At 71.4% G+C, this 111,169-nt stretch carries 111 protein-coding genes (1 of these 111 only partly in view); 62 read left to right on the top strand and 49 right to left on the bottom strand.

The genetic code is table 11. The features are described from left to right. Positions 1 to 347, top strand: the 3' portion of a protein-coding gene (gene coaE / locus RIC31_RS09375; RefSeq protein ID WP_350105529.1) for a dephospho-CoA kinase. The gene continues 340 nt to the left of window position 1, outside the view; only the last 347 of its 687 coding nucleotides appear in the window; its start codon lies off the left edge, out of view; the stop codon is at positions 345 to 347. After that, positions 260 to 961 (top strand): DNA polymerase III subunit epsilon, encoded by a 702-nt coding sequence (gene dnaQ, locus RIC31_RS09370; RefSeq protein WP_350105526.1) that lies wholly within the window; start codon positions 260 to 262, stop codon positions 959 to 961. Before coaE ends, dnaQ begins: the two co-directional genes overlap by 88 nt. A gap of 35 nt (positions 962 to 996) precedes the next feature. Here the strand turns inward: dnaQ and secB are convergent, their stop codons facing one another. The 3 genes from secB to RIC31_RS09355 are packed head-to-tail and all read right to left on the bottom strand — an operon-like array spanning position 997 to position 2,660. Next, on the bottom strand, positions 997 to 1,518 hold the full coding sequence (gene secB / locus RIC31_RS09365; RefSeq protein WP_350105523.1) for a protein-export chaperone SecB: 522 nt from the start codon (positions 1,516 to 1,518) through the stop codon (positions 997 to 999). 37 nt (positions 1,519 to 1,555) lie between these two features. Further along, complete coding sequence (locus RIC31_RS09360; RefSeq protein WP_350105520.1) at positions 1,556 to 2,110, bottom strand: histidine phosphatase family protein; 555 nt, start codon at positions 2,108 to 2,110, stop codon at positions 1,556 to 1,558. A gap of 4 nt (positions 2,111 to 2,114) precedes the next feature. Further along, positions 2,115 to 2,660 (bottom strand): FxsA family protein, encoded by a 546-nt coding sequence (locus RIC31_RS09355; RefSeq protein ID WP_350105517.1) that lies wholly within the window; start codon positions 2,658 to 2,660, stop codon positions 2,115 to 2,117. A 149-nt stretch (positions 2,661 to 2,809) separates the two neighbouring features. Here RIC31_RS09355 and RIC31_RS09350 point away from each other — a divergent pair, with 149 nt between their 5' ends. The 7 genes from RIC31_RS09350 (at position 2,810) to RIC31_RS09320 (ending at position 8,817) form a co-directional block, all read left to right on the top strand. Next, positions 2,810 to 3,487, top strand: a complete 678-nt coding sequence (locus RIC31_RS09350) for a Tim44/TimA family putative adaptor protein (RefSeq protein ID WP_350105515.1) — start codon at positions 2,810 to 2,812, stop codon at positions 3,485 to 3,487. Further along, on the top strand, positions 3,471 to 4,676 hold the full coding sequence (gene mltA, locus RIC31_RS09345; protein WP_350105510.1) for a murein transglycosylase A: 1,206 nt from the start codon (positions 3,471 to 3,473) through the stop codon (positions 4,674 to 4,676). The genes RIC31_RS09350 and mltA overlap by 17 nt, the downstream gene beginning before the upstream one ends. Positions 4,677 to 4,800: 124 nt before the next feature. Continuing rightward, positions 4,801 to 5,583 (top strand): (Fe-S)-binding protein, encoded by a 783-nt coding sequence (locus tag RIC31_RS09340; protein ID WP_350105506.1) that lies wholly within the window; start codon positions 4,801 to 4,803, stop codon positions 5,581 to 5,583. A gap of 5 nt (positions 5,584 to 5,588) precedes the next feature. Further along, positions 5,589 to 7,022 carry a LutB/LldF family L-lactate oxidation iron-sulfur protein gene (locus tag RIC31_RS09335; protein WP_350105504.1) on the top strand — a complete coding sequence of 478 codons (1,434 nt, stop codon included), beginning with the start codon at positions 5,589 to 5,591 and terminating at the stop codon, positions 7,020 to 7,022. Next, entirely contained in the window at positions 7,019 to 7,726 is a 708-nt protein-coding gene (locus RIC31_RS09330) for a LutC/YkgG family protein (protein ID WP_350105501.1), read from the top strand. Before RIC31_RS09335 ends, RIC31_RS09330 begins: the two co-directional genes overlap by 4 nt. 36 nt (positions 7,727 to 7,762) lie before the next feature. After that, entirely contained in the window at positions 7,763 to 8,467 is a 705-nt protein-coding gene (locus RIC31_RS09325) for a Smr/MutS family protein (protein WP_350105499.1), read from the top strand. Beyond that, complete coding sequence (locus RIC31_RS09320) at positions 8,464 to 8,817, top strand: helix-turn-helix domain-containing protein (protein WP_350105496.1); 354 nt, start codon at positions 8,464 to 8,466, stop codon at positions 8,815 to 8,817. Before RIC31_RS09325 ends, RIC31_RS09320 begins: the two co-directional genes overlap by 4 nt. A 26-nt stretch (positions 8,818 to 8,843) precedes the next feature. On the opposite strand, the gene dapB is transcribed toward RIC31_RS09320, so the two are convergent. Then, on the bottom strand, positions 8,844 to 9,644 hold the full coding sequence (gene dapB / locus RIC31_RS09315) for a 4-hydroxy-tetrahydrodipicolinate reductase (protein WP_350105493.1): 801 nt from the start codon (positions 9,642 to 9,644) through the stop codon (positions 8,844 to 8,846). A 145-nt stretch (positions 9,645 to 9,789) separates the two neighbouring features. On the opposite strand from dapB, the gene RIC31_RS09310 reads away from it, so the two are divergent. After that, positions 9,790 to 10,326: a PadR family transcriptional regulator gene (locus RIC31_RS09310; RefSeq protein ID WP_350105489.1), complete on the top strand. Its 537-nt coding sequence runs from the start codon at positions 9,790 to 9,792 to the stop codon at positions 10,324 to 10,326. Between the two features lie 59 nt (positions 10,327 to 10,385). On the opposite strand, the gene dnaJ is transcribed toward RIC31_RS09310, so the two are convergent. From dnaJ to hrcA, 4 genes are all read right to left on the bottom strand, one after another. After that, positions 10,386 to 11,513 carry a molecular chaperone DnaJ gene (dnaJ, locus tag RIC31_RS09305; protein ID WP_350105486.1) on the bottom strand — a complete coding sequence of 376 codons (1,128 nt, stop codon included), beginning with the start codon at positions 11,511 to 11,513 and terminating at the stop codon, positions 10,386 to 10,388. A gap of 102 nt (positions 11,514 to 11,615) precedes the next feature. After that, positions 11,616 to 13,550 carry a molecular chaperone DnaK gene (gene dnaK, locus RIC31_RS09300; protein ID WP_350105481.1) on the bottom strand — a complete coding sequence of 645 codons (1,935 nt, stop codon included), beginning with the start codon at positions 13,548 to 13,550 and terminating at the stop codon, positions 11,616 to 11,618. Positions 13,551 to 13,700: 150 nt separating this feature from the next. Continuing rightward, a complete protein-coding gene (grpE, locus tag RIC31_RS09295) occupies positions 13,701 to 14,330 on the bottom strand; it encodes a nucleotide exchange factor GrpE (RefSeq protein WP_350105478.1) in 630 nt (209 codons plus the stop codon). Positions 14,331 to 14,418: 88 nt separating this feature from the next. Beyond that, a complete protein-coding gene (gene hrcA / locus RIC31_RS09290) occupies positions 14,419 to 15,489 on the bottom strand; it encodes a heat-inducible transcriptional repressor HrcA (protein WP_350105474.1) in 1,071 nt (356 codons plus the stop codon). Positions 15,490 to 15,687: 198 nt separating this feature from the next. Here hrcA and rph point away from each other — a divergent pair, with 198 nt between their 5' ends. From rph to RIC31_RS09270, 4 genes are all read left to right on the top strand, one after another. Then, positions 15,688 to 16,431, top strand: coding sequence for a ribonuclease PH (rph, locus tag RIC31_RS09285; protein WP_350105471.1), 744 nt, complete (start codon positions 15,688 to 15,690; stop codon positions 16,429 to 16,431). Positions 16,432 to 16,433: 2 nt separating this feature from the next. Next, a complete protein-coding gene (rdgB, locus tag RIC31_RS09280; protein WP_350105721.1) occupies positions 16,434 to 17,057 on the top strand; it encodes an RdgB/HAM1 family non-canonical purine NTP pyrophosphatase in 624 nt (207 codons plus the stop codon). Next, entirely contained in the window at positions 17,038 to 18,249 is a 1,212-nt protein-coding gene (hemW, locus tag RIC31_RS09275; protein ID WP_350105466.1) for a radical SAM family heme chaperone HemW, read from the top strand. Before rdgB ends, hemW begins: the two co-directional genes overlap by 20 nt. Positions 18,250 to 18,325: 76 nt before the next feature. After that, on the top strand, positions 18,326 to 20,002 hold the full coding sequence (locus tag RIC31_RS09270) for a glycosyltransferase family 4 protein (protein ID WP_350105463.1): 1,677 nt from the start codon (positions 18,326 to 18,328) through the stop codon (positions 20,000 to 20,002). 13 nt (positions 20,003 to 20,015) lie between these two features. Here the strand turns inward: RIC31_RS09270 and RIC31_RS09265 are convergent, their stop codons facing one another. Further along, positions 20,016 to 21,272 (bottom strand): penicillin-binding protein activator, encoded by a 1,257-nt coding sequence (locus RIC31_RS09265; RefSeq protein WP_350105460.1) that lies wholly within the window; start codon positions 21,270 to 21,272, stop codon positions 20,016 to 20,018. A gap of 72 nt (positions 21,273 to 21,344) precedes the next feature. Between RIC31_RS09265 and RIC31_RS09260 the strand changes: the two genes are divergently transcribed. The 4 genes from RIC31_RS09260 to gshB all read left to right on the top strand — a co-directional run bounded on the left by RIC31_RS09260 (position 21,345) and on the right by gshB (position 24,375). Further along, the gene (locus tag RIC31_RS09260; RefSeq protein WP_350105457.1) at positions 21,345 to 21,791 is read left to right on the top strand and encodes a YraN family protein; all 447 of its coding nucleotides are present in this window, start codon (positions 21,345 to 21,347) and stop codon (positions 21,789 to 21,791) included. 74 nt (positions 21,792 to 21,865) lie between these two features. After that, positions 21,866 to 22,471, top strand: a complete 606-nt coding sequence (locus RIC31_RS09255) for a BON domain-containing protein (RefSeq protein WP_350105454.1) — start codon at positions 21,866 to 21,868, stop codon at positions 22,469 to 22,471. A 24-nt stretch (positions 22,472 to 22,495) separates the two neighbouring features. Then, positions 22,496 to 23,329 (top strand): transglutaminase family protein, encoded by an 834-nt coding sequence (locus RIC31_RS09250; RefSeq protein ID WP_350105451.1) that lies wholly within the window; start codon positions 22,496 to 22,498, stop codon positions 23,327 to 23,329. 107 nt (positions 23,330 to 23,436) lie between these two features. Beyond that, entirely contained in the window at positions 23,437 to 24,375 is a 939-nt protein-coding gene (gene gshB / locus RIC31_RS09245; RefSeq protein ID WP_350105448.1) for a glutathione synthase, read from the top strand. Positions 24,376 to 24,382: 7 nt separating this feature from the next. On the opposite strand, the gene RIC31_RS09240 is transcribed toward gshB, so the two are convergent. The 14 genes from RIC31_RS09240 to RIC31_RS09175 all read right to left on the bottom strand — a co-directional run bounded on the left by RIC31_RS09240 (position 24,383) and on the right by RIC31_RS09175 (position 35,658). Next, positions 24,383 to 26,014: a Na/Pi symporter gene (locus tag RIC31_RS09240; RefSeq protein WP_350105446.1), complete on the bottom strand. Its 1,632-nt coding sequence runs from the start codon at positions 26,012 to 26,014 to the stop codon at positions 24,383 to 24,385. 13 nt (positions 26,015 to 26,027) lie between these two features. Next, positions 26,028 to 26,717: a hypothetical protein gene (locus tag RIC31_RS09235; RefSeq protein WP_350105444.1), complete on the bottom strand. Its 690-nt coding sequence runs from the start codon at positions 26,715 to 26,717 to the stop codon at positions 26,028 to 26,030. A 64-nt stretch (positions 26,718 to 26,781) separates the two neighbouring features. Next, the gene (locus RIC31_RS09230) at positions 26,782 to 27,363 is read right to left on the bottom strand and encodes a HutD/Ves family protein (RefSeq protein WP_350105441.1); all 582 of its coding nucleotides are present in this window, start codon (positions 27,361 to 27,363) and stop codon (positions 26,782 to 26,784) included. A gap of 15 nt (positions 27,364 to 27,378) precedes the next feature. Further along, positions 27,379 to 28,902 (bottom strand): YifB family Mg chelatase-like AAA ATPase, encoded by a 1,524-nt coding sequence (locus tag RIC31_RS09225; protein ID WP_350105439.1) that lies wholly within the window; start codon positions 28,900 to 28,902, stop codon positions 27,379 to 27,381. Positions 28,903 to 29,213: 311 nt separating this feature from the next. Then, positions 29,214 to 30,494: a pentapeptide repeat-containing protein gene (locus tag RIC31_RS09220; protein ID WP_350105438.1), complete on the bottom strand. Its 1,281-nt coding sequence runs from the start codon at positions 30,492 to 30,494 to the stop codon at positions 29,214 to 29,216. 220 nt (positions 30,495 to 30,714) lie between these two features. Next, a complete protein-coding gene (locus RIC31_RS09215; protein WP_350105437.1) occupies positions 30,715 to 31,083 on the bottom strand; it encodes a histidine triad nucleotide-binding protein in 369 nt (122 codons plus the stop codon). Positions 31,084 to 31,086: 3 nt separating this feature from the next. Next, the gene (locus tag RIC31_RS09210; RefSeq protein WP_350105435.1) at positions 31,087 to 31,437 is read right to left on the bottom strand and encodes a phosphoribosyl-ATP diphosphatase; all 351 of its coding nucleotides are present in this window, start codon (positions 31,435 to 31,437) and stop codon (positions 31,087 to 31,089) included. Next, positions 31,437 to 32,201 carry an imidazole glycerol phosphate synthase subunit HisF gene (gene hisF / locus RIC31_RS09205; protein WP_350105433.1) on the bottom strand — a complete coding sequence of 255 codons (765 nt, stop codon included), beginning with the start codon at positions 32,199 to 32,201 and terminating at the stop codon, positions 31,437 to 31,439. The genes RIC31_RS09210 and hisF overlap by 1 nt, the downstream gene beginning before the upstream one ends. After that, positions 32,201 to 32,932 (bottom strand): 1-(5-phosphoribosyl)-5-[(5-phosphoribosylamino)methylideneamino]imidazole-4-carboxamide isomerase, encoded by a 732-nt coding sequence (gene hisA / locus RIC31_RS09200; protein WP_350105431.1) that lies wholly within the window; start codon positions 32,930 to 32,932, stop codon positions 32,201 to 32,203. The genes hisF and hisA overlap by 1 nt, the downstream gene beginning before the upstream one ends. Beyond that, positions 32,929 to 33,618: a GNAT family N-acetyltransferase gene (locus RIC31_RS09195; protein WP_350105429.1), complete on the bottom strand. Its 690-nt coding sequence runs from the start codon at positions 33,616 to 33,618 to the stop codon at positions 32,929 to 32,931. The genes hisA and RIC31_RS09195 overlap by 4 nt, the downstream gene beginning before the upstream one ends. Next, positions 33,615 to 34,280, bottom strand: coding sequence for an imidazole glycerol phosphate synthase subunit HisH (gene hisH, locus RIC31_RS09190; protein ID WP_350105427.1), 666 nt, complete (start codon positions 34,278 to 34,280; stop codon positions 33,615 to 33,617). Before hisH ends, RIC31_RS09195 begins: the two co-directional genes overlap by 4 nt. 60 nt (positions 34,281 to 34,340) lie before the next feature. Then, positions 34,341 to 34,955, bottom strand: a complete 615-nt coding sequence (gene hisB / locus RIC31_RS09185; protein WP_350105425.1) for an imidazoleglycerol-phosphate dehydratase HisB — start codon at positions 34,953 to 34,955, stop codon at positions 34,341 to 34,343. 101 nt (positions 34,956 to 35,056) lie between these two features. Beyond that, positions 35,057 to 35,374 carry a type II toxin-antitoxin system RelE/ParE family toxin gene (locus RIC31_RS09180; RefSeq protein WP_350105423.1) on the bottom strand — a complete coding sequence of 106 codons (318 nt, stop codon included), beginning with the start codon at positions 35,372 to 35,374 and terminating at the stop codon, positions 35,057 to 35,059. A gap of 5 nt (positions 35,375 to 35,379) precedes the next feature. Beyond that, positions 35,380 to 35,658, bottom strand: a complete 279-nt coding sequence (locus RIC31_RS09175; RefSeq protein ID WP_350105421.1) for a ribbon-helix-helix domain-containing protein — start codon at positions 35,656 to 35,658, stop codon at positions 35,380 to 35,382. 131 nt (positions 35,659 to 35,789) lie between these two features. Between RIC31_RS09175 and hslV the strand changes: the two genes are divergently transcribed. Beyond that, the gene (gene hslV, locus RIC31_RS09170; RefSeq protein ID WP_350105419.1) at positions 35,790 to 36,350 is read left to right on the top strand and encodes an ATP-dependent protease subunit HslV; all 561 of its coding nucleotides are present in this window, start codon (positions 35,790 to 35,792) and stop codon (positions 36,348 to 36,350) included. 15 nt (positions 36,351 to 36,365) lie between these two features. Next, positions 36,366 to 37,676, top strand: coding sequence for an ATP-dependent protease ATPase subunit HslU (gene hslU, locus RIC31_RS09165; protein ID WP_350105417.1), 1,311 nt, complete (start codon positions 36,366 to 36,368; stop codon positions 37,674 to 37,676). A gap of 209 nt (positions 37,677 to 37,885) precedes the next feature. Here hslU and RIC31_RS09160 read toward each other — a convergent pair whose 3' ends face one another. Genes RIC31_RS09160 through RIC31_RS09150 form a run of 3 tightly spaced genes read right to left on the bottom strand, consistent with a single transcriptional unit; the run spans position 37,886 to position 42,718 of the window. Continuing rightward, entirely contained in the window at positions 37,886 to 39,034 is a 1,149-nt protein-coding gene (locus RIC31_RS09160; RefSeq protein ID WP_350105415.1) for an ABC transporter permease, read from the bottom strand. A gap of 1 nt (position 39,035) precedes the next feature. Next, positions 39,036 to 41,762, bottom strand: coding sequence for a ribosome-associated ATPase/putative transporter RbbA (gene rbbA / locus RIC31_RS09155; protein ID WP_350105412.1), 2,727 nt, complete (start codon positions 41,760 to 41,762; stop codon positions 39,036 to 39,038). Further along, positions 41,759 to 42,718, bottom strand: a complete 960-nt coding sequence (locus RIC31_RS09150; protein WP_350105410.1) for an HlyD family secretion protein — start codon at positions 42,716 to 42,718, stop codon at positions 41,759 to 41,761. Before RIC31_RS09150 ends, rbbA begins: the two co-directional genes overlap by 4 nt. On the opposite strand from RIC31_RS09150, the gene RIC31_RS09145 reads away from it, so the two are divergent. After that, positions 42,717 to 42,839, top strand: a complete 123-nt coding sequence (locus tag RIC31_RS09145) for a hypothetical protein (protein ID WP_350105407.1) — start codon at positions 42,717 to 42,719, stop codon at positions 42,837 to 42,839. The genes RIC31_RS09150 and RIC31_RS09145 overlap by 2 nt on opposite strands. A 32-nt stretch (positions 42,840 to 42,871) precedes the next feature. On the opposite strand, the gene RIC31_RS09140 is transcribed toward RIC31_RS09145, so the two are convergent. Then, positions 42,872 to 43,399, bottom strand: coding sequence for a DUF2244 domain-containing protein (locus RIC31_RS09140; protein ID WP_350105406.1), 528 nt, complete (start codon positions 43,397 to 43,399; stop codon positions 42,872 to 42,874). Positions 43,400 to 43,526: 127 nt separating this feature from the next. Here RIC31_RS09140 and nth point away from each other — a divergent pair, with 127 nt between their 5' ends. After that, entirely contained in the window at positions 43,527 to 44,168 is a 642-nt protein-coding gene (gene nth / locus RIC31_RS09135; protein ID WP_350105718.1) for an endonuclease III, read from the top strand. Positions 44,169 to 44,193: 25 nt separating this feature from the next. Here nth and RIC31_RS09130 read toward each other — a convergent pair whose 3' ends face one another. From RIC31_RS09130 to RIC31_RS09120, 3 genes are all read right to left on the bottom strand, one after another. Then, entirely contained in the window at positions 44,194 to 44,634 is a 441-nt protein-coding gene (locus RIC31_RS09130) for a hypothetical protein (RefSeq protein WP_350105404.1), read from the bottom strand. Further along, the gene (locus tag RIC31_RS09125) at positions 44,631 to 45,251 is read right to left on the bottom strand and encodes a bactofilin family protein (protein ID WP_350105402.1); all 621 of its coding nucleotides are present in this window, start codon (positions 45,249 to 45,251) and stop codon (positions 44,631 to 44,633) included. Before RIC31_RS09125 ends, RIC31_RS09130 begins: the two co-directional genes overlap by 4 nt. 134 nt (positions 45,252 to 45,385) lie before the next feature. Further along, positions 45,386 to 46,084, bottom strand: coding sequence for an EI24 domain-containing protein (locus tag RIC31_RS09120; protein ID WP_350105400.1), 699 nt, complete (start codon positions 46,082 to 46,084; stop codon positions 45,386 to 45,388). Between the two features lie 272 nt (positions 46,085 to 46,356). Between RIC31_RS09120 and RIC31_RS09115 the strand changes: the two genes are divergently transcribed. From RIC31_RS09115 to RIC31_RS09105, 3 genes are read left to right on the top strand one after another with little or no spacing between them, the layout of a single operon-like run. Beyond that, positions 46,357 to 47,346: an adenosine kinase gene (locus RIC31_RS09115; RefSeq protein WP_350105398.1), complete on the top strand. Its 990-nt coding sequence runs from the start codon at positions 46,357 to 46,359 to the stop codon at positions 47,344 to 47,346. Between the two features lie 19 nt (positions 47,347 to 47,365). Continuing rightward, positions 47,366 to 48,694 carry an AmpG family muropeptide MFS transporter gene (locus RIC31_RS09110; RefSeq protein WP_350105396.1) on the top strand — a complete coding sequence of 443 codons (1,329 nt, stop codon included), beginning with the start codon at positions 47,366 to 47,368 and terminating at the stop codon, positions 48,692 to 48,694. Then, complete coding sequence (locus RIC31_RS09105) at positions 48,691 to 49,203, top strand: O-acetyl-ADP-ribose deacetylase (protein WP_350105394.1); 513 nt, start codon at positions 48,691 to 48,693, stop codon at positions 49,201 to 49,203. Before RIC31_RS09110 ends, RIC31_RS09105 begins: the two co-directional genes overlap by 4 nt. A 3-nt stretch (positions 49,204 to 49,206) precedes the next feature. Here the strand turns inward: RIC31_RS09105 and phoB are convergent, their stop codons facing one another. The 8 genes from phoB to RIC31_RS09065 all read right to left on the bottom strand — a co-directional run bounded on the left by phoB (position 49,207) and on the right by RIC31_RS09065 (position 59,442). Next, positions 49,207 to 49,905, bottom strand: a complete 699-nt coding sequence (gene phoB / locus RIC31_RS09100) for a phosphate regulon transcriptional regulator PhoB (protein ID WP_350105392.1) — start codon at positions 49,903 to 49,905, stop codon at positions 49,207 to 49,209. Positions 49,906 to 49,927: 22 nt separating this feature from the next. Further along, a complete protein-coding gene (phoU, locus tag RIC31_RS09095) occupies positions 49,928 to 50,656 on the bottom strand; it encodes a phosphate signaling complex protein PhoU (protein WP_350105390.1) in 729 nt (242 codons plus the stop codon). Between the two features lie 29 nt (positions 50,657 to 50,685). Next, positions 50,686 to 51,540 carry a phosphate ABC transporter ATP-binding protein PstB gene (gene pstB / locus RIC31_RS09090; RefSeq protein WP_350105387.1) on the bottom strand — a complete coding sequence of 285 codons (855 nt, stop codon included), beginning with the start codon at positions 51,538 to 51,540 and terminating at the stop codon, positions 50,686 to 50,688. A gap of 11 nt (positions 51,541 to 51,551) precedes the next feature. Beyond that, positions 51,552 to 52,847 (bottom strand): phosphate ABC transporter permease PstA, encoded by a 1,296-nt coding sequence (gene pstA, locus RIC31_RS09085; RefSeq protein WP_350105385.1) that lies wholly within the window; start codon positions 52,845 to 52,847, stop codon positions 51,552 to 51,554. Beyond that, positions 52,840 to 54,210 (bottom strand): phosphate ABC transporter permease subunit PstC, encoded by a 1,371-nt coding sequence (pstC, locus tag RIC31_RS09080; RefSeq protein WP_350105383.1) that lies wholly within the window; start codon positions 54,208 to 54,210, stop codon positions 52,840 to 52,842. The genes pstA and pstC overlap by 8 nt, the downstream gene beginning before the upstream one ends. A 146-nt stretch (positions 54,211 to 54,356) precedes the next feature. Then, on the bottom strand, positions 54,357 to 55,397 hold the full coding sequence (locus RIC31_RS09075; RefSeq protein ID WP_350105382.1) for a substrate-binding domain-containing protein: 1,041 nt from the start codon (positions 55,395 to 55,397) through the stop codon (positions 54,357 to 54,359). A 177-nt stretch (positions 55,398 to 55,574) separates the two neighbouring features. After that, positions 55,575 to 57,122: an ATP-binding protein gene (locus tag RIC31_RS09070; protein ID WP_350105381.1), complete on the bottom strand. Its 1,548-nt coding sequence runs from the start codon at positions 57,120 to 57,122 to the stop codon at positions 55,575 to 55,577. 55 nt (positions 57,123 to 57,177) lie between these two features. Further along, positions 57,178 to 59,442 carry an NADP-dependent malic enzyme gene (locus RIC31_RS09065; protein WP_350105379.1) on the bottom strand — a complete coding sequence of 755 codons (2,265 nt, stop codon included), beginning with the start codon at positions 59,440 to 59,442 and terminating at the stop codon, positions 57,178 to 57,180. Between the two features lie 311 nt (positions 59,443 to 59,753). Here RIC31_RS09065 and mutS point away from each other — a divergent pair, with 311 nt between their 5' ends. Both mutS and RIC31_RS09055 read left to right on the top strand, forming a co-directional pair. Beyond that, positions 59,754 to 62,375: a DNA mismatch repair protein MutS gene (mutS, locus tag RIC31_RS09060; RefSeq protein WP_350105716.1), complete on the top strand. Its 2,622-nt coding sequence runs from the start codon at positions 59,754 to 59,756 to the stop codon at positions 62,373 to 62,375. A gap of 55 nt (positions 62,376 to 62,430) precedes the next feature. Then, complete coding sequence (locus tag RIC31_RS09055; RefSeq protein ID WP_350105377.1) at positions 62,431 to 62,634, top strand: hypothetical protein; 204 nt, start codon at positions 62,431 to 62,433, stop codon at positions 62,632 to 62,634. A 14-nt stretch (positions 62,635 to 62,648) separates the two neighbouring features. Here the strand turns inward: RIC31_RS09055 and RIC31_RS09050 are convergent, their stop codons facing one another. After that, complete coding sequence (locus RIC31_RS09050) at positions 62,649 to 63,830, bottom strand: NAD(P)/FAD-dependent oxidoreductase (protein WP_350105376.1); 1,182 nt, start codon at positions 63,828 to 63,830, stop codon at positions 62,649 to 62,651. Between the two features lie 152 nt (positions 63,831 to 63,982). On the opposite strand from RIC31_RS09050, the gene RIC31_RS09045 reads away from it, so the two are divergent. After that, positions 63,983 to 66,829, top strand: coding sequence for a [protein-PII] uridylyltransferase (locus RIC31_RS09045; RefSeq protein ID WP_350105374.1), 2,847 nt, complete (start codon positions 63,983 to 63,985; stop codon positions 66,827 to 66,829). 68 nt (positions 66,830 to 66,897) lie between these two features. Further along, positions 66,898 to 68,445, top strand: coding sequence for a murein biosynthesis integral membrane protein MurJ (gene murJ, locus RIC31_RS09040; RefSeq protein WP_350105371.1), 1,548 nt, complete (start codon positions 66,898 to 66,900; stop codon positions 68,443 to 68,445). Positions 68,446 to 68,448: 3 nt separating this feature from the next. Here the strand turns inward: murJ (RIC31_RS09040) and RIC31_RS09035 are convergent, their stop codons facing one another. Beyond that, positions 68,449 to 69,276, bottom strand: coding sequence for a hypothetical protein (locus RIC31_RS09035; RefSeq protein WP_350105369.1), 828 nt, complete (start codon positions 69,274 to 69,276; stop codon positions 68,449 to 68,451). Between the two features lie 159 nt (positions 69,277 to 69,435). Here RIC31_RS09035 and trpS point away from each other — a divergent pair, with 159 nt between their 5' ends. Then, entirely contained in the window at positions 69,436 to 70,440 is a 1,005-nt protein-coding gene (gene trpS, locus RIC31_RS09030; RefSeq protein ID WP_350105367.1) for a tryptophan--tRNA ligase, read from the top strand. A 37-nt stretch (positions 70,441 to 70,477) separates the two neighbouring features. Then, the gene (locus tag RIC31_RS09025) at positions 70,478 to 71,662 is read left to right on the top strand and encodes a glycosyltransferase family 4 protein (protein ID WP_350105365.1); all 1,185 of its coding nucleotides are present in this window, start codon (positions 70,478 to 70,480) and stop codon (positions 71,660 to 71,662) included. Here RIC31_RS09025 and murJ (RIC31_RS09020) read toward each other — a convergent pair. Together murJ (RIC31_RS09020) and RIC31_RS09015 are read right to left on the bottom strand one after the other, a co-directional pair. Further along, positions 71,623 to 72,945, bottom strand: coding sequence for a murein biosynthesis integral membrane protein MurJ (gene murJ / locus RIC31_RS09020; RefSeq protein ID WP_350105363.1), 1,323 nt, complete (start codon positions 72,943 to 72,945; stop codon positions 71,623 to 71,625). The genes RIC31_RS09025 and murJ (RIC31_RS09020) overlap by 40 nt on opposite strands. A gap of 10 nt (positions 72,946 to 72,955) precedes the next feature. Next, entirely contained in the window at positions 72,956 to 74,275 is a 1,320-nt protein-coding gene (locus RIC31_RS09015; protein WP_350105360.1) for an adenylate/guanylate cyclase domain-containing protein, read from the bottom strand. 87 nt (positions 74,276 to 74,362) lie between these two features. On the opposite strand from RIC31_RS09015, the gene RIC31_RS09010 reads away from it, so the two are divergent. Both RIC31_RS09010 and RIC31_RS09005 read left to right on the top strand, forming a co-directional pair. Next, entirely contained in the window at positions 74,363 to 74,926 is a 564-nt protein-coding gene (locus RIC31_RS09010; RefSeq protein WP_350105358.1) for a NifU family protein, read from the top strand. A gap of 129 nt (positions 74,927 to 75,055) precedes the next feature. Beyond that, the gene (locus RIC31_RS09005) at positions 75,056 to 76,114 is read left to right on the top strand and encodes a glucosaminidase domain-containing protein (RefSeq protein ID WP_350105356.1); all 1,059 of its coding nucleotides are present in this window, start codon (positions 75,056 to 75,058) and stop codon (positions 76,112 to 76,114) included. A 10-nt stretch (positions 76,115 to 76,124) separates the two neighbouring features. On the opposite strand, the gene RIC31_RS09000 is transcribed toward RIC31_RS09005, so the two are convergent. After that, positions 76,125 to 77,153, bottom strand: a complete 1,029-nt coding sequence (locus tag RIC31_RS09000; RefSeq protein WP_350105354.1) for a polysaccharide deacetylase family protein — start codon at positions 77,151 to 77,153, stop codon at positions 76,125 to 76,127. Positions 77,154 to 77,206: 53 nt separating this feature from the next. On the opposite strand from RIC31_RS09000, the gene tsaB reads away from it, so the two are divergent. The 22 genes from tsaB (at position 77,207) to RIC31_RS08890 (ending at position 100,246) form a co-directional block, all read left to right on the top strand. Continuing rightward, positions 77,207 to 77,902 carry a tRNA (adenosine(37)-N6)-threonylcarbamoyltransferase complex dimerization subunit type 1 TsaB gene (gene tsaB, locus RIC31_RS08995; protein WP_350105352.1) on the top strand — a complete coding sequence of 232 codons (696 nt, stop codon included), beginning with the start codon at positions 77,207 to 77,209 and terminating at the stop codon, positions 77,900 to 77,902. Next, complete coding sequence (locus RIC31_RS08990) at positions 77,899 to 78,399, top strand: GNAT family N-acetyltransferase (RefSeq protein ID WP_350105350.1); 501 nt, start codon at positions 77,899 to 77,901, stop codon at positions 78,397 to 78,399. The genes tsaB and RIC31_RS08990 overlap by 4 nt, the downstream gene beginning before the upstream one ends. A 119-nt stretch (positions 78,400 to 78,518) precedes the next feature. Then, positions 78,519 to 79,379 carry a GNAT family N-acetyltransferase gene (locus RIC31_RS08985; RefSeq protein WP_350105348.1) on the top strand — a complete coding sequence of 287 codons (861 nt, stop codon included), beginning with the start codon at positions 78,519 to 78,521 and terminating at the stop codon, positions 79,377 to 79,379. Next, positions 79,376 to 80,281, top strand: a complete 906-nt coding sequence (locus tag RIC31_RS08980) for a lysophospholipid acyltransferase family protein (protein ID WP_350105347.1) — start codon at positions 79,376 to 79,378, stop codon at positions 80,279 to 80,281. The genes RIC31_RS08985 and RIC31_RS08980 overlap by 4 nt, the downstream gene beginning before the upstream one ends. A 247-nt stretch (positions 80,282 to 80,528) precedes the next feature. After that, on the top strand, positions 80,529 to 81,956 hold the full coding sequence (miaB, locus tag RIC31_RS08975) for a tRNA (N6-isopentenyl adenosine(37)-C2)-methylthiotransferase MiaB (RefSeq protein ID WP_350105346.1): 1,428 nt from the start codon (positions 80,529 to 80,531) through the stop codon (positions 81,954 to 81,956). Then, positions 81,953 to 82,966 carry a PhoH family protein gene (locus tag RIC31_RS08970; protein ID WP_350105345.1) on the top strand — a complete coding sequence of 338 codons (1,014 nt, stop codon included), beginning with the start codon at positions 81,953 to 81,955 and terminating at the stop codon, positions 82,964 to 82,966. Before miaB ends, RIC31_RS08970 begins: the two co-directional genes overlap by 4 nt. Then, positions 82,963 to 83,538 carry an rRNA maturation RNase YbeY gene (gene ybeY, locus RIC31_RS08965; protein WP_350105344.1) on the top strand — a complete coding sequence of 192 codons (576 nt, stop codon included), beginning with the start codon at positions 82,963 to 82,965 and terminating at the stop codon, positions 83,536 to 83,538. Before RIC31_RS08970 ends, ybeY begins: the two co-directional genes overlap by 4 nt. Then, entirely contained in the window at positions 83,535 to 84,437 is a 903-nt protein-coding gene (locus RIC31_RS08960) for a hemolysin family protein (RefSeq protein ID WP_350105343.1), read from the top strand. Before ybeY ends, RIC31_RS08960 begins: the two co-directional genes overlap by 4 nt. Next, positions 84,424 to 86,025 carry an apolipoprotein N-acyltransferase gene (gene lnt / locus RIC31_RS08955; RefSeq protein WP_350105341.1) on the top strand — a complete coding sequence of 534 codons (1,602 nt, stop codon included), beginning with the start codon at positions 84,424 to 84,426 and terminating at the stop codon, positions 86,023 to 86,025. The genes RIC31_RS08960 and lnt overlap by 14 nt, the downstream gene beginning before the upstream one ends. A gap of 114 nt (positions 86,026 to 86,139) precedes the next feature. Further along, positions 86,140 to 86,589 carry a helix-turn-helix domain-containing protein gene (locus tag RIC31_RS08950; RefSeq protein ID WP_350105339.1) on the top strand — a complete coding sequence of 150 codons (450 nt, stop codon included), beginning with the start codon at positions 86,140 to 86,142 and terminating at the stop codon, positions 86,587 to 86,589. Positions 86,590 to 86,755: 166 nt separating this feature from the next. After that, positions 86,756 to 87,925, top strand: a complete 1,170-nt coding sequence (gene metK, locus RIC31_RS08945) for a methionine adenosyltransferase (protein ID WP_350105337.1) — start codon at positions 86,756 to 86,758, stop codon at positions 87,923 to 87,925. Between the two features lie 80 nt (positions 87,926 to 88,005). After that, positions 88,006 to 88,707: a tRNA (guanine(46)-N(7))-methyltransferase TrmB gene (trmB, locus tag RIC31_RS08940; protein WP_350105335.1), complete on the top strand. Its 702-nt coding sequence runs from the start codon at positions 88,006 to 88,008 to the stop codon at positions 88,705 to 88,707. 51 nt (positions 88,708 to 88,758) lie between these two features. Further along, positions 88,759 to 89,685: a glycosyltransferase gene (locus RIC31_RS08935; RefSeq protein WP_350105333.1), complete on the top strand. Its 927-nt coding sequence runs from the start codon at positions 88,759 to 88,761 to the stop codon at positions 89,683 to 89,685. 156 nt (positions 89,686 to 89,841) lie between these two features. Further along, positions 89,842 to 90,384 (top strand): ribosome maturation factor RimP, encoded by a 543-nt coding sequence (rimP, locus tag RIC31_RS08930; protein WP_350105331.1) that lies wholly within the window; start codon positions 89,842 to 89,844, stop codon positions 90,382 to 90,384. Positions 90,385 to 90,414: 30 nt separating this feature from the next. After that, a complete protein-coding gene (gene nusA, locus RIC31_RS08925) occupies positions 90,415 to 91,968 on the top strand; it encodes a transcription termination factor NusA (protein WP_350105329.1) in 1,554 nt (517 codons plus the stop codon). A 43-nt stretch (positions 91,969 to 92,011) separates the two neighbouring features. Beyond that, complete coding sequence (locus RIC31_RS08920; RefSeq protein ID WP_350105327.1) at positions 92,012 to 92,632, top strand: RNA-binding protein; 621 nt, start codon at positions 92,012 to 92,014, stop codon at positions 92,630 to 92,632. A 16-nt stretch (positions 92,633 to 92,648) separates the two neighbouring features. Next, positions 92,649 to 95,246, top strand: a complete 2,598-nt coding sequence (infB, locus tag RIC31_RS08915; protein WP_350105325.1) for a translation initiation factor IF-2 — start codon at positions 92,649 to 92,651, stop codon at positions 95,244 to 95,246. 61 nt (positions 95,247 to 95,307) lie between these two features. Next, positions 95,308 to 95,751 (top strand): 30S ribosome-binding factor RbfA, encoded by a 444-nt coding sequence (gene rbfA / locus RIC31_RS08910; protein ID WP_350105323.1) that lies wholly within the window; start codon positions 95,308 to 95,310, stop codon positions 95,749 to 95,751. After that, positions 95,738 to 96,664, top strand: a complete 927-nt coding sequence (gene truB / locus RIC31_RS08905; RefSeq protein WP_350105321.1) for a tRNA pseudouridine(55) synthase TruB — start codon at positions 95,738 to 95,740, stop codon at positions 96,662 to 96,664. Before rbfA ends, truB begins: the two co-directional genes overlap by 14 nt. Before the next feature lie 15 nt (positions 96,665 to 96,679). Continuing rightward, on the top strand, positions 96,680 to 96,949 hold the full coding sequence (rpsO, locus tag RIC31_RS08900; RefSeq protein WP_350105318.1) for a 30S ribosomal protein S15: 270 nt from the start codon (positions 96,680 to 96,682) through the stop codon (positions 96,947 to 96,949). A gap of 372 nt (positions 96,950 to 97,321) precedes the next feature. Then, a complete protein-coding gene (gene pnp, locus RIC31_RS08895; protein ID WP_350105317.1) occupies positions 97,322 to 99,439 on the top strand; it encodes a polyribonucleotide nucleotidyltransferase in 2,118 nt (705 codons plus the stop codon). Positions 99,440 to 99,490: 51 nt separating this feature from the next. Beyond that, positions 99,491 to 100,246 carry a glycerophosphoryl diester phosphodiesterase gene (locus RIC31_RS08890; RefSeq protein ID WP_350105315.1) on the top strand — a complete coding sequence of 252 codons (756 nt, stop codon included), beginning with the start codon at positions 99,491 to 99,493 and terminating at the stop codon, positions 100,244 to 100,246. A gap of 7 nt (positions 100,247 to 100,253) precedes the next feature. On the opposite strand, the gene RIC31_RS08885 is transcribed toward RIC31_RS08890, so the two are convergent. Beyond that, entirely contained in the window at positions 100,254 to 100,865 is a 612-nt protein-coding gene (locus RIC31_RS08885; protein WP_350105313.1) for a pyridoxamine 5'-phosphate oxidase family protein, read from the bottom strand. Between the two features lie 120 nt (positions 100,866 to 100,985). On the opposite strand from RIC31_RS08885, the gene RIC31_RS08880 reads away from it, so the two are divergent. Further along, the gene (locus RIC31_RS08880; protein ID WP_350105311.1) at positions 100,986 to 101,573 is read left to right on the top strand and encodes a GNAT family N-acetyltransferase; all 588 of its coding nucleotides are present in this window, start codon (positions 100,986 to 100,988) and stop codon (positions 101,571 to 101,573) included. Here RIC31_RS08880 and RIC31_RS08875 read toward each other — a convergent pair. The 3 genes from RIC31_RS08875 to fabA all read right to left on the bottom strand — a co-directional run bounded on the left by RIC31_RS08875 (position 101,570) and on the right by fabA (position 104,260). Continuing rightward, positions 101,570 to 102,418 carry an enoyl-ACP reductase FabI gene (locus tag RIC31_RS08875; protein WP_502990114.1) on the bottom strand — a complete coding sequence of 283 codons (849 nt, stop codon included), beginning with the start codon at positions 102,416 to 102,418 and terminating at the stop codon, positions 101,570 to 101,572. The genes RIC31_RS08880 and RIC31_RS08875 overlap by 4 nt on opposite strands. Before the next feature lie 79 nt (positions 102,419 to 102,497). Then, the gene (gene fabB / locus RIC31_RS08870; protein WP_350105307.1) at positions 102,498 to 103,721 is read right to left on the bottom strand and encodes a beta-ketoacyl-ACP synthase I; all 1,224 of its coding nucleotides are present in this window, start codon (positions 103,719 to 103,721) and stop codon (positions 102,498 to 102,500) included. Between the two features lie 11 nt (positions 103,722 to 103,732). Continuing rightward, the gene (fabA, locus tag RIC31_RS08865) at positions 103,733 to 104,260 is read right to left on the bottom strand and encodes a bifunctional 3-hydroxydecanoyl-ACP dehydratase/trans-2-decenoyl-ACP isomerase (RefSeq protein WP_350105305.1); all 528 of its coding nucleotides are present in this window, start codon (positions 104,258 to 104,260) and stop codon (positions 103,733 to 103,735) included. Positions 104,261 to 104,572: 312 nt separating this feature from the next. On the opposite strand from fabA, the gene irrA reads away from it, so the two are divergent. The 3 genes from irrA (at position 104,573) to RIC31_RS08850 (ending at position 106,889) form a co-directional block, all read left to right on the top strand. After that, complete coding sequence (irrA, locus tag RIC31_RS08860) at positions 104,573 to 104,986, top strand: iron response transcriptional regulator IrrA (RefSeq protein ID WP_350105303.1); 414 nt, start codon at positions 104,573 to 104,575, stop codon at positions 104,984 to 104,986. A gap of 185 nt (positions 104,987 to 105,171) precedes the next feature. Beyond that, complete coding sequence (locus tag RIC31_RS08855; RefSeq protein ID WP_350105300.1) at positions 105,172 to 106,251, top strand: hypothetical protein; 1,080 nt, start codon at positions 105,172 to 105,174, stop codon at positions 106,249 to 106,251. Positions 106,252 to 106,457: 206 nt separating this feature from the next. Continuing rightward, a complete protein-coding gene (locus RIC31_RS08850) occupies positions 106,458 to 106,889 on the top strand; it encodes a hypothetical protein (RefSeq protein ID WP_350105298.1) in 432 nt (143 codons plus the stop codon). A 5-nt stretch (positions 106,890 to 106,894) separates the two neighbouring features. On the opposite strand, the gene RIC31_RS08845 is transcribed toward RIC31_RS08850, so the two are convergent. After that, entirely contained in the window at positions 106,895 to 107,746 is an 852-nt protein-coding gene (locus tag RIC31_RS08845; protein WP_350105296.1) for a class I SAM-dependent methyltransferase, read from the bottom strand. Positions 107,747 to 108,046: 300 nt separating this feature from the next. Between RIC31_RS08845 and RIC31_RS08840 the strand changes: the two genes are divergently transcribed. The 3 genes from RIC31_RS08840 to RIC31_RS08830 all read left to right on the top strand — a co-directional run bounded on the left by RIC31_RS08840 (position 108,047) and on the right by RIC31_RS08830 (position 110,545). Next, positions 108,047 to 108,469, top strand: a complete 423-nt coding sequence (locus RIC31_RS08840) for a rubrerythrin family protein (RefSeq protein ID WP_350105295.1) — start codon at positions 108,047 to 108,049, stop codon at positions 108,467 to 108,469. A gap of 80 nt (positions 108,470 to 108,549) precedes the next feature. Further along, complete coding sequence (locus RIC31_RS08835; protein WP_350105293.1) at positions 108,550 to 109,887, top strand: (Fe-S)-binding protein; 1,338 nt, start codon at positions 108,550 to 108,552, stop codon at positions 109,885 to 109,887. Positions 109,888 to 109,951: 64 nt separating this feature from the next. After that, positions 109,952 to 110,545 carry a DUF3501 family protein gene (locus RIC31_RS08830; RefSeq protein ID WP_350105291.1) on the top strand — a complete coding sequence of 198 codons (594 nt, stop codon included), beginning with the start codon at positions 109,952 to 109,954 and terminating at the stop codon, positions 110,543 to 110,545. A 39-nt stretch (positions 110,546 to 110,584) separates the two neighbouring features. Here RIC31_RS08830 and RIC31_RS08825 read toward each other — a convergent pair whose 3' ends face one another. Next, positions 110,585 to 111,118, bottom strand: a complete 534-nt coding sequence (locus RIC31_RS08825; protein WP_350105289.1) for an SH3 domain-containing protein — start codon at positions 111,116 to 111,118, stop codon at positions 110,585 to 110,587. Positions 111,119 to 111,169: the final 51 nt, after the last annotated feature.

The raw sequence follows: 111,169 nt of genomic DNA, 5'->3' as shown, positions 1-111,169 counted from the left end.
TGCTGCTGGAGGGCAGCGGTCACGAGCGCTGCGACCTGGTGGCGGTGGTCAGTGCCCCGGAACGGGTCCAGCGGCAGCGTGTCATGGCCCGCCCGGGGATGACGGAATCCCGCCTTGAGGCTATCCTGGCAAAGCAGATGCCGGATGCCGAGAAGCGTCGCCGCGCCGACGCGGTGATCCCTACGGGACTGGGCCGCGCGGTCACCATGCGGCATCTGGTCAGGCTGGTGCGAAAACTGCGACGGAACGGGGAACAGGCATGCGCGAGATCGTGCTCGACACGGAGACGACGGGGCTGGACCCGGCGACCGGCGACCGGATCGTCGAGATCGGTTGCCTCGAGCTGATCAACCACGTGCCGACCGGGCGCAGCCTGCACCACTACATCAATCCCGAGCGCGACATGCCGCTGGGGGCGTTCGAGGTACACGGGCTGTCGACCGAATTCCTGTCGGGATACCCGGTGTTCGCCGCGGTGGCCGACGAGATCGTCGAGTTCCTCGGCGATGCGGTGCTGGTCATCCACAACGCCGCCTTCGACATGAAGTTCATCAATGCCGAGCTGCGGCGGCTGGAACGCCCCGAGATCCCGATGAGCCAGGCGCTCGACACCGTGCAGCTGGCGCGCCGCAAGTACCCCGGCGCCCAGGTCAGCCTGGACGCGCTGTGCCGCCGCTTCGAGATCGACAACGGCCACCGTACGCTGCACGGCGCGCTGCTCGATGCCGATCTGCTGGCGGCGGTCTATCTGGAGCTGATCGGCGGCCGGCAGCCGGACCTGGCGCTGGCCGCCGAGGCGGCGCCCGAGCCGACCGCTACCCAGCGGGCCGAGGAGCGGGCCGCCCGTCCCTTCCGCGAACCCCGGCCGCATGCGCCGAGCGTCGAGGAACTGGCGGCCCATCGGGCGTTCCTGGAGTCGATCAAGAACCCGATCTGGCTGGCCGGCCAGGCGGCAGGCTGACCGGGCTGCCGGCTGACCGGCCAGCCGGCCGAGGCTCAGCTCTCCGGCGGCAGGATCGAGCCGTCGGTCGCCGGAGCGACGGTCGGCGTGGTCGACGCGGCAGCGGCGCCGGCACTGGCGCTCTGGCGGAACATCGCCGCGAAGTCGACCGGCTGGATCAGCAGCGGCGGGAAGCCGCCGTCGCGGGTGACGTCGGCGACGATCGCGCGGGCGAACGGGAACAGGAGACGCGGGCATTCGATCAGCAGCACCGGGTGCAGCGAGTCCTGGGGCACGCCCTGCAGGGTGAACAGCCCGCCATAGCTCAGCTCGGCCAGGAACAGCTGCTCGCCGGCGCTGGTGCCCGAAGCGGTAACCCGCAGCGTCACCTCGTACAGGTCGTTGTCGGCGACCTTGGCGGCCTGCACGTCGACATTCACCTCGATCCGCGGCGGCTCGTTCTGCGGCTGCAGGCTGGCCGGCGCGCGCGGGTTCTCGAACGACAGGTCCTTGACGTATTGCGCATGGATCTGGATCGGCAATGCGACGGCGGCCTGCGGCGCTGAGGTGTCGGACATGGTCGGGTTTCCCTCGATTTTGATCGCCGGTCGCCTATCACGGTTCCGGAGCGTGCACAACCGACGCATCCGGCCCGGGCCGGAGCTCGACCACGGTGCCGTTGCCGACCGCCAGGCCGGTCAGTCCGCGGATGAAGCCCCAGTGGCTGACATAGACGGTCTCGCCCCAGTCGGTCGCCCGGTGCAGCCGACTGGCGAAAACCCCGCAGCGCGCCGCGAGCTGGGCCTCCGACTCGCCCTGGGCGGGCCACCAGCGCTCGCCCAGACGGTCGAAGTCGAGGGTCGGCCACTGGGTCCGCAGCAGCGACGCCGGCGTGCCGACGTCGCACACGAACCAGCAGCGCTCGCGGACCAGCGAGTCGATCTCGACCGGCAGGCCGAGCTGCTCCGCCAGGACCGAGGCGGTCTCCAGGGTGCGGCGGTACGGGCTGGCGACGATCCGGGTCAGACCGCGGGCGCTCAGCGCCTCCGCGGCGGCCCGGGCCTGGTCGCGGCCGATCTCGGTCAGTGCCGGATCCTCGATGCCGGGATCGATCCGGGTTGCCGCGAAATGCACGTTGAACTCGCTCTGGCCGTGGCGCAGCAGGTACATGGCGTCAGCGGCTCCGGTCGTCGGTGGAATCCGGGCCGAGGCGGCGCGGATCGCGATCCGACCCGTCGGCCGGGGTTTCGGTGACGTCGCTGTAGTCGCCGTCGATGACCGGGCCGGCGCCGCCGGGACCCCTCGGCCTGCCGCCTCTCGGCCCGTCACCGGGCGGTCGCACCGTCCAGATCCGGGTGTTGCCGCGCGCGACCGCCCAGGCCAGGGCGGCACCGATCAGCAGCCGCCGGACCGGCGGAATGAACAGGATCAGGCCGATCGCGTCGGTCAGGAAGCCGGGGATCAGCAGCATCAGGCCGGCCACCAGCAGGCCGAGCCCGGACAGCAGTTCGCCGACCGGCGTCTCGCCGCGGTCGAGATGCTCCTGCGCCCGCGCTAGGGTCGCCATGCCCTGGACCCGGAACAGCAGCATGCCGAGGCCGGCGGTGGCCAGGATCAGCGCGACGGTCGGAAGCGCCCCGATGTCGCTGCCGATCTCGATCATCAGCCAGATTTCCAGCACCGGCAGGCCGAGGATGACGAGTAAAACCAGGAAGCCCATGCTTGCCCTTCCGAAGTCCAGGCCCTATCTAGTCCGGACGCGTCCGGAGACCGCTCCGGCGTCGTGATCGTTTACCGGTGGGGTGCGATCGCGGCGGCCACTCTAAACTTGGGGGCGCGGCCCGGTCCAGGCGCCGTGCCGCGATCACGATGGGAATCGGTGTGCCGTTCCTAGACATCATATTGCTCGCGCTGTTCGCCGGCTTCGTCATCTTCAAGCTGCGGAGCGTGCTCGGCCGTCGTACCGGTCACGAACGGCAGCGGCCGGATCCGTTTGCCGAGCCGCCGAAGAGCAACGACAACGGCAACATCGTCCGGCTGCCCGACCGTTCGGCCGAAGCCGACGAGGCCGAGGGGGCCGAGGAGCCCGGCTCGATGGCCGCCGGGATCATGCGCATCAAGCTGGCCGACGAGCGGTTCGACGAGCGCGAGTTCCTGCACGGCGCCAAGATGGCCTTCGCGATGATCGTCGAGGCCTTCGCCAAAGGGGATGTGGATGCCCTGAAGCCGCTGCTGTCGCGCGAGCTGTTCGGCGGCTTCGCCGCGGCGATCGAGGGCCGCGAGAAGGCCGGCGAAACGCAGGAGACCACGATCGTCACCGTCCGCTCGGCCGACATCGTCGAGGCGACGCTTGAGGACCACCAGGCCAAGGTCACGGTCGAGTTCGTGAGCGAGCAGGTGAAGGTGACCCGCAACGCGGACGGCGAGGTGACCGAGGGCGAGCCGGACCGGATCGATATCCTGACCGACATCTGGACCTTCGCCCGCGACATCCGGTCCCGCGATCCCAACTGGGCGCTGGTCGCCACCCGTGTCCCCGAGGACTGAGCGCCGGCCTGCCGCGGCCCTGCTGCTGCTGCTGGCGGCCGCCGGCCTGCTGCTGGCGTCCTGCGGCCGCGAGCCGCCGAAGCAGCCCGAGGGCAAGCTGGTCCTGGAGCGCGCCGCGATTTCCGACCTGCCGGGCTGGAGCAGCGACGACCCGCGCCCGGCGCTGGCGGCGTTCCGCCGAACCTGCGGACCGATCCTGAAGGGCGACCAGGGCCGGGCCATCGGCCCGGAAGACCGGTTCGGCACCCGCGCCGACTGGGCGCCGGCCTGCCGCGCCGCCGCCGCGCTGGACGCCGGCGACCCCGAGGCGGTCCGGCGGTTCTTCGCCGGTGCCTTCACGGTCTGGCGGGCGCGGGACGACACCCCGGACGACGATCTCTTCACCGGCTATTACGAACCCGAAATGGCCGGCTCCCGCGTCAGGTCCGCGGCCTTCCCGGTCACGCTGTACAAGCGTCCGGCGGACCTGATCGACGTCGACCTGGGGGCGTTCCGGGATTCGCTGAAGGGCGAGCGCATCGCCGGTCGGGTCGAGAACGGCCGGCTGGTGCCCTACGCCGACCGCGCGGCGATCGAGGACGGCGCCCTGGCGGCCAAGGGCGAGCCGCTGATCTACCTCGCCGACCCGGTCGACGCGTTCTTCCTGCACATCCAGGGCTCCGGCCTGGTGGTGCTGCCGGACGGCAGCCGCACCCGGGTCGGCTACGACGGCACCAACGGCCATCCGTACTACGCGGTCGGCCGCTGGCTGATCGCCGAGGGCGAGGTGCCGAAGGAGAAGATGTCGCTGCAGGCGATCCGCGCGTGGCTGGCCGCCCATCCCGAGCGCCGCCGCGAGGTCATGGACAAGAACCCGTCCTATGTGTTCTTCCGGCCGCTGACCGGCGACGGCCCGATCGGCTCGGCCGGCGTCGCCCTGACCCCGGGCCGCAGCCTGGCGGTCGACCGCCGGCACCTGCCGATGGGCGCCCCGGCCTGGGTCGACATCGCCTACCCGACGACCGCCGGCCCCGCGCTGCGACGCCTGATGGTGACCCAGGACACCGGTGGGGCGATCCGCGGACCGATCCGCGGCGACGTGTTCTGGGGTGCGGGCAAGCCGGCCGAGGATCTCGCCGGACCGATGGCGGCCAAGGGCCGCTACTGGCTGCTGCTGCCGACCGGCCTGGATCCCAACCGGCCGGGGTGATCCCGGCCCCGCGTATTCCCGGCCCCGCGTATTCCCGGCCCCGTCGCGGGCGGGCGATCTCCTTGCCCGGCCGTGCGCCGCGTGCTAGCCGAGATCTACTGAATTCAATCCGGAGCCACCCCCCATGCCCGGTACCGGCCCGCGCGTCGGCCTGTTCGTCACCTGCCTGGTGGACCTCTACCGGCCGACCGTCGGTTTCGCCGCGGTCAAGCTGCTGGAGGACGCCGGCTGCACCGTCGAGGTGCCGCCGACCCAGACCTGCTGCGGCCAACCGGCCTACAACTCCGGCGACATGGCCGACACCCGGGCGGTGGCGCGCGGCGTGATCGACGCCTTCGAGGGCTACGACTACGTGGTGGCGCCGTCCGGCTCCTGCGCCGGCATGATCCACGAGCACTATCCGGTGCTGTTCGCCGACGATCCGGAGACCGCGCAGCGTGCCCAGCACCTGGCCAAGCGGACCCACGAGCTGGTGTCGTTCCTGGTCGACGTGCTGAAGGTCGAGCGGGTCGAGGCGGTCTATCCCGGCACCGTCACCTACCACGACTCCTGCTCCGGCCTGCGCGAGCTGCAGGTCAAGGCACAGCCGCGCCGGCTGCTCGGCAGTGTCAAGGGCCTGAGCCTGACCGAGCTGCCGGGCGCCGAGATCTGCTGCGGCTTCGGCGGCACCTTCTGCGTCAAGTATCCCGAGATCTCCGACAAGATGGTCACCGACAAGGCGCGGGACGTGGCGGCGACCGGCGCCGGCACCCTGCTGGCCGGCGACCTGGGCTGCCTGCTGAACATGTCCGGCAAGCTCTCCCGTCTCGGAACCGGAACGAAAGTGCGCCATGTCGCCGAGGTGCTGGCCGGCATGGCCGACGGCCCGGCTATCGGCGAGCCGGCCGACGGCCCGGCGAAGGAGTGACGGCGATGCAGTCGACCAGCCGATCCTTCAAACAGAACGCCCACCATGCCCTGCAGGACGCCACGCTGCAGCGGGCGCTGGGCAACATCAAGACCGGCTTCCAGGAGAAGCGCCGCCAGGTGATCGCCGCGCTGCCCGAGTTCGAGGCGCTGCGCGACGCCGGCCGCGACATCAAGAACCACACCCTGGCGCATCTCGACTTCTACCTGGAGCGCTTCGAGGAGAACGTCACCGCCGCCGGCGGCGTGGTGCACTGGTGCCGGACCCCGGCCGAGGCGCGCGAGACCATCCTGGCGATCTGCCAGCGCCGCAACGCCCGCACCGTGACCAAGGGCAAGTCGATGGTGGCCGAGGAGATCGGCCTCAACGAGTTCCTCGAAGCCAACGCCATCGAGCCGGTCGAGACCGACCTCGGCGAGTACATCATCCAGCTCCGCCACGAGCCGCCGAGCCATATCATCGCGCCGGCGATCCACGTGACCCGCGAGCAGATCGCCGAGGACTTCCGGCGCCACCACACCGACCTCGATCCGAACCGCCGGCTCGAGGAGCCCCGCGACTTCACCGACGAGGCCCGCGCCAAGCTGCGCGACCGCTACTTCCAGGCCGATGTCGGGATCACCGGCGCCAACTTCCTGATCGCCGAGACCGGCTCGACGGTGATCGTCACCAACGAGGGCAACGGGGACATGACCCAGCTCCTCGGCAAGGCCCATGTGGTGGTGGCGAGCCTGGAGAAGGTGGTGCCGACCCTGGACGACGCCGCCACCATCCTGCGGCTGCTGGCGCGCTCGGCGACCGGCCAGGAGATGTCGGTCTACACCACCTTCTCGACCGGGCCGCGCCGGTCCGCCGACCTGGACGGCCCCGAGGAGTTCCACGTGGTGCTGCTGGACAACGGCCGCTCGGCGATGCTGGGCACCGAGTTCCAGGACATGCTGCGCTGCATCCGCTGCGCCGCCTGCATGAACCACTGCCCGGTCTACGCCGCGGTCGGCGGCCACGCCTATGGCTGGGTCTATCCCGGGCCGATGGGCGCGGTGCTGACGCCGTCGCTGATCGGGGTCGAGGAGGCCGGCCACCTGCCGAACGCCTCGACCTTCTGCGGGCGCTGCGAAAGCGTGTGCCCGATGCGGATCCCGCTGCCGAAGATGATGCGCCACTACCGGACGCGGGAATACGAGCGCGGCCTGACGTCCGGCACCGTGCGCACCGGGCTGTCGCTGTGGTCGTTCCTGGCGACCCGGCCCTCGCTGTATCGTTTCGTAACCGGAATCATGGCGCGGACCCTCGGCGTGCTGGGCCGCCGGGCCGGGCGGTTCAGGAGCCTGCCGCTGGCCGGCGGCTGGACCGGCGTGCGCGACATGCCGGCGCCGCAGGGCCGGACCTTCCATTCGTTGTGGGCCGAACGCCGGGCGAACGGGAGGACCGGGGCATGAGTGCCGCGCGCGACCAGATCCTGGGCTCGATCCGCAAGTCGCTCGGCCGCGGTCCGGTCGAAGGCGAGGCGGCCGCCGGGTTGCACCAGCGGCTGGCGACACCGGCCCGCAACCTGATTCCCGACCGCACCGCCGGCCAGGACACCGCGGGCCTGGTGGGCCAGCTGGTCGGCAAGCTCGGCGAGGCCGCCTGCTCGGTCGACGAGGTGGCGTCCCTGGCGGAGGTGCCGGCCCGGATCGCCGCCTGGCTGCAGCGCGAGAACCTGCCGGCCCGGCTGGTCCAGGCACCGGCCCTGGGCGCGGACTCCGACGAGCGCCTGGACTGGACCGCGACGCCGACGATCGAGGTCAAGACCGGGACCGCCGACGGCTCCGAGGACACCAGCGTCACGCCGGTGTTCGCGGCGGTCGCCGAGACCGGGACGCTGATGCTGCTGTCGGACGCTACGACCCCGACCGGCCTGAACTTCCTGCCGGAGAACCACATCGCGGTGGTGCGCCGCAGCCAGGTGGTCGGGCCGCTCGAGGACGCCTGGTCGCGACTGCGCGGGGCGCGGACCGCGGCCGGGGGGGCGGTGGGCGCGGGCATGCCGCGGTCCGTCAATCTGATCACCGGGCCGTCGCGCACCGGCGACATCGAGCAGCGCATCCAGATGGGCGCGCACGGGCCGCGCCGGCTGCACGTGATCGTCGTCGACGATTGAGCGCCGGGTCGGCCCGGCCATGACCTCGAGCCGACCATGACCCGGCGACGCCCCACCCCGGACGAGCTGGCGCTGTTCGGCCGTGTCGTTTCGGATGCGGAACCGCTGAAGCCGCGGCGACGCAGCCCACGGGTCGCCGCGGTAGCCCCCGAGCCGGAGGAGCCCGCCGCAGCGCCGGCTCCAGCGCAGCCGCCGATACAGCCGCCGGGCGCCAAACCGTCGTCGCGCAAGCGCGGCCGGATTCCTGCCGACCCGCCGCCTCCGGCCCCGGCGCCCCCGCCGCCGGTCGTCCCCGCCGCCCTCGGCGAGCATGCCCACGGCGCCGCCCCCGGGCTCGACCGTCGCACCCAGCTGCGCCTGAAGCGCGGCCAGATCCCGATCGAGGCCCGCATCGACCTGCACGGCATGAGCCGCGAGCGGGCCCATGCCGGGCTGAACGCCTTCCTGGCCCGCCAGGCCGCGCTCGGGCGGCGCTGCGTGCTGGTGATCACCGGCAAGGGTCGGTCGGACTGGCAGCGGCCGGACTGGGGCTCCGAGGAACGCGAGACCGGCGTCATCCGCCGGGCCCTGCCGGGCTGGCTGCGCGATCACCCGAACCAGGAGCGGGTCCTGGCGTTCGCGGCGGCCCAGCCGCAGGACGGCGGAACCGGCGCCTGGTATGTGCTGCTGCGCCGTCGCCGCGAGGACTCCGGTCCGGGCGGCGGTCCGGGCGGCGGTCTGGGCGCCGGGGGGCGGGCATGACGCCGCTCGGCCAGAAGCTGCGGGCCCTGCGCGCCGAGCGCGGCGCCACCCTCGGCGAGATGGCGGCGGCGCTCGGGGTCTCGGCCGCCTATCTGTCGGCGCTGGAGCACGGCAAGCGCGGGGTGCCGCGGGCGGTGTTCCTGGAGCTGATCAACGGCTATTTCAACCTCGGATGGGACGACGCCGAGGAGCTGCGCCGGCTGGCCACGATCTCCGACCCGCGGGTGGTGCTGGACACCGGCGGCCTCAGCCCGAAGGCGACCGAGCTGGCGAACCGGCTGGCGGCCCGCCTGCCCGAGCTGGACGACTACCGGATCGACACCCTGCTGGCCGAGCTCGAGGACCCGTAGCCGCCGGCCTGCCCCGGGACGCCGGCCTACAGGCCGAGCACGTCGCGCATGCTGTACAGGCCGGGGGCCCGGCCGGCCGCCCAGCGGGCGGCGGCCACGGCGCCGTTGGCGAAGATGTGCCGGCCGCCGGCCCGGTGGCCGATCTCGATGCGCTCGGCCGGGCCGGCGAACACCACCGTGTGCTCGCCGATCACGTCGCCGCCGCGCATGGTCGCGAAGCCGATCTGGCCCGGCACCCGCGGGCCGGTGTGTCCCTCGCGCGACAGCACCGCCACGTCCTCGAAGCGCCGGCCGCGGCCGGCGGCGGCCGCCCGGCCGAGCCCGACCGCGGTGCCGGACGGGGCGTCGACCTTGCGGTTGTGATGCATCTCGACGATCTCGATGTCCCAGGGCTCGCCCAGGGTGCCGGCGACCCGCTCGACCAGGGCGAGCAGCAGGTTGACGCCGACGCTCATGTTCGGGGCGTAGACCAGGGGGATCCGCTCGGCCAGCCGGGCCAGCCCGGCTTCCTGCTCGGCCGACAGCCCGGTGGTGCCGGTCACGAACGGGGTCCCGGCCTCGGCGGCGGCGGCGGCGTGGGCCAGGGTCGGCTCCGGCAGGGTGAAGTCGATGGCGACATCGGCGGCCAGCACCGCCGCCACCCGGTCGGTGGTCGCCAGCCCGGTCGGCGGGAGCCCGGCCAGGGTGCCCGCATCGGCCCCGAGGTCGGCACTACCGGCCCTTACCCCGGCCGCCGAGAGGGCCGCGTCGGGGCTCTCGGCGACCGCCTTGACGATCATCCGACCCATGCGTCCGTTGGCGCCGAAGACGCCGATCCGCGTTACCATTCCGTGGTCTCCCTTCCTGCGGGGCGGCAGGCGCCCGAAAGATCGGAGCACCGGTCGTTGCCTCTCCCAAGCCCGTCATCTAATCTTATATCATATCGACTGTTTTTCGTTCGGCATAACATACAGACAAGGGAAAGATCGGGACATGGACGTCGGCACGCTCTGCCTCGGAGTCCTGAGCTTCGGCGACACCACGGGATACGGAATCCGGCGTGCCGTCGGCGACTGGTTCAAGCACTTCGGACAGGCCAGCCTGGGGGCGATCTACCCGGCCCTGGCGAAATTGACGGCGCGCGGCTCGATCGAGGTGATCGGCGCGCCCGACGCACCGCTCGAGAAGCGGACCTTCCGGATCACCGACCGCGGCCGCGACGAGCTGGCGCAGGCGGCGGCCGCCTGCGACGGCACCGAAACCGTCAGATCTCCCTTTCTTTCCGGGATGTTCTTCGCGCATCTCATCGCCATGGACGACGTCCACCGCCTGGTCGACGAGCGGATCGCCGGGCTGCGCGGCGAGCAGCGCCGGCTGCGCGGCCTGCCGGCCGAGGCCATGACCGAGGGCCAGCGCTTCACGATCCGGTATTCGCAGGCCGTGATCACCGCTGCGATCAATTTTCTGGAGCGTGAGGGTCGTGCCATCGTCACCGCGATCGAGCGCGAGAATCCACCGCTAGATCAGTGAGTTGACCGGAACACTACCGTGACCGCTACCGTGGTTTTCCGGTAGTATCGTGAGGTTCGCTACTCCCGGAGGTCGTCCCACAGCTCCTTGACCTTGTCGAAGAAGCCGTGGCTCTGCGGGCTGGTGGTGTCGTCGCCGGCCTCGGCCTGGAACTCCTCGAGCAGCTCGCGCTGGCGCTTGGTCAGGTTGACCGGGGTCTCGACAGCGACCTCGACATACATGTCGCCGCGGGCCGGGCTGCGCAGCACCGACATGCCCTTGCCCTTGAGCCGGAACTGCTTGCCGGACTGGGTGCCGGTCGGGATCGCCACCCGGGCCCGCGAGCCCTCGATGGTCGGAACCTCGATCTGCCCGCCGAGTGCGGCGGTCACCATCGCCACCGGGACCCGGCATTGGATGTCGGCGCCGTCGCGGTGGAAGATCGGATGCGGCTCGATCGACAGGAACAGGTACAGGTCGCCGGGCGGCGCTCCGCGCATACCGGCCTCGCCCTCGCCGGCCAGGCGGATCCGGGTGCCGTCCTCGACGCCGGCCGGGATGTTCACCGACAGGGTCTTGTCCTTGCGCTGCCGTCCGGAGCCGCCACAGCTGCGGCACGGGTTCTCGATGACCTGGCCGACCCCGCCGCAGGCCGGGCAGGTCCGCTCGATCGTGAAGAAGCCCTGCTGGGCCCGGACCTTGCCGGCGCCATGACAGGTCGGGCAGGGGATCGGCTTCGATCCCTTTTCGGCCCCGGTCCCGGTGCACTCCTCGCAGGACGTCGAAGTCGGGATGCGGATCTCGGTCTGGCGGCCGCGGAACGCATCCTCCAGGCTGATCGACATGTTGTAGCGCAGGTCGGAGCCGCGGCCGGCCCCGCCGCCGCGGCGCGCCCCGCCCATGAACTCGCCGAACATCTCCTCGAAGATGTCGGCGAAACCGCCGGAGAATCCGGCGCCGCCCGGCCGGCCGCCACCGCCGTTCTCGAACGCGGCATGGCCGAAGCGGTCATAGGCCGCCTTCTTCTCGTCGTCCTTGAGGACGTCGTAGGCCTCGTTGAGTTCCTTGAACTGGCGCTCGGCCTCGGCATCGCCCGGGTTGCGGTCCGGGTGGTGCTGCATCGCCAGCTTGCGGAAGGCACGCTTCAGCTCGTCCTTGGACGCGCCGCGCGAAACCCCCAGAACGTCGTAGTAGTCGCGCTTCGCCATCGATCCGTCACCGTGCTGGGAAACAACGCGCGAACCCCGCCGGTCCGGCCGCCTGGCGGCGGGGACGGGCGGGGGCGGCCGTCATCACGGCACTCTGCGGTATCACGCGGACTTGTTGCGGTCCTGGTCGTCGACTTCCTCGAAGTCGGCGTCCACCACGTCGTCGGCGCCCTTGGCATCGCCGCCGGGCTCCTCGGACGACCCGGCGCCGCCCTCGGCCGAGGCCTCTTCCTGCTGCGCCTTGTACATGGCCTCGCCGAGCTTCATCGACGACTGCTGCAGGGCGTCGATCTTGGAGCGGATGGCGGCGACGTCGTCGCCCTCGACCGCGGCCTTCAGGGCGGCCACGTCCTCCTCGATCTTCGAGCGTTCGCCCGCCGCGACCTTGTCGCCGAACTCGGCCAGCGTCTTCTCGGCGGTGTGCAGCAGGGTGTCGGCCTGGTTCTTCACCTCGACCAGCTCACGCCGCTTCTTGTCGTCGGCCGCGTTCTCCTCGGCCTCGCGGACCATCCGCTCGATGTCGGCGTCGGACAGGCCGCCGGACGCCTGGATGCGGACCTGCTGCTCCTTGCCGGTGGCCTTGTCCTTGGCCGAGACGTTGACGATGCCGTTGGCGTCGATGTCGAAGGTGACCTCGACCTGCGGCACGCCGCGCGGTGCCGGCGGGATGCCGACCAGGTCGAACTGGCCCAGCATCTTGTTGTCGGACGCCATCTCGCGCTCGCCCTGGAACACCCGGATGGTGACCGCGGTCTGGTTGTCCTCGGCGGTCGAGAACACCTGGCTTTTCTTGGTCGGGATCGTGGTGTTGCGGTCGATCAGGCGGGTGAACACGCCGCCCAGGGTCTCGATGCCGAGCGACAGCGGGGTCACGTCGAGCAGCAGGACGTCCTTGACCTCGCCCTTCAGCACGCCGGCCGGGATGGCGGCGCCGGCGGCGACCACCTCGTCCGGGTTCACGCCGCGGTGCGGCTCCTTGCTGAAGAACGTCTTCACGGTCTCGATGATCTTCGGCATGCGGGTCATGCCGCCGACCAGGATCACCTCGTCGATCTCGCCGGCGGTCACGCCGGCATCCTTCAGGGCGGCCTTGCACGGGCCTTCGGTGCGCTTCACCAGGTCGTCGACCAGCGCCTCCAGCTTGGAGCGCGTCAGCTTGATGTTCAGGTGCTTCGGGCCGGACTGGTCGGCGGTGATGAACGGCAGGTTGACCTCGGTCTGGATCGAGCTGGACAGCTCGATCTTGGCCTTCTCGGCGGCCTCCTTGAGGCGCTGCAGGGCCAGCTTGTCCTTGCGCAGGTCGATGCCGTTGTCCTTCTTGAACTCGTCGGCCAGGTAGTCGATGACGCGCTGGTCGAAGTCCTCGCCGCCGAGGAAGGTGTCGCCGTTGGTCGACTTCACCTCGAACACGCCGTCGCCGATCTCCAGCACCGACACGTCGAAGGTGCCGCCGCCGAGGTCGTAGACCACGATCGTGCCGGACTGCTTCTTGTCGAGGCCGTAGGCCAGCGCCGCCGCCGTCGGCTCGTTGATGATCCGCAGCACCTCGAGGCCGGCGATCTTGCCGGCGTCCTTGGTGGCCTGGCGCTGGGCGTCGTTGAAGTAGGCCGGGACGGTGATCACCGCCTGGCTGACGCTCTCGCCGAGATAGGCCTCGGCGTCGCTCTTCAGCTTCTGCAGGATCATGGCCGAGATCTGCGCCGGGCTGTACTTCTTGCCGCCGACGTCGACCCAGGCGTCGCCGTTGTCGCCCGCCACCACCTTGTAGGGCACCAGGTCGTTGAACTTCTTGGACACCGTGTCGTCGGACCGGCGCCCGATCAGGCGCTTGATCGCGAACAGCGTCTTCTCGGGGTTGGTGACCGCCTGGCGCTTGGCCGACTGGCCGACCAGCTGCTCGTCGCCCTCGGTGAAGGCGACCATCGACGGCGTCGTGCGGGCGCCCTCGGCATTCTCGATGATCTTGGCGCTGGCGCCGTCCATCACGGCGACGCACGAGTTCGTGGTGCCGAGGTCGATACCGATAACCTTGCTCATGAACCTACCTCTTTCTTCGGCAAGCGGCGGAGGCCCCTAAGGCACCGTCGGCCGCCCCCATCGGGTGATGACTGGAGCTAGCGGGTATATAGGGACCGGCCTCCGGCGTGCAAGCCGCCCGGGCCGGCGATTCGGGCACAGGGCGGCCCGTCAGGCGGTGGTGTCGACCCGCGGCCGGTCGGACGGCGTCGGGCCGCTCTTGGCGACGCCGACCATGGCGGCGCGCAGCAGGCGGTCGTGGATGACATAGCCCGGGGCGAGCAGCTGCACCACGGTGCCGGCCGGCTTGCCGCTGTTCTCGACCTCGAACATCGCCTGGTGGAGGTTCGGGTCGAAGCGCTCGCCGAGCGGCTCGATCCGCTTGATCCCGGCCTTCTCGAAGGCCGACAGCACGTCGCGCTCGGTCATCTCGACGCCGACGATCAGGTTCTTCACGGTGTCGTCGAGCGCCTCGCGGTCCGCCGGCGCCGCGTCCAGGGCGCGCCGCAGGTTGTCGACCGCGTTCAGCAGGTCCTTGGCGAGGTTGCCGGCGGCGTACAGCCGGGTCTGTTCCTTCTCGCGCTCGGTCCGGCGGCGCACGTTCTCGGCCTCGGCCAGGGCCCGCAGCGCCTGGTCGCGCAGCTGCGCCACCTGGCCCTCGAGCTCGGCGATGCGGGCATCGCGCGGATCGCCGTCGCCGGTGTCGATGGTGCCGTCGGTGTCGATGCCGACGTCCAGCCCGGCGTCGTCGGCGCTCGGCGCCTCGCTCCGGTGGTCGGGCTTGTTGGGCTCGTTCGACATTGTGACTGGTCCCCGATGTGCGAAGTCTTGGGAGAGTTTCGTCGTGATCCGGCGCTATGTAGGGCGACCCGGCCGAGATGAAAAGCGTTCAGTCGAGCAGGCGGCCGATCAGCTTGGCCGTGTAGTCGACCATCGGGATGATCCGGGCGTAGTTCATCCGGGTCGGGCCGATGACGCCGATCGCGCCGACGATGGTGCGGCGCTGGTCGTGATAGGGCGCGATGATCATCGAGCAGCCGGTGTGCCGGAACAGGGCGTTCTCGGCACCGATGAAGATCTGAACCCCGTCGGCCTCGCCGGTCGAGTCGAGCAGCCGCAGGGTGCTCTCCTTCTCCTCCAGGATCTCGAACAGGCCGCGGATCCGCTCCAGATCCTCGAGCGCCGAGACGTCGGTCAGCAGCTGGGCCTGGCCGCGCAGGATCAGCGCCGGCCCCTGCGGCCCCTCGCCGCGGGTCGCGAGCCCGGCCTGCACGACCCGGCTGGTCAGCTCGTCGAGCTCGGCCTGGCGATGCGCGATCTCGGTCTCGACCTGCAGCCGCAGTTCGTCGAGCATCTGTCCCTTCAGCCGCGAGTTCAGGTAGTTGCTGGCCTCGGTCAGGGCCGATGCCGGCAGGCCGGCCGGCAGCTCGACGATGCGGTTCTCGACCAGCCCGCCCTCGGTGACCATGACCACCAGGCCGCGCTGGTTGCCGAGCGGCACGAACTCGATGTGCTTGAGCGGCGCCTCGGATTTCGGCGACACTACCAGCCCGGCGCAGCGCGACAGCCCGGCCAGGGTCGACGAGGCCTCCTCCAGCATCTCGCCGACCGTTCGGCCGGCGGCGGCGCATTTGCCGTCGATGTTGGCGCGCTCGTCGGCGCTGATGTCGCCGCCGATCTCCAGCAGGCCGTCGACGAACATCCTGAGGCCGGCATCGGTCGGCAGCCGGCCGGCCGAGGTGTGCGGCGAGTACAGCAGCCCGGCTTCCTCCAGGTCGGCCATCACGTTGCGGATGGTGGCCGGCGACAGCACCAGGCCGAGCCGGCGCGACAGCGTGCGCGACCCGACCGGCTCGCCGGTCTCCACATAGGCGTCGACGATGTGGCGGAAGATCTCCCGCGTCCGGCCGTTCAGGCGGCCGACGATTCCACTCGTCGTCTCTCGGGTGCTGGTGCTCATGGCCGGCTGAATCTAGGAAGCTGCCGGGGGCCGGTCAACGACCGCCCTTGCATGGCCGCCGCGCGCGAGCCCTGCGAAGCGCCGGCAGGGTGGACGGCCCGCCTGCCCGGCGGTAGGTTCCCGGCCCACCGCGCCCCCGCCCGATCGCCGCTGGAACCACCGGGTGCGCGCCCCGGAGCCGACCGCAGGAGCCGACCGATGCCGCAATCCCCCTCCGGCGCCTTTGCCGGCCGCCCGTCCGGCCGTGCCGTCGACGACCTGCGCGCGGTCCGGTTCGAGCCGGGCTTCGCCAAGCATGCCGAGGGATCCTGCCTGATCCGGTTCGGCGACACCCATGTGCTGTGCACCGCCAGCATCGAGGACCGGGTGCCGCCGTGGCTGAAGGGCGGCGGCAAGGGCTGGGTGACCGCGGAATACGGCATGCTGCCGCGCTCCACCCATACCCGCACCGACCGCGAGGCCGCGCGCGGCAAGCAGTCCGGCCGCACCCAGGAGATCCAGCGGTTGATCGGGCGTTCGTTGCGGGCCGTTACCGACCTCGCCCTGCTCGGCGAGCGCCAGATCCGCATCGACTGCGACGTCATCCAGGCCGACGGCGGCACCCGCACCGCCGCGATCACCGGCTCCTGGGTCGCCCTGCACCAGGCGCTGTCGACCCTGCTGCGGTTCGGCGCCGTCAAGACGATGCCGCTGACCGACCATGTGGCGGCGATCTCCTGCGGCCTGTACAAGGGCGCGGCGGTGCTCGACCTGGACTATGCCGAGGACTCGACCTGCGACGCCGACGCCAATTTCGTGCTGACCGGGCGCGGCGGGATCGTCGAGATCCAGGCGACCGCCGAGGCCGACCCGTTCGAGGAGGCGTCGTTCGACAGCCTGCTGCGGCTCGCCCGCAAGGGGGTCTCGGAGCTGGTCGACATGCAGAAGGAAGCCGTCGGTTGACCGTGGAGACGATCCGCAGGCTGTCCGGAACGACACTGCTGGTGGCCTCGCACAACCCCGGCAAGGTGCGCGAGATCCGCGAGCTGCTGGCGCCGTTCGGCATGGAGATCGTCGCCGCCGCGGAGCTCGGCCTGCCGGAGCCTGAGGAGACCGGGACCACCTTCGTGGCCAATGCCGAGCTGAAGGCGCTGGCCGCCGCCCGGGCCGCCGGGATGCCGGCGCTGTCCGACGACTCCGGGTTCTGCGTCGACGCCCTGGGCGGCGACCCCGGCGTGTACTCGGCGCGCTGGGCCGGGCCCGGCAAGGACTTCGGGATCGCCATGGCGAAGGTCTGGGAGGCCGTGCAGGCCTCCGGATCGGCGGACCGCGGCGCCCGCTTCGCCTGCGCGCTCAGCCTGGCCTGGCCGGACGGCCACACCGAGACCGTCGAGGGCGAGGTGCACGGGACCGTGGTGTGGCCGCCGCGCGGCGGCCGCGGCTTCGGCTACGACCCGATGTTCGTCCCGGCGGGCCATGAACAGACCTTCGGCGAAGTCGATTCGGAGTGGAAACATTCCGTCAGCCACCGGGCCGACGCCTTCGCCAAACTGGTCGCGCGGTGCTTCGATGGCGGCCGCGACGGCTAATATCGCCCCTTCGGCGGCGGCGCGCGACGAGGCCATCGGGGTCTACGTCCACTGGCCGTTCTGCCTCTCGAAATGCCCGTATTGCGACTTCAACAGCCATGTCGCCGACGCGGTCGACCACGACCGCTGGCGCCGCGCACTGGTCCGCGAGCTGGCGACCCAGGCTGCCCGGGCCGGCCGGCGCCGGGTCGAGAGCGTGTTCTTCGGCGGCGGCACGCCGTCGCTGATGGCGCCCGACACCGTCGCCGCGGTCCTGGAGACCGTCCGGTCGTCGTTCCGGATCGCAAACGATCTCGAGGTGACCCTCGAGGCCAACCCGACCTCGGTGGAGGCCGGCAAGCTGGAGGCGTTCCGGGACGCCGGGGTCAACCGGGTGTCGCTCGGCGTGCAGGCGCTCGACGACTCGGTGCTGACGTTCCTGGGCCGGACCCATGGCGCCGGCGAGGCGCTGGCGGCGGTGGCGACCGCCCGCGAGCGCTTCGAGCGCGTCAGCTTCGACCTGATCTATGCCCGGCCGGACCAGAGTCCGCAGTCCTGGCGGCGCGAGCTGGCCGGCGCGCTGGCGCACGCCGCCGGTCACCTGTCGCTCTACCAGCTGACCATCGAGCCGACCACGCCGTTCCATTCCCTGCACGCCCGCGGCGCCTTCCGGCTGCCCGACGAGGACACTGCGGCGGCGCTGTGGGACGTCACCCAGGACACCCTGGAGGCCGCCGGCATGCCGGCCTACGAGGTCTCCAACCACGCCCGGCCGGGCCAGGAATGCCGGCACAACATGGTGTACTGGAGCTACCGCGACTATCTCGGCGTCGGCCCCGGCGCGCATGGCCGGCTGAGCGAGGGCGGCGCCAAGGTGGCGACCCGCACCCACCGGGCGCCGGCGATCTGGCTCGACCGGGTCGAGCGCGACGGCCACGCCCTGGTCGACGACCGGCCGATCGACCCGGCCGAGACCCTGATCGAGGCCACCCTGACCGGGCTGCGGCTCGCCGGCGGCCTGCCGCGCGAGCGCTGGACCGCGCTGTTCGGGCGCGGGCCGGAGGACCTGTTCGAAGCCGCGACGATATCGCTGCTGGTCGACGGCGGATTCCTGGCGCTCGATACGGAGGGGCTGCGGGCGACCGCCGCCGGCCGCGCCCGGCTGGACGCGGTCACCGACCGGCTGCTGCGCGGGGCGCGGCCGCCGGGCTGACGGATGGGAACGGCCCTGTGGCCCGGGGTGGTCGTGGTGCCGGCGGGCAGTGGTTGAGGCGGTGGCGGGGGACAGGATGGCATCGCGTCTGGCGACGTACTGGGCCGGCGGCCGTATCGGCGTCGGCTCCAGTCCGGTCGGGCTTCATGTGGCCAACACCGGCCTGCTGCGGGCGCTGGCCCGGCATGGCGGATTCGACCGGCTCGACGTGCTGACGCATGTCACCGTCACGCCGGCGGAACTGGCCGAGGACCTTCTGGACGGCGAGGCAGCGGCCACCGAACTGGTGCCGGGCAGCGTCCTGGACGTCAGCCTGCTGGCCGCGGCCGGCGCGATGCTGCGGGGCAGCCCGGATCTCGTCGATCTCGCCTGGCTGCGCCGCCGGAGCGTCGGCGACCGGGCCTACAGCCTGCTGGGCGTGATCCACACCATCGCGCCGCCGGCGGTGCGCGGCCAGATCGCCAATGCCTCGGTCGGCCCGGTCCATCCCTGGGACGCGCTCATCTGCACCTCGCCGACGGTGCGCAGCGCGGTCGTCGAGATGTTCGACGAATGGGGCGTCTATCTGGCCGAGCGGTTCGGCGGCAACCGCCAGCACCGTCCGCATCTGCCGCTCGTTCCGCTCGGCGTGGACGGGGCGCGGCTCGCGGCGCTGGCCGACCGGCCGGCGGTCCGCGCGGCCCTGCGCGAGGAGCTCGGCATCGGGCCCGACGACGTGCTGGTGCTGTGGGTCGGCCGGCTGTCGTTCTTCGAGAAGGCGTTCCCGCAGCCGATGTTCCGGGCGGTCGAGGAGGCGGCGCGGTCGAGCGGCAAGCGCATCCATTTCGCCCTGGCCGGCTGGTTCCCGGGCGCCGATGCCGATCGCCGCCGCTACGAGCAGGCAGCCCGCGCCTACGCGCCTTCGGTGCCGGTGCATTTCCTCGACGGCGGCGACCGCGACCGGGTCGGCAGCCTGTGGGCCGCCGCCGACGTGTTCCTGTCGCTGATCGACAACGTCCAGGAGACCTTCGGCATCACCCCGATCGAGGCGATGGCCGCCGGGCTGCCGGTGGTGGTCAGCGACTGGGACGGCTACCGCTACACCGTGCGCGACGGCGAGGACGGCTTCCTGATCCCGACCCTGATCGGCCCGGCCGGCCGCTTCGGTGAGAGCATCGCGATCCGGCACGCCCTGCAGATGGAATCCTACCAGTCCTATGTCGGGATGGTCGCCCACTCGACTGCGGTCCATGTCGGCCGGGCCGCCGCGGCCCTGGCGGAGCTGGCGCGCTCGCCCGGGCTGCGCCGCCGGATGGGTGCGGCCGGTCGGGCCCGGGTCCGGGAGACCTTCGACTGGGCGGTGGTCGCCGGGCAGGTCAACGCCCTGGTCGACGAGCTGGCGGCGATCCGGGCGACCGCCGAGACGGCGCCGGCCGGCCGGGCGCCGAACCCGGTCGGCGGCGACCCGTACCGTGCCTTCGCCGGCTTCGCGACCAGGGTTCTGTCGCCGCAGACCGGGCTGACGGTCCGCCCCGGCGTCGGGGCCCACGACCTCGAGCGGGCGAGGCGGGTCGATCTCGACACCGCCTACTCGTTCTGGCGCGCCTCGCCCGACGAATGCACCCAGATCCTCGAGATGATCGCCGACGGTGCGGCGGGAACCGTAAAGGCGGTGCTCGACCGGTTTCCCGAGCCGCAGCGCTTCAGGATCGAGCGGGCGGTCCTGCTGATGGCCAAGCTCGGCATGCTCGACTGGCTGCCGGCCGAGGGCTGAGCGCCCCGGCGGGTCAGTTCAGCAGCGGCTCGAAGCTGGTCGGCGCCGGATCCTGGATCTCGATGCCGGACGGCGTGAGCTGCAGCACCGCGAGGCCGCGCTGGTTGCTGCCGTCCGGCATCAGCCGGAACAGCCCGTCGACCCCGGCGAAGCCGCTCGGCTGGGTCAGCGACTCCCGGTCGAAGGCCGGCCCGCCGGGCTGGCGCGCCATCACCGCCGCCAGCGACACCGCGTCGTAGGCGAGCGAGGCCAGGCCCGCCGGGGCGGCCCCGAACACCGAGCGGTAGCGCTGCTCGAACGGCCGCCGGGTCTGCGGCGAGGGTGCTGCGAACCAGCCGCCGGCCAGCGCCGGCTCGCGGCCGAGCTCGGGATCGTTCCACAGGGTGCTGCCGAGATAGCGGACCTTGGCGTTGTCGATGTCGTAATAGGCCATCAGCGGCGCCAGGTTGCGGATCTCCGACCCGCCGTCCGGCACCAGCACGGCGTCGATGTAGGGCGTGCCGTCGGCGCTGGCCCCGATCCGCTGCGCGAAGCTTCGGACCAGCGGGCCGTTCTCGGTGCCGCGGCCGGTCGGATAGCTGTCGCTGGCGACCACCGCGCCGCCGGTTCGGGCCACGGTCGCGTTCAGCGCCTGCAGCGCGGTCGAGCCGAAGGCGTTGGCCGGCACCAGGGCACCGAACCGCGTCAGTCCGCGCGATGCGGCATACGCGGTCACCCGCTGGACCTGCTGACCGGGAAGCAGGCCGAACACCCAGACCCCGTCGCCGGCGACCGAGCGGTCGTTGGAGAATGCGATCACCGGCACGCCGGCCGGCCGGGCGATCGGCGCGACCGCCGATACGCCGGTGGCGAACAGCGGCCCGACGATCAGGCGGGCGCCGCCGGCGATCGCCTTCTGGGCGGCGGCCGCAGCACCGTCCGGGGTCGAGCCGGTGTCGTGGACCGACAGCGCGAACTCGTCGTCGGCGATCTCGAACAGCGCCAGCTCGGCGGCGTTGCGCATGGCCAGGCCGACGCCGGCGGCGCGGCCGGTCAGCGGCACCAGCAGGGCGATCCGCGGCGGGCCGGCCGGCACCGCCGGCGCGGTTTCCGGCAGCGACCGGCCAAGCTCCAGCGAGCCGGCCGGCGGCAGCGGCTGCTGGACCTGGGGTTGTGGCTGCTGCTGGGCCGGCGGCGGGCTCGACGCGACCGGAACGGTATCGCCCGAGCTGCAGGCGGCAAGCCATAATGCCAGGATCGCGATACCGGCGCCGGCGACGGCGCGGGGCACGAGCCGGTTGCGAGACGGCAGGCGGAGCGGCGGGAGGCCCATGGTGCAGTTCCCTGGTGACGGACGCCGACGGTGACGGACGCTAATCGAGCGCGCCGGCCAAGTAAACGCGCACGCGGTGGCGGGAATGCGGCGCCGGCGGCCGATGGCGGGGCCCGGGCCCGGCGGCGGGCCGCCGAGCGCCTCGGGGTCCGGGCCGAGACCTGGGCGGCGGCCTGGCTGATCCTGAAGGGCTACCGGGTGCTGGCGCGTCGGCTGCGCAGCCCGGCCGGCGAGGTCGACCTGGTGGTGCGGCGCGGCGGTCTGGTGGTTGCGGTCGAGGTCAAGGCGCGGCCCAGCCTGGCGGCCGCCGTCGATGCGGTGTCGCCACGCCAGCGGTGGCGGGTGGCGCGCGGGCTGGAAAGCTTCCTCGCGGGCCGGCCCGATCTCGCCGGCCTCGACCGCCGTTTCGACCTGGTGGCGGTCAGGCCGTGGCGGCTGCCGGTCCATCTGGTCGACATCTGGCGGCCGGGCGGGTGACGGGGGCCGCCGAACGCACTAGATATGGAAGCCGCCGCCGACTCACTCATCGCCCACTGCCGTTGGAGACCCCGATGCCGCGTCGCACCACCCCGGTTGCCGTCCTCGGCGCGATCGCCCTTGCCGCCCTCGTCGCCGGGACCGCGGGCTGTACGCCGGTCGGCATCGCGGTCGGGGCCGGCGCCGCCGGCGCCACCGCCACCCAGAAGGAGAAGGGCTTCGCAGCCGCGGTCGACGACACCCGCATCAAGGCCGAGCTGAACGGCCTGTTCTTCCAGACCAACGCGGCCCTTTACCAGGACGTGTCGTTCACGGTCGAGGAGGGCCGGGTGCTGCTGACCGGGATCGTGCCGAAGCCGGAGGACCGGGTGCAGGCGGCCAAGCTGACCTGGTCGGTGCGCGACGTCAGCGAGGTCATCAACGAGCTCAGGGTGGCGGACGAGAGCACCCTGACCGACAAGGGCCGCGACATCTCGATCGCCGCCAAGCTGCGGACCCGGCTGCTGCTCGACGACCAGGTGTCGCTGATCAACTACTCGGTCGATGTGGTCAACCAGACCGTCTACATCATGGGCGTGGCGCGCACCGAGGCCGAGCTGCAGCGGGTGCTCGGCACCGCCCGCGACATCGCCTATGTCCGCCAGGTGGTCGATTTCGTCCGGGTGGCGACGCCGAAATGAGGGTTGGCCGATGAGGGACGCCGGATGACGCCGGAGACCGCCCTGGGCGCGCTCGACGCCGCCGCCGCGGCCGGCGAGGCGCCGCTGGCGATCGCCGAGACCGCGCTGGCGCTGGCGGTGCTCGACCGGGTCGGGCAGGGCGCCGCCGCACCCGACACCCGGCCCTGCCTGGAGGCCCTCGACGCCCTGGTGGCGGCGGTTGCCGAGGCCGAGGCGCGCAGTGTCGAGCCGGCCGCCACCCTGGCCGCCGGGATCGCCGGGCGGCTCGGCTACCGTGGCGACTCCGAGACCTACGACGACCTGGCCAACGCCGACCTGATCCGGGTGCTGGAGCGCCGGTGCGGCCTGCCGGTGGCGCTCGGCATCCTGTACATCCACGCCGCCCGGGCCCGTGGGCACGGCGCCGCCGGGCTGAACGTGCCGTCGCATTTCATGATCGGTGTCGAGGTGCTGGGCCGGCACTGGGCGCTGGATCCGTTCGGCGGCGGCGAGCCGCTCGGCCCCGACGACCTGCGGGCCCGGCTGCGGCGGGTCAGCCCCGACGCCCAGGCGTCGCCGGCCGCCCTGGCCCCGGTGTCGGACCGGGCGGTTCTGCTGCGCCTGCAGAACAACATCAAGCTGCGGCGCCTGCAGGCCGGCGACGTGCCGGGTGGTCTGGCGGTGCTCGAGCGCATGCGACGGATGGCGCCGGAGCTGCCGGAGCTGGTCCGCGAGCAGGCCGGCGTGCTGGCGGCGACCGGGGCGATGCGGGCGGCGACCGCCGCGATCCGCGGCTGGCTCGACGCCGGCCACGGCGACCCGGACAGCCGGCGCACGCTGGAGGCCCAGCTCGCCGGCATCGGTTCCCGGCTCAACTGACAGAAGTTCCGCGCCGCCACCGCCCATTCCGCTTGCGCGCGGGCCGGCCGCGATGGATGGTCGGCCGGCCGGCGACAGAACGGCGAGAACGATCAGGGAGACCGCCCATGGCCCTCGAGGTCGCGATCCAGATGGATCCCATCGAGACGGTGTCGATCCACGGCGACAGCAGCTTCGCGCTGGCGCTGGAGGCGCAGAAGCGCGGCCACCGGCTGTACCACTACCTGCCGCGGCACCTGACCTTCAAGGACCGCCGGGTGACGGCCCGGGTGGCGCCGCTGGAGGTCCGCCGGGTCGAGGGCGACCACTTCACGCTCGGCGCCCGCGACGTGATGGACCTGTCGACCGCGGACGTGGTGCTGCTGCGCCAGGACCCGCCGTTCGACATGAGCTACATCACCACCACCCACGTGCTCGAGCACATCCACCCGAAGACCCTCGTGGTGAACGACCCGGCGAGTGTGCGCAACGCCCCGGAGAAGCTGTTCGTCACCCATTTCGAGGGGTTGATGCCGCCGACCCTGATCGCCCACGACCCGGTGGAGATCAAGGCGTTCCGCGACGAGCACAAGGACATCATCGTCAAGCCGCTGTTCGGCAACGGCGGCGCCGGGGTGTTCCACGTCAAGCCGGACGACGAGAACCTGAACTCGCTGCTGGAGCTGTTTACCCAGTTCTACCGCGAGCCGGTGATCGTGCAGCGCTACCTGCCGGAGGTCCGGCAGGGCGACAAGCGGGTGATCCTGGTCGACGGCAAGGGCGTCGGCGCGATCAACCGGGTGCCGGCCCAGGGCGAGGCGCGCTCCAACATGCATGTCGGCGGCAAGGCCGTGAAATGCGAGATGACGACGCGCGACCACGCGATCTGCGAGGCAATCGGCCCGGAGCTGAAGCGCCTCGGCCTGGTGTTCGTCGGCATCGACGTGATCGGCGACTACCTGACCGAGATCAACGTCACCTCGCCGACCGGCATCCAGGAGCTGTCGCGCTTCGACGGCATCGACGTGGCGGCCATGCTGTGGGACGCCATCGAGGGCAAGCTTTAGGCGGGGCCTACACCTCGGCCGCCGCCTCGCGGCCGATCAGCAGGGCGTAGCGCCGCACCAGCCAGACCGTGCGCTCGAACAGGGCGGTGGCGGCGTACAGGGCTTCGTGCTCGGCCGCCGTCAGCCGGGTCTCGCCGGCGACCCGGCGGCGCAGTTCGTCCATCGCTTCCGACCGGTCGCCGCTGAGCGCCAGCAGCAGCGCCACCTCGTCCGGTTCGGACGCTCCCGCGCTGTCGGTCTCGTGCGCGAGCGCGTCGAGCGCGGTCAGCAGCAGGGCGTGCTGGCTCTCGACCAGGGCCCGTAGCAGGCCGTCCAGCCGGCCGCCGCCGGTCGCCTGCAACCCGCGATACGGACCCGCGAGCTGCTGGTCGGCGGTCACGAGCAGCTCGCCCAGCAGCTGGTTGCGCTTCTCCAGCTGCAGCACCGCCAGCATCAGGTCGCGCGACGAGGTCGCGTCCAGCAGCTCGGTCAGGAAGTGCTCGCAGCGCGCCGTCAGGTTGCGGCTGGCCTCCAGCAGCGTCGCGGCCTCGACCGCCGGCGCCGCCTCCGGGCGGACCGTGTCGAGCAGGGCGGGCAGGTGGCCGAGGATCCGCGCCTGCTCTCGGCGCACCAGCTCGACCGCGGTCTCCGGGTCCTCGACCGCCTGGTCGTACAGGTAGCGCGGCCGCGACAGCCGCTCCTCCTCGCTCTCCGGGGCTGCGCGCGCGGCCAGCGCCAGCACCGGGCCGCCGAGCACCGACATCGCCAGGGCGGCGACCAGCTGCAGCGCCAGGTAGAGCAGGGCGACCGCCTGGTCGGGCGCCGCCGTGGCCGCCGCCAGGAGCGCCGCGCCGCCCGGCAGTTCGACGACCTGACCGGCGACGTAGACCGGCAGCAGCAGGACGACCCCGGTCACCTTGGCCAGCACCTGCACCAGCGCGAGCTGGCGGCCGCTGCCGGTCAGGTTGGCCGACAGCAGCCAGACGCTGAGTCCGGAACCGAGGCTGGCGCCGAACACCAGCAGCGCGGTCTGGTCGAGGGTCAGCACCCCGGCGGTGGTCAGGGTCACCGCCACCACCGAGACGGTGGCCGAGCTCTGCGCCACCAGGGTCAGGCCGGCGCCGACCACGAAGGCCAGCAGCGGCCAGCCGGCGGCGAAGGCCAGGAAATCGGCGACCGCCGGCACCGCCCGCAGCTCGCCGCCGCTCTCCTTGATGAACACGATGCCGAGGAACAGCAGGGCGACGCCGAGCGCGGAGCCGAGGGCGTGCCGCCAGCGCGGTGCCCGGTCGAGGTTCAGGAAATAGCCGAGGCCGGTGGCGGCGAGCAGGTACAGCACCAGCAGCCGCAGGTCGACGACCGCCAGCAGCACCAGTATCGAGGTCCCGACATTGGCCCAGACCACCAGCGGCACCGCCCGGCGGATGCCGAGCAGGCCGGCCGAGATCAGGCTGACCACGATGAAGGTGATGGCGCTGCTGCTCTGGGTGACGGCGCCCGACAGGGTCCCGACCAGGGCGGCCAGCGCCGGGTTGCCGGTGGCGCGCGCGATCAGCCGGCGGAACCAGCGGCCGCTCATTTCCCGCAGGTTGCCGCCGATCAGGCGAATCCCGACGAAGAACAAGCCGAGGCCGGCCAGCAGGTCTGCCGCGATCTCCATGACCGGCCGGCGGTCAGCCGCGCCGCAGCGCGCGCAGGGCCAGCACCAGCCAGACCAGCACCAGCACGATACCGCCGGCATGCACGCCGATCAGCACCTGCCGGTGCAGCCGGGTCAGGGCGGCGACCTCCGCCTCCACCGCCTTGCGGCGGGCGGCGGCCAGGTCCCGGACCTCGGCGACCTGGGCGTCGAAGCCGTCGTTCAGCGGCCGGTCCATGCCGCGCACCGAGTGATCGACCCGCCATGCCGCCTGCGGATCGGCGGGATCGAAGGATTGCAGGGCGGTCGCGTAGCGGTCCCGCAGCTCCGCGTGCAGGGCGATCAGCCGTTCGACGCTGCCGGTCGCCAGGCCGAGCCGGGCGGCCCGGTCGTGGAGCCGGTCCAGGCGCTCGGCGACCGCGGCCTCCTGGTCGTGGAAGGCGGCGGTGTAGCGCGCGAGATCCTCGGCGACGTGGCCGCGCAGCAGCACGTTCTTCCATTCCTGGACCTGGGTCTTGAACCCGACCTGCGCCTCGCGGGCCAGGTCGGTGGTCTCGATCAGCCGCTCGGTGACCGCGGCGTAGGACTCGGCCTCGCGGCCGATCCGGTCGAGGCCGTAGATCGCGATCACGTTGATGACCACCAGCACCACCACCAGGGTGCCGGCCATCATCACCAGCTGGCGCCGGGCGGCCTGGCGGTCGCCGAATCCGGTTCCGGTCATGCAATCCCCCGTTCGCCGGCCTCTCCCCGCGAGCGCTATAGCACGAACCGCCCGGCCGGGGGGATCAGGCGACGGCCGTGAGCTCGACCAGATAGGCCTCGACCCCGCCGTCGGCCGTCAGCGCCAACCGCCCGATGGGGCCGTCGAGCCGCACCGCGTCGCGGCGGCCGAGCTCGACCGGCGGAAGGCCGTCGACCGCCAGCCGGCATGGCGTCTCGGCCAGCAGCAGGGTCACCGCCGCGTCGGCGGCCACCGCCACAGGGCCGGTCTCGACGATCCGCCGGACCCGGCCGCCGAACCGGCCGCGCCGGGTCATGACGTTCAGGTCGGTGATCGGCCCGTCCGGCAGGGTGGCGGCGACGTCGGCGTCGGCCGGGAAGCCGAAGGGCGGGGTGGCACGCCCGAGCCGCGCCGGCCCGCCGGGCAGCCCGTGCAGCACCAGCCCGGCGCCGTCCAGGACCGCCAGGGTGCGGTCGACGCCGGGGAAGGCCGAGAACGGCCCGTCGGCGGCGACCACCGCCATGCTGATCCGCCAGTCGAAGTCGTCGAGCCCGGCGCCTTCCGGGGCGAGCGCGATCTCGGTGGTCGAGCCGCCGCCGTTCTTCCACGGCATGACGCGATGCTGGCTGGCGCGGAGGATCTGCATGGCTCGGTCCTGGGGCTATCCGGTGCCGGCACGATACCCCAGGGCCTCGGCGACGTGCACCCGGGTCACGCCGTCGGCGCCGTCCAGGTCGGCCAGGGTGCGCGCCACCCGCAGCACCCGGTGGTAGCCGCGGGCCGACAGCTTCAGGCGCTCGGCGGCGAGCCGCAGCAGGTCGAGCCCGGCCGGGTCCGGCTCGGCGACCGCCGCCAGGACCTCGCCGTCGGCCTCGGCGTTGGTCAGGGTCGCGCCGGAGGGGTCGAGGGCGCGGTAGCGCTCGGCCTGGACGGTGCGGGCGCCCGCGACCCGGGCGGCGACCTCGGCGGTGCCCTCGGCCGGCGGCGGCAGGGCGAGGTCGGCGGCCGACACCGCCGGCACCTGGACGGTCAGGTCGAAGCGGTCGAGCAGCGGGCCGGACAGCCTGCTCTGATAGTCCTGGGCGCAGCGCGGCGCCCGGCCGCAGCTGCGCGACGGGTCGGCGAGGTGGCCGCAGCGGCACGGGTTCATCGCCGCCACCAGCTGGAACCGCGCCGGGTAGCTGACATGGTGGTTGGCGCGGGCGATCACCGCCTCGCCGGTCTCGATCGGCTGGCGCAGGGCGTCGAGCACCTGCCGCGGGAACTCGGCGAGTTCGTCCAGGAACAGCACCCCCCGATGGGCCAGCGACACCTCGCCCGGCCGGGCCCGGGTGCCGCCGCCGATCAGCGCCGGCATCGAGGAGGAGTGGTGCGGGCAGCGGAACGGCCGCTCGCGCGAGATCCGCCCGCCCTTCAGCTCGCCGGCCACCGACCGGATCATCGACACCTCCAGGGCCTCGGCCGGGGCGAGGCCGGGCAGCAGGCCGGGCAGGCGGGCCGCCATCATCGACTTGCCGGCACCCGGCGGGCCGACCATCAGCAGGTTGTGGCCGCCGGCCGCCGTCACCTCCAGCGCGCGCTTCGCGGTCTCCTGGCCCTTGATGTCGCGCAGGTCCGGATAGCGCGGCTCGGGGCCGGCCCCGGCGCGCGGCGGCTCGGGCAGGACCTGGATGCCGCGCAGGTGGTTCAGCAGCGACAGCAGGTCGGGGGCCGCCACCACCTCCAGGTCGTCGGCCCAGCGCGCCTCCGGCCCGCAGGCCTCGGGACAGATCAGCCCGCGCCGTCCGGCGCCCGCCGCCGCGATCGCCGCCGGCAGGACCCCGGCCACCGGGGTGATGCGGCCGTCCAGCGCCAGCTCGCCCATCGCCACCCAGCCGGCCAGGTCCTCGGCGGACAGCGCGCCGAGCGCCAGCAGGATGGCGAGCGCGATCGCCAGGTCGAAATGGCTGCCCTCCTTCGGCAGGTCGGCCGGCGCCAGGTTCACCACGATGCGCTTCTGCGGGATCGCCAGGCCGAGCGCCGAGAGGGCCGCATGCACCCGCTCGCGACTCTCGCCGACCGCCTTGTCGGGGAGTCCGACCACGTAGATGCCGGGCCAGCCGCCGCCGCCGGCGACATGGACCTGCACGTCGACCTCCAGGGTCTCGATGCCGCGGAACGCGACGGTGGCGACGCGGGCGGTCATGCGCCGGCTCCCTTCAGGACGATCTTCGGGAGCTATGGACGGGCCTCGGCCGGTTCACCGCCGGGTCACCTGGAAATCGCGTCGAATCAGAATGATATCGGGAATCGTGAGGAGCACCGGCCAGCCCGGCAGCGATTCGCCGGGTTGGCTAAACATAACCAAGCAAAATCAGTCTTCTATAGGCAATTTATAATGTAATGCTAAACTTTAAGTAAATGCGACAATTGCTTATAATAAATTCGCTCGAATTATGAACTGATCCAGACAACTCACGAAAATCCAAGGAGAATCCGGTCACAGCGGGTTGGCGGTCACTCGGCGGCGCTGGCGACCGCGGCTTCGGTGACCGATGCCGCCAGCCCGATCGCATCGGTCCAGGAGCAGCCCTGCAGGTCGGCGCCGTTGAAACCGGCATGGCTGAGGTCGGCGTGGTCGAACACCGTGCCGTGCAGGACCGCGCCGCCGAAGTCGACCTTGTCGGCCTTGGCGCCGACCAGCGAGGCACCGGTCAGGTCGGCCGGCCATTCCCGCTGCACCTCGAGCGTCGACGGCTTGAGGATCTGCATCGGGGTCAGGCGGGCGTGGGTGAGGGTGGCGCCGTCGAGCCGGGCCGCCTTCAGGCGGGCGCCGCGCAGGTCGCTGCGCGACAGGTCGATCCGCTCGAGGCTGGCGTCGGACAGGTCGGCGAAGCGCAGGGAGCACTGGCGCAGGTTGGCGCCGTCGAGCCTGGCACCCGAGAGGTCGGCGGCCGACAGGTCGGCGCCGGACAGATCGATGCCGGACAGGTCGGCACCCTTGAACGAGGCGCGCGCGCCCTTCTTGCCGCCGGAGCTGATCCAGGCGAAATGCTCGATCACCTTCTGCTGGACGTCCGGCGCGGCCTTCTCCAGCCCGGTGGCGATCAGGCAGGCGGTGAGGTCGGCGCCCGACAGGTCGGCGCCGTCGAGATTGCAGGACCGGAGGTCGGAGCCGGTCAGGTCGGTGTCGGTCAGCACCGCGTCGGCGAAGTTGACGCCGCGCAGGTTGGAGCCGCGCAGGTCGCTGCCCTTGAACGAGGTCTTCGACAGGTCGGCCCGGCTGAGGTTGACGTCGCGCAGCACCGCCGACTGGAACCCGGCGCCGACCGCGATGACCGCCGACATGTTGGCGCCGGTCAGGTTGGTGCGCACGAACTGGGCGTTCGAGACATCCGCCTTCGACAGGTTGGCGTTCTGCTCGATCGTGCGGTTCATGTCGACGATCTTGGCCGGCCGGAAATCGGCGTCGGTCAGGTCGGCGGCCATCAGCTTGGCGCCCTTGAGGTTGGCGCCGCGCATGTTGGCATGCATCAGCTTGGCGCCGGCGAAGTCGACGGTCTCCAGCTTGGCGGTCGAGAACTGGGCGCGCTCGAGATTGCCGCCGGCGAAGTTGGATCCGCGCAGGTCGGCGCCGGCGAACAGCGCCTGGCGCAGATCGGCCGCCGCCAGCATGGTGCCGCGGAGCGTCTTGTGGCGGAAATCGGCCTGCTGGCCGCCGGTGTACTGCTTGAGATACAGGCCGTGCTTGCGGACAGCGTCCGCCACGTCCCAATCGAGATCCTGGCTCGGTCTCATGATCGTCCCCACCCGCGCGTTTTGCGCGTCCCGTGTCGCACGCCACATAAGGTGGTATGCGCTTCCGGAGACCACGACCTGTTGAGGTCGCAGGCCATATTCAACATTAGCGTACGTTCAATTGTGGAAATCTGCAAGGAAATCAGGGTCTTACAGCATTTTCCTAAAATTTGCTTTAATTCAGATAAGGTTCGGCGGGCTTTTCAATCGCTTGGGGGGGTTACTTGCCGGCGGGCTTGATCATGCGGCCGAGGTCGGTGCCGGCGAACACATGGACGTGGAGATGCGGCACCTCCTGGCGGGCGTCGGCCCCGTTGTTCGCCAGGATCCGGTAGCCGGGATCCTCGGCCCCGAGGTCGCGGGCGACCTTGCCGACCGCCCGCACGAAGCCGACGATCTCGGCGTCGCTGGCCTCGGCCGAGAAGTCGGCGAACGAGACGTAGGCACCCTTGGGGATCACCAGGACATGGGTCGGGGTCTGCGGGTTGATGTCGTGGAAGGCGAGCGCGTACTCGTCCTCGTACACCGTCTTGTTGGGGATCTCGCCGCGCAGGATCCGGGCGAAGATGTTGTTCGGATCGTAGGCCATGCCTCAGCTCTCCTGTGCTTGCGTCCCGCGCGACGCCTTCTCGGCGATCCCGGAGGTGCCCTCGCGGCGCTCCAGCTCGGCCCAGACCCGGGCCGGGTCGACGCCGGCGGCCGCCCACAGCACCGTCAGATGGTACAGCAGGTCGGCGCTCTCGGCCGCCAGCCCGGCCGGGTCGCCGCGCACCGCCTCGATAACCGTCTCGACCGCTTCCTCGCCGAGCTTCTGGGCGGCCTTGGCCGGGCCGGCCGCCAGCAGCTTCGCGGTGTAGCTGGTCGAGGGATCGGCGCCGCGCCGAGAAGCGACGGTGGCGGCCAGCCGGTCGAGCACGTGGTCCTGACGGTCGGCGGCGGCCATCAGCGGCCCTCCCGCACCGGCACCCCGGCGGCGGCCAGCGCCGCCTTGGCCTGGGAGATCCGGTAGGTCCCGAAGTGGAAGATCGAGGCCGCCAGCACCGCGCTGGCATGGCCCTCGCGCACGCCCTCGACCAGATGGTCCAGGGTGCCGACGCCGCCGGAGGCGATCACCGGCACCGGCACCGCGTCCGAGATCGCCCGGGTCAGGGCCAGGTCGAAGCCCTGCTTGGTGCCGTCCCGGTCCATCGAGGTCAGCAGGATCTCGCCGGCGCCGTATTCCGCCATCCGCCGGGCCCAGGCCACCGCGTCCAGGCCGGTGCCCTGGCGGCCGCCATGGGTGAACACCTCGAACCGGCCGGGGGCGACCTGCTTGGCGTCGACCGCGACGGTGATGCACTGGCTGCCGAACTTCAGGGCCGCCTCGCGCACGAACTCGGGATTCTTCACCGCCGCGGTGTTGATCGACACCTTGTCGGCGCCGGCCAGCAGCAGCTTGCGGATGTCGTCGACCGTGCGCACGCCGCCGCCGACGGTCAGCGGCATGAAGCAGCGCGCGGCGGTCCGGCCGACCACGTCGAAGATGGTGGCACGGTCCTCGTGGCTGGCGGTGATGTCGAGGAAGCACAGCTCGTCGGCACCCTCGGAATCGTACAGCGCCGCCTGCTCGACCGGGTCGCCGGCATCGACCAGGTCGACGAAGTTCACGCCCTTGACCACGCGGCCGTCCTTGACGTCCAGGCAGGGGATGACCCGGATCTTCAGCATCACGCCGCCTCCGCCAGAACCTTGGCGGCCGCGGCCGCGTCGACCCGGCCGTCATACAGCGCCCGGCCGACGATGGCCCCGGCGACGCCGTCGCCGGCGAGTCCGGCGATCGCCTTCAGGTCGTCCAGCGACGACACCCCGCCCGACGCGATCACCGGGGTCGACAGCCGCCGGGCCAGCGCGCCGGTGGCGGCCAGGTTCGGGCCCTGCAGCGCGCCGTCGCGGTCGATGTCGGTGAACACGATCGCCGCCACCCCGGCATCCTCGAACTGCAAAGCCAGTTGCTCGGTGGTGACCTCCGCGGTCTCGGCCCAGCCCTCGACCGCGACCTTGCCGCCGCGGGCGTCGATGCCGACCGCGATCCGGCCCGGATGCGCCCTGCAGGCCGCCAACACCAGCGCCGGGTCGCGCAGCGCCACGGTGCCGAGCACGACCCGGGCCACGCCGGCGTCCAGCCAGGCCTCGATGCCGGCGCGGTCGCGGATGCCGCCGCCGAGCTGCACCGGCACGTCGACCGCGCCGAGGATCGCCCGCACCGCGTCGCCGTTGACCGGCCGCCCGGCGAAGGCGCCGTCCAGGTCGACCACATGCACCCAGGCGCAGCCGGCGTCGCGGAACGCCCGCGCCTGGGCGGCCGGATCGTCGTTGTAGACCGTGGCGGCAGCCATCTCGCCGCGCAGCAGCCGGACGCACTGGCCGCCCTTCAGGTCGATCGCCGGGTACAGGATCACGGGGTCTTCTCCGGGGCGGCCGGGCCGCTCGGCCCGGGCTGGGGCGCGATCGGGTGGAGCGGGCTCAGCTCCTTGTAGTAGAACGCGCCGCGCACGTAGCGGTCGCCGGCGAAGGCGTAGAACGGATGCTCGCCGAACTTCACGTAGCCGAGGGTCTCGTACAGCCGGATGGCGGCCCGCTGGGTCTCGCGCACATCCAGGTTCAGCACCCGGTAACCGGCGGCCCTGGCGTGCTGCTCGGCGATCTCGATCAGCTGGCGGGCCAGCCCGTGGCCGCGCGACCAGGGCGCCAGGAAGTTGGTGGTCAGGTTGCAGGCGAAGCCCTGCGCCTCGTTGTTGCGCGGCGGCTTCTGGATCTGGCAGGAGCCGGCGACCACGCCGTCCAGCCGGGCCACGAACAGCATGCGCTCGGGGATCAGCAGCACGCCCTTCCAGTAGGCCTCCAGGGTCTGGCGCGGCGGCGGCCGCAGCCAGCCGAAGCCGCCGCCGTCGATGATCGCCGCCTCGGCGGCGTCGCACAGGTCGTGCAGGTCGTTGCTGTTAAGGCTCTCGACCAGCTCGACGGTCGGCATCGGCGGCGTCGGCAGCGGCAGGTCGCCGGTCGGCGCCGGGTTCCCGGCGGCGGGCCCGGCCTTGGCCGGCTCCGCCGCGGCCTGGGAAGGCTCGTTCTCGGTCCGGTCCGTCATGGCCTCCATCCGAGGAAGTTGGCGATCAGCCGCAGCCCGGTGGCCTGGCTCTTCTCCGGGTGGAACTGCGTGCCGATCAGGTTGTCGCGCCCGACCACCGCGGTCACCGGCCCGCCGTAGTCGACGGTCGCCAGGCGTTGGGCCGGGTCGCGCAGGGTCATGGCATAGGAATGCACGAAGTAGGCGTGGTCGCCATTGTCGATTCCGGCAAGCACCGGGTGGCCGGCGCCGGCCGCGTCCAGGTTCAGCTGGTTCCAGCCCATATGCGGGATCTTGCGGGCCCGGCCGTCGGCCTCCGGGGCCGGCCGGACGATCTCGACGTCGCCGTCGATCCAGCCCAGGCCCTCGGACGTCACGTGCTCGTAGCCGGCCGCCGCCATCAGCTGCATGCCGACGCAGATGCCGAGGAACGGCACCCCGTCGCCCAGCACCCGGGCGGTCAGCGCGTCGACCATGCCGTCGACCGCGTACAGGCCGCGCCGGCAGTCGGCGAACGCTCCGACCCCGGGCAGCACGACCCGGTCGGCGGTCCGCACCAGGGTCGGATCGTCGGTGACCTCGATCCCGGTAGGCGCGCCGGACTCGCGGGCCGCCCGCTCGAAGGCGTTGGCGGCCGACCTGAGGTTGCCGGAGCCGTAGTCGATGATCGCGGTGATGCCCATGGTGGTCGCCGTTCGGTCGCCCCGGACCGGATCCGGGGCCGGTGTCAGTCGAAGGGCCGCTCAGTCGCTGCGGAGCGCGCCCTTGGTGGAGGGCACGGCGTCGGCCTTGCGGGGGTCGATCTCGACCGCCTCGCGCAGTGCGCGCGCCAGCCCCTTGTAGCAGGTCTCGACGATATGGTGGGTGTTCTCGCCCTTCAGGCTGTCGACGTGCAGGGTGGCGCCGGCGGCCTGGGCGAACGCCCGGAACCACTCCTTGAACAGTTCGGTGTCCATGTCGCCCAGCTTCTGGGCCGGCATCTCCACGTCCCAGGACAGGTAGGGCCGGCCGGACAGGTCGATCGCCACCCGGGTCAGCGCCTCGTCCATCGGCAGCAGGCAGGAGCCGTAGCGCGCGATGCCCTTGCGCTCGCCCAGCGCCTTGGCGACCGCCGCGCCGACCACGTAGCCGCTGTCCTCGGTGGTGTGGTGGAAGTCGATGTGCAGGTCGCCCTCGGCGCGCAGGGTCAGGTCGATCAGCGAGTGCCGCGACAGCTGCTCCAGCATGTGGTCCAGGAAGCCGATGCCGGTCCTGACGTCGTAGACGCCGGTGCCGTCCAGGTCGACGGTGCCGGCGATCCGGGTTTCGGCGGTGTTGCGCTCGACGGTCGCGGTGCGCGTGGCAGTTGGGCGGGCCATGCCGTTGTCTCCTGCGGAGCGGTGGGCGGACCTTTACCAGCGTCGGGCCGCAGGGGGAAGGGTCTGGGGGCACCTGGTCCGACCCGCCGGGCGGCCGGCCCTCACCTGACGACCGCCTCGTAGTCCTGGCCGCCGTAGAACACCCGAAGGACCGTAACGACCCCGCCGTCTTCGTCGATCTCGTAGGCGATGACGGTGCGTTTCCCGAAGGGGATGAGACGCAGGGCCGGGTGCAGGTCGTCGCGAGGGACTCCGCGATGCGGCAATGTACCGAGGCTCTTGATGAATTCGCGTATCGCATCGACGGTGCGGTCCGCCAACGCCAGATCGCCCGTCCAGCGGGTTATGTGCCCGGCGATGGCAACATAGTCGGACAGGACCTCTGTGTTCTCGACGACCTTGTATGCCCGGCCGTTCACGGTCGTCAGGCAAGATCGGCAGGCGCCGCCCGACCACGGTCAAGCCGCCAAGCCGCGAGTCGTTCGTCCATCTCTTCCATCGAGATCGAGGGCTGTGCCGCGCGGCGATCGAGATCGGCACGGATAGCGTCGAGCCTTGCCCGGTGCTCTTCGTTCTCGCGCTCGACTAAACGAAGGCCGTGTTGGATGACAGCGCTCAGCGAGGCAAACTTGCCACTCTCGACCAGCGATCTCGCGAAGGCATGGGCTTCGTCCGTGAGGGAAATCGTGGGCTTGACGGTCATGACGGCTACCTCCCGATGCTGCGACGGTAGGACTTGGTGGTACCGTCGTCAACACGAACCCCACGCTTGATCCCCGGCGCGCGGGCCTTACATTCCGCGGACGCCGCCCGGCCACCCATCGACGGACCGCCATGACCGACCATTCCGACTCCCGCCACGCCCTGACCTGGCACGGCACCACCATCCTGTCGGTGCGCAAGGACGGCCGCGTGGTGGTGGCCGGCGACGGCCAGGTCACCTTCGGCAACACCGTGATGAAGGCCGGCGCCCGCAAGGTGCGGCGGCTGGCCGGCGGCCAGGTGATCGCCGGCTTCGCCGGGGCGACGGCCGACGCCTTCACCCTGTTCGAGCGCCTCGAGGCCAAGCTGGAGCAGCATCCGGGCCAGCTGATGCGGGCCTGCGTTGAGCTCGCCAAGGACTGGCGCACCGACCGCTACCTGCGCCGGCTGGAGGCGATGATGGCGGTGGTCGACCCGGGCGTGTCGCTGATCCTGTCCGGCACCGGCGACGTGCTGGAGCCGGAGGACGGGCTGATCGGGATCGGCTCGGGCGGCGCCTACGCGCTGTCGGCGGCCCGGGCGCTGGCCGACCGCGACGACATGGACGCCGAGGCGATCGCCCGCAAGGCGATGGCGATCGCCGCCGACATCTGCATCTACACCAACGACCGCGTCACCCTGGAATCCCTGTAACTGGGGGAAAACCCTATGACCGCCTTCTCCCCCCGCGAGATCGTCTCCGAGCTCGACCGCTTCATCGTCGGCCAGCGCGACGCCAAGCGCGCCGTGGCGATCGCCTTGCGCAACCGCTGGCGGCGCCGCCAGCTGCCCGAGGAGCTGCGCCAGGAGATCCTGCCGAAGAACATCCTGATGATCGGGCCGACCGGCGTCGGCAAGACCGAGATCGCGCGCCGGCTGGCGCGGCTCGCGGAGGCGCCGTTCCTGAAGGTCGAGGCCACCAAGTTCACCGAGGTCGGCTATGTCGGCCGCGACGTCGAGTCGATCGTGCGCGACCTGGTCGAGGTGGCGATCGGCATGACCCGCGAGCGCATGCGCCGCGAGGTCCACGCCAAGGCCGAGCTGGCCGCCGAGGAGCGGGTGATCGACGCCCTGGTCGGTAACGCCGCCGGCGCCGAGACCCGGCAGAAGTTCCGCAAGATGCTGCGCGAGGGCGCGCTGGCCGACCGCGAGATCGAGGTCGAGCTGAGCGGCGGCGGCCCGCAGGGCATGCCGACCTTCGACATCCCCGGCATGCCGGGTGCCCAGATGGGCATGATCGATCTCGGCGACATGCTGGGCAAGGCGTTCGGCGGCCAGAAGCGCAAGCGCCGGCTGCCGGTGGCGGATTCCTACGAGCTGCTGGTCAAGGAGGAGGCCGACCGCCTGCTCGACCAGGAGACCGTGACCCGCACCGCCATCGAGGCGGTCGAGCAGAACGGCATCGTGTTCCTGGACGAGATCGACAAGATCGCCCGCTCCGAGGAGAAGCGCGGCGGCGACGTCAGCCGCGAGGGCGTGCAGCGCGACCTGCTGCCGCTGATCGAGGGCACGACGGTGGCCACCAAGCACGGCCCGGTGAAGACCGATTTCGTGCTGTTCATCGCCTCCGGCGCCTTCCACACCGCCAAGCCGTCGGACCTGCTGCCCGAACTGCAGGGCCGGTTGCCGATCCGGGTCGAGCTGAGCGCGCTCAGCCGCGACGACTTCCGGCGCATCCTGACCGAGCCGGAGGCCAGCCTGGTCACCCAGTACAAGGCGCTGCTCGGCACCGAGGGCATGACCCTGGAGTTCACCGAGGACGCCATCGACGCGCTCGCCGACATGGCGGTCGAGATCAACCGCAGCGTCGAGAACATCGGGGCGCGGCGCCTGCACACGGTGCTCGAGAAGCTGCTCGAGGAGATCAGCTTCACCGCCTCCGACCGCACCGGCGAGACCGTCACCGTCGACGCCGAGCTGGTCCGCACCCGGGTCGGCGAGCTGGCCAAGAACGCGGATCTCAGCCGGTTCATCCTGTAGAGCCGGGCGCCGCCCGCCCGTCGCTTCGTGGGTTCCGGATCCGTCCCGCCTTCGTCGGGCCGCTCCGGAATGACGACGGGGGAAGAAATCTCCCTCTCTTTTTTTCGTCATTCCGGACGGACGCGACGCCCTCGTCGCGGTCGATCCGGGACCCACTCGCCGCTCCGTAGCTCGCTCGCTCCGAAGGAGAAGCGGCGACCGTCGACGGCCTACCCCAGCGTCGCGATGCTGCGGCGGAAGCGGGCCGCGGCGACCGCGAAGAACAGCACGGCGATTCCGAGGGTCGCGGCGAACTGCGGCCACACCGCGTCGAGGCCGGCGCCGCGGTACAGGATGGCCTGGGCGAACGCCACGAAATGGGTCGACGGCACCGCCTGCATCAGGGTCTGCAGGGCTTCCGGCTGGCTTTCGATCGGGGTGTTGCCGCCGGACAGCATGTTCATCGGCAGCGCCACCAGGATGAACAGCAGGCCGAACTGCGGCATCGAGCGCGCCAGGGTCGCCAGGAAGATCCCCAGGCTGGTCGAGAACAGCAGGTAGAGCACGGTGCCGGCCAGGAACAGCGGCACCGAGCCGGCGACCCGCACCCCCAGCAGCTGCTCGATCACCAGCCACAGGCTGACCGCGACCGCCGCCAGGATCACCAGGGCGCTGGCCCAGACCTTGGCCAGCATGATCTGCATCGGGGTCAGCGGCATCACCAGCAGGTGTTCGATGGTGCCGTGCTCGCGCTCGCGGATGAAGGCCGCCCCGGTCAGCACGATCGACAGCATGGTGACGTTCTGGATCAGGGTCATCACGCTGGTGAACCAGGCGCTTTCCAGGTTGGGGTTGAAGGCGATCCGCACCGTCGGGTCGACCGGTGGTGCCGCGTCCTCGAGCTGCAGGTAGGCCGCGATCTCCCGGGCGGCGATCTGGCTCACATAGGCGCGGCCGATGCCGGCCTGCATCGAGGCGGTGGCGTCGATGTCCAGCAGCAGGCTCGGCCGGTCGCCGGCCAGCACGTCGGCCTCGAAACTCGGCGGGAACACCAGCACGAAGGTGTAGCGCCCGCTGTCCATGCCGGGATCGATCTCGTCGAAGTCGATCAGCTCCGGCGTCTTGAACTGCGGGCCCAGCAGGGCCTGGCGGATCCGGGTCGAGAGCTGCGAGCGGTCGTGGTCGACCACCGCGATCGCGGCGTTGCGCAGGTCGTGGGCGACGCCGTTGGCGGCGGTGTAGATCGCCAGGCTGAACGCCCAGACGATCAGCCCGATCATCACCGGGTCGCGCCGCAGGCTGCGCAGCTCCTTGACGCCGAGGTGGAAGATCGCGTGCAGCCCCTGCATCCGGCGTCCCTGCATCCGGCGCCCCTGCATGTCAGCGCTCCTGGGCCGGCAGCAACAGCGCACTGGCCGCCAGCAGGACCGGGAAGAAGCAGGCCAGGGCCAGGAACTGCGGCGCCAGGTCGGCGAAGCCGAGCGCCTTGGTGAAGGTGCCGACGCTGATCTTCATGAAATAGGTCGCCGGGAACACCGTGCCGATCGCCTGGCCGGCCCCGGCCAGCGACGAGACCGGCTGCATCAGCCCGGAGAACTGCACGGTCGGCACCGCGGTCAGGATGGCGGTGCCGAACAGGGCGGCCACCTGGGTGCGGGTGAAGGTCGACATCAGCAGGCCGATGCCGGTGGTCGCCAGCACGTAGATCAGGGCGCCGGCCACCAGGGCGGCGAAGCTGCCGCGCACCGGCACCCCGAACACCAGGGTGGCGATCGCCACCATCACCAGGAAGTTCACCATGGCGACCCCGACATAGGGGATCTGCTTGCCGAGCAGGAACTCCAGCCGGGTCACCGGGGTGACGTAGAGGTTGGTGATCGAGCCCATCTCCTTCTCGCGCACCACCCCGACCGCGGTCAGGATCGCCGGGATGAACACCAGCAGCAGCGCCAGGTTGGCCGGCGCCATGGCGTTGATGCTGCGGAAGTCCTGGTTGTAGCGGAACCGCGCCTCGACCCCGGCGACCGCCGTCGGCGGCCCGGCCCCGCTGCCGCGGCGCGCCAGCTCGTCGAGATAGGACAGCTGCAGCCCCTGGACGTAGCCGCGGATCGTCTCGGCCCGGAACGGCATGCTGCCGTCGATCCACACCGCCAGTCCGGGCGCCCGGCCGCGCTGCAGGTCGCGCCCGAAGCCGGGCGGGATCTCGACCGCCAGCGCGATGTCGCCGCGCCGCAGCCGGCGGTCCATCTCGGCATGGTCGGCCAGCGCCGCCTGCTCCTCGAAATAGCGCGAGCCGCGGAAGCCCTCGAGCAGGGTCCGGCTCTCGGCGCTGCGGTCGCCGTCCAGCACGGCGTATCGCAACCGCTCGACGTCGAACGAGATGCCGTAGCCGAACACCAGCATCAGGAAGGCGGTGCCGAGCAGCGAGAACGCCAGCCGCACCGGATCGCGCATCACCTCCAGGGTCTCGCGCAGGCTGTAGGCGTACAGCCGTCGCCAGGCGCCGGCGTGGTCCGTGGTCACCGCCGGCGGGCCCGGCCGGAGGACGGTCCGCACGGCTGGGGCCGGCGGGGCGTGCTCGGGCGCCGCCCGGCGCAGCAGGTCGACGAAGGCGTCCTCCAGGGTCTCCGCCCCGCTCGCCCGGCGGATCGCCTCCGGGCCGTCGCAGGCCAGCACCCGGCCCTCGTGCATCAGCGCGATACGGTCGCAGCGCGCCGCCTCGTTCATGAAGTGGGTCGACACGAAGATCGTCACGCCGCGGTCGCGCGACAGCGCCGCCAGCAACCGCCAGAACCGGTCGCGGGCCAGCGGGTCGACCCCCGAGGTCGGCTCGTCGAGGATCAGGATCTCCGGTTCGTGGATCACCGCGACCGCCAGCGAAAGCCGCTGGCGCACCCCGAGCGGCAGCCCGTCGGGCAGGGCGTCCAGGACGTCGGCGAGGTCGAAATCCGACGTGACCGCCGTCACCCTGGCCTGCCGGCGGTCGTCGTCGAGACCGAACAGCCGGGCGTGCAGGTCGAGGTTCTGGGCCACCGTCAGCTCGCCGTACAGCGAGAAGCTCTGCGACATGTAGCCGACCCGGCGCCGGGTCTCCAGGCCGCCGGCCTCCACCGGGCTGCCGAGGATGGTCGCCTCGCCCTCGGTCGCCGGCAGCAGCCCGGTCAGCATCTTCATGGTGGTGGTCTTGCCGCAGCCGTTGGAGCCGAGGAAGCCGAAGATCTCGCCGCGCTCGATCTCGAACCCGACATGGTCGACCGCCGTGAAGTCGCCGAACCGGCGGGTCAGGCCGCGCGCCACGATCACCGGGGTGGCGTGTTCCTGCGGGCGCGGCGCGATCTCCAGGGGCGTCGCCTCGCCGCGCCGGTCGGCCGGCAGCAGGGCGACGAAGGCGGCCTCCAGGTCGCGGGTGCCGGTGCGGGCCAGCAGCGCCGCCGGCGTGCCGGCGGCCAGCACCGCGCCGTCGTGCATCGCCACCAGGCTCTCGAAGCGCGCCGCCTCCTCCATGTAGGCGGTCGAGGCCAGCACGGTCATGCCCGGCCGGGCGGCGCGCATCCGGTCGATCAGCTCCCAGAACTGCCGGCGCGACAGCGGGTCGACGCCGGTTGTCGGCTCGTCGAGGATCAGCAGGTCCGGGTCGTGGATCAGGGCGCAGCACAGCCCCAGCTTCTGGCGCATGCCGCCGGACAGGTGGCCGGCCCGGCGGTCGGGGTAGGGGTCCAGGCCGGTGGCGGCCAGCAGGTCGGCGATGCGGGCCTCGCGCTCGGCCCGGGCGAGCCCGAACAGCCGGCCGAAGAACGCCAGGTTCTCATGCACGCTGAGGTCGGCGTACAGGTTGCGGCCCAGGCCCTGCGGCATGTAGGCGATGCGCGGGCAGGCCGCGCGCCGGTGCCGCGGGTCGGCCATGTCGCCGCCCAGCACCTCGACGCTGCCGTGCTGGATGCGCCGGGCCCCGGCGACCAGGCCGAGCAGGGTCGACTTGCCGACCCCGTCCGGCCCGATGACGCCGACCGTGCCGCCGGCCGGCAGTTCCAGGTCGACGTCGCGCAGGGCGGCGACGCTGCCGTAGCGGTGGCCGACGCCGCGCAGGCGGGCGGCCGGCGCGGTCATCGGGCGACCGGCGGCAGCCGGACCGCCAGGTCTTCGGGCCAAACGCCGTCCGGGGTCAGCAGCACATAGGCCTCGCCCGGCAGGCCCGGCTTGACCCGGTCCTGGTACTGCCTGAGCAGATCCGGGGCGACACGGAGCTTGACCCGGAACATCAGCTTGTCGCGCTCGCTGCGGGTCTCGACCTCGCGCGGCGTGAACTGGGCGGTGTCGGCGACGAACCCGACCCGGGCCGGAAACACGTAGCCGGGGGCGGCGTTCAGCACGATCCGGGCCTCCGAGCCGATCGCCAGCCGGCCGGCCTCGGCGGTCGGCAGGAAGATCGTCATGGTGATGTCGGTCAGGTCGGCGACGGTCAGCACCCGGCCGCCGGCCGCCAGTACCTCACCCGGCTCGGCCAGCCGGTACTGCACCCGGCCGGGACGCGGCGCCTTCAGCACGGTGTCGTCGAGCCGGGCCCGGACACCCTCGACCTCGGCCGCGGCCGCCTCCTCGGCGCGGGCGGCGGCGGCCTGGCGGGCCTCGGCGGCGCGCAGCCCGGCGGCCAGGCTGTCGCGGTCGGCGCGGCGCTCGTCGACCCGCTCCTCGGTGGCGTGGCCGCTCCGCAGCAGGCTGACGGCGCGGTCGAATTCGCGGTCGGCGTAGCGCAGCAGGCTGCGCTTCTCGACGATCTGCGCCGCCGCCTCGGCGCGGTCCTCGGAGGCCTGGGCGACCCGGGCCTCGGCGCGCGCCAGATCGGCCTTCAGCTCGCGGGAGTCCATCAGCGCCACCACCTGGCCGGCCTCGACGCTGTCGCCCTCCTGCACCCGGACCTCGATAACCCGGCCCGGATACTTGGCGGCGACGTGCACGATCTCGGCCTCGATCCGGCCGTTGCCGACCGCCAGGTGCTCGGGCAGGCGGTCGCGGCCGTTCCACCACGCCAGGCCGGCGGCTGCCAGCAGGGCGGCGACTACCATGCCGGCGAGCACCGGCCGACCGGATATCCTCATCGCTGCACTCGCCATCCTGGTGAAGGACCGGGTCGCCGGCATCGCCGGCCGCACCCAACATCCGGCCATTGTGCAACCGCAGCATTGAGCGAGGTCAAGGCCGGACTGGCGGGACGCCGGTCAGCGAGCCTCCGTCGCCGGCGGCCGGCGGGCCTCGTCGAGGCCGCGCCGCAGGGTCCGGGCCAGGTCCAGCTTCTCATCGCCGGTCAGGAATCCGCCGATCTCCAGGCGCCGGCCGTGCGACCGCAGGGTGAGCCGGCTGTGCCGGCGTGGCGGATCGTCCATGTCGACCGCCAGCCAGTAGGGCTGGAAGGCGATGCGGCGGCCGCGGCCGCGGGCGTCGACCTTGGTGACCTCCAGGGCCTCGCGGGTCAGCCGCAGGGTCTCGTAGGCCCGCGCCGCCCGGTAGTTGAGGCGGAACGCCACGTAGACGATCAGCACGTCGAGGCCGAGGAAGCCGACCACCGGCCAGGCCCCGCTCAGGTAGAACACCAGGCCGACCGCGAAAGAGCAGGCGCACAGCACCGCCATCAGCACCAGGAAGCCGGTCGGCCCGAGGCTGCGGTGCGGATACACGACCACGTCGAGCAGCGGTGCCGGCCCCGCCGCCGGCGCCGTCCCGGGATCTGAGGCGGCCTGATCGCTCATAAAGCAGATATGCGCCGTCCCGCGGTCCGGGTCAAAGCGACTGGACATCGCAGTCGCGGTCGGCATGCTCGCTCCGGCAGCGCCCCGGTTCCGGCGGCGCCGAGGGGGGAACGCCATGACCCGACGCATGACAAACGCCCAGGTGGAGGGGTTCTTCGCCGCCCTCGAGGCCGCCAATCCGGAGCCGGAGGGCGAACTGGAATACGTCAACCCGTTCACCCTGCTGGTGGCGGTCGTGCTGTCGGCCCAGGCCACCGACACAGGGGTGAACAAGGCGACCCGCCGGCTGTTCGCCGTCGCCGACACGCCGGAGAAGATGCTGGCGCTCGGCGAGGAGGGGGTGCGCGAGCACATCAAGACGATCGGGCTGTTCAACGCCAAGGCCAAGAACGTGGTCGCCCTGTCGGCCAAGCTGATCGCCGAGCATGGCGGCGAGGTGCCGCGCGACCGGGAGGCCCTGGAAACCCTGCCGGGGGTCGGGCGCAAGACCGCCAACGTGGTGCTGAACATCGCCTTCGGCGAGCCCACCATCGCCGTCGACACGCATCTGTTCCGGGTTGCCAACAGGACCGGAATGGCGGCGGGCAAGACCCCGCTGGCGGTCGAACTGGCGCTGCTGAAACGGGTGCCGGAACGATATCTGCGGCACGCCCATCACTGGCTGATCCTGCACGGCCGCTATATCTGCAAGGCCCGCAAGCCGGCCTGTCCGCGCTGCGTGGCGCGGGCCTTCTGCAATTTCGGGGACAAGACCCCGGACCCCGCCTGAACGGCCGCCGGCGGCCCGGGGCGGTTCAGCTGGTGGTGGCGCCGGCCCGGTGGGCCAGCAGGTTGCCGAAGCAGCTGCTGGCCTCGGCGGTGCCGGCCAGCCGGACGCCCCGCACCTCGTAGTCGAGGAGGCGCGGGCCGCCGGCGGTGGCGTACCAGAACAGGTCCATCACGCAGCCGCCCGCATAGTACTGCCAGACGGTGGCGCCGCCTTCGCGGCGGACGTAGTGCGGCATGCCGATCAGGCCGGACACCGCGTCGGGCGACAGCCCGCGCAACCGGTCCGGGTTTCGGTCCGACTCGCTCAGAACGGCCGCGGCCTTGACGGTCGCGCCGGTCGCCGCCGGCCGCACCGCTCCCGCATCGCCCTGGGACGTCACGGACGCCCCCGGGCCCGACGTGGTCGCGCAGCCGGCGAGCGCCAGTGCCGTCAGGACTGCGGTCAATGTCCCGAGCAGTCGGTTCATTCGGCCATCGTCTCCTTGAGATCCTTGGGCGGCTCGGCCTGCTGGATCGGCTGGTCGAGCGGACCGATGTCGCCCTTGATGACGCCGCCGAGCTCGACCTCGAGCTGGCCGAAGCGCACGGTGCCGATGATCTTGCCGGTGCCCTTGATGGTCAGCTTCTCGCGCGCCGTCAGCGTGCCCTCGAACAGGCCGGCGATCACCGCTTCCTCGATCTGCACCTTGCCGCGGAAGGTGCCGGAATCGGTGACCTCCAGCATCTGGCTCTGCTCGAGGGTCGCCTGCACCGTGCCCTCGACCACCAGGATGTCGCAGGCGGTGATCTCGCCGGCCAGCGAAATGTCGCGGCCGACCAGCAGGCGCTTGTTCTCGACGTTGGCGCGCGGCGTCGGCTTGCGGGCCGGGCCGCCGGCCAGGTTGTCGACCGCGGCGCGGCGCGGGATCTCGGGGACGACTCCGCCGCTCAGCGGCTTGGACGGGATCTGGCTCGACATGTCGGGGCCTTTCGTGGTTTCCGGCGAGGTCTGGTCCGGGCTGGACTGCGGCCCGGCGGCACTGTCCGAGACCAGGGTCGGACCCTTGCCGTCGGCGGCCTTGCCGGCCTTCCAGTCACCAGACACTGATGACTCGGTTCGCGATGCGGACTCAATAGGTTTGCGGCGCCCGAACATGGTTTTAATCTCCTTTGGAAACCCGTCGCCCTAACCACCTGCCAAATAGAGATTATCCTTGAACGGTGCTAATCCGCAACAGGTCAATGCGCCGGCGCACGAATTTCCGGTTCCCCCCCGTTGCGCCGTCGCAGTCGCTCGAATTCGTGCAGGGCGAAGGCGGTCGCCAGCACCGGGGTGGCCAGGTTGACGACCGGGATCGTCGCCAGCACCGCGATCGCCACGCCGGCGGCGAACAGGGCGCCTTGATTTTGCTTCCGGAACGCCTTCACCCCGGCCCGGTCCAGCCGCCGGACAGCGACCATCTCGGCATATTCCCGTCCCAGCAGGTAGCCATTGAGCCCGTAGAATAGGGCGAGGTTGAGGCCGGGCAGCAGCAGGTAGAACGGCAGGGCCAGCAGGTTCAGGCCGACCGACACCGCCGCGAACTGCAGGGCGTCGGTCAGGATCTCGCCGATGGTCTGGTGGCGCGCCGGCCCGAGCGCCGTGTAGTGGCGTGCCTCGACCGCCTCGGCGACCCGGTCGGCGAACAGGCCGCTGATCACCTGCACCATGCCGGGGAAGAACAGGAAGGCGAGGATCACCGTGGCGATCGCCCCCAGCCAGGTGAACAGCTCGTCCAGCCAGCCGATCCCGGTCGCCTGCAGGGCGTCGATCCCGGCGCCGACGACCGCCGCCAGTGCCAGGATCAGGACCAGGGTCGCGAGGATGGCCGCCGCCAGGACGCCGCGCAGCCGCGGGTCCGCGAGCTGACCGAGTGTCCGCGCGATGGACTCGAACATCCTAAAGTCTCCGATTCGGCGTCGTCGATGCGGTGCCGCGATCCGGCCCTGCAGCCCCCTCGGGAGCGGAATAACCATGACGCCCGGTCGGCCGCAAGGGGGCTCGACGCGCCGGTTCGCCGCGCCGCGGCCGGGACCGGGCGGCCGCCCCGGTCGGATTCCCGGTTCCGGCTCCGGGTTCCCCTCGGCGGCCGGCGCCGCTAGATTGGCGGCGCCGCGGCCGGGCAATCGGCGCCCCGCCCGGCGATCCCCCGGGACCCTGGAGGACTTGGATGCCGAAGAGTCTGGACGTCGTCGCGATCGGCAACGCGATCGTCGACGTGATCGCCCGCATAGACGATGCGTTCCTGCAAACCCACGGCGTCGAGCGCGGCGCCATGACGCTGATCGACGACGCCCGCAGCGAGGCGCTGTACGACGCCATGCCGCCGGGCCTGGAAGTGTCCGGCGGGTCGGCCGGCAACACCGCCGCCGGCCTGGCCGCGCTCGGTGCCCGGGCCGGCTACATCGGCAAGGTGCGCGACGACGTGCTGGGCAAGGTGTTCCGTCACGACATCACCGCCCAGGGCGTGCGCTTCGAGACCGCGCCCGCCGCCGACGGCCCGCCGACCGCGCGCTGCCTGGTGCTGGTGACCCCGGACGCCCAGCGCTCGATGAACACGCATCTCGGGGCCTGCGTGAACCTGACGCCGGACGACGTCGACCCGGCCATGATCGCCGACGCCCAGGTGGTCTATCTCGAGGGCTATCTGTGGGACCCGCCGCAGGCCAAGCAGGCCTTCCTGAAGGCCGCGCGGATCGCCCACGAGAACGGCGGCAAGGTCGCGCTCAGCCTGTCCGACCCGTTCTGCGTCGACCGCCACCGCGCCGAGTTCCAGGAACTGGTGCGCCACCATGTCGACATCCTGTTCGCCAACGAGCACGAGATCGTCTCTCTGTTCGAGGCCGGCAGCTTCGACGAAGCCCTGCAGAAGGTGCGTTTCGAAGTCGAAACGGCGGCCCTGACCCGCAGCGAGAAGGGCTCGGTGGTGATGCACCGCGACGAGGTCCATGTGCTCGACGCCGAGGCGGCCGACCGGGTCGTCGACAGCACCGGGGCGGGCGACCTGTACGCCGCCGGCTTCCTGTACGGCTATACCCAGGGCAAGGACGTCGCCACCTGCGGGCGGCTCGGCGGGCTGTGCGCCGCCGAGATCATCTCGCACTACGGCGCCCGCCCGGAGGCCGACCTGAAGAAACTGGTGGCGGCGCGTTTCGGGTGACCGGCGGAAAGCGGCGGAAATGATCTCAGAAGGCCGGGCGGCGGCGATCCGCGACACCCTGACGCTGTATCTGCGGCGCCGGGTGCTGGTGGTGCTGCTGCTCGGCTTCTCGTCCGGCCTGCCGCTGCTGCTGTCGTTCTCGACCCTGAGCACCTGGATGCGCGAGGTCGGGGTCGACCTGACCTCGATCGGCCTGTTCGCGCTGATCGGCGTGCCCTACACGCTGAAATTCGCCTGGGCCCCGGTGATGGACCGGTTGCCGCTGCCGCCGCTGACCCGCTGGCTCGGCCGCCGGCGCGGCTGGATGGTGGCGACCCAGCTGGCGCTGATGGTCACCCTGGCCGGGCTCGGCACCACCGATCCGCTGGCCAGCCCGCTGCTGATGGCGCTGTTCGGGGTGCTGGTGGCGTTCTTCTCGGCCAGCCAGGACATCGTGGTCGACGCATACCGGATCGAGAGCCTGGAGGAGACCGAGCAGGGCGCCGGGGCCGCCGCCTACGTGCTCGGCTACCGGGTCGGCATCCTGGCGGCCGGGGCCGGGGCGCTGCTGCTGGCCGACAATCTCGGCTGGTTCCAGGCCTATCTGGCGATGGCGGCGCTGATGCTGGTCGGGCTGCTGACCATCCTGCTCAGTCCCGAGCCCGAGGGCCCGGCCCCGGTGCCGCCGCCGCGCGGCAGCCGGATGCAGAAGACGGCGCAATGGGTCCGCGAGGCGGTGGTGGCGCCGTTCGCCGAATTCCTGACGCGGCCCTGGGCCCTGCTGATCCTGCTGTTCATCCTGCTGTACAAGCTCGGCGACGCCTTCCTGGGCGCCATGACCAACCCGTTCTACATCGACGTCGGCTTCACCAAGACCGAGATCGCCGAGGTCACCAAGGTGTTCGGCCTGCTCGCCCTGCTGGCCGGGCTGGTGGTCGGCGGGGTGATGGTGCGCCGGCTCGGGCTGATGTGGGCGCTGCTGATCTGCGGCGTGCTGCAGGCCGCCTCCAACCTGGTGTTCGCGCTGCAGGCGACGGTCGGCAGCGAGGTCTGGATGCTGGTGATCACGATCGGCGTCGAGAACGCCACCGGCGGCATGGGCACGGCGGCCTTCATCGCCTATCTGTCGCGGCTGACCAACGTCGCCTTCACCGCCACCCAGTACGCCCTGCTGAGCTCGTTCATGGCGTTCGGGCGAACCGTGCTGTCGTCGCCGTCCGGCTGGGCCGCCGAGCAGCTCGGCTGGGTGCAGTTCTTCTTCGCCTCGACCGCGATCGCGGTGCCGGGCCTGATCCTGCTGCTTGTGCTGATGCGGCTGTTCCCGCCGCTGCCGGCCGCCGACAAGCCGGCGACGGAGACGCCGGCGTGACGGCGCGGATGCAGGCCGTCGCGGCCGACATCACGACCCTGGCGGTCGACGCCATCGTCAACGCCGCCAACGAGCGGCTGCTGGGCGGCGGCGGGGTCGACGGCGCGATCCACCGGGCGGCCGGCCCGGCGCTGCTTGAAGCCTGTCGGGCGATCGGCGGCTGCCCGACCGGCGAGGCCCGGATCACCCCGGGCTTCCGGCTGCCGGCGCGCTTCGTGATCCACACGGTCGGCCCGGTCTGGCAGGGCGGCGGCCGGGGCGAGGCCGGGCTGCTGGAATCCTGCTACCGCAGCAGCCTGGCGCTGGCGGTCGAGCACGGGGCCGCGACCGTGGCGTTCCCGGCGATCTCGACCGGCGTCTACGGCTACCCGCTGGCCGAAGCCACCCGGATCGCGGTGGCGACCGCCGCCGCGTTGCTGGCCGGCGAGCCGCGGATCACCCGGGTCACCTTCTGCTGCTTCGGCGCCGAGGCGCTGGCCGCCTACCGGCGCGAACTGGCGATGCTCTGACCCTCAGGCCAGGGCGCCGGCGGCGTCGAGGGCGTAGCCGGCCGAGCGGACGGTGCGGATCAGGTCGTCGTCCTGGTCGGCGTTCAGGGCCTTGCGCAGCCGCCGGATGTGGACGTCGACGGTGCGCGGCTCGACGTAGACGTCCGGGCCCCAGACCGTGTCCAGCAGCTGCTCGCGCGAGAACACCCGGCCGGGATGCTCCAGGAAGTGCCGGAGCAGCCGGAACTCGGTCGGCCCGAGGTGGATGTCGCGGCTGCTGCGCTTCACCCGGTGCGACGCCAGGTCCATCAGCAGGTCGCCGTAGCGCAGGGTCTCCTCGTCGGTCGACGGCCGGGCGCGGCGCAGCACGGCGCGGACCCGGGCGATCAGCTCGGACGGGCTGAACGGCTTGGTCACGTAGTCGTCGGCCCCGGAGTTCAGGCCGCGGACCCGGTCGCCCTCCTCGCCGCGCGCCGTCAGCATGATGATCGGCACGTTCTTGGAGTCGGCGCCGCGGCGCAGCCGCCGGCACACCTCGATGCCGGACAGCAGCGGCAGCATCCAGTCCAGCAGGACCAGGTCGGGCTTGCGCTCGGCGGCCAGCAGCAGGGCCTCCTCGCCGTCGCCGGCCTCGACCACGCGGAACCCCTCGCGCTCCAGGTTGTAGCGCAGCAGGGTGACGATCGGGGCCTCGTCCTCGACGACCAGGATCAGCGGTTTCATGGTCATACCCGTCATTGCTTCCTCAGGACGCCTCATCTGCCTCCGGCGGTGTCACGACCGCGTAGCTGGTGCGGTCGCCCTTCGGCCGCATGCCCTGGAGGCGGGTGCCCTTCTCCTGGAAGTACACGGTCTCGGCGATGTTGGTGGCGTGGTCGCCGATCCGCTCGATGTTCTTGGCGACGAACAGCAGATGCGTGCAGGCCGTGATGTTGCGCGGGTCCTCCATCATGTAGGTCAGGAGTTCGCGGAACAGGCTGTTGTACATCTGGTCGATTTCCTGGTCGCGGGTCCAGGCGGTCACGGCCTTGTCGACGTTCGGCTCGGCATAGGCGTCCAGGACGTCCTTGATGATGCCGTGGGTCAGCCGGCCCATCCGGACGATGCCGTTGACCGCCCCGACCTCCGGCAGATGCGCCAGGGCCGAGGCGCGCTTGGCGACGTTCTTGGCGTAGTCGCCCATGCGCTCCAGGTTGTGGGCGATCTTGAGCGCCGCCAGGATCGCCCGGAGGTCGAGCGCCACCGGCTGGCGCAGCGCCAGCATGCGCAGGGTCAGCGCCTCGACCTTGTCCTCCATGGCGTCGATCTCGACGTCGGCCTCCTGGCAGCGCCTGGCGAGCAGGTCGTCGCGCCGGGCGATCGCGGCCATGGCGTCGACCACCTGCTGCTCGACCAGGCCGCCCATCTGCGCGATCGTCGCGCGCAACTCGTCCAGTTCCTCGTCGAACTGCCTGACGATGTGCTGGTCCACCATGATGTCTGTCCTCGCGTCCGGTCGCCGGCTCAGCCGAAGCGACCCGTGATGTAGCCCTGGGTGCGGCCGTCCTTGGGATTGGTGAAGATCTGCTCGGTGTCGCCGACCTCGACCAGGTCGCCCAGATGGAAGAAGGCGGTGCGCTGCGACACCCGCGCGGCCTGCTGCATCGAGTGGGTCACGATGACGATCGTGAAGTTCTCGCGCAGCTCGTCGATCAGCTCCTCGATCCTGGCGGTCGCGATCGGATCGAGCGCGGAGCACGGCTCGTCCATCAGGATGACCTCGGGGTTGACGGCGATCGCCCGCGCGATGCACAGCCGCTGCTGCTGGCCGCCCGAGAGGCCGGTACCGGGCGAGTCCAGGCGGTCGTGCACTTCCTTGATCAGTCCGGCCCGCTCCAGGCTCCGGTGGACGATCTCGTCCAGGTCGGCCTTGTTGTGGGCGATACCGTGGATGCGCGGCCCGTAGGCGACGTTGTCGTAGATCGACTTCGGGAACGGGTTCGGCTTCTGGAACACCATGCCGACCCGGGCGCGCAGCTGCACGACGTCCAGCGACGTGTCGTAGATGTCGGCCTTGTCGAGCTTGATCGAGCCGACCACGCGGCAGCCGTCGATCACGTCGTTCATGCGGTTCAGGCACCGCAGGAAGGTCGACTTCCCGCAGCCGGACGGCCCGATCAGCGCGGTGACCTGGTGCTCGTTGATGTCCAGGTCGACATGCTTCAGGGCGTGCTTGTCGCCATAGAAGACGTTGACGTCGCGGGCGAGGATCTTGATCGCGGCGGCTCCGGTCCCGGGGGCGACAGCCGTCGGCTGCGGGCTTTCGGCCGTGGCCACCGGCGCGGGTGCGCTGGCGGCGATCTGAGTGGCGTCGGACATGTCTGTTTCCCTTACCAGCGGCGTTCGAAGCGCTTGCGCATAACGACAGCGACGAGGTTCATCGCGATCAGGAACCCGATCAGAACCAGGATGGCCGCGGAGGTCCTGGCCACGAAGCCGCGTTCCGGGCTGTCGGCCCAGATGAAGATCTGTGTCGGCAGGGCGGTCGCCGACTCCAGGACCCCCCCAGGCGGCGAGGTGATGAAGGCGTTCATGCCGATCAGCAGCAGCGGCGCGGTCTCGCCGAGCGCCTGCGCCATGCCGATGATGGTGCCGGTCAGGATGCCCGGCATCGCTAGCGGCAGCACATGATGCAGGATCACCTGGTGCTTGGACGCGCCGATGCCGAGTGCGGCTTCGCGGATCGACGGCGGCACCGCCTTCAGCGCGGCCCGGGTGGCGATGATGATCGTCGGCAGGGTCATCAGCGACAGCACCATGCCGCCGACCAGCGGCGTCGATCGCGGCATCCCGAAGAAGTTCAGGAACACAGCGAGGCCGAGAAGACCGAAGACGACCGACGGCACCGCCGCCAGATTGTTGATGTTCACCTCCAGGATGTCCGACCAGCGGCCCTTGCGGGCGAACTCCTCGAGGTAGACCGCCGCGGCGATGCCGACCGGAAAGCTGATCAGGAAACAGACCAGGAGCGCGTAGAACGACCCGACGATCGCGCCCGCCAGTCCGGCGAGCTCGGGGAATCGCGAATCCGCGTTCAGGAAGAGGCCGGTGTTGAACGGCGTCGTGATACGGTCCTGCGCGACCAGGGCGTCGAACCAGACGATCTGCTTGTCCGAGACCTTGCGCTGTTCCTCGGGAACGTCGCGCGGGATGACGCCCTTCTCGAACTGATCGAACGGATCCGAGACCGGCATCGTGATCTCGAAGCGGCGGCCGATCAGCGACGGGTCCGCGACCACGCGGTCGCGGATGATATACGGCGCGTCGGCCGTGAGGATATCGGTCAGGGCCCGCTTGTCTCGCGGGCTCGTCGCGTCCGGGAACGCGGCCGTGAAGCTGTCCCGCACGATGTTGCGGTAGTTGCCCTTTTCGGGCGCATCGGCGCTGACCTTCGACGGATCGACGAACACCTCGAAGCTGACGTGGGTCTGGACGAAGGAGTGGTACCCGGACGCGACCAGCGATCCGATCAGGATCGCGATCAGAAGGACCGCCGTCCCGATGGCCGTCAGGCCGTAGATCTGCAGTCGCCTGTCCGCCTTGTGGCGGGCCACGAAGCGGCCTCGCATCCGCGGCGAGTTCCAGTCGAACAGGGCCGACGCGATCGTGGGGGAGCTGTCAGTCATATCTCTCTCGATATTTCTGGACGATGCGGAGGGCCAAAACGTTCAGACTGAGGGTGATGACGAACAGGACGAGCCCCAGACCGAAGGCCGCCAGGGTCTTGGGGCTGTCGAACTCCGTGTCGCCGATCAGCAGGGTGACGATCTGCACCGTCACGGTGGTCACCGATTCGAGCGGGTTGAGGGTCATCTTGGCGATCAGGCCGGCGGCCATGACCACAATCATGGTTTCGCCGATCGCCCGGCTGACCGCCAGCAGCGCGCCGCCCATGATCCCGGGCAGCGCGGCGGGCAGCAGTACCTTGGTTATGGTCTCCGACTTGGTCGCGCCGAGCGCGGCGGAACCGTCGCGAAGCGATTGCGGCACGGCCGCGAGCGCGTCATCGGACAGCGACGAAATGAACGGGATGATCATCAGCCCCATGACCGCGCCGGCCGCGAGCGCGCTGTTCGGTGCGACGTCCAGTCCGACCGACGCGCCGAGCGCCCGCAGCGCCGGGGCGACCGTCAGGACCGCGAAGAACCCGTACACCACCGTCGGAATGCCCGCGAGGATCTCGAGGGACGGCTTGGCGACCGCCCGGAACCGCGGCGAGGCATACTCGGTGAGATAGATCGCAGAGAGCAGTCCGATCGGGGTGGCGACCAGCATCGCGATGACCGCGATCACGACGGTGCCCAGGAAGACCGGTACCGCGCCGAACGCCCCGGCCCCGGCGACCTGGTCGGCCCGGATCGCGATCTGCGGCTCCCAGTTCAAACCGAACAGGAACTCGTACCACGGCACCTTCGCGAAGAAGCGGATCGACTCGAAGATCAGCGACAGCAGGATGCCCAGGGTCGTCAGGACGGCGATGGTGGAGCACACCACCATCAGCCCGCTCAGGACCCGCTCGACACCGTGCCGCGCCCGGAACTCCGGGGAAAGCCGGCTGCGCGTCACCACCAGCCCGGCGACCGCCGAAGCTGCCGCGACGGCGACCATCGCCCAGTTCGACAGCGCGGCCCAGGTATTGAGGCGCTCCGCGGCGGCGCGGACCTCGGGTGCCGGCTCGCCGAACAGCCGTCCGTCGGCCACGCTGTGGATCTCCGCCAGCGTAAGCCCGCGGTTCTCGACCGCGGCCCGGAACGCGTCGGGCAGCGTCGCGAAGATGGCCTGATCGAGGAGCGGCCCTTGGACCGCAACCCAAACCACGACCAGCAGGATCGACGGTATCCCGGTCCAGGCGGCGACGTAGGCACCATGGAAGTCCGGCAGCGAATGAAGCGCCGCCCCGGCGCCGACCATGGCGGATGCCCGGCGACGGGCGAGGATGAAACCGAGCAGCGGAAGCCCGACGACGATGATCAGGAGGTACAGAGACATCCGATGCTCCGGTTCGCGGCGTTGCGGGTCTGTTGCGTCCTGAACAACGAGCGGAATTCGAGAAAGGGGCAAATGAAAGGGTGTTCGTATCCAAAAGACCGGGGATCGGAGGCGGAGCTGAGCCCCGCCTCCATCCCGGATCGACGTCAGCTGCCGGCGTAGCGCGACATGTGCTTGCCGTTGACGATCGCGTCCTGCATCTCTGCGCGACGCTTGTCGGAGAGCGGAACCAGGCCGCGCTCGGTCAGGTAGCCGCCCGGGGCCAGGGCCGCATCGCTGACATACTCCGTAACGAAGTCGGTCAGGCCCGGGATCACGCCGCGATGCGCGTTCTTCACGTAGAAGAACAGCGGCCGCGAGATCTTGTAGGAGCCGTCGGCGATCGCGTCGATGCTCGGCGCCACGCCCTCGACCTTGGCGCCGACCAGCTTGTCCTGGTTCTCGTACAGGAACGAGTAGCCGAAGATGCCGTAGGCGTTCGGATCGGACTCCAGGCGCTGCACGATCAGGTTGTCGTTCTCGCCGGCCTCGATGAAGGGGCCGTCCTGGCGCATCCGCGAGCAGACGGTCTTCTGCACGTCCTTGGCGAGCTTCTTGTAGCCGTCCAGCTCGTGGCAGCCCTCTTCCATGACCAGCTCGACCCAGGCGTCCCGGGTGCCGGAGGTCGGCGGCGGGCCGAACACCTGAATGGCGACATCCGGGAGCGACTTGTCGATCTCCGACCACTTCTTGTACGGGTTCGCGACCACCTTGCCGTCCTGCAGCACCTCGGCGGCCAGAGCCAGGAACAGCTGGCCCTTGGTCACGTTCATGGCCGCGCCCTTGCGCGACACGGCGAAGGACAGGCCGTCATAGCCGATCAGCGCCTCGCTGATGTCGGTGACGCCGTTCTTCGCGCAGAGCTCGTACTCGGACTTCTTCATGGCGCGCGACGCGCCGGTCAGGTCCGGGTGCTCGGTGCCGATGCCCTGGCAGAAGATCTTCATGCCGCCGCCGGTGCCGGTCGACTCCACGACCGGAGCCTTCATGCCGGTCGACCGGGAAAACTCCTCGGAAGCGGCCTGGGTGTACGGGAACACGGTGGACGATCCGACGACGCGGATCTGGTCGCGGGCCTCGGCCTGCGCGGCCATCGCAACCACGCCGAGCGCGGCGATCGTGGCCACCTTACCGAAAGAAAACGTCATGTAGGGTCCTCCAGTCTCTCGCAGGGGAGGTTCTCGGGTACGCCACGGGTCCCCAGCAGGCCCCCCTGGCAGGCGGAGAAGTACCGGCCAGGCGACAAAGGATTTAAGACGGATCGATGAAAGTTTTATGACAGCCCGGACAATGGCCGGATGGGCGCGGCCGCCGGCCGCGGATCGTCACGCGGCGGTCGCCCCGCGCGACCGTGCCGCCGCCTCGGCCGCCGGCACGTAGACCGTGAACACGCTGCCCTCGCCGGGGGTCGACTGCACGGTCATCGTCCCGCGGTGGCGGCTGACGATGTGCTTGACGATGGCGAGGCCCAGGCCGGTGCCGCCGAGCTCCCGGGACCGCGCGGCGTCGACCCGGTAGAAGCGTTCGGTCAGCCGCGGAATGTGCTCGGCGGCGATACCTTCGCCATGGTCGCGCACGGCGATAGCCACGGCCCGGCCGGTCGGGCCGCCGGGGAAGCTGGCCGGGACCCGGTCGGCCCGCCGCGCCACCAGCGTGATCGTGGTTCCCGGACGGCCGTATTTGATGGCGTTGTCGAGCAGGTTCTGCACCACCTGGGCCAGTTCGTCCTCGGCGCCGACCACCGCCGGCAGCACGGCATCGATCTCGAGCTCGACCCGCATGTCCCGGCGTCGCGCCTCCAGGTCGAGGGTGGCCTTGACCGCTTCCAGCACCGGGCCGAGGTCGATCCGCTCGGACGGCGGCTTGTGCTCGTTGGTCTCGATCCGCGACAGCGACAGCAGGTCGTTCACCAGCCGGCTCATGCGGTGGCCCTGCGCCTTCATGATGTCCAGGAAGCGGTCGCGCGCCTCGGCGTCGTCGCGGGCCGGGCCCTGCAGGGTCTCGATGAAGCCGAGCAGGGTGGCCAGCGGCGTGCGCAGCTCGTGGCTGACATTGGCGACGAAGTCGACGCGCATCTGCTCGGCACGCCGGACCGACGACAGGTCGACGAACAGCATCAGGGCGCTGGCGCCGCCGGGTGCGCCGCCCGGCTCCCCGCCCTGGGCGTCGTCATGGCCGCCGCCCTGCAGCGCCTCGATGCGGACGTTGAACACCCGCTCGACCGGCGCCGCCAGCGCGATCTCGACGTCGCCGCCCGGCTCGCCGGCCAGCGCGCGCCGGACGGTCGCCAGGATCTCCGGGTGGCGGATCACCGTCGACAGGTCGCGGTCGACGATCTGCTGGCCGAACTGGCGCCGGGCCGCCCGGTTGGCCTGGGCGACCCGGCCGCGGGCCTCGATCAGCAGCAGCGGGTCGGGAATCGACTCGATGACCAGGGCGCGGGCCTCGGACCGGCCCTGCAAGCGCTCGATCCAGTCGACGGCGCGGCGGTCGGCCCGTTCGAGGGCCAGCGCCACCTCGGCGACCGCCCCGCCATCGCCGATCGCGCCCGGGCGCCCGGCCATGGCGATCCGCGGGTCGTCGGCGGCCGCCCGCTCCTCCAGGTGCCGCCGGAGCAGCGCCAGGCCGAGGAAGTGCCGGCGGACCAGCATGAACGTCACGGCCGCGACCACCGCCAGGCCGACCAGGGCCTGCACGAGGGTCAGGACGGCGGCGGCGGTCAACCCCAGCAGCACCGCCGCGGTCGGCAGCAGCAGGATCGCGGTGGCCCGGCCTGCCGCCAGTCGGGCCGCGGCCGAACCTGCCTCGCCGTCGGTCGTCGGACGGACCGGGTCGCGGTTCGTTCCGGGTCCGGTTGTACCGGCTTCGGTCATGGCTTCCCCATACTGCGCCCGACCGGGTTGCCGGCTACCGGGCCGGCGCGGGCGGTCAGGCGATGATCGCCTCGTGCGCCGCGATCGCCGCGGCGTTGACGAGATCGGACACGGTCGCCCCCATCTGGACGATCTGCGCCGGCTTCTCCAGCCCCATCAGGATCGGCCCGATCACCGAGCCGCCGCCGAACCGCTGCAGCAGCTTGTAGGAGATGTTGGCCGAATGCAGCGCCGGCATCACCAGCACGTTGGCCGGCCCCGACAGGCGGCAGAACGGGTACAGCTTGCGGACCTCGGGGTCGAGCGCCACGTCGGCCGACATCTCGCCGTCGTACTCGAAGTCGACGTCTCGGGAATCCAGCACGTCGACCGCCTGCCGGATCCGCTGGGCCTTCTCGCGCATCGGGTTGCCGAAGTTCGAGAACGACATCATCGCGACCCGCGGCTCGTGGCCGAAGGACCGGGCCTTGGCGGCGGCCTGGCAGGCGATGTCCGCAAGCTGCTCGGGCGACGGCAGCTCGTGGACGTTGGTGTCGGCGATGAACACGGTGCGGCCGCGCACGATCACCACGGTCAGCGCCATCAGCAGTTCGTTCGGGCGCTCGTCGATCACCCGCGTGATGTCGTCCACGGAGACCCCGAAGCTGCGGGTCAGCCCGGTCACCATGGCGTCGGCGTCGCCGGTCGCCACCATGCAGGCGGCGAACACGTTGCGGTCCTGGTTGACCATCCGCTGGCAGTCCCGTTGCATCGCGCCCTTCCTCTGCAGGCGCTTGTACAGGAACTCTATGTACTTTTGATTGAAGCGCGACAGCCGGGCGTTGTGAATCTCGATCTGGTCGGCGCCGGCGATCCCCATCTCTGCGATCTTGTCGCGGATCCGCTCCTCGCGGCCGATCAGCACCGGGATGCCGTAGCCGCCGCCCTGGAAGGCGACCGCGGCGCGGATCGTCTTCTCCTCCTCGCCCTCGGCGAACACCACGCGCTTCGGGGTCTTGCGGATGGTGTCGAGGATGCGCTGCAGGCTGCCGGCCGACGGGTCAAGGCGGGCGCTCAGCGAGGCCCGGTAGGCGTCCATGTCCTCGATCGGCTTGCGCGCGACCCCGGTCTCCATGGCCGCCGTCGCGACCGCCGACGAGACGTGCATGATCAGCCGCGGGTCGAAGGGCGCGGGAATGATGTACTCGCGGCCGTAGTGCAGGCGCCGGCCGGAATAGGCGGCGTCGACCTCGTCCGGCACGTCCTGGCGGGCCAGCTCGGCCAGCGCGTTGGCGGCAGCGATCTTCATGGCCTCGTTGATCTCCGAGGCGCGCACGTCGAGGGCGCCGCGGAAGATGTACGGGAAGCCCAGCACGTTGTTGACCTGGTTCGGATAGTCCGACCGGCCGGTGGCGATGATGGCGTCGTCGCGGACCTCCTTGACCTCCTCGGGGGTGATCTCGGGATCCGGGTTGGCCATCGCGAAGATGATAGGCTGCGGGCCCATGCTGCGGACCATGGCCTGGTCGACCGCGCCCTTGGCCGACAGCCCGAAGAACACGTCGGCGCCGTCGAGGGCCTCGGCCAGGGTGCGCCGGTCGGTGACCGCCGCATGCGCCGACTTCCACTGGTTCATGCCCTGGGTGCGGCCCTGGTAGATCACGCCGCGGGTGTCGCACAGGATGACGTGGTCGTGTGGCATGCCCATGGCCTTGAGCAGCTCGACGCAGGCGATCGCCGCGGCCCCGGCGCCGTTCACCACCAGCCGGGTCTCGCGGATGTCGCGGCCGGTCAGGTGCAGGGCGTTGATCAGCCCGGCGGCGGCGATGATCGCGGTGCCGTGCTGGTCGTCGTGGAACACCGGGATGTCGAGCAGCTCCTTCAGCCGCTGCTCGATGATGAAGCATTCCGGTGCCTTGATGTCCTCGAGGTTGATGCCGCCGAAGGTCGGGCCCAGGAAACGCACGCAGTTCACGAACTCGTCGACGTCGCGGGTGTCGACCTCGAGGTCCATGCCGTCGACGTCGGCGAAGCGCTTGAACAGGACCGCCTTGCCCTCCATCACCGGCTTGCTGGCGAGCGCCCCGATGTCGCCGAGGCCGAGCACCGCCGTGCCGTTGGAGATCACGGCGACCAGGTTGCCGCGGCTGGTGTAGTCGTAGGCCAGCGCCGGATTCTTCTCGATCTCCAGACACGGCACCGCGACGCCGGGCGAGTAGGCCAGCGACAGCTCGCGCTGCGTGGTCAGCGGCTTGGTCGGGGTGATCTCGATCTTGCCCGGCCGCCCGGTCGAGTGGAATAGCAGCGCGTCCCGGGCCATCGTGTTCTTGTCGGTGTCCATGTCGCTCCTCGCGGCCGCCCCGGTGCCCTGCGAATCGCTTCGCAGCGGTCGGGACGACGTTTCCTCCCGGCGTCGTGTCGCGCCTCTCCCCCAGACCGTAGCGGGCGGCAGGCCAGCCGAAAAGGGCGATCCCGCGCGATGGTGACCGTCGCCGTCGGCATGATAGGGTGCCGGCACCGACCGTCCCCGTCCCGAAGCGAACCACGACCGCACCCGTGAGCGACACCGCCCTCGAGACCGAAACCCCCGATTCCGGGTCCGAAACGACATCGGGCGTCGACTTCGACGCGCGCCTGGACGGCGCCAGCCCGATGCTGACGCAGTTCTTCCAGGTCAAGCGCGAGCACCCGGACTGCCTGCTGTTCTACCGGATGGGCGATTTCTACGAGATGTTCTTCGACGACGCGGTCACCGCCGCCCGGGCGCTCGACATCACGCTCACCAAGCGCGGCCAGCACCAGGGCGAGCCGATCCCGATGTGCGGGGTGCCGCACCATGCCGCCGAATCCTATCTCGCCCGGCTGATCCGCCAGGGCCACCGGGTGGCGGTGTGCGAGCAGACCGAGGATCCGGCCGAGGCCCGGAAGCGCGGCGGCAAGTCGGTGGTCCGGCGCGCGGTGGTGCGGATCGTCACCCCCGGCACCCTCACCGAGGACAGCCTGCTGGACGCCCGCCGGCACAACTACCTGGCGGCATTGGCCGAGGCCGGCGGCGCGATGGGACTGGCCTGGGTCGACATGTCGACCGGCGATTTCCAGGCCCAGCCGCTCGACGGCCGCGGGCTGGAGGCGGCGCTGGCCCGGCTGGCCCCGGCCGAACTGCTGGTGTCGGAGCGGCTCGACCAGGACCCGGCGCTGGCGGCCGCGCTCGGCGAATGGCGAGCGACCGCCTCGGTGCTGCCCGGCAGCCGGTTCGACAGCGAGAACGGCCGGCGCCGGCTCGAGACCCTGTACGGCGTTGCCGCACTCGACGGCTTCGGCGCCTTCGGGCGGGCCGAGCTCGGGGCCGCCGGCGCGCTGGTCGACTACCTGGAGCTGACCCAGAAGGGCAAGCTGCCGCGGCTGGCCGAGCTCCGGCGCTGGAGCCCGGGCGGGCTGATGGAGATCGACGCCGCCACCCGCCGCAACCTGGAACTGACCCGGACCCTGACCGGCGAGCGCCGCGGCAGCCTGCTGGCGGTGCTCGACCGGACCGTCACCGGGGCCGGCGCGCGGCTGCTGGCGGCCCGGCTCGCGGCCCCGCTGACCGACCCGGCGGCGATCGACCGGCGGCTCGACGCGGTGCAGTACTTCGTAAATTCGTCGCGGTCCCGCAACGATCTCCGCGACGCCCTGCGGCGGATCCCCGACATCGACCGGGCGCTGTCGCGGCTGGCGCTGGAGCGTGGCGGCCCGCGCGACCTGGCGGCGATCCGCGACGCCCTGGCCGAGGTGCCGGCGGTGCGGGCCGCGGTCGCCGGCGGCGGCCCGCTGGAGGCGCCGCCGCCGGCGGTGCTCGAGGCCCTGGACGAGCTCGGCGGCCATGACGGCCTGGTCGCCCTGCTGGGCCGGGCGCTGGCGGCGGAACTGCCGCTGCTGGCCCGCGACGGCGGCTTCGTGGCGGCCGGCCACGACCCCGAGCTCGACCGGCTGCGCGACCTGCGCGACCACAGCCGGCGGCTGATCGCCGGGCTGCAGGCCCGCTACGCCGGCGAGACCGGGGTCGCCTCGCTGAAGGTCAAGCACAACAACGTGCTGGGCTATTTCGTCGAGGTCGGCGCCAGCCACGCCGACAAGCTGATGGGCCGCGACGGCTTCATCCACCGCCAGACCATGGCCAGCGCCGTGCGCTTCACGACGGTCGAGCTCGGCGAGCTGGAGCGCGAGGTCTCGACCGCCGCCGACAAGGCGCTGGCGCTCGAGCAGGAGGCGTTCCGGGCGCTCGCCGCCGAGGTTCTTACCCGGGCCGGGCCGATCGGGCTGGCGGCGGCGGCGCTGGCCCGGCTCGACGTGGCGGCGGCGCTGGCCGAGCTGGCGGCGGCCCGCGACTGGTGCCGGCCGGCGGTCGACGACGGCGTCGGCTTCGCGGTCGAGGCCGGCCGCCACCCGGTGGTCGAGGCGACCCTGCCGGAGGGGCCGGCCGCCTTCGTGGCGAACGACTGCCGGCTCGGCCCGGACGACCGGGTCTGGCTGGTCACCGGGCCGAACATGGCCGGCAAGTCGACCTTCCTGCGGCAGAACGCGCTGATCGCCGTGCTCGCCCAGTGCGGCAGCTTCGTGCCGGCGGCCAGTGCCCGGATCGGCGTGGTCGACCGGCTGTTCAGCCGGGTCGGGGCGGCCGACGACCTGGCGCGCGGTCGCTCGACCTTCATGGTCGAGATGGTGGAGACCGCCGCGATCCTGAACCAGGCCGGGCCGCGGGCACTGGTGATCCTCGACGAGATCGGCCGCGGCACCGCCACCTTCGACGGCCTGTCGATCGCCTGGGCGACGGTCGAGAGCCTGCACGAGCGCAACCGCTGCCGGGCGCTGTTCGCCACCCACTACCACGAGCTGACGGCGCTGGCCGAGCGGCTGGCGGCGCTGTCCTGCCACACCATGGCGGTCAAGGAGTGGAAGGGCGACGTGGTGTTCCTGCACGAGGTGGTGGCCGGCGCCGCCGACCGCTCCTACGGCATCCACGTCGCCAAGCTGGCCGGGCTGCCGCCGGCGGTGGTGGCGCGGGCCGAGGAGGTGCTGCAACGCCTGGAGTCGGGCGAGCAGGGTGCCGCGCCGCGCGACCTGATGGCCGACCTGCCGCTGTTCTCGGCGGCCCGGCCGACCTCGAAGACCGCGGCCGCGGCCGAGCCGAGCCCGCTGGACGAGGCGGTGCGGGCGCTCAATCCCGACGAGCTCACCCCGCGCCAGGCGCTCGACGCGCTGTACGCGCTGAAGGCGAAGCTGGCGGAGGCGTGAAAGCAGTCCCGGCCTGTCCATAACCCCGGCGCGTGAACCGTGCTAGGATGCCGCCATGACCCGCGAGCCCGAAAGCCTGATCCTGGAGTATCTGCGCCGCCTCGATGCCGGTATGCAGCTGCTGCGCGAGGATGTCGGCGACTTGAAGCGCCGCCTGACCGGGGTCGAGGAGGGACTCGCCGGGGTGAATCGCCGCCTGGACCGGCTCGACGGCCGGGTCGAGCGGATCGAGCGGCGGCTCGACCTCGCCGAGGCATAACAGGGACGGGTCCCTCACACCACGTTGCGTTCCTTCAGCGGCCGGTTCTCGAAAATCCGTTCGATTCCGAAACGGCTCAGGTCGATGGTCCGGTAGCCGCCGTGGACGACCAACTCCATGACGGCACGGCCGGCGGCCGGGCTCTGCTGCAGGCCGTGGCCCGAGAATCCGGTGGCGAACAGCAGGTTGCCGATCGTCGGGTGCCGGCCGATCACCGCGTTCTGGTCGAGCGCGTTGTAGTCGTAGGGCCCCGCCCAGGCGCCGGTCAGCTTGACCGCCTCGAAGGCCGGGACCCGGTGCGCCAGGGCCGGCCAGACCACCTCTTCGAACCAGCGCCAGTCGACCTCGATCTCCCAGGACTCCGGGTCCTGGTCCTCGGGCGGCGACACGCCGCAGATGTAGCCCTTGCCCTCGGGCCGCACGAACACCCCGCTCGGGTCGATGGTCAGCGGCAGCAGCGGCAGCGGCTCCCGGCAGTCGATCTGGTAGATCGTGCGGATGCGCGGGCCGACCGGCAGCGCGACCCCGGCCAGCCGCGCGACGGCGCCGGCGTTGGCGCCGGCGGCGACCAGGACCGTTCCGCACTCGATCCGGTCGCCCGAGGCCAGCCGCACCGCCTCGACGCCGCCGCCGCTGCGCTCGATCGCCACCACCTCGTCGGTCCGGTACTCGGCTCCCAGCGCGCGGGCCTTGCGCTTGAAGGACTGCAGCAGGGTGTTGGGGTCGAGCCAGCCCTCGCCGCGCTCGCCGAAGGCGCCGGCGGCGAGCCCGTCGACGTTCAGCCAGGGGAAACGGGCGGCCAGGCCGTCCGGCTCCAGCCAGGCGATGGCGGCCCCGGCGGCGGTCTGCACCGCGTGGTTCTCGGCCAGGATCGCCCGGCCTTCGGGCGGCGCCAGGAACAGGTATCCGCCCTCGACGAAGCCGAGGTCCGGCGCCTCGCCGTCGACCGCCAGCAGCTCGCCGGCGCGGCCGATGAACTCGCGTGCGAACAGGCCGATCTCGACGTTCTCGCGGATCGAGAACTGCTGGCGGATGCCGCCGGCCGACAGCGGGGTGGAGGCGCGGGCGTAGGTCGGGTCGCGCTCGACCACCACGACCCGCCCGTCGAAGCCCGGCTCGGCCGCCAGAAAATAGGCGGCCGCGGAGCCGACCGCCCCGCCGCCCACGATCACAACCTCCGCCCGCTCCGCCGTCACCTTCCGTCCCTCCGGCTGCCCGTCGAGGCGAGCCTCGGGGATTCGACTGCCGGTCGCAAGCTCCCGCGGCGTCAATCCTGCAAACCGTGACGGCGGCGTGACGGCGGCGGGTCCTGGCCTTATGCTCCGCCGACTGATTCGCCGGAGGACATATGGCCGCCACCGATCTGGCGCCGGACAGCGAGACCGCCCCCGACGCCAATGCCGCCGACCCCGGTCCGGTCGACGTCGACGGCCTCGCCGTGGTGCGCAAGCGCGTCCCGAACGCCAGGTCGATCTGCGATGCCGCGGTGCTGGCCGCCGACATCGAGGCGATCGTGTCATGCGAGGACGACGCCGGGCTCCGGCGCACCGCCGTCCTGGCCCGCCTGAAGGACGCCCTGACCACCGGCAACGCCGAGATCCGCCGACGCTTCGAGGCCAGCAACGACGGCGCCGCCTGCGTGCGGCAGAACGCCTGGCTGATGGACCGGCTGATCGAGGCGGCGGCCCGGCTGGCGACCGAGCGCGAGTTCCCGGCCACCAACCCGACGACCGCCGAGCGCATCGCGATCGTCGCGGTCGGCGGCTACGGCCGCGGCGAGATGGCGCCGCAGTCCGACGTCGACCTGCTGTTCCTGCGGCCCTACAAGCAGACCCCGCGCGGCGAGCAGATCGTCGAGTACCTGCTGTACATGCTCTGGGACCTCGGCCTGAAGGTCGGGCACGCGACCCGCTCCTGCGAGGAATGCATCCGCCAGGCCAAGGCCGACGTGACGATCCGCACGTCGCTGCTGGAATCCCGCTTCCTGTGGGGTGACGAGCAGCTCTACGCCGAACTGCGGGAGCGGTTCTTCAAGGACGTGGCCGCCGGCTCGCCGATCGGCTTCGTGGAGGCCAAGCTGCAGGAGTCGGACGAGCGGCACCGCCGGCTCGGGGATTCCCGTTACGTTGTCGAACCGAACATCAAGGACGGCAAGGGCGGCCTGCGCGACCTGCACACGCTGTTCTGGATCGGCAAATACGTCTACCGGGTCGACGACGTCACCCGGCTGGTCGACCGCGGGGTTCTGACTCTGGGCGAGGCCCGGCGCTTCGCCAAGGCCCAGAAGCTGCTGTGGACGATCCGCTGCTGGCTGCACTACATGGCCGGCCGGGCCGAGGAGCGGCTGACCTTCGAGATGCAGCCGGTGATCGCCGAGCGGCTGGGCTACACCGACCACGCCGGCGCGGTCGCGGTCGAGCGCTTCATGAAGCACTACTACCTGACGGCCAAGGACGTCGGCGACCTGACCCGCATCTTCTGCGCCGCGATCGAGTCCGAGCACAAGCGGCGGCGGCCCTGGGTCCGGCTGTCGCGGCTGCTGACCGAGGAGCGCTTCGGCGACTTCATGATCGCCGCCGACCGTATCACGGTGCTGGACGACGAGGCCTTCGCCCGCGACCCGGTCAACATCGTGCGGATGTTCCACGAGGCGCAGGCGCGCAACGCCATGGTGCATCCGCAGGCGCTCCGCCTGATCACCCAGAATCTGAACCGGGTCGACGCCGAGCTGCGCCGGGACCCGGAGGCCAACCGGCTGTTCCTGGAGATGCTGAGCGGGCCGAAGAACCCGGCGCCGATCCTGCGGCGCATGAGCGAGGCCGGCGTGCTCGGCAAGTTCGTGCCGGATTTCGGCCGGGTGATCGCCCAGATGCAGTTCGACATGTACCACCTGTACACGGTCGACGAGCACACCCTGCAGTGCCTCTCGGTGCTGCACGACATCGAGGCCGGCGATCTCAAGGAGGTGGCCCCGATCGCCACCGAGGTGGTGCACAAGGTGCTGTCGCGGCGCGCGCTCTACGTCGCGGTGTTCCTGCACGACATCGCCAAGGGCCGCGGCGGCGACCATTCGGTCCTGGGCGAGCGGGTGGCGCGCCGGGTGTGCCCGCGCCTCGGCATGAGCGAGGAGGAGACCGACACGGTCGCATGGCTGGTGCGCTGGCACCTGCTGATGTCCAACACCGCCTTCAAGCGCGACGTCAACGACCCGAAGACGGTCGAGGACTTCGTGAAGATCGTGCAGTCGCCGGAGCGCCTGCGGCTGCTACTGGTGCTGACCGTCGCCGACATCCGCGGGGTCGGGCCGCATGTCTGGAACGGCTGGAAGGCACAGCTGCTGCGCGATCTCTACTACCGCGCCTACGAGGCGCTGTCGGGCGACTCGCTGCGGCGCGGCACCGCCGCCCGGATCGAGGCCGCCAAGCGCCGGCTGGCGGACGCCCTGCCGGACTGGAGCGAGGCCGAGGTCGAGGCCCATACGGCGCTCGGCTATCCCGCCTACTGGCTGGCCTTCGACTCCGACACCCACGCCCGGCACGCCCGGCTGGTGCGGGAGGCGACACGGGACGGCGCCCATCTGGCGGTCGACACCCGGGTCGACACGGCGCGCGCGGTCACCGAGGTGACGGTCTACGCCACCGACCATCCCGGGCTGTTCTCGCGGATCGCCGGCGCCATGGCGGCGACCGGGGCCGACGTGGTCGACGCCCGGATCTTCACCCTGTCGAACGGCATGGCGCTCGACACCTTCATGATCCAGGGCGAGGACGGCAAGGCGTTCGACCGGCCGGACCGGATCGCCAAGCTGGCCTCGGCGATCGAGCGGGCGCTCGGCGGCACCCTGCGGGTCGACCGGGCGCTGGAGGCCCGCAAGCCGTCGCTCGGCCGCCGCACGCGCGCCCTGCGGGCGCCGCCGCGGGTGCTGATCGACAACAAGGCCAGCGTCACCCACACCGTGGTGGAGGTGAACGGTCGCGACGCGCCCGGGGTGCTGTGGCGGATGACCCGGGCGCTCGCCGGGGTCGGGGTGCAGATCCACTCGGCGTCGATCTCGACCTATGGCGAGCGCTTCGTCGACGTGTTCTACCTGAAGGACGTGTTCGGCCTGAAGATCGACAGCAAGAGCAAGCTGGAGGACATCCGCAAGGCGCTGATGAAGGCCCTGGGCGCCGCCGAGGACCGCAAGGCGGCGTGACCCTGCCTTCCTCGCGCCGCGATCCGGCGCTATCCGATCCCCCCCGAATCGCGTAGATCCTCGCACCCATGTCCCTGGTCCGCGCCATCGCCACCGTCGGCGGCTTCACCCTGGTCAGCCGGGTCACCGGCTTCGTGCGCGACATCCTGATCGCCGCGCTGCTCGGGGCCGGGCCGGTGGCCGACGCGTTCTTCGTGGCGTTCAAGCTGCCGAACTTCTTCCGCCGGCTGACCGGCGAGGGGGCGCTGACCGTCGCCTTCGTGCCGATGTTCGCCGGCACGCTGGAGGCCGACGGCCGCAAGGCCGCGGTCGACTTCGCGGCCGAGGTCCAGGCGGTGCTGCTGGCGGTGCTGCTGGCGTTCCTGCTGGCGATCGAGGTGGCGATGCCCTGGGCCATGCTGGTGCTGGCCCCCGGCTTCGCCGACGAGCCCGAGCGCTTCGGCCTGGCGGTCGAGCTGACCCGCATCACCTTCCCCTACCTGCCGCTGATCTCGCTGGTCGCGCTGTGGGGCGGGATCCTGAACAGCCTCGACCGGTTCTGGGCGATGGCGGCGGCGCCGATCCTGCTGAACCTGGTGCTGATCGCCGCCCTGGTGCTGGCGGCCGGCCGGACCGAGACGCCCGGCCACGCGCTGGCCTGGGGCGTGGCGCTCGCCGGGGTCGGGCAGGCGCTGTTCCTGGCCGAAGTCTGCCGGCGCGAAGGGGTGCTGCCGCGGCTGCGCCGGCCGCGGCTGACGCCGGAGGTGCGGCGCCTGCTCAAGCTGATGCTGCCGGCGGCGCTGGGGGCCGGCGTGGTGCAGGTCAACCTGCTGGTCGACGTGGTGCTGGCCTCGCTGCTGCCGGCCGGCTCGGTCTCGTTCCTGTACTACGCCGACCGGGTGGTGCAGCTGCCGCTCGGCGTGGTCGGCGTGGCGATCGGCACCGCCCTGCTGCCGATGCTGGCCAGGCAGGTGCGTTCCGGAAACGAAACGGAAGCGGCGGGCACCCAGAACCGGGCGATCGAGATGGGTCTGCTGCTGACCCTGCCGGCGGCCGCGGCGCTGCTGGTGATCGCCGATCCCCTGACCGCGGTGCTGTTCGAGCGCGGCCGGTTCGCCGCCGCCGACGGCGACGCCACGGCGGCGGCGATGGCGGCGTTCGCCGCCGGCCTGCCGGCCTTCGTGCTGATCAAGGCGTTCCAGCCGGGCTTCTTCGCGCGGCGCGACACCGCCACGCCGGTCAAGGTGGCGGTCGTCGGGGTGCTGGCCAACCTGGCCTTCAACCTGGTGCTGATGCCGCTGTTCGCCCATGTCGGCATCGCGCTCGCCACCACGCTCGCGGCCTGGCTGAACGCCGGGCTGCTGGGCTGGCTGCTGATGCGGCGCGGGCATTTCCGCCCCGACGCCCGGCTGCGCCGCCGGGCGCTGCGGATCGCCGCCGCCGCCGCCGCGATGGCCGCGGCCCTGTGGGCGGCGGTGCGGGGGCTCGAACCCTGGCTGACCGCCGGCAGCGCCGAGGGCGTGGCGGCGCTGGCGGCGGTGATCGCCGTCGGCCTGACGGTCTACGCCGTCGTCGGCACCGTGCTGGGCGCCGCCCGCCCGTCCGAGCTCAAGGCGGCGCTGCGCCGGCGCGGTTGAGCGTCAGGCGACCGCCAGCAGGATCGCGGCCGCGTCGTCCGAGGTCTTGAAGCGGCCGAACCGGGCATCCTCGGCGGCGTCGGCCTCGAACCCGCGCAGCCGCCGCACCAGCGAGGCCAGCCCCTGGTCCAGGGCGGCCCGGACCAGCCCGTCGTCGTCCAGCAGGCCGTACATGTCGACCAGCCGGTAGAAGCCGTCGGTGCACAGCAGCACCCGGGTGCCGGGCGCGGCGTCGTGGCTCCGGACCTCCAGCCGCCCGGCCGCCGACCGGTGCACGCTGAGCACCGGGTAGCCGTCCGGCCGGTTCATCATCGCCCGCTGGGCCCGCAGCACCGCCGGGATGTCGGCGCCGGCGGCGATCAGGTCGCGGGCCTGGGCCTGCTCGTCGAGCCGGGGCGGCGCCTTCTCGACGGCGAAGCCGCGGCCGGCCGGCGGCAGCACGATCGCGGTGCAGTCCGGCAGCGACGCGAAGACAAGCCGTTTCGAAATCGGATCGATCTGCATCCGGGTCAGGGCCGCGCTCGGCATGTCGCCCGGCGGGATGGCCTCGACCGGCGCCCCGGTGCGCGCCTCGATCCGGGCGCGCAGGCCGTCGACCAGGGCGCCGATCACGGTTTCCGGCGGTCCCGGCGGCAGGGCTTCCAGCAGGGCGTGGGCGGCGTCGGCGAACCAGAAGGCGTCGCTCGGTGCCTCCGGGAACAGCCGGCCGGCGCACACGTCGGTGGCGCCGTCGACGATCCAGGCGATGCCGTCGCCGGCCCGGTGGCCGGTCCGGTCCTCGGAGTCGCGGCCCTTGCCGGGGTCGTTCGCCATGTCGAGGACGCGCAGCATCGGATCGATCTCCCTGTCATCCTGAGGTGACCCGCAACAGCGGGGCCGCGAAGGGTCCCTTGATTCCCGGCGCATTGCCGGGGATAAACCCGAGCCCCGCCCGGGCGACGCGTCCCGGCGGGATACCACGGCAACCACGCGCATCGCGAGCAGACGACGATGAGACGCATCTTCTCCGGCATCCAGCCCTCCGGAAACCTGACCCTCGGCAATTATCTCGGGGCGATCCGGAACTGGGCGCACCTGCAGCGCGAGAAGAGCTACGAATGCATCTTCTGCGTGGTCGACCAGCACGCCATCACCGTGCCCCAGGACCCGGCCGAGCTGCGCCGGGCGACCCGCGAGGTGGCGGCCGGCATGATCGCCGGCGGCGTCGACCCGGACGACTGCATCCTGTTCAACCAGTCCTACGTGCCCGAGCACGCCATGCTGGCCTGGGTGTTCAACTGCGTGGCCCGGGTCGGCTGGCTCGGCCGCATGACCCAGTTCAAGGAGAAGGCCGGCAAGGACCGCGACAACGCCACGGTCGGGCTGTTCGTGTACCCGAACCTGATGGCCGCCGACATCCTGGCCTACAAGGGCACCCATGTGCCGGTCGGCGACGACCAGAAGCAGCACCTGGAGCTGACCCGCGACATCGCCCAGGCCTTCAACTCGATGTTCGGGGTCGACTTCTTCCCGCTGCCGGAGCCGCAGATCTTCGGCACCGCGACCCGGGTGATGAGCCTGCGCGACGGCACCAAGAAGATGAGCAAGTCGGACCCGTCCGACATGTCGCGCATCAACATGACCGACGACGCCGACGCGATCGCCCAGAAGATCCGCAAGGCCAAGACCGACCCGGAGCCGCTGCCGAGCGAGCTGGCCGGGCTCGAGGACCGGCCGGAGGCCCGCAACCTGGTCGGCATCTACGCAGCCCTGGCCGACACGACCGCCGAGCAGGTGCTGGCGGAGTTCGGCGGCCGCGGCTTCGGCGACTTCAAGAAGGCGATGGCCGAGGTCTCGGTGGCGGTGCTGGGGCCGATCGGCGCCGAGATGCGGCGGCTGTCGGACGATCCCGCGACCATGGACGCGATCCTGCACCGCGGCGGCGAGCGGGCCCGCGAACTGGCGGCGCCGATCGTCAGGGAAGTCTACGACATCGTCGGCTTCCTGCGGCCCTGAGTCCGGCGGGCCGGGGGCGGCGTATGCTGGCCGGCCGATGCTGACGGGAAGGCGCATCCTCTGGATCGTCGCCGAGGACTGGTTCTTCCGGTTGCACTACCTGCCGCTCGCCGTGGCCCTGGTCGAGGCCGGCGCCGAGGTGCATCTGGCGGCCCGCTGCGGCCGGCGGGGTCCCGAGCATGCCGCCGCCGTGACCGCCGCCGGCATTGCCCTGCACCCGCTGGCCCGGCTCGACCGCACCGGCCTCGACCCGCTGGCCGACCTGCGGGCGGTCGCCGAGCTGACGGCGCTGTGCCGCCGGCTTGCCCCCGACCTGGTGCAGAGCGTGGCCATGAAGCCGGTGCTGTACGGCACCCTGGCGGCCGAGCGCGCCGGGGTGGCCGCGCGCTTCGCCTGGCTGCCGGGCCTCGGCCACGTCTTCACCGGCACCTCGCTGAAGGCCCGTTTGCTGCGGCCGGCGGTGTCGCTGCTGCTGCGCCGGGTGCTGGGCCCGGAGGCGGTGGTGCCGATGGTGCTGAACGCCGACGACCGGGCGGCGCTGGCGCGGCTGGCCGGCCGGTCGCCCGGGACCGTGGCGGTGCTGCCCGGCACCGGGGTCGACCTGGGTCGTTTCGCGGTCGTACCGGAGCTGGACGGGCCGGTGGTCGTGGCGTTCGTCGGCCGGATGCTGGGCGAGAAGGGGCTCGAGGAACTGGCCGCGGCGGCCCGGCTGCTGCGCGACCGCGGCGCGCCGCTGCGGATCCGGCTGATCGGCGCGCCCGACCGCGAGAGCCCGACCGCCATCCCCGAGGCGCGGCTACGGGCCTGGACCGGCGAGGGCGTGCTGGAGTGGACCGGGCCGACCGACGACGTGGCGGCGGTCTGGCGCGACGCCCATCTGGCGGTGCTGCCGTCGCACCGTGAGGGGTTGGGCATGAGCGTACTGGAGGCGGCGGCCTGCGGCCGGGCGGCGGTCGCGACCGACGTGCCGGGCTGCCGCGAGGCGGTCGAGCATGGCGTGACCGGGCTGCTGGTCCCGGCCCGCGACCCGGCGGCGCTGGCCGACGCGCTGGCGGCCCTGGCCGGCGATCGCGTCCGCCGGCGCGCGATGGCGGCGGCGGCCCGCGCCAGGGTCGAGGCCCGGTTCGGCCTGCCGGCGGTGAGGGCCGGGCTGATCGCGCTGTATGAGCGGCGGCTGGACGGCTATCCCGTCCTTCCGGAATCCCGCATTACCGCGACATAGAGGATCACGGCGGTCGCCAGGAAGGCCGGCGCGGTCGCCAGCGCGATCCCGACGACCCCCCAGACCGCCATGAACCCGGCGTTCAGCCCGACCGTCAGCACCAGGTTGGCGGCGGCGGCGGCGGCCAGCGCCCGCCCGAGCTCGAGCACGGCGGCGGCCCGCACCAGCACCACGGCGGCGGCGTAGGCCGGCAGCTGGACGGCGTAGGCGGTCAGCACGGCGGCCACCAGGGCGGTGTCGTCCGGGCCGAAGGCGCCGCGCTGGTACAGCAGCCGGACCACCGGCTCGGCCAGCAGCGCGGCGGCGGCGACCGCCGGGACCGACAGGGCGGCGACCAGCAGGACGTGGCGCCGCAGCCGGCTGCGCAGGGCCGCCAGGTCGCCGGCTGCCGCCTGGTCGGAATAGGCCGGCAGGATCGCCACCCCGATCGCCAGGGTGGCGACGTGCAGGCCGGCCAGCACCAGCTTGGCGCCGTAGCCGATCGCCGAGGCGGCGCCGGGCCCCAGCATCGCCGCCATCATCTGGTCGAGCACGCCGGCGCCGTACAGTAGCAGGTTGGCCAGCAGGATCGGTCCCCAGCGGCGCAACAGCGGCGCCAGGTCGGGCGCGCCGGCCGCCGGCAACAACCGACCGCCGAGCCGGCGCAGCGCACCGCCGACCAGGGCGGCCTCGATCAGCGTCCCCAGCACCGCGCCCCAGGCCAGCGCCGCTACCCCCAGGTGGTCGCGGGCCACCACCAGCAGCACCGCCATCACCAGCGGCGTGAAGGCCGGGGCGATGGCCGGCAGGGCGAACCGCCGGCGGGCGTTCAGCACCCCGCCCCAGGCGACCGCGCCGGCGCCGGTGACCACGAACAGGGTCATGATCCACAGCAGGTCGGCGGTCAGCGCCAGGGTGTCCGGCGCCAGCGCCGGCGCCAGCCAGGGCAGGTAGGCCGGGGCGGCCGCGGCCATCACCAGGGCGGCGGCCGCCAGAACCGCCAGCATGCGGCCGAACGCCGCAGCGAACAGCCGGTCGGCGGCGGCGTCGCCGTCGGCCCGCCGGCGCGCCAGATAGGCCGGCACCAGGGCGATCTGGAACGAGCCGGCGACCAGCGCCAGCAGGAACACCGGGACCGCCAGCGCCAGGAAGAAGGCGTCGACCTCGGGGCCGCGGCCATAGACCGCGGCGATCGCCGCCTCGCGCACGAAGGCCGTCAGCTTGGCGACCACCGACAGCACGCCGATGGTCAGCCCGGCACGGGCGACCGCCCGGTCGTCGCTCTCCCCCGTGCCGGGGTGCATTCTCACGCTCTCACAGCAGGTCGGACGGGGCGAACACCTCGACCGGGTGCGGCAACCCCTTGACCGGATGCCGGCCCATCGGCGTCAGGGTCTCGCCGGCGGTCTCGGCGAAGTCGGCGGAGGCCAGCACGCGCACCCCGAGGCTCCGGGTCAGGCGCTCGATCCGGCTCGCCAGGTTCACGGCCGGGCCGATCACCGTGAAGTCCAGGCGCTCGAGCCCGCCGATGTTGCCGTAGCCGACCTCGCCGAGATGCAGGGCGATGCCGAAGTCGACCGCCGGCTTGTCCTGGCGCAGCCGGCGCTGGTTGAGGGCGCGCACCAGCTTGACGGTGTCGCGGGCGGCGGCCATGGCGTGGTGGCAGGCCTCGCGGTCGGCGCTGGCCCGGTCGAGGATGTCGGAGCCCTCGGCCGGAAAGATCGCCAGCATGCCGTCGCCGAGGAACTTCAGGATCTCGCCGCCGCGCTCCTCGACCGCCTGGACCGAGGCCTCGAAATAGCCGTTCAGCAGGTCGATCAGCTCCTGCCGCGGCAGCCGGTCCGACAGCACCGTGAAGTCCTTGATGTCGGAGTACCAGACGGCGGCGCGGATCGACGCGGTCTCGCCGCGGGCGATCGCGCCGGCCAGCACCCGGCGGCCGGTCTGGCGGCCGAGATAGACCTCCAGCAGCTGGGCGGTCAGCTCGCGGCGCTCGATCACCTCGACGCGCAGGGACAGCGCCGGCAGCAGCTCCCACAGCACCGTCAGCTCCTCGGTGCTGAATCCGCCCGGCCGGTCGGTCGACCAGGTGATGAAGTTGATCATGCCGTCGGAGAACGCCAGCGGCATCGCCACGTAGTCGGTGGCGCCGAGTTCCCGCAGGTCGGCCAGGACCGGGAAGTCCAGGGTCTGCTCCGGCACGTCGAGCCGGCGGCGGATGGCGGCGGCCCCCTGGAAGATCAGCGGCAGCGGGCTGGCCTGGAACGCCGGGGTGTCCTCCATGCCGCGCAGCACCCGGACGGCGCGCGGGTCCGGCCGGTCGCGCATCCAGACCACCGAGGTGCCGCTGGCCTGCGGGTGCAGGGTGCGCACGAAGCAGGTGACGCGCAGCAGCGGCATGCCGCGGTCGCACAGCAGCGCCGTCAGGTCGCGGATCAGGGTGCGCGTCGAGGTGTGGCGGCTGGCGGCGGTCAGCAGCCAGTCGGTCGGCGGCACCGCCGGGTCCGGGCGGGCGTCGGCGGCGTCCTCGGCCCCGCCGTCGTGCAGGATGCGCAGATGGCTGGCGATCGCCGGATTGCTGCCCGGCAGCAGCATGGCCGCGGTCCGGTCGCCGCGAGGATCGCTTGACGTCACCGCGCGCGCTCCCAAGTATGCGGGCGAGTCCGGTGGGCTGCGCCCTTGGGAGTGCGTCGCGCCGCCGGTACCGTTTGGAGGGTCACCATGTTCATTCAGACCGAAGAGACGCCGAATCCGGCGACGCTCAAGTTCCTGCCGGGACGGCAGGTTATGGCGACGGGCACCGCCGAGTTCAAGTCGGAGGAGGACACGGCGCGGTCGCCGCTGGCCCAGGCGCTCTTCGAGGTCGATGGGGTCACCGGCGTGTTCCTCGGTTACGACTTCGTCAGCGTCAGCAAGCGCGACGACAAGGAATGGTACCTGATGAAGCCGGGCGTGCTCGGCGTCATCATGGAGCATTTCGTGGCCGGCCGCCCGACCATCGTCGAGGGTTCCGCCGCCGCCGTCGAGACCGAGGTGTCGGAAGAGGACTCCGAGATCGTCGCCCAGATCCGCGAGCTGCTCGACACCCGGGTGCGCCCGGCAGTCGCCATGGACGGCGGCGACATCGTGTTCGAGGGCTTCGAGGACGGCATCGTGACCCTGCACATGCAGGGCGCCTGCTCGGGCTGCCCGAGCTCGACCGCGACCCTGAAGATGGGCATCGAGAACATGCTGCGGCACTACATCCCGGAGGTCCGGGAAGTGCGCGCCGCCGGGATGTACTGACGGCCGGCCGGCCGTCGTCCCCGGCTGTCGTCCGCGGCGGCCGGCCCCGCGACCGGCCCCGCCGACTGAGGCGAATCCTGGGCATCCGGAACCGCGAAACCACCACGGTGGTTGCGTACCGTAATGGCCATGATCGAAGAAACCACACCAGTCCCTGCCGCGCCGCGGCGGTCGCTGCCGGCGGTGCGCCGGCGCACCGCGGCGGCCTTGGCCCTCGGCGCCCTGCTGCTGGCGGTCGCCGGCGACCCGATCTCCACGGCGACTGACTCCGGCCCACTCTGGCCCCGCCCGGCCGGGTCGACGCCGGATCGCATCGCGACGGCCGGCGGTGACTCTCACGTGCCCCTGCGGGTCGGATCCGCCGACCGCCTGCACCGCCTGTTCGACCGCCTCGGCTACGATCTGGACGCGGTCGCCGACGGCGCCGCGGCGGTGCCGCCGGTCGAGCTGGCGGCGTTGCCGCCGGATCTCGGCGAGCTCGAACCGGTCGACCGGCGCAAGGCGGTGTTCATCCGTGCCTTGCTGCCGATCGTGATCGGCGCCAACGATGCGGTCCTCGCCGAGCGCGCCGAGCTCGAAGCCGTCCTGGTCGCCGTCGACTCCGGCCGCCCGGTGCCGCCCGGCGCCCCTATCCGGATCCGACGGCTCGCCGAGCGCTACGGCCTGGCCGGCCTCGCCCCCGACGGCGACGGCATCCGGCGGTTGCTGCGCCGGGTCGACGGGGTGCCGGTGTCGCTGGCGGTCGCCCAGGCGATCAGCGAGAGCGGCTGGGGAACCTCGCGGTTCGCCCGCGCCGGCAACGCGCTGTTCGGGCAGTGGACCTGGACCGCCGGAGCCGGGATCGTGCCGGCGGCGCGCGGCAGCGGCGCGTCGCACCGGGTGCGCGCCTTCCGCACCCTGGGCGACTCCGCCCGCGCCTATCTGCTGAACCTGAACACCCATCCGGCCTATGCCGGGCTGCGCGCCGCCCGCGCATCGGCCCGACGCGACCGCGGCGCGCTGCCCGGCGGCGTCGACCTGGCCGGCCACCTGACCCGCTACAGCGAACGCGGCGAGGACTATGTCCGGGACATCGTCACCCTGATCCGCCAGAACCGGCTGTCCCGTCTGGACCGGGCGACCCTGGCCGATCCGGTCCGGCTGGCCGGCCGGGACGGTGGGCGGATCGGCGGGCGCGACGACGGCTGAGCCGTCGCGCTCAGCGCGGCAGGTAGAACTGCACGCCGTACCAGCGCCAGCGGCCGTCCGGGCCGGGCATGGTGCAGTTGATGCGGGCGCGGCCGGCCGGGAACGGCTCGGCGAGGCGGACCTCGACGCGGGAGCCGAGCGCCTCGACCTTGGTGCGGCCCTGCCCGGAGGCGTAGCAGTCGATGCGGTCGACGTCCGGGATCGACGGGTCGACCGTGAAGCCGAAGGCCGGCGGGTTCTGCTCCAGGATCAGGTCGATCGGCACCCGGTCGCGGACCGGCAGCGGCATCGCGTTGGCGGTCAGCCGGAACCGGTCGACCCCGCCATAGGTCTCGTTCAGCGCGAACCGCGGCACCCCGAAGCGGTCGCCGCCGGCATGCGCCACGCCGGACTGCTGGCCGAAGGCGGCGACGTAGCCGCGCGCCGCGACGATGCGCTGGATCGCCGTGCCGTACTCGCCGTAGGGATAGGCGAAAAGGGCCGGTCGCTCGCCGGTCTCGTCGGCGATCCGCTGGGCGGCGCGGTCGAGCTCGATCTTGACCTGCTCCAGCTCGATGTCGGGCAGATGCGGGTGCGAGGCGGTCTGGCTGCCGATCGTCACGCCCGCGGCCTTCATCTCGCGGATCTGGTCCCAGGTCATGTAGCCGGGGGTCCCGTGGTCGACCGCGTCGGTCGACACGAACAGGGTGAACGGCAGGCCGGCCTTCTTCAGGCGGGGCCAGGCGATCCGGTAGACCGAGCTGTAGGCGTCGTCGATCGTGATCCCGAGCGTGCGGTCCGGCAGCTCGGCGGCGTTGCGCATCCGCTCCAGGATCTCCGGCACCGCCATCACGGTGTGGCCGCCGGTGCGGATCTCCTCCAGATGCGCCTCGAACTGGTCGACCCGGATGTTGGTCGAGGGCCACTCCGATTCGCCGAATCGGTGGTACATGAACACCACGGCCCAGTCCGCCGCGGACGCCGGTACGCCGGTGAACACGGCGGCCGTGAGGATCGCGGCGGCCGTGGAGGAGCGCAGACGGGAGAACGAACGGTTCATGGCTGTGGAGAGTACCCGATGGCCGGCATGAAGCGAAGAATCCGCAGCGGCCGGTGGCCGGGATCGGCGGACCGGTGACCGGGCTGCTGGCGATCGACTGCAGTGCCGGTGCCTGCTCGGTGGCGGTGTTCGACGGCGCAACGGTGCTGGCCGCCGCGCATACAGCCATGCAGCGCGGTCATGCCGAGGCGCTGATGCCGATGGTGGAGCGGGTCATGGCCGAGGCCGGCCTGGCGTGGGACCGGCTCGACGCGGTCGCCGCGACGGTCGGCCCCGGCAGCTTCACCGGCGTGCGAATCGGGCTGGCTGCGGCCCGGGGCATCGCGCTGGCGGCCGGCCTGCCGACGGTCCCGGTGACCAGCCTGGAAGCGGTCGCCGAGGCGGCCGAGCCCGGCGGCGAGCCGCTGCTGGTGATCCTGGAGTCCAAGCGCCGCGACCTGTACGGCCAGTGGTTCGACCCGGCCGGCACCGCGCTCGGCGCGCCGCGGGCGGCGCCGCCGGAGGCGCTGTGGGCGGACCGGCCGTCCGGTACCGCCGGCGCCCGGGTCGCCGGCGACGCCGCCGCCGGCTTCCTGGCGGCCCCGCCGGATCCGGCCGCGGCGCTGCGCCCGGCCGGCGCCTCCGGCCCGGACGCCCGGTCGGTCGCGGCGGTGGCGCTGCGGCGGCTGGCGGCGGCCGGCGCCGGGCCGCTGACGCCGCTGTACCTACGGCCTCCCGACGTGACGCCGCCGCCGGCGGCCGGGCGATGACCGGCGCCACCGGATCCGCGGGCTGCGCGCCGGACGGCGACGCCGTCCGCATCCGTCCCGCGACCGCCGACGACCACGCGGCGATCGCCGGGCTGCAGGGCACCTCGTTCCCGGACCGCTGGTCGCTGGACTCGGTCCGCCGCATCGCGACCCTCGCCGGTGCCGTGGTGCTGCTGGCCGAGCGCGAGGCCGACGGCCGGCCGGTCGGCTACCTGATCGGGCAGGTGGTCACCGACGAGGCCGAGGTGCATTCGCTGGCGGTCGCGGCGACGGCGCGGCGGCGCGGCATCGGCCGCCGCCTGCTCACCGCGTTCGAGGCGACGGTCGCGGGCCTGGGCGCCGGCTCGGTCGTGCTGGAGGTGGCGTCCGACGACCCGGTGGCGACGACACTGTACGAGTCCGCCGGCTACGAGGTGGTCGCGCGGCGCCCGGGCTACTACCGGATCGGGCGGCCGCAGCCGGTCGACGCCGAGGTCCGGCGACGGTCGTTTCGATAGCCGTCGATATGGCACCGGAGGCCCGCTAGCGGGTTGTCCGGGGGGCCGGCCGGATGTAGGGTCCGGGCTCCGTCGGGGCGTGTCTCGGCTGGTCCCGACAGCGTCGAACCAAGCGGCTGATGAGCGACGAGAGCGCCACGATCCAGACCCGCTCGACCGGGTCCCCGTCCGCCGGCGACCTGGGGCTCGCCATCTCCGGCTCCATGGAGGTCCGGCTGGCCGCCGACCCGGCCGAGGTCGACGCCGCCCAGGCGCTGCGGTATCGCGTGTTCTACGAGGAGCGGAACGCAAGGCCGGTCGGCGACATGGCCGAAAAGCGTCGCGATTTCGACGAGTACGACGACATCGCCGATCACCTGCTGGTGCTCGACCATTCGCGCGGCGAGGGCCCGCAGGCGGTGGTCGGCACCTACCGGCTGATCCGGCGCAGCCGGGCCGACTCGCGCGGCGGGTTCTACACCGCCGGGGAATACGACATCTCGAAGATCGTCGGCTTTCCGGGCGAGGTCCTGGAGCTCGGGCGCTCCTGCGTCGACGCCGGCTATCGCAACCGCCCGACCATGCAGCTGCTGTGGAAGGGCATCGCCGCCTTCGTGTTCCGCTACGACATCACGCTGATGTTCGGCTGCGCCTCGCTGCCGGGCAACGACGTCGAGGCGATCGCCGGCCAGCTGTCCTACCTCTACCACTACCATCTGGCGCCCGAGCGGCTGCGGGTCCGGGCGCTGCCGCATCTGCATGTCGAGATGAACCGCCGGGCGGCCGACCAGATCGACGCCAAACGGGCGCTCGCGTCGCTGCCGCCGCTGATCAAGGGGTACCTGCGGCTTGGCGGCTTCGTCGGCGACGGCGCGGTGATCGACCCGCAGTTCAACACCACCGACGTCTGCGTGATCGTGCAGACCGACGCGGTGACCGACAAATACTACCGCCACTACGAGCGCGAGGCCCGGGGCGGCCGGGAGCCGGAGGAGTCGTGAGCGCCCGCAGCCTGGTCGACCGGTTCGCCAGCCCGGCCCCGGCCGACGGGATCCGGCGACCGCCCAAGCCGGTCTATGTCGACGAGGCCGAGGAACGGCGGCTACTGGAGCTTGGTGGCGGGCTGGTCCGCTCGCGGATGCGCGGAATCTTGCGGCTGGCGGCCTACGGCCTGCTGACCCTGGCGTTGCTGCCGGTGCAGATGGTCGCCGTCGCCCTCGGCCTGAGGCTGCGCGAGACCCTGCCGCGCTTCTATCACCGGCTCTGCACCCGGCTGCTGGGCTTCCGGGTGGTGGTGCGCGGCCGCCGGCTGCCCGAGCGGCCGGTGCTGTTCGTGTGCAACCACGTGTCCTACCTGGATATCATGGTGCTCGGCTCGGTGATCACCGGGTGCTTCGTGGCCAAGTCGGAGGTCGCCGGCTGGCCCGGCTTCGGGCTGCTGGCGAAGCTGCAGCGCACGGTGTTCGTCGAACGCCGGCGCAGCGCCGTCGCCCGCCATGGCGACGCCATCGCCGAGCGCCTGAAGGGCGGCGACAACCTGATCCTGTTCGCCGAGGGCACCAGCAGCGACGGCACCCGCGTGCTGCCGTTCAAGAGCGGCCTGCTGGCCGCCGCCGACCACCGGGTCGACGACGCTCCGCTGACGGTGCAGCCGGTGTCGATCGCCTACACCCGGCTCAACGGCATGCCGATCGGGCGCGGCCTGCGGCCGTTCCTGGCCTGGTTCGGCGACATGGAGCTGGCGCCGCATCTCTGGGAGGTGGTGGCGCTCGGCCGGATCACCGTGGTGGTCGAGTTCCACCCCGCCACCTCGCTGGCGGAAGCCGGATCCCGCAAGGCCCTGGCCGCGGCCTGCCGGGACCGGGTGGCGGCCGGGCTGGCGCGGGCCAATGCCGGCCGCTGATGCCGGTTGCCGGCGGTCGCCCGGGACGTGCCCCGGGACGTGCCCCGGGACGTGCCCCCGGGACGTGCAACGAGACTGTCGCTTGACAGGGCGCGCGCGAGTCGTAGGTTCGGTCTGAGGAGCGGTGCGTCCGGCGTGCCGCAGCGGATCGATGGCGATCGTGCCAAGAGGAATCGAGAACGACTTGAAGTCGCTCGCATACGGTAGATCGGCCGCCGTCACTGCCGAGGGGCGTTAGGCGGCGAACTTGGCCAAAAAGCTCTTCGTCAAGACCTACGGCTGCCAGATGAACGTCTACGACTCCGCACGCATGGCGGACGTCCTGGCGCCCCATGGCTATGAGCCCGGCGACTCCGCCGAGAGCGCCGACCTGGTCATCCTGAACACCTGCCATATCCGCGAGCGGGCGACCGAGAAGGTATATTCCGAGCTCGGCCGGCTGCGCGCGCTGAAGGACGAGGCCGCCCGCCAGGGCCGGCGCATGCTGATCGGCGTCGCCGGGTGCGTGGCCCAGGCCGAGGGCGAGGAGATCGCCCGCCGGGCCCCGGTGGTCGATCTGGTGTTCGGGCCCCAGACCTATCACCGGCTGCCGGAGATGCTGGTCCGCGCGCTCGACCGCTACACGCAGGGCGGGACCGGGTCCGGCGGCGCCCGGGTGGTCGACACCGACTTCCCGGCCGAGGCCAAGTTCGACCACCTGCCGGAGGAGAGCCGTGGCCAGGGTGCCGCCGCCTTCCTGTCGGTGCAGGAGGGTTGCGACAAGTTCTGCACCTTCTGCGTGGTGCCCTATACCCGCGGCGCCGAGTTCTCGCGTCCGGCCGCGGCGGTGCTGGCCGAGGCCCGCCGGCTGGTGGCGGCCGGGGCGGTCGAGATCACCCTGCTCGGCCAGAACGTCAACGCCTATCACGGCGAGTCGGCCGACGGCGGGATCTGGGGCCTGGGCCGGCTGATCCGGGCGCTGGCCGAGATCGAGGGACTGGCGCGGCTGCGCTACACCACCTCGCATCCGCGCGACGTCGACGACGAGCTGATCGCCGCGCACCGCGATGTCCCGGCGCTGATGCCCTACCTGCATCTGCCGGTGCAGTCCGGCTCCGACCGGGTGCTGGCGGCGATGAACCGCAAGCACACCGCCGAGACCTACCGGCGGATCGTCGACCGGCTGCGCGAGGCCCGGCCGGACCTGGCGCTCAGTTCCGACTTCATCGTCGGGTTCCCCGGCGAGACCGACCTGGATTTCGCCGACACCCTGCGGCTGGTCCGCGAGGTCGGCTACGCCCAGGCCTACTCGTTCAAGTACAGCGCCCGTCCCGGCACCCCCGCCGCCGACATGGGGGAGGCGGTGCCGGAGGCGGTCAAGGCCGAGCGGCTGGCGGCCCTGCAGCAGCTGATCGGAGCCCAGCAGACCGCGTTCAACCGCTCCGCCGCGGGATCGGTGCAGCCGGTCCTGTTCGAGCGCCAGGGATCGCGGGCCGGGCAACTGGTCGGACGCGGCCCCTGGATGCAGTCGGTGCATGCCGACGCCCCGGACCGGCTGCTCGGACGGATCGTGCCGGTCCGCATCCTGGACGGCCACGCCAACAGCCTGTCGGGTGCGGTGGTGACTGCCGACGGGCCGGACAGCAACACGCACCGGGTCGCGGTGCATTCTGCCATCGAAAGGGCCATCGCTTGAGCGCGGACACCGCCTCGATCCAGCTCGAATTCCACGACCACTCGCTGCTGCCGCTGCTGTTCGGAGAGCACGACCGCAACCTGACCCGCATCGAGCAGAAGCTGAACGTCTCGCTGGCGCCGTTCGGCAACACCCTGCGGATCTCCGGCAGCGAGGATTCGGCCCCGGCCGCCCGCAAGACCCTGGAGGCGCTGTACCGGCGGCTCGAGAAGACCCGCAGCAAGGGCAAGGAGCCCTGGGCGCTCGAGCTCGGCGACATCGATGCCGCGATGGCCTGGGTCGCCTCCGACGGCGGCGGCGACGACGTCAACCGGTTCGCCGCCGGCGAGGGCCTGCTTGAGACCTGGAAGCGGCCGATCAACCCGCGTTCGGCCAACCAGCAGCTCTACGTGAAGGCGCTGCTCGACCACGAGCTCGTGTTCGGGCTCGGCCCGGCCGGCACCGGCAAGACCTATCTGGCGGTGGCGGTGGCCGCGGCGATGCTGAAGGCCAAGCGGGTCGACCGCATCATCCTGTCGCGCCCGGCCGTGGAGGCGGGGGAACGGCTCGGCTTCCTGCCGGGCGACATGAAGGACAAGGTCGATCCCTATCTGCGGCCGCTGTACGACGCGCTGTACGACATGATGCCGGGCGAGCAGGTCGAGCGCCGGCTGGCGGCCGGCGAGATCGAGGTGGCGCCGCTCGCCTTCATGCGCGGCCGCACCCTGGCCAACGCCTTCGTGATCCTGGACGAGGCGCAGAACACCACGCCGACCCAGATGAAGATGTTCCTGACCCGGCTCGGCGAGAACTCGCGCATGGCGGTCACCGGCGACCTGTCGCAGGTCGACCTGCCGCTCGGCAACAAGTCCGGGCTGCGCGATGCGGTCGAGGCCCTTGATTCGGTCGAGGGTGTTGCCTTTATCGAGTTCACTGCGGCGGACGTGGTGCGGCACCCGCTGGTGACCCGTATCGTGCATGCCTACAACCGGCGGGAGGGGACTCTCCTGCCCAAGAACGATTCGCGATGAACGACGACGACCAGAACGACGAAGACCGACCTCGATCTAGCCTCGCGGCCGCCGCCATCGATCTGGCGGTCCGGGTGGACGACCCGGAGTGGGCTGCGGTTGCCGGGGATCCCGAGGCCGTGGTCGAGCGCGCCGTGGCGGCTACCCTTGCCGTGTTCGAGCCGGAGGCGGTTGAGCTGTCGGTCGTGCTGTCCGACGATCCGACCGTCCAGGCCCTGAACCGCGACCACCGCGGCAAGGACTATCCGACCAACGTGCTGTCGTTCCCGCCGGCCTTCGCACCGCCGGAAGGCCCGCGTCCGCTCGGCGACGTGATCCTGGCGCTCGGGACCGTGCTGCGCGAGGCCGAGGAACAGGGCAAGACCGCGGCCGACCACCTCGTGCACCTGGTGGTGCATGGCGTGCTGCATCTCTCCGGCTACGACCACGAGTCCGAGTCCGAGGCCGGGGAGATGGAGGATCTCGAGCGCGCCGTGCTGGCCGGGCTCGGGATCGCCGACCCGTATGCCGAGCCCGCCCCGGGCGACGAGAGGGCGGCCGAGCCCGCTCCGGGCGACGAGAGGGCGGCATGAGCGAGAACGGCCAGACCCTGCTGCCGGGGCAGGACAAGAACGCGCTGTCGGACGCCTGGCGCACCCTGCTGCGCGCCATCGGACTGGGGCGCAACGGCACCTCGGCGGTCCGGGCCTCGCTCGAGGAACTGATCGAGGAGAACGGCGAGGACAACTCGCCGATCGACCCGCATGAGGGCGCGATCATCCGCAATGTCCTCGGCCTGCGCGACATCACCGCCTATGACGTGATGGTCCCGCGCGCCGACATTGCCGCGATCGAGCAGGGCATGATGATCTCGGAGGTCGCCAAGCTGATGGGCGAGGCGGCGCATTCGCGGATGCCGATCTATCGCGGCACCCTCGACGACGTGATCGGCATGGTCCACATCAAGGACGTGGTGCAGCACCTCAATCGCGGCGCGGATGTGCCGGTGGCGGAGCTGGCCCGCGAGGTCGCCTTCGTGGCGCCGTCGTCGCGGGCCCTCGACCTGCTGCAGGAGATGCGGATGACCCGGCGCCACCTGGCGCTGGTGGTCGACGAATACGGCGGCATCGACGGGCTGATCACCATCGAGGACCTGGTCGAGGAGATCGTCGGCGAGATCAGCGACGAGCACGACGTCGAGGAGGCGCCGAAGCTGGAGGAGAATCCGGACGGCACCATCCTGGCCGACGCCCGCGCCACGGTGGAGGAGTTCGAGGCGCTGGTCGGCCCGGTGCTGACCGAGGACGAGCGCGAGGAGATCGACACCCTCGGCGGCCTGGTGTTCAGCCTGGCCGGCCGGGTGGCGACCCGCGGCGAGGTGATCCGGCATCCGTCCGGGCTGGAGTTCGAGGTGGTCGCGGCCGATCCGCGGCGGCTGCGCAGCCTGCGGGTGCGGCGCCGGCCGAGCGCGGTGGACCGTGCCGCCGAGTAGGGTTTCCCAGGACCGAACCGCCCTGGCGGTCACCGACTCCCGGCTGGCGGCGATCCTGGCCCGGCCTTGGCCCCGGGCCTTCGCGGTATTGCTCGCCGGCGCGCTGTCGGCCGCCGCCCTGCCGCCGGTCGGGGCGATCCCGGCGCTGTTCGGGGTCGCCGTCCTGGCCTGGGCGGTCCGGGTCGCGCCGACCGCCCGGGGGGCCGCCCTGGCCGGCTGGCTCTGGGGCTTCGGCTACCACGTCGCCGGGCTGTACTGGATCGCCAACGCGCTGCTGGTGGACGGGGCCCGCCACGGCTGGCTGGTACCGTTCGCGGTCGCCGGGCTGCCGGCGGTCTTCGCCCTGTACGCCGCCGCCGCCGCCTGGGCCGCCCGCCGGCTGGCGCGCACCGGCGTCGCCGCCTGGCTGGCGCTGGCCGGCTGCCTGGCGGCGGCTGAGTGGCTGCGCGGCCACCTGTTCACCGGATTTCCCTGGAACCTGCCGGCCTATGTCTGGGACCCGGTGCCGGCGCTGCTGCAGCCGGCGGCGCTGCTCGGGGCCTACGGCCTGTCGCTGGTGACCCTGCTGGCGGCGGCGGCCCCGGCGCTGTGGCTCGACCCGGCGACCGGCCGGCGCGGCCGGCTGGCGGCTGCCGCGGCCTGCCTGCTGCTGCTCGGCGGGCTGGGGGTCTGGGGCTGGGCACGGATCCCGGCCGGGCCGGCGCCGGCGGTCGACGGCGTGGTGCTGCGGGTGGTGCAGGGCAACGTGCCGCAGCGCGACAAGTGGAATCCGACCCTGAAGCCCCGGCACGTCCTGCGCTACCTGTCGCTCAGCGCCGCCGGGGCGGCGCCGACGGTGCGGGCCGCCGGGGTGGCGCCGGGAACGGCGCCGACCCTGGTGGTGTGGCCGGAGACCGCGGTCGCCTACCTGATCGGTCCGGAGACGCCGCTCACCGGGCTGGCCGGCGCGGTGCCGGCCGGCGGCAGCCTGCTGTTCGGCGCGGCCCGCGAGGACGCCGAGGGGCGGGTCTACAACAGCGTGCTCGCGCTGGCGGCCGACGGCACCCTGCGCTGGGCCTACGACAAGGCCCACCTGGTGCCGTTCGGGGAATACGTGCCGCTGCGCACGGTGCTGCCGCTCGACCCGATCGTCCAGGGCTCGCGCGACTTCACGCCCGGCTCGGGGCCCGCGACCCTGGACCTGCCGGGGCTGCCGCCGGTCTCCCCGCTGGTGTGCTACGAGGCGATCTTCCCGGGAGCGGTCGCGAATCCCGCCCGGCGGCCCGGATGGTTGCTGAACCCGACCAACGACGCCTGGTACGGCCGTTCGAGCGGCCCGTACCAGCACCTGGCGATCACCCGCATGCGCGCGGTCGAGGAGGGGCTGCCGGTGGTCCGCGCGGCGAACACAGGTGTTTCCTTCGTCGCCGATCCCTACGGCCGGACCCTGGCAAGGCTGGGCCTGGGCGAGACCGGCAGCCTCGATGCACCGCTGTCGCGGGCATTGCCGCCCACCGTGTATTCCCGGATCGGAGACCTGGGCTTTCTTCTGCTGGTCGGGATTCTGCTTGCGGCTACTCGGATCGGACGTATTCGGGGCGTTGAATAACAGCGTGGAATTGTTTGATTTTTATGAAATTTAGGCTGTCACCGCCGTTGACTGCATACAAGAGTATGGAATAATGCCTTCCAGTATTGGTTAACGGATCGTGAAGGGGGCGGCATGGCGAGCGAGCGGCCGGGTCGCAGGCGGGTCGGTCGTCCGCCCACAGCTGGCAATCCCAATCCCGTCGACATCCACGTCGGCGCCCGTGTGCGACTGCGGCGCACCTTGCTCGGCATGAGCCAGGAACGCCTCGGGGAGGCGCTCGGCCTGACGTTCCAGCAGGTTCAGAAGTATGAACGCGGCGCCAATCGCATCGGCGCGAGCCGGCTGTTCGACCTCGCCAGGGCCTTGCAGGTACCGGTCGGCTTCTTTTTCGACGACCTGCCGGAGGGCGTCGCGGAGGGCGGCCCGCCGACGGCGCCGGTCCAGGACGACGACCCGATGCAGCGGCGCGAGACCATCGAACTGGTCCGGGCGTTCTACCGCATCCAGGATCCGACGGCCCGCCGGCGCCTGTTCGAGTTGACCCGGTCGATCGCCGATACCATGGACAGCGACGACCGTTAGGGTGGCGCCGCTCGCGGGCGACTGCCGGCTTGGCACTTGACCGCGACCGGCATTCGCGCAAAAACGCCGCGTTCCCACGCTAGGGCCGGTCTGTCGCCGGCCCTCGTCGATTCCCGGGCCGCTTGGGCGCCCCCGGGGGCACCTGGTCTGCCGCGCGGAGGATCCATTGAGCCAGTCGAGCTATCTGTTTACCAGCGAATCGGTGTCGGAAGGTCATCCCGACAAGGTCTGCGACCGTATTTCGGACACCATCGTCGACCTGTTCCTGGCCGCCGACCCGGGCAGCCGGGTGGCGTGCGAGACCCTGGCCACGACCAACAAGATCGTCCTCGCGGGCGAGGTTCGCGGCCCGTCCAGCGTCACCCACGAGCTGATGGAGCAGGGCGTCCGCCAGGCGGTCAGGGACATCGGCTACGAGCAGGAGGGTTTCCACTGGGAGACCGCGGCGATCGACATTCTGCTGCACGAGCAGTCGGTCGACATCGCCATGGGCGTCGACGCCGCCGGCAACAAGGACGAGGGCGCCGGCGACCAGGGCATCATGTTCGGCTTTGCCTGCACCGAGACCGACGTGCTCATGCCGGCGCCGATCCACTACAGCCACGAGATCCTGCGCCGCATGGCCGCAGCCCGGCACTCCGGCGCGGTCAAGGGCTTCGGCCCTGACTCCAAGAGCCAGGTCACCCTGCGCTACGAGAACGGCAAGCCGGTCAAGGCGACCTCGGTGGTGGTCTCGACCCAGCACGACGCCGACCTGTCCCAGGAGGAGGTCCGCGGCCTCGTCCTGCCGTTCATCCGCGAGACCCTGCCGGATGGCTGGATCGACGACGACACGGTCTACTACATCAACCCGACCGGCCGCTTCGTCATCGGCGGTCCGGACGGCGACTGCGGCCTGACCGGACGCAAGATCATCGTCGACACCTACGGCGGTGCCGCCCCGCACGGCGGCGGCGCGTTCTCCGGCAAGGATCCGACCAAGGTCGACCGCTCGGCCGCCTATGCCGCGCGCTGGGTCGCCAAGAACGTCGTTGCCGCCGGCCTCGCCGACAAGTGCACCATCCAGGTGTCCTACGCGATCGGCGTGTCGCATCCGCTGTCGATCTTCGTCGAGACCTACGGCACCGGCCGGGTCGACGAGACCAAGCTGTCGAAGGTGATCGCCGAGGCGGTCGACCTGTCGCCGCGCGGCATCCGGACCCGGCTGGCGCTCAGCAACCCGATCTATGCCCGCACCGCCGCCTACGGTCATTTCGGCCGGCAGCCGGACGACAGCGGCGGGTTCACCTGGGAGAAGCTGGACCTGGTCGACGACCTGAAGTCCGCCTTCGCCTGACGGCCGCGCGCCGCCGACTGCGATCAGCAGGCCGCCCGCAGCCCGATCGGGGCCGGGCGGCCGCCAACCGGGCCGACAGCATGCCGCAGCCCCGCATCCCCGGTCGGATTCCGGGCGACCAGCTGTTCTTCGGGCGCCGCAAGGGGCGGCCGCTGCGCGCCGGCATGCAGGCCCTGCTCGACACGCGCCTGCCGGCGCTGGCGGTGCCGGCGGACGTCGCCGGCGATCCGCGCGGCTGGTTCGGCCGGCAGATGCGGGCGGTCTGGCTGGAGATCGGCTTCGGCGGCGGCGAGCATCTGGCCTGGCAGGCGGCGGCCAATCCGGACGTCGGCATCGTCGGCTGCGAGCCGTTCATGAACGGTGTCGCCTCGCTGCTCCGGCACCTGGAGAACGACCGCCTCGACAACGTCCGCATCCTGGCCGACGACGCCCGGCCGCTGGCGGCGGCCCTGCCGGCCGGCTCGCTGGAGCGGATCTTCGTACTGCACCCCGATCCCTGGCCGAAACGCCGCCATCACTTCCGCCGGCTGATCCAGTACGCCTCGATCGCCCGCTTCCACGAATTGCTGGCACCCGGCGGCGAACTGCGGATCGCCACCGACGATCCGGGCTACCTGACCTGGATTCTGGCCCGGGTGACCGCCCATCCCGGCCTGCGCTGGACCGGCGCCCGGCTGGCCGACTGGCACGCCCGGCCGGACGACTGGCCGGAGACCCGCTACGAGGCGAAGGCCCGAAGCGAGGGCCGGGACCCGGTCTACATGCGCTTCCAAAAAGTGTAGGTGTGTCCGGCGGTACCGGCGCCGCTGCGGGCATCGGTCGGAGGCCAGGGCATGGGCAGGATCTACTACTTGGTCGATCAGCGGCGCATCGCCGGGGGCATCAAGGTCGCCTACCGGCACGTGGCGACGCTCCGGCGCAACGGCCTGGACGCGGTGATCGTCCACCGCGTGGCGGAACGGCCGGACTGGTTCGCCGTCCCCGACATCCCGATTGCCGGCTTCTCCGAACTGACGTTCGAGGCCGCCGACGTGGTCGTGATGCCCGAGGATGCCCGCCATACGCTCCGCACCATGGCCGGGCTGCCGCCGCGCAAGGTGATGTTCTGTCAGAACCATTTCTATCTCGCCAGCGGCCTCGTCGAGACCCGCGACCCACGCCGCTTGGGCATCGAGGCGGTCATGACCAGCGGCGACGAGATCACCAGATTCCTGAGATGGCGGCTTCCCGATCTGCCCCTGTCCACCGTCCACCTCGCGATCGACCCGGATCTCTATCGCCCGTTGCCGGAGAAGCGTCTGCAGGTCGCGGCGGTGCCGCGCAAGCGCCCCTTCGAATACCGGTTCATCCGCGACCTGATCAATTTCGGCTACCCTGCCTCGGACCGCTTCGGCTGGGTCGAGCTGACCGATGCCAGCGAGGCCGAGGTGGCGCAGGCGATGGCGGACAGCGCGGTGTTCCTGTCGCTGGCCCGGCTGGAGGGCGTCGGCCTGACGGGGCTGGAGGCGATGGCGTGCGGCTGCGCCGTGACCGGGTTCCTGGGCGGCGGCGGGCGGGAGTTCGCGACGGCGGAGAACGGCTGGTGGGCTGCCGACGACGACTGCGTCACCGCCGGCCGTCAACTCGCCGCCTGTCTCAGGGCGGTGCTGGAGGGTACCGCTGCAAGCCGGGTGGCCGCCGGGCAGGCAACCGCGGCGCGCTACACCCTCGAGCGCGAGGAGTCGGAACTGCTGGCGTTCTGGCGCGGCTTTCTCGGTTGACGGCGGCGGTTGCCGCGGAGGGTGACAGCCGCCCCTTGCGATTCGGGGCCGTCTCCGCTATATCCGTGTCTCCTTAATCGAAGTTGTGATCGGGGGTGGGCCAGCGGCCCACTTTTTTGTTGGCGGTGACCGCCCCCGGCGGGGAGCAAGGGCGGCGTGTCTGACACGCACATCAGCGACAGGCCGAGCGACGAGAAGCCCGACGGGCGGCTCGCGGCGATCGTGGCCCCGACCATCGAGTCGATGGGCTTCGAGCTGGTCCGCGTCATGCTGACCGGCGGCCGGCGCCCGACCCTGCAGATCATGGCGGAACGGGCCGACGGCTCGGGAATGAGCGTCGAGGACTGCGCCGAGATCAGCCGTACGATCTCGGCGGTGCTCGATGTCGAGGACCCGATCGCCGGCGAATACACGCTGGAGGTCAGCTCGCCGGGCATCGACCGGCCGCTGACCCGGCTCAAGGATTTCCGGCGCTACGCCGGTTTCGAGGCCCGCGTCGACCTGTCGGCGCCGATCGACGGTCGCAAGCGGTTCAGCGGCCGGCTGATCGGGGTCGATGACGCGGATCGGGTGTTGATGGAGATCGAGCCGGGGGTGCGAGAGGCCCTGCCCTTCGAGGGCATCGCGCGCGCCAAGCTGGTCCTGACCGACGAGCTGGTGGCGGCGAGCGCCCCGGACCGCGGCCCGGACGGCGAATGACGGCGGCTCCTTAGGAGGACGACGAAGACGATGGATATCGCGACGCAACCGAAGCTGGAGCTGATCCAGGTCGCCGATGTGGTCGCCCGCGACAAGGGCATCGACCGCGAGGAGGTCCTGATCGCCATGGAGCAGGCGATCCAGAAGGCCGGCCGGTCGAAATACGGCCCCGACCACGACATCCGGGCGACCATCGACCGCCGGACCGGCGAGATCGGCCTGAAGCGCTGCACCACCGTCGTGGAGGAGGTCGAGGACGAGATCTCGCAGATCACCCTCGAGCAGGCCAAGAAGATCGATCCGGCGCTGGAGATCGGCAGCGTGATCGAGGAGCCGCTGCCGCCGATCGACTTCGGCCGCATCGCCGCCCAGACCGCCAAGCAGGTGATCGTCCAGAAGGTCCGCGAGTTCGAGCGCCAGCGCCAGTACGAGGAGTACAAGGACCGCGCCAACGAGATCATCAACGGCGTCGTCAAGCGGGTCGAGTACGGCAACGTCACCGTCGAGATCCAGCGCGCCGAGGCGATCCTGCGGCGCGACCGGCTGCTGCCGCGCGAGACCTTCCGCCAGGGCGACCGGATCCGCGCCTACATCGAGGACGTGCGCTCCGAGCCGCGCGGCCCGCAGATCTTCCTGTCGCGCACCCATCCGGAGTTCATGCGCCAGCTGTTCCGCCAGGAGGTGCCGGAGGTCTATGACGGCATCATCGAGATCAAGGCGGTGGCCCGCGACCCGGGCTCGCGCGCCAAGATCGCGGTGATCTCCTACGACAGCTCGATCGACCCGGTCGGCGCCTGCGTCGGCATGCGCGGCTCGCGCGTGCAGGCCGTGGTCGGCGAGCTGCAGGGCGAGAAGATCGACATCATCCCGTGGTCCGAGGATCCGGCGACCTTCGTGGTCAACGCGCTGGCGCCCGCCGAGGTCTCCAAGGTGGTGCTCGACGAGGATGCCGGCCGCATCGAGGTGGTGGTGCCGGACGAGCAGCTGTCGCTGGCGATCGGCCGGCGCGGCCAGAACGTCCGGCTGGCGTCCATGCTGACCGGCTGGGATATCGACATCCTGACCGAGCAGGAGGAGTCGGATCGCCGCAAGGAGGAGTTCCGGGTGCGCTCGGAGACCTTCATCACCGCGCTCGACATCGACGACGTGATCGCCGGCCTGCTGGTCGCCGAGGGCTTCACCTCGGTGGAGGAGATCGCCTATGTCGACGTCGACGACCTCGCCGAGATCGAGGGCTTCGACGCCGACATCGCCGCCGAGCTGCAGATGCGGGCGCTCAACCATGTCGAGGCCGAGCGGGCCCGTCTGGAGGCGCTGCGCCAGGAGCTCGGCGTCACCGACGAGGTTGCCGAGATCGAGGGCCTGACCCCGGTCATGCTGGTGGCGCTCGGCGAGAAGGGCGTGAAGACACTGGACGACTTCGCCGACCTGGCGAGCGACGAGCTGCTGGAGATCGTGCCGGCCGACTCGCTCGACGAGGAGCAGGCCAACGCGATGATCATGGCGGCCCGCGCCCACTGGTTCGACGACGAGGAAGAGCCGGCGGCCGCCGGCGAGGAGGCCGAGGCTGAGCCGACGGCGTGACGCTGAGGACGACGCCCGGGACGGACCGGAGCGCCGCTGCCTGGTGACCCGCGAGAGCGGGCCGCGCGGTGGACTGGTAAGGTTCGTCGTCGGGCCGGACGACGAGATCGTCCCGGATGTCGACGAGCGGCTGCCGGGGCGCGGAATCTGGGTCACCGCCGACCGGGCGGTGCTCGAACGGGCGGTCGAGAAGCGGCTGTTCGGCCGCGGCGCCAAACAGGCGGTGCGGGTCGATCCGGACCTGGCGGACCGGGTCGAGGCGCTGCTGGCGCGGCGCTGCATCGAGCTGCTGGCGCTGGCGCGCCGGGCGGGGTCGGCGGTGGCCGGCCTGGCCAAGGTGCGCCAGGCGCTGGAGACCGGCCGGCCCGGCGTGCTGCTCGAGGCGGCCGACGGTGCCGAGGATGGCCGGGCCCGGTTGCGGGCCCTGGCCGGCGACCGACCGGTCGTCGCGACATTGACTGCGGCCGAGTTGGCCGGCGCCTTCGGGCGCGAGCATACCGTCCACGGCTTCGTGGACAGCGGTGGTCCGGGAGGCGGTCTTGCGGACCGTCTGCGGCGGAACGCCGACCGACTTGTCGGATTCCGGGGACCGACCCCGGGGCCGCGCTTGGAAAACCCGGCCGGTACGTGTATTCAGGGCGCCGGCCCGTTGATGGATGGATGATTTGGGCGAAGACAAGATGTCGAGCACCAGCGACCAGGATCGTAAGAAGCTGAGCCTCACCGGGGGCCGTAACAAGCTGTCCCTCGGCAAGTCCGTCGAGACGAGCCAGGTCAAGCAGAGCTTTTCGCATGGGCGCTCGAAAACCGTGCAGGTCGAGGTGCGCCGCCGGCGGACGCCGGCCCCCGGCCCGGCCGGTGGCAAGGGCGGGTCCGGTGCCGGTCGCGAGCTGACCGCCGAGGAGCGCGCCGCACGCACGCGCGCCCTGCAGGAAGGCCTGAAGCACAGCGAGGCGACCGCCGCCGCGCAGGCGAGCGTGGAAGCGTCGGAAGCGCAGGCTGCCGAAGCGGGCGCCGCCGAGCCGGTGCACGAGGACGTCGCAGCCCCGGAGCCGGTGGTCGAGAAGGACCGCCGTCAGGCCGAACTCGACGAAATGCGCAAGATCGCCGACGACGAGGAGTCGCGGCGCGCCGCCGAGGCGGCGCGGCTGGCCGAGGAAGAGGCCGCGCGCCAGGCCAAGGCGGCCGCCGAGCGGGCCTCGGCCCGCCTCGACCGGCAGCCGTCGTCGCCGTCGGCTACGGCCGCCCCGGCGCCGCGCGCGCCGGTGGTCGAGTCCGAGGACGACGATCGTCGCCGCCGTGGCCGCGGCGATGCCGCCAAGCGGCCGGCACGCGGTCGCACGACCACCAACGAGCCGCGCCGTCGCGGCGGCAAGCTGACGATCTCGGCGGCCCTCGACGACCGCGAGCGGACGCGGTCCCTGGCCTCGGTGCGGCGGGCCCGCGAGCGCGAGCGCCAGCGCATGACCGACGACGAGGAGAACGTGAAGTTCTCCCGCGACGTCGTGGTGCCTGAGACCATCACCGTCCAGGAACTGGCCAACCGCATGGCGGAGAAGGCCAGCGACGTCGTCAAGTCGCTCATGAAGATGGGCATGATGGCGACCATCAACCAGACCATCGACGCCGACACCGCCGAGCTGGTGGTGCAGGAGTTCGGCCACCGCGTCCGGCGCGTGGCGGAGTCCGACGTCGAGCTCGGCATGCGCGGCGAGGACGACGATCCGACCGCCCTGTCGGCGCGGCCGCCGGTGGTCACGGTCATGGGTCACGTCGACCACGGCAAGACCTCGCTGCTCGACGCGATCCGCAACGCCGACGTGGCAGCCGGCGAGGCCGGCGGCATCACCCAGCACATCGGCGCCTACCAGATCCAGATCCCGTCGGGTGACAAGATCACCTTCATCGACACCCCGGGTCACGAGGCGTTCACCGAGATGCGGGCGCGCGGCGCCAACGTCACGGACATCGTCATCCTGGTGGTGGCGGCCGACGACGGCATCATGGCGCAGACCGTGGAAGCGATCCGCCATGCCAAGGCGGCCGGCGTGCCGGTCATCGTGGCCTGCAACAAGATCGACAAGCCCGAGGCCGATCCGGCGCGGGTCCGCCAGGAACTGCTGCAGCACGACATCGTGGTCGAGGAGATGGGCGGCGACGTCCAGGTGGTGGACGTGTCGGCCAAGACCCGGCAGGGCATCGACACCCTGCTCGAGGCGATCATGCTGCAGGCCGAGGTGCTGGAGCTGAAGGCGAACGCCGATCGCGCCGCCGAAGGCGTGGTGATCGAGGCCAAGGTCGAGCGCGGCCGCGGCAGCGTCGCCACCGTGCTGGTCAAGCGCGGCACCGTGAAGGTCGGCGACGTGTTCGTCGCCGGCGCCGAGTGGGGCCGGGTGCGGGCGCTGGTCGACGACCGCGGCACCCAGGTCGAGACCGCCGGTCCGACCGAGCCGGTGGAGGTGCTCGGTCTGCAGGGCACGCCGACGGCCGGTGACGAGTTCGTGGTCGTCGAGAGCGAGGGCCGCGCCCGCGAGATCGCCGACTACCGCCAGCGGGTGATCCGCGAGAAGCAGGCGGCTGCCGGAGCCCGCGGCACCGTCGAGCAGATGCTGTCGGCGATCCAGGCCGGCTCGGCCTCGGAACTGCCGCTGGTCATCAAGACCGATGTGCACGGCTCCTACGAGGCGATCAAGGCGACCGTCGAGAAGCTGGAAAACACGATGGTCAAGCCGCGGATCCTGCACGGCGCGGTCGGTGCGATCAGCGAGTCGGACATCAGCCTGGCGAAGGCGTCGAACGGCCTGATTATCGGCTTCAACGTCCGCGCCAACCCGCAGGCGCGCGAGATGGCCCGCCGAGACGGGCTGGAGATCCGCTACTACTCGATCATCTACGACCTGATCGACGACATCAAAGCCCTGCTCACGGGCATGCTGGCGCCGGAGATCAAGGAAGAGTTCATCGGCTACGCGTCGATCCGCGAGGTGTTCAACATCACCAAGGTCGGCAAGGTCGCCGGCTGCATGGTCACCGACGGGGTCATCAAGCGCGGCTGCAAGGTCCGTCTGCTGCGGGACGACGTGGTGGTCCACGAGGGCACGCTGAAGACCCTGAAGCGCTTCAAGGACGAGGTCCGCGAGGTGCGCGAGGGCTACGAGTGCGGCATGGCCTTCGAGAACTACGACGACATCCGCCAGGGCGACCGGATCGAGTGCTTCGAGCTGAAGGAAATCGCCCGGACCCTCGAGTCGGTGCGGCAGGAGGAGGCGGCCGGCTGAGGCCGCCGTCCCTCTCGGGGACTGCAGCCGCCGGGACCACCATCGCCGGGGAATTGGTGTCATGACGACGGGACGGGACGCGGCTCCTGGCGAGCCGAGCCAGCGGCAGTTGCGCGTGGGCGAGGAGATCCGCCGCGTGCTGGCGCGGGTGCTGGAGCGCGGCGTCCTGCACGACCCGGCGCTGTATGACGCGCCGGTGACGATCTCCGAGGTCACGGTGTCGCCCGACCTGCGCAACGCCACGGTCTGGATCACGCCGCTCGGCGGCGGCGACGCGGCCGACCTGCTGGCGGCGCTGAAGCGCAACGCCGGCCGGCTCGGCGGGCACCTGGCCCGCGACATCAAGCTGAAATACGCGCCGAGACTGCGGTTCGAGCGCGACACCGCGTTCGACGTGTCGAGCCGGATCGACGCGCTGCTGCGCGACCCGGTGGTGCGGCAGGACGTCGAGGCGGCCGCCGACCACGAGGACTCCGAACCCGGGGACCCGGATGGCCAGGCGTAAGCGCGGGCTTCCGGTCCATGGCTGGGTGATCGTCGACAAACCCTCCGGAATCAGTTCGGCCCAGGCGGTGGCGACGGTGCGCCGCGTGTTCGACGCCGCCAAGGCCGGCCATGCCGGCACCCTGGACCCGCTGGCGACCGGGGTGCTGCCGGTGGCGCTGGGCGAGGCGACCAAGACCGTCCCCTACGTCATGGACGCGACGAAGGACTACGACTTCACGATCCAGTGGGGTGAGGCGCGCTCGACCGACGACCGCGAGGGCGCGGTCACCGCGACCTCCGAGGTCCGCCCCGACCCGGACGCGATCCGCGCTGCCACCCGGGGCTTTGTCGGGGTGATCGAGCAGGTGCCGCCGATCTACTCGGCGGTCAAGGTCGACGGCGAGCGCGCGTACGACCTGGCGCGTTCCGGCGAGGAAGTCGACCTGGAGCCGCGCCGCATCGAGATCCTCGCCTTCGACCTGGCCGAGGTGGTCGACGCCGACCGCGCCCGGTTCCGGGTGTCGTCCGGCAAGGGCGCCTACATGCGTGCCCTGGCCCGAGACCTCGCGCTCAGCCTCGGGACCGTCGGCCACATCGTCGCCCTGCGCCGCCTGCGCGTCGGGCCTTTCGCCGAGGCGGCGGCGATTTCGCTGGATTCGCTGGCGGAGCTGATGCATAACCCCGCGGCTTCCGAGCACCTCAGGCCGGTCGCGACCGCGCTGGACGGCATCCCGGCGCTGGCCCTGAACGGCCCAGAGGCGAAGACGCTCCGCAATGGCCAGGGCGTTCCCGTGTTCCGAGCGATGGATCGGGAACGGTTCGGCCATCTGCGCGAAGGCGACGTGGTCTATGCCCTCGAGGGCGAGACCCCGGTCGCGATCGCGCGGATCGAAGGCGGCGCCATTCGTCCGGTGAGGGTGCTGAACCTCTGAAAGAAGGAGAGGACGATGTCGATTACGCTGGAGCGCAAGGCCGCGCTTGTTAAGGAATATGGCACCAAGGAAGGCGACACCGGATCGCCGGAGGTGCAGGTGGCGATCCTGACGGAACGCATCACCAATCTGACCGAGCACATGAAGGCCCACAAGCAGGACTTCCACTCCCGCCGCGGGCTGCTGATGATGGTCGGCCAGCGCCGCCGCCTGCTCGACTACGTCAAGGGCAAGAGCGAGCAGCGCTACTCGACCCTGATCGAGCGTCTCGGCATCCGCCGCTGACCCGGCGCCGCTGACCCGGTGATGCCGACCCGGCGCCGTGCCGGGCGCGGCGATCCCGGAAACGGACACTTCCAGTCGGGCCGATCCTCGTGATCGGCCCGATTGCCGTTTGCCCATCGGCGCCGTGACCATTGACCGCGTGCGCGTTCCGTGGCATGGGACGGCTGCGCAAGAGAGAGACGAACCGAGGGACTACCGCAGCGACGCCATGACGAAGCAGGGCGTCCATTCCCCCTCCATCGAGGAGACGCAGGATCACCCGTCGGCGGGCGCTGTCGACGGGTCGACGTGCTTGTGCCGCCAACCGATTTGAGCGGACCGATTGGACGGGGTTGCGTTTGGACCACGCGGTTCCAAGCGAAGGAACGAGAAATGTTCGAAGTTTACCGCAAGGAAGTCCAGTGGGGTGGGCGCACGCTCACCCTTGAGACCGGCAAAATGGCGCGCCAGGCCGACGGCGCGGTGGTGGCTCGTTACGGCGATACCGTGGTGCTGTGCACCGTGGTCGCGGCGAAGACCCCGCGGCCGGGCATCGACTTCTTCCCGCTGTCCGTGCACTACCAGGAAAAGACGTTCGCCGCCGGCAAGATCCCGGGCGGCTTCTTCAAGCGCGAGGGCCGTCCGACCGAGAAGGAGGTCCTGACGTCGCGCCTGATCGACCGGCCGATCCGGCCGCTGTTCGTGAAGGGCTTCAAGAACGAGACCCAGGTGATCTGCACCGTTCTGGCGCACGACCTGGAGAACGATCCCGACATCGTCGCCATGGTCGGCAGTTCGGCCGCGCTGTGCATTTCCGGCGTGCCGTTCCTCGGCCCGATCGGCGGCGCCCGCGTCGGCTACAAGAACGGCGAGTATCTCCTGAACCCGTCCATGGACGACGTTAAGGAATCCGAGCTCGACCTGATCGTCGCCGGCACCCAGGAAGGCGTGCTGATGGTCGAGTCGATGGCCTCCGAGCTGCCCGAGGACGTCATGCTCGGCGCCGTCACCTTCGGCCACGACTCCTTCCAGCCGGTCATCCAGGCGATCATCGAGCTGGCCGAGGCCTGCGCGAAGGATCCGATGGAGCTGCCGGCCGCGCCGCTCGACACCGACGCGCTCCGCGGCAAGCTCGAGAAGGCCTGCAAGGCCGACCTCGAGGCGGCCTATGACGAGCCGAACAAGACCGAGCGGCAGAACAAGGTCGCGGCCGCCAAGGCCAAGGCGATCGAGACCCTCGAGGATTCCGCCGAGCTGGAGGCCGCCAAGGGCCAGCTCAAGGAGATCGAGAGCGACATCGTCCGCGGGCGCATCCTGGAGACCGGCCAGCGGATCGACGGCCGCGACACCAAGACCGTGCGGCCGATCGTGGCCGAGGTCGGCGTGCTGCCGCGTACCCACGGCTCGGCGCTGTTCACCCGTGGCGAGACCCAGGCGATCGTGGTCACCACGCTGGGCACCGGCCAGGACGAGCAGATCATCGACGCGCTCGAGGGCGAGTACCGCGAGCACTTCATGCTGCACTACAACTTCCCGCCCTATTCGGTGGGCGAGGCCGGCCGCATGGGCTCGCCGGGCCGTCGCGAGATCGGCCACGGCAAGCTGGCGTGGCGTGCCACCCGGCCGCTGCTGCCGTCGAAGGAAGCCTTCCCGTACACCGTCCGGGTGGTCTCCGAGATCACCGAGTCGAACGGCTCGTCCTCGATGGCCACGGTCTGCGGCACCTCGCTGTCGATGATGGACGCCGGCGTGCCGCTGCCGCGGCCGGTGGCGGGCATCGCCATGGGCCTGATCAAGGAGGGCGAGAAGTACGCGGTGCTCTCCGACATCCTGGGCGACGAGGACCATCTCGGCGACATGGACTTCAAGGTGGCGGGTACCGACAAGGGTATCACCGCGCTGCAGATGGACATCAAGATCACCTCGATCACCAGTCAGATCATGGAGGTCGCGCTCGGCCAGGCCAAGGACGGCCGGCTGCATATCCTGGGCGAGATGGCCAAGGCCCTGACCAACGCCCGCGAGGGCGTGTCGGACACCGCGCCGAAGATGCTGATGATGAAGATCCCGACCGACAAGATCCGTGAGGTCATCGGGTCGGGCGGCAAGGTGATCCGCGAGATCTGCGAGACCACCGGCGCCAAGATCGACATCGAGGACGACGGCTCGGTCAAGATCGCGGCGGTCGAGCAGAGCGCGCTCGACGCCGCCTTCAACTGGGTCAAGTCGATCGTGGCGGAGCCGGAGATCGGCGAGATCTACACCGGCAAGGTCGTCAAGATCCTGGAGTTCGGCTGCTTCGTGAACTTCCTCGGCCCGAAGGACGGCCTGGTGCACATCAGCCAGCTCACCTCCGACCGCCGGCCGGAGAAGGTCGACGAGGTCGTCAAGGAAGGCCAGTCGGTCAAGGTCAAGGTCATCGGCTTCGACGACCGCGGCAAGGTCAAGCTGTCGATGAAGGTCGTCGACCAGGAGACCGGCGAGGACCTCGAGAAGAAGGCCGCCGAGTAACGGCGTCCTGACGGGGACAGCGCGACGGAAACGGCGGGTCGGAGTTTCACCATGAGTGCAAGCACCGGCCCGTCCGGTTTCGTCGCCCCCCGCCTGATCGGCCACCGCGGCGCCGCCGCGCTGGCGCCTGAGAACACCCTGGCTTCGATCCGGGCCGCCGCCGAGAGCGGCGTCACCTGGATCGAGGTCGACGCCAAGCTGGCGCAGGACGGCGTGCCGGTGCTGATGCACGACGACACGCTGGACCGCACCACGACCGCCACAGGCCCGGTGGCGGCCCGCACCGCGGCCGAACTCGGACGGATCGACGCCGGCGCGCGCTTCGATCCGCGGTTTGCCGGCGAGACCATTCCGACCCTGGCCCAGTGCCTGGCCGAGTGCCGGCGCCTGGGCCTCGGTCTCGACCTCGAGATCAAGCCCGACAAGGGGACCGAGGCGGCGACCGCCGCCGCCGTGCTGGCGGTGCTCGACGCCGAGGGCTGGACCGCCGCCGACCCGATCTTCGTCACCAGTTTCGCGATCCCGGCGCTGCGGGTGATCCGGGACTACGCGCCGACCTTCCACCGCGGCCTGCTGGTCTGGAAGTTCCCGGAAGGCTGGCAGGACGCCGCCCGCGACCTGGGCGCGGTGTCGGTGATCTCCGACCACAAGTCCCTGGAGACCGCGGCCCATGTCGCGCGCATCGTCGACGGCGGCTGGATCCCGATGACCTACACCGTCAACGACCCGGCCCGCGCCGCCGAGCTCTACGGCTGGGGCGTCGCCGGCATCGTCACCGACGACCCGCCGGCGCTGAAGGGGATTTAGGGACTCCCTACCACATCGTCTTGGCGGCGCGTTCCGGCCATTCCCGGTCGTAGGCCTCGCCACCGACCCGGTTGTCGCTCAATGCCGCCAGGATCTGGCCCGGGGTCGGCAGCGACTTCGGGTCGACATGCCGGGCCGGGTCCCACAGGCCGGCCCGGACGATCGCGCGGGCGCACTGGAAGTAGACGCTGTCGACCGTCACCACCGTGACCGAGCGCGGCGGCTTGCCCTCGATCTCGAACGAGGCCAGGAGGGCCGGGTCGATGTCCAGCCGGGCGCGGCCGTTGACCCTGAGGGTGGTGCCGGAGCCCGGGATCAGGAACAGCAGCGCCACCCGCGGGTCGCGCACGATGTTGCGCAGCGAGTCGACACGGTTGTTGCCACGCCGGTCCGGCAGCATCAGCGTGCGGTCGTCGTGGACCCGCACGAAGCCGGCGAGGTCGCCGCGCGGCGAGCAGTCCAGGCCCTCCGGACCGCAGGTCGCCAGCGCCACGAACGGCGACACCTCGATGTAGCGGCGGTACTGCGGGATGATCCGGTCGACCTCCTTGGCGGTCGAGGTCTCGCCGGCGACGCCGTACAGCGCCTCCAGCTGCTCGATGCTGGTGATGGTGGACATGTCGGGTGCCTGCCTTGCGGTCGGACGGGTATCGGAGATTGCCACAACCCCCGGCGTGGGCGATACGGGGGCGACCCGCGGGCGCCGGTGCGCGACCGCCGGCACGAGGAATTTGGCCCCATGCCCGGCTCCGTGCCTCCCTGCACCCTGGTGGTTCCGTCGCTGGCGACGCTGCCGTCCTACAGGGACGCGCTGCGGCGCGGCTGGTCGTCCGACAACCTGCGCCCGCAGGCCGGCGCCGAGGAGCTGGCGCGGGCCGAGCGCGACCCGCATGCCTTCGTCGCCGCCCTCGACGATCCCGAGGGGCGCGGCGGCCCGGTCACCCTGCCGGACGGCTCGGTGGTGCCGCGGCTGCCGGGCTTCCGGCGCTGGATCTGGGACGGCGAGGTGTGCGGCTCGATCGGCTTCCGCTGGCAGAAGGGCGGCACCGCCCTGCCGCCGCATGTGCTCGGGCATATCGGCTACGCGGTGGTGCCGTGGAAGCGCGGCCGGGGCTATGCCCGGACGGCACTGGGCCTGCTGCTGGCGGAGTTGCGCGCCACCGGGATGCCGGCGGCCGGCCTGACCCATGTCGAACTGACCACCGACCCGGGCAACCCGGCCTCGCAGCGGGTCATCACCGGCAACGGCGGCTATCCGGTGGAACGCTTCGCCAAGCTGGACGCCTATGGCGGCGGCGAGACGTTGCGGTTCCGGATCGACCTCTAGACGCCGTGCTCCGACGGCACGGTGACGCCGGTCTGCGGGCGCGGGATGGCGACCGAGTGGAAGCCGCCGTCGACATGCATGATCTCGCCGGTGACGCCGGACGACAGGCCGGACAGCAGGTAGAGCCCGGCCCGGCCGACCTCTTCGAGGCTGGCGTTGCGCTTCAGCGGGGCGGCGTTCTCGGCGTAGCGGAAGGTGTAGCGGGCGTCGGCGATCGCCGAGCCGGCCAGGGTCCGCATCGGCCCGGCCGAGATCGCGTTGACCCGGATGCCGTCGACCCCGAGGTCGGCGGCGAGGTAGCGCACGCTGGCCTCCAGCGCCGCCTTGGCGACCCCCATGACGTTGTAGTTCGGGGTCGAGCGCTCGGCTCCGAGATAGGTCAGCGTGATCAGGCTGCCGCCGGCGGTCATCAGCGGCGCCAGTCGCTGCGCCAGGGCGGTGAACGAGTAGCAGGAGATGTCCAGGGTGTTCAGGAAGTTGGCCCGGCTGGTGTCGCAGTAGCGGCCCTTCAGCTCGGTCTTGTCCGAGTAGGCGACCGCGTGCACCGCGAAGTCGATGCGGTCCCAGCGCGCGGCGACCGCCGCCACCACGGCGTCAAGGCTGGCGGCGTCGGCGACGTCGCAGGGCATGATCAGGTCGGAGCCGACCGAGCCGGCCAGCGGCTCGACCCGCCGCTTGATGGCGTCGTTCTGGTAGGTGAAGGCGAGTTCGGCACCATGCGCCGCGACCGCCGACGCGATGCCCCAGGCGATCGACTTCTCGTTGGCGACACCCAGGATCAGACCGCGCTTGCCGGCCATGAGCGGGCGGGGAGCTGCGGTCTCGCTGGTCGCGGTCTCGCTCATTTTCATCCTTCGTCGGTCGGCCGGGACCGCGCCATCGCGGGCCCTCTCGAAGTCGGCCCGCGGTGGGGCGCCTGAAGGGTCAGGCGTCGAACCGGCGCAGGGCCAGGACCGCATTGGTGCCGCCGAAGCCGAAGCTGTTGGACAGCGCCAGGTTGATCTTCTGGTCGAACATCGGCTCCCGGACGATCGGCATGCCTTCCGCGTCCGGCTCGAGGGTCTCGATGTTGATCGACGGGGCGATGAAGTCGCCGTTCATCATCAGCAGCGTGTAGATCGCCTCGTGGACCCCGGCCGCGCCCTGGCTGTGCCCGGTCATCGACTTGGTCGAGCTGATGAACGGCAGCCGGTTCTGTGCCCCGAAGACCTCGCGGATCGAGTTGAGCTCGACCATGTCGCCGACCGGCGTCGAGGTGCCGTGGGTGTTGATGTAGTCGACCGGCTCGTTGAGCCCGGCCAGCGCCAGCTGCATGCAGCGCAGGCCGCCCTCGCCGGACGGCGCCACCATGTCGACCCCGTCCGAGGTGGCGCCGTAGCCGACGATCTCGCCGTAGATCTTGGCGCCGCGGGCGCGGGCGTGCTCGAGTTCCTCCAGCACCACCACGCCGCCGCCGCCGGCGATCACGAAGCCGTCGCGCGTCGTGTCGTAGGGCCGGGAGGCCTTCTCGGGCGAGTCGTTGTACTTCGACGACAGCGCACCCATGGCGTCGAACAGCACAGACAGGGTCCAGTGCAGCTCCTCGCCGCCGCCGGCGAACACCACGTCCTGCTTGCCGAGCTGGATCAGCTCGCTGCCGTTGCCGATGCAGTGGGCGCTGGTCGAGCAGGCCGAGCTGATCGAGTAGCTGAGGCCCTTGATCTTGAAGACGGTCGACAGGTTCGCCGAGTTGGTCGACGACATCACGCGCGGCACCATGTACGGGCCGACCCGCTTGGGGCCCTTCTCGCGGGCGGTGTCGAAGGCCAGCATCATGTTCTGGGTCGACGGTCCGCCCGAGCCCATGATCAGCCCGGTCCGCGGGTTGGAGATGTCGCCGGTTTCCAGGCCGCTGTCGGCGATCGCCTCTTCCATGGCGAGGTAGTTGTAGGCGGCACCGTCGCCCATGAAGCGCAGCAGCTTGCGGTCGATCAGGTCGGGCAGGGTGACCTTCAGGGATCCGTGGACATGGCTGCGGAAGCCCATCTCCCGGTATTCCTCGGCGAGGACGATGCCCGAACGGCCGGCCTTCAGCGACGCCGTCACCTCGGCCTTGTCGTTGCCGATGCTGGAGACGATGCCGATCCCGGTGATGACGACGCGGCGCAATGCGACCTCCGTCATGCCATGGCCGCCGCCGGATTGGCGAACAGCCCTACGCGAATGTCCTTGGCCTCGAAGACCTTCTCGCCGTCGCACTCGACCCAGCCGTCGGCGATCCCGAGATACAGCCGCCGGCTGATGATGCGCTTCAGGTCGAGATGGAACTTCAGCAGCTTGGCGGTGGGGAGCACCTGGCCGGTGAACTTCACCTCGCCGACCGACAGGGCGCGTCCCGAGCCCGGGCCCCCGAGCCAGCCCAGGGTGAAGCCGAGCAACTGCCACAGGGCGTCCATGCCCAGGCAGCCCGGCATCACCGGGTCGTCCTCGAAGTGGCACTGGAAGAACCAGAGGTCCGGCTTGATGTCGAACTCGGCCTCGACCTCACCCTTGCCGTTGGCGCCACCCTCTTCGGAAATGTGGGTGATGCGGTCGAACATCAGCATCGGCGGCAGCGGCAGCCTCGCATTGCCCGGCCCGAACAGGCGCCCATGGGCGCATTCGAGCAGGTCCTTGTAGGAGAAGCTGTGGCGCTTCTGAGCGTTCAACTCCGGTTTCCCCCTTGATGCCCGGCGGTCCGCGTCACTCCCGGTCGCGCGCGCCGTCTTGTCGACAGACGGGCCGCCGCCTCCACCCTCCGGGAAGCGTCGTCCCAACCCCTTCGAGGTAACTGACACGGCAGCCGACTTCAAGGACGAAGCAAACCATAGGAGCCGGACAGTTGCAAAGTGCGGCTTCCCCGCCACGCCACGGCCGCCGGGCAGCGCGTTGCCAGCGCGGTCGCTTCATGATAGCGGTTCTCAACAATATCGATGTTCGCGGCCCGCGCACCGGCGCGGCCGCCGGAGACGGGGTCGAGGATGACCGCACGCCCTTACGCCGCCGCCCTGGACCGCCTGCGCAAGGCCGGGCTGCGGCCGACCCGCCAGCGCCTGGCGCTGGCCCGGCTGCTGTTCGACGGCGAAGACCGGCACGTGACCGCCGAACAGCTGCATTCCGAGGCCGAGTCGGCCGGCGTGTCGGTGTCGCTGGCGACCGTCTACAACACCCTGCACCAGTTCACCGACGGCGATCTGCTGCGCGAGGTCGTGGTCGAGGCGGGACGCTCCTACTTCGACACCAACACCGGCGGCCACCACCACTTCTTCGACATCTCCACCGGGACGCTGACCGACATCCCGGGCGACGAGATCGCGATCGGCGACCTGCCGCCGCCGCCGCCGGGCGCCGAGATCGAGCGCGTCGACCTGGTGATCCGGATCCGCAGCCGCTGAAACCGGGCCGGTGGTCGATGGCGGGAAGCAAGGACGCGACACCGGCGTTTCCATCACCCGACCATCCTCTGCTTCTTCATCTGCGGACTCGGCTTTCGCCCGATGAGGTGATCGTGTGGGCGGGGCATCCTGCTCGTCGCACTGTCTTTCTTCGTACACTACCCGCCGGCGTCTGGGGTGTTCTGATGGCGGCCTTCGGAATTCTGGGAGCTTGGCATCTGTACGAGTCGGGCGAACCCCGAAACTACCTGGGTATTCCGTTTGCAGTGCTGTTCGCCTGTGTGGCGCTCGCGCTGGCCCTGTCCCCGCTGTGGTTTTGGCTTCGCGCTCGCCGGACGGTGTACGCGATCACGTCGGAACGGGTCCTGATCGCGCGCCGCTGGTTCGGGTGGCGGGAAATCGTGATCTGTCCGGCCAGCTTCGACCGTGTCATTCGCTATGATGCCGATAGCGACCGGGGGACCGTGAAGCTGCGCCATACTCGCGGGGGGAACATTTTCGGTCGCAATGTTCGATACGCCTCTCTCGACGACGGGTTGTACGGTATCCGGAATTTTCGAGCGGCGATGGACGCGATCAGCGTCCTGATGGCGCAACCGGCGGGATCGGGGTTGGATCGCAGGGTTGCGGAAGTCGGCGCCGGGGGAACCGGTAGCGCTGTCCCGCCCGCCATGCATCGCAGTGCGATTGTCGGTGACGCGGCGGAGGAGAAGGCCCTCGATTATCTCGCCTCGATTCTACTTCGGGACGAGCGGATCGTGTGGGCCGGTCGCCCGGGGCTGCTCGCTTTGGTCGGGGACCGGTGCCGCCCGTTCCTCGGGTTGGCCATGCTCACCCTTGGTATGGTTGCGGTCGGTCATCTCGTGGGCGGGCTGGCCCAGATCTTGTGGTTTTTCGCCATCGCCCCCGCGTTCGGCGCGGCTGCGGCCCTGCTCTTCGCGGCGGCCGAGGTTCTGCTGGCATCCAGGCACTTCTACTTCGTCACGACCACCCGCGTCGTGGTTGTGCGTCTGTGGCCGGGCCGTTCGGCCGAGTTGTATGCTCCCTCCCAGATCGCGAGCGTCGAACGCAAGAGCGGCGGCGACCGCGGGACCATCGTGCTTCGTCTGGTCGCCGCCGACGTCCCGGGAGGACGATTTCCGTGGCTGCGCGGGTCGTATCGCCCCAGTTCGCGGGACCGGATACTGACCTTGCCGGGCGTCTCCGGAGTCCAACAGGCGGCTGGAGCGATCGAGCGTCTGGCTCTGGCAACCCCCGGGCGATGACGGTGAGCCGCCGGAACGGTGGCCCGGGCGTCGGCAGCCGCTGGCAGCCCGTCCCGGAATCCAGTTCGGACGGGGCCGCCCACCATTTGCTCCGCTCCATTCTTCAATTGGGCGAGGAAATAGTCTGGACGGGTCGTCCCAGCCCCTGGGCTGTCGCCGGGCACGGCTTGTACCAGACCCTCCTCCGCGGGGCAGTAGCGGCCGGAATGGTCTCGGCCGGCCTCGTCATCGGGGTGCTGTCCGGCCAACAGATGTTCGCAATGGCGCTCGCGTGGCTTGCGTTGGTCCCGGCCTTTGGTGCAGCCCGCATGCTGGCCCTTCATGCCTGGGATGCGGCGGCTGCGGCGCGGACTTACTTCGCCATAACCGACGTCCGCATCATCGTCCTCAACCGATGGACCGGACAGTCAGTAGCGTCGTTCCGGCCTTCCAGACAATTGTCGGTGGAACGAAAGAACTGGACCGGCGATCGGGGAACCGTTGTCATCAGTCAGCTATCCGCCGAGGGCACCGGCCCGACCGGCTTCGTGCTTCGCCGGCCGCGACGGACGCGGCTTCTCACAATGCACGGCATAACCGACCTGACCGCCGCCGTTGCCGCTCTCGACCGCCTGTTCGCCGACAGTCGGCCGGGCTGATCGCCTCAGCCGCTGCGTGCCTTTGCGAACACCCAGGGCTCCGGGCCGCGGCCTTCCCATTGTGCCAGGAAGCGGTCCATCTGCCCGAGCGGCAGCAACTCGGGGATCCCGCTCCAGTCGCGCGGCTGCTGGTCGACGATCGTGACCTCGTGGCTGCCGGAGAGGGCATCGAGGACCGCCGGCAGTGTCAGGCCGAGGTTCAACGTGCTGTGGGTCTCGACCAGGAAGTCGCAGTAGGCGATCAGGTCCGCGGCGACCCGGCCCGGGTCCAAGGCCTCGAACAGGGCGACCTCGGCACCCTCGATGTCGACCATGACCAGGGTTCCGGGTCCGGCCAGCTCCGCCAGCGTCGCCGGGTCGCAGCGCTCGCCGATCCGCAGGCCGTCGGCCACCCCGTTGACGGCGGCCAGCTCGGCGCACAGCCGGCGCGCCTCCGGATCGATGTCGAAGGCGTGGACCTCGACGTCGGGAGCCACCAGGCGGGCGCCGACGGCATAGTAGCCCTCGGCGCAGCCGATGTTCACGAAGCGCCGGTAGCGCGGCAGGGCCTCGATGTAGGGGTGCAACTCCTGCTCGTAGCTGCCGAGGATCTTCGGGCTGTACATCGAGCCCGCCGATCGGCCGCCGTACTGCATGCCCTTGAAGGGGCCGGCCTGCACGGTGCTGCCGAAGCATTCGCGGAGATAGCGGTCGACCAGGCCGCAGCGCAGCCTGAAGCCGGCGAGCGTCGCCGACCACGCGCCTTGCGGGTTCGTCGGGTCGGCGGTCGCCTCGTGCATCCGCCGACCGGCTTCCAGGGCCTCGTCGCGGCGCATCGGCAGACGGCGGTGGGTGTATCGCGGATCATCGGTCGGCATGGGGACCCTCGGTCGGGAGGCCGGCATGAATACTCGCTCTCATCGCTCGGCGTCGCCGGTCCGGCGACGGTTCCGGCGGGCGCGGTCGTGGCGGTCCGGGGCGGCGAATCGGCGCGCCGCCGCCATGTACATTTTCGTTCAGCTTGAGCACGAATTGGAACGATTCAAAACAGATTGACCGCGTGGGCCGACGATTCATATAAGACGGCCAAGCCCGTCGCCGGGCAGGTGTCGCCATGGCGCGCCACCCCGGCAGTTCCAGGGCTCGTCCGTTTCCGTAACCGTCTACTGGAGAGGCGCATGACCCAGCTCAAGGGCTCGAAGACCGAGGAAAACCTGAAGGCCGCGTTCGCCGGCGAGTCGCAGGCCAACCGCCGCTATCTGTACTTCGCCCAGAAGGCCGACGTCGAGGGCTACAACGACGTCGCCGCCGTGTTCCGGTCGACCGCCGAGGGCGAGACCGGCCACGCCCACGGCCACCTCGAGTTCCTGGAGGAGGTCGGCGACCCGGCGACCGGCGAGCCGATCGGCGACACTTCGCTGAACCTGAAGGCGGCGATCGCGGGCGAGACCCACGAGTACACCGACATGTACCCGGGCATGGCGCGTTCGGCCCGCGACGAGGGCTTCGACGAGATCGCCGACTGGTTCGAGACCCTGGCGAAGGCCGAGAAGAGCCACGCCGGCCGCTTCCAGAAGGCGCTCGACGGCCTCGACGCCTGAGCATCGACCCGACGGCCCCGGGGCAACCCGCCGGGGCCGTCGTTTCATTCGCGTAACGTAGCGCTCCCCGCGAGGACCCGATGGCCGAAGGCAGCCTGGAAGCCCCGATCCGTCACCCGATCGCCTGGCAGGACCCCGGCTTCTACGACGAGGCCGCGCTCGACGAGGAGATGCGCCGGATCTTCGACATCTGCCACGGCTGCCGGCGCTGCTTCAACCTGTGCGACAGCTTCCCGCGGCTGTTCGACCTGATCGACGAATCCGAGAGCGGCGAGCTCGACACCGTCGCCAGTGCCGACTTCAAGCCGGTCGTGGACGCCTGCACGCTCTGCGACATGTGCTTCCTGACCAAGTGCCCCTACGTGCCGCCGCACGAGTTCAACCTCGACTTCCCACACCTGATGCTGCGCTACCGGGCGGTCGAGCTGAAGAAGGGCCTGATCCCCCGGGGCGAGCGCGAGCTGACCGAGACCGACCGCAACGGCAGCCTGGCGCGCCCGGTCGCCGGGCTCTGCAACTGGGCGAGCGACAACGCGAACCGCCTGACCCGGCCGCTGATCGAGAAGGCCCTGGGCGTGCATCGCGACGCCGAGCTGCCGAAGTACCACGCCCGCCCCCTGACGCTGCAGGCCCGGAGCGAGGTGCCCGAGGTCAACCGCGAGGCCCCGGCGTTCGGCCGCAGGGCGCTGCTCTATGCCACCTGTTTCTCGAACTACAACGACCCCGACATCGGCATTGCCGCCCGCAAGGTGCTGGCGCACAACGGGGTCGAGACCGAGGTCGTCTATCCGTCCTGCTGCGGCATGCCGCAGATGGAGCACGGCGACCTGGCCCGGGTCGCCGAGACCGCGGCCAAGGTCGCGGCCGAGCTGCGGCCCCGGGTCGACGAGGGCTGGACGGTGATCGGCCTGGTGCCGTCCTGCGTGCTGATGCTGAAGTTCGAGTGGCCGCTGCTGTGCCCGGACGACGAAAACGTCAGGGCGCTGTCGGCGGCGACCCGCGACATCGACGAATACGTCGTCGGGATCGCCCGCAAGGAGGGCCTGGCTGCGGGCCTCGGGCCGCTCGACGGCGGCGTGACGCTGCACATCGCCTGTCACGCCCGCGCCCAGAACATCGGCCAGAAGTCGACCGAGCTGCTGAAGCTGATCCCCGAGGCCGACCTCAAGGTGATCGAGCGCTGCTCCGGCCATGGCGGCTCCTGGGGCGTCATGAAGGACAATTTCGAGGTCGCCCTGAAGGTCGGCAAGCCGGTCGCCCGCCAGGCCCGGCAGGCCGGCAAGGCCTACCTGGCGTCGGGCTGTCCGCTGGCCGCCGACCATATCCGCCAGGGCATGGAGCGGGTCGACGGCGAGGCCGCGATCCCGGCGGTCACGCACCATCCGATCGAGCTGTTCGCGCGGGCCTACGGGCTCTGACCGGAACCGAAACAATCGAATCACGGTGCCCGGTCGCCGCGGCCGGGCCGAGGAGAACAGAGGAATGACCGTCATGGCGAAGGAGATCACCCGCGCCGACATCCTGGACATGGCCGAGTACGCCAAGGTCCGGGCCGAGAAGCGGAAGGCGCTGGTCGGGATCAAGCGCAACCGCCGGGTGCCGCTCGGCCCGCACGCGACCTTCTACTTCGAGAACTACGAGACGATGTGGCAGCAGATCCACGAGATGCTGTTCATCGAGCGCGGCGGCGAGGCGCAGATCCCGGACGAGCTGGAAGCCTACAACCCGCTGATCCCGAACGGCCGCGAACTGGTCGCCACCCTGATGTTCGAGATCGACAACCCCGATCTGCGCAAGGCGGTGCTGTCGAAGCTCGGCGGCGTCGAGGAGACCGTGTTCCTGCGGCTCGCCGGGCAGGAGATCGTCGCCACCGCCGAGGCGGACGTCGACCGCACGACCGCCGACGGCAAGGCCTCCTCGGTGCAGTTCCTGCACTTCCCCTTCACCGACGCGCAGGCCGCGGCCTTCGCAGCGCCGGGGACCGAGGTGACGCTGGGCGTCAAGCACCCGGCCTACGCCCACATGACGGTGCTGACCGACGACGTGCGGGCGGCGCTGGCGAAGGACTTCGACTGATCCAACGGGTCCGCAATCAGGGGACGCGGCCGGCTGCGGCTATTTCCTCGCCACCTCGTCGGCGCGTACGCCCCAGATATGGGCGCGCTGGATCCAGCCGTCGAGGCCGCCGACATCGATCTCGCACCAGTCCCTGCGGCAGCCGTCCAGCCAGCCGATTACCCCGGCTTCCAGGCGGGCGACCGGCGCCGCCGCCGGGTCGGGCGTTCGGCGCAGCAGATGCTCGCCGCCGATCACCACCACGGTCCGCCGGCCCGACAGCATCGACTGGTGCACCCAGCCCTCGGTGCCGTCGGGATCGCGGATCTTGCGCCAGGTATCGAACTCGGCGATCACCTCGACCGGCAGGTTCGGGCGCTGGTAGACCCAGTCGATCGGATAGCGCACCCCGGGCCCGGCGCGCACATTGACCTCCCGCGCGCGCAGGGTCACGTAGCGCGGGATCGGCAGGCCGGTCTCGATCCCGACAGTGGCGGCCAGCAGCGGTCGCGGAGCCGTGCCGGCGGCCAGCCCGATGGCCGTCGTCAGGGCGAGAATGGCGAGTAGCGCGGCGGGTCGCATCGATCCGGTCATCATCCCTGTCGTCGATCGCTTATACCGCTATCCATAGCGCTCGTTAAGCGG

Source organism: Thalassobaculum sp. (assembly GCF_040219615.1).
Lineage (GTDB): Bacteria > Pseudomonadota > Alphaproteobacteria > Thalassobaculales > Thalassobaculaceae > Thalassobaculum_A.
The sequence above is the reverse complement of the archived record's forward strand: the minus strand, read 5'-3'. Positions and strand labels throughout refer to the sequence as shown.

Coding starts and splice junctions, on each gene's coding strand:
- dnaQ (WP_350105526.1), top strand. CDS start 260: ATGCGCGAGATCGTGCTCGACACGGAGACGACGGGGCTGGACCCGGCG.
- secB (WP_350105523.1), bottom strand. CDS start 1,518: ATGTCCGACACCTCAGCGCCGCAGGCCGCCGTCGCATTGCCGATCCAG.
- RIC31_RS09360 (WP_350105520.1), bottom strand. CDS start 2,110: ATGTACCTGCTGCGCCACGGCCAGAGCGAGTTCAACGTGCATTTCGCG.
- RIC31_RS09355 (WP_350105517.1), bottom strand. CDS start 2,660: ATGGGCTTCCTGGTTTTACTCGTCATCCTCGGCCTGCCGGTGCTGGAA.
- RIC31_RS09350 (WP_350105515.1), top strand. CDS start 2,810: ATGGGAATCGGTGTGCCGTTCCTAGACATCATATTGCTCGCGCTGTTC.
- RIC31_RS09340 (WP_350105506.1), top strand. CDS start 4,801: ATGCCCGGTACCGGCCCGCGCGTCGGCCTGTTCGTCACCTGCCTGGTG.
- RIC31_RS09335 (WP_350105504.1), top strand. CDS start 5,589: ATGCAGTCGACCAGCCGATCCTTCAAACAGAACGCCCACCATGCCCTG.
- RIC31_RS09330 (WP_350105501.1), top strand. CDS start 7,019: ATGAGTGCCGCGCGCGACCAGATCCTGGGCTCGATCCGCAAGTCGCTC.
- RIC31_RS09325 (WP_350105499.1), top strand. CDS start 7,763: ATGACCCGGCGACGCCCCACCCCGGACGAGCTGGCGCTGTTCGGCCGT.
- RIC31_RS09320 (WP_350105496.1), top strand. CDS start 8,464: ATGACGCCGCTCGGCCAGAAGCTGCGGGCCCTGCGCGCCGAGCGCGGC.
- dapB (WP_350105493.1), bottom strand. CDS start 9,644: ATGGTAACGCGGATCGGCGTCTTCGGCGCCAACGGACGCATGGGTCGG.
- RIC31_RS09310 (WP_350105489.1), top strand. CDS start 9,790: ATGGACGTCGGCACGCTCTGCCTCGGAGTCCTGAGCTTCGGCGACACC.
- dnaJ (WP_350105486.1), bottom strand. CDS start 11,513: ATGGCGAAGCGCGACTACTACGACGTTCTGGGGGTTTCGCGCGGCGCG.
- dnaK (WP_350105481.1), bottom strand. CDS start 13,550: ATGAGCAAGGTTATCGGTATCGACCTCGGCACCACGAACTCGTGCGTC.
- grpE (WP_350105478.1), bottom strand. CDS start 14,330: ATGTCGAACGAGCCCAACAAGCCCGACCACCGGAGCGAGGCGCCGAGC.
- hrcA (WP_350105474.1), bottom strand. CDS start 15,489: ATGAGCACCAGCACCCGAGAGACGACGAGTGGAATCGTCGGCCGCCTG.
- rph (WP_350105471.1), top strand. CDS start 15,688: ATGCCGCAATCCCCCTCCGGCGCCTTTGCCGGCCGCCCGTCCGGCCGT.
- hemW (WP_350105466.1), top strand. CDS start 17,038: ATGGCGGCCGCGACGGCTAATATCGCCCCTTCGGCGGCGGCGCGCGAC.
- RIC31_RS09270 (WP_350105463.1), top strand. CDS start 18,326: ATGGCATCGCGTCTGGCGACGTACTGGGCCGGCGGCCGTATCGGCGTC.
- RIC31_RS09255 (WP_350105454.1), top strand. CDS start 21,866: ATGCCGCGTCGCACCACCCCGGTTGCCGTCCTCGGCGCGATCGCCCTT.
- RIC31_RS09250 (WP_350105451.1), top strand. CDS start 22,496: ATGACGCCGGAGACCGCCCTGGGCGCGCTCGACGCCGCCGCCGCGGCC.
- gshB (WP_350105448.1), top strand. CDS start 23,437: ATGGCCCTCGAGGTCGCGATCCAGATGGATCCCATCGAGACGGTGTCG.
- RIC31_RS09240 (WP_350105446.1), bottom strand. CDS start 26,014: ATGGAGATCGCGGCAGACCTGCTGGCCGGCCTCGGCTTGTTCTTCGTC.
- RIC31_RS09235 (WP_350105444.1), bottom strand. CDS start 26,717: ATGACCGGAACCGGATTCGGCGACCGCCAGGCCGCCCGGCGCCAGCTG.
- RIC31_RS09230 (WP_350105441.1), bottom strand. CDS start 27,363: ATGCAGATCCTCCGCGCCAGCCAGCATCGCGTCATGCCGTGGAAGAAC.
- RIC31_RS09225 (WP_350105439.1), bottom strand. CDS start 28,902: ATGACCGCCCGCGTCGCCACCGTCGCGTTCCGCGGCATCGAGACCCTG.
- RIC31_RS09220 (WP_350105438.1), bottom strand. CDS start 30,494: ATGAGACCGAGCCAGGATCTCGATTGGGACGTGGCGGACGCTGTCCGC.
- RIC31_RS09215 (WP_350105437.1), bottom strand. CDS start 31,083: ATGGCCTACGATCCGAACAACATCTTCGCCCGGATCCTGCGCGGCGAG.
- RIC31_RS09210 (WP_350105435.1), bottom strand. CDS start 31,437: ATGGCCGCCGCCGACCGTCAGGACCACGTGCTCGACCGGCTGGCCGCC.
- hisF (WP_350105433.1), bottom strand. CDS start 32,201: ATGCTGAAGATCCGGGTCATCCCCTGCCTGGACGTCAAGGACGGCCGC.
- RIC31_RS09195 (WP_350105429.1), bottom strand. CDS start 33,618: ATGACGGACCGGACCGAGAACGAGCCTTCCCAGGCCGCGGCGGAGCCG.
- hisH (WP_350105427.1), bottom strand. CDS start 34,280: ATGGGCATCACCGCGATCATCGACTACGGCTCCGGCAACCTCAGGTCG.
- hisB (WP_350105425.1), bottom strand. CDS start 34,955: ATGGCCCGCCCAACTGCCACGCGCACCGCGACCGTCGAGCGCAACACC.
- RIC31_RS09175 (WP_350105421.1), bottom strand. CDS start 35,658: ATGACCGTCAAGCCCACGATTTCCCTCACGGACGAAGCCCATGCCTTC.
- hslV (WP_350105419.1), top strand. CDS start 35,790: ATGACCGACCATTCCGACTCCCGCCACGCCCTGACCTGGCACGGCACC.
- hslU (WP_350105417.1), top strand. CDS start 36,366: ATGACCGCCTTCTCCCCCCGCGAGATCGTCTCCGAGCTCGACCGCTTC.
- RIC31_RS09160 (WP_350105415.1), bottom strand. CDS start 39,034: ATGCAGGGGCGCCGGATGCAGGGACGCCGGATGCAGGGGCTGCACGCG.
- rbbA (WP_350105412.1), bottom strand. CDS start 41,762: ATGACCGCGCCGGCCGCCCGCCTGCGCGGCGTCGGCCACCGCTACGGC.
- RIC31_RS09145 (WP_350105407.1), top strand. CDS start 42,717: ATGCCGGCGAGCACCGGCCGACCGGATATCCTCATCGCTGCACTCGCC.
- RIC31_RS09150 (WP_350105410.1), bottom strand. CDS start 42,718: ATGGTAGTCGCCGCCCTGCTGGCAGCCGCCGGCCTGGCGTGGTGGAAC.
- RIC31_RS09140 (WP_350105406.1), bottom strand. CDS start 43,399: ATGAGCGATCAGGCCGCCTCAGATCCCGGGACGGCGCCGGCGGCGGGG.
- nth (WP_350105718.1), top strand. CDS start 43,527: ATGACAAACGCCCAGGTGGAGGGGTTCTTCGCCGCCCTCGAGGCCGCC.
- RIC31_RS09130 (WP_350105404.1), bottom strand. CDS start 44,634: ATGAACCGACTGCTCGGGACATTGACCGCAGTCCTGACGGCACTGGCG.
- RIC31_RS09120 (WP_350105400.1), bottom strand. CDS start 46,084: ATGTTCGAGTCCATCGCGCGGACACTCGGTCAGCTCGCGGACCCGCGG.
- RIC31_RS09115 (WP_350105398.1), top strand. CDS start 46,357: ATGCCGAAGAGTCTGGACGTCGTCGCGATCGGCAACGCGATCGTCGAC.
- RIC31_RS09110 (WP_350105396.1), top strand. CDS start 47,366: ATGATCTCAGAAGGCCGGGCGGCGGCGATCCGCGACACCCTGACGCTG.
- phoB (WP_350105392.1), bottom strand. CDS start 49,905: ATGAAACCGCTGATCCTGGTCGTCGAGGACGAGGCCCCGATCGTCACC.
- phoU (WP_350105390.1), bottom strand. CDS start 50,656: ATGGTGGACCAGCACATCGTCAGGCAGTTCGACGAGGAACTGGACGAG.
- pstB (WP_350105387.1), bottom strand. CDS start 51,540: ATGTCCGACGCCACTCAGATCGCCGCCAGCGCACCCGCGCCGGTGGCC.
- pstA (WP_350105385.1), bottom strand. CDS start 52,847: ATGACTGACAGCTCCCCCACGATCGCGTCGGCCCTGTTCGACTGGAAC.
- pstC (WP_350105383.1), bottom strand. CDS start 54,210: ATGTCTCTGTACCTCCTGATCATCGTCGTCGGGCTTCCGCTGCTCGGT.
- RIC31_RS09075 (WP_350105382.1), bottom strand. CDS start 55,397: ATGACGTTTTCTTTCGGTAAGGTGGCCACGATCGCCGCGCTCGGCGTG.
- RIC31_RS09070 (WP_350105381.1), bottom strand. CDS start 57,122: ATGACCGAAGCCGGTACAACCGGACCCGGAACGAACCGCGACCCGGTC.
- RIC31_RS09065 (WP_350105379.1), bottom strand. CDS start 59,442: ATGGACACCGACAAGAACACGATGGCCCGGGACGCGCTGCTATTCCAC.
- mutS (WP_350105716.1), top strand. CDS start 59,754: ATGCTGACGCAGTTCTTCCAGGTCAAGCGCGAGCACCCGGACTGCCTG.
- RIC31_RS09055 (WP_350105377.1), top strand. CDS start 62,431: ATGACCCGCGAGCCCGAAAGCCTGATCCTGGAGTATCTGCGCCGCCTC.
- RIC31_RS09045 (WP_350105374.1), top strand. CDS start 63,983: ATGGCCGCCACCGATCTGGCGCCGGACAGCGAGACCGCCCCCGACGCC.
- murJ (WP_350105371.1), top strand. CDS start 66,898: ATGTCCCTGGTCCGCGCCATCGCCACCGTCGGCGGCTTCACCCTGGTC.
- RIC31_RS09035 (WP_350105369.1), bottom strand. CDS start 69,276: ATGCTGCGCGTCCTCGACATGGCGAACGACCCCGGCAAGGGCCGCGAC.
- trpS (WP_350105367.1), top strand. CDS start 69,436: ATGAGACGCATCTTCTCCGGCATCCAGCCCTCCGGAAACCTGACCCTC.
- RIC31_RS09025 (WP_350105365.1), top strand. CDS start 70,478: ATGCTGACGGGAAGGCGCATCCTCTGGATCGTCGCCGAGGACTGGTTC.
- murJ (WP_350105363.1), bottom strand. CDS start 72,945: ATGCACCCCGGCACGGGGGAGAGCGACGACCGGGCGGTCGCCCGTGCC.
- RIC31_RS09010 (WP_350105358.1), top strand. CDS start 74,363: ATGTTCATTCAGACCGAAGAGACGCCGAATCCGGCGACGCTCAAGTTC.
- RIC31_RS09005 (WP_350105356.1), top strand. CDS start 75,056: ATGATCGAAGAAACCACACCAGTCCCTGCCGCGCCGCGGCGGTCGCTG.
- RIC31_RS09000 (WP_350105354.1), bottom strand. CDS start 77,153: ATGAACCGTTCGTTCTCCCGTCTGCGCTCCTCCACGGCCGCCGCGATC.
- RIC31_RS08990 (WP_350105350.1), top strand. CDS start 77,899: ATGACCGGCGCCACCGGATCCGCGGGCTGCGCGCCGGACGGCGACGCC.
- RIC31_RS08985 (WP_350105348.1), top strand. CDS start 78,519: ATGAGCGACGAGAGCGCCACGATCCAGACCCGCTCGACCGGGTCCCCG.
- ybeY (WP_350105344.1), top strand. CDS start 82,963: ATGAACGACGACGACCAGAACGACGAAGACCGACCTCGATCTAGCCTC.
- RIC31_RS08960 (WP_350105343.1), top strand. CDS start 83,535: ATGAGCGAGAACGGCCAGACCCTGCTGCCGGGGCAGGACAAGAACGCG.
- RIC31_RS08950 (WP_350105339.1), top strand. CDS start 86,140: ATGGCGAGCGAGCGGCCGGGTCGCAGGCGGGTCGGTCGTCCGCCCACA.
- trmB (WP_350105335.1), top strand. CDS start 88,006: ATGCCGCAGCCCCGCATCCCCGGTCGGATTCCGGGCGACCAGCTGTTC.
- RIC31_RS08935 (WP_350105333.1), top strand. CDS start 88,759: ATGGGCAGGATCTACTACTTGGTCGATCAGCGGCGCATCGCCGGGGGC.
- nusA (WP_350105329.1), top strand. CDS start 90,415: ATGGATATCGCGACGCAACCGAAGCTGGAGCTGATCCAGGTCGCCGAT.
- infB (WP_350105325.1), top strand. CDS start 92,649: ATGTCGAGCACCAGCGACCAGGATCGTAAGAAGCTGAGCCTCACCGGG.
- rbfA (WP_350105323.1), top strand. CDS start 95,308: ATGACGACGGGACGGGACGCGGCTCCTGGCGAGCCGAGCCAGCGGCAG.
- truB (WP_350105321.1), top strand. CDS start 95,738: ATGGCCAGGCGTAAGCGCGGGCTTCCGGTCCATGGCTGGGTGATCGTC.
- rpsO (WP_350105318.1), top strand. CDS start 96,680: ATGTCGATTACGCTGGAGCGCAAGGCCGCGCTTGTTAAGGAATATGGC.
- pnp (WP_350105317.1), top strand. CDS start 97,322: ATGTTCGAAGTTTACCGCAAGGAAGTCCAGTGGGGTGGGCGCACGCTC.
- RIC31_RS08890 (WP_350105315.1), top strand. CDS start 99,491: ATGAGTGCAAGCACCGGCCCGTCCGGTTTCGTCGCCCCCCGCCTGATC.
- RIC31_RS08885 (WP_350105313.1), bottom strand. CDS start 100,865: ATGTCCACCATCACCAGCATCGAGCAGCTGGAGGCGCTGTACGGCGTC.
- RIC31_RS08880 (WP_350105311.1), top strand. CDS start 100,986: ATGCCCGGCTCCGTGCCTCCCTGCACCCTGGTGGTTCCGTCGCTGGCG.
- RIC31_RS08875 (WP_502990114.1), bottom strand. CDS start 102,418: ATGAGCGAGACCGCGACCAGCGAGACCGCAGCTCCCCGCCCGCTCATG.
- irrA (WP_350105303.1), top strand. CDS start 104,573: ATGACCGCACGCCCTTACGCCGCCGCCCTGGACCGCCTGCGCAAGGCC.
- RIC31_RS08855 (WP_350105300.1), top strand. CDS start 105,172: ATGGCGGCCTTCGGAATTCTGGGAGCTTGGCATCTGTACGAGTCGGGC.
- RIC31_RS08850 (WP_350105298.1), top strand. CDS start 106,458: ATGGTCTCGGCCGGCCTCGTCATCGGGGTGCTGTCCGGCCAACAGATG.
- RIC31_RS08845 (WP_350105296.1), bottom strand. CDS start 107,746: ATGCCGACCGATGATCCGCGATACACCCACCGCCGTCTGCCGATGCGC.
- RIC31_RS08840 (WP_350105295.1), top strand. CDS start 108,047: ATGACCCAGCTCAAGGGCTCGAAGACCGAGGAAAACCTGAAGGCCGCG.
- RIC31_RS08835 (WP_350105293.1), top strand. CDS start 108,550: ATGGCCGAAGGCAGCCTGGAAGCCCCGATCCGTCACCCGATCGCCTGG.
- RIC31_RS08830 (WP_350105291.1), top strand. CDS start 109,952: ATGACCGTCATGGCGAAGGAGATCACCCGCGCCGACATCCTGGACATG.
- RIC31_RS08825 (WP_350105289.1), bottom strand. CDS start 111,118: ATGACCGGATCGATGCGACCCGCCGCGCTACTCGCCATTCTCGCCCTG.